We start from the raw sequence: 115343 nt of genomic DNA on the forward strand, positions 1-115343 counted from the left end.
TACCTAGACTGTGTCGGTGCGTCTTGTCTTTGCCGGAACCCCAGAGCCCGCCCTCCCTTCGTTGCAGCGGCTGATCGACTCGCCCCGCCACGATGTGGTCGCGGTCCTGACCCGGCCCGATGCCGCCGCCGGGCGCCGCGGGAAACCCGCTCCGTCACCGGTCGCGAAGCTGGCGCTCGAGCACGACATACCGGTCCTGCGGCCGGCTAAGCCCAACTCCGACGAGTTTGTCGCCGAGCTGTCCGAGCTGGCGCCGGACTGCTGTGCGGTGGTCGCCTACGGTGCGCTGCTGAGCGAGCGCCTGCTCGCGGTGCCACAGCACGGCTGGATCAATCTGCACTTCTCGTTGCTGCCGGCCTGGCGCGGGGCCGCTCCGGTGCAGGCCTCCCTGGCGGCGGGTGAAGAGGTGACCGGAGCGACGACGTTCCTGATCGAGCCGGCCCTCGATTCCGGTCCGGTCTACGGGGTGGTGACCGAGCGGGTCCGCGACACCGATACGGCGGGCGAACTGCTTGGGCGGCTTGCTGATTCAGGTGCCGCGCTGTTGGAGTCGACCCTGGACGGCATTGCCGAGGGATCACTGACCGCGGTGCCGCAACCGGCCGACGGAGTCAGCCTGGCGCCCAAGATCACCGTGGAGTCGGCCCGGGTGCGCTGGGACCTGCCGGCCCACGTCATCGACCGCCGGATCCGCGCCGTCACCCCGAATCCCGGTGCCTGGACGATGATCGGGGACCTGCGGGTCAAGGTCGGGCCGGTCACGGTGGACCCGACGGAAGATTCGTTGGATCCCGGTGAGATCCGCGTCGAACGCAACGCAGTGCTGGTCGGTACCAGCTCGCAACCCGTCCGGCTCGGGCAGATCCAGCCGCCCGGAAAGAAACTCATGAATGCGGCCGACTGGGCCCGCGGCGCGCGGCTCGACGAATCGGTGCGCGCCTCATGAGCAATAGGCCGAACCGTCCGAATCGTTCGCCGCAACGCGACCGTCAGCACCGCCGCACACCGCTGGATCCGGCCCGCCGGGCGGCATTCGACGTGCTGCGCGCGGTATCCGAACGTGATTCCTACGCCAACCTGGCCCTGCCCGGGCTGCTGCGGGAACGGGGAATCGAAGGCCGCGACGCAGCCTTCGCCACCGAGCTGACCTACGGCGCCTGCCGCACCCGGGGACTGCTCGACGCCGTCATCGAGGCGGCCGCCGGGCGCCCGCCCGAGCGCATCGACCCGGTGCTGCTCGACCTGTTGCGCCTGGGCACCTACCAACTGTTGCGCACGCGCGTCGAACCGCACGCAGCGGTGTCCACCACCGTCGAACAGGCCGGCATCGAATTCGACACGGCCCGAGCGGGTTTCGTCAACGGTGTGCTGCGGACCATCTCCCGCAGCACCGAGCAGGAATGGATGGAGCAGCTGGCGCCGCCGGCGGCCACCGATCCGGTGGGGCACGCCGCGTTCCTGCACGCCCACCCGCGGTGGATCGCGCAGGCCTTCACCGACGCGCTGGGGGCCAGGGCGGGGGAGCTCGACGCCCTGCTGACCAGTGACGACGAACGTCCAGTGGTCCACCTGGCGGCCCGACCCACGGCGCTGACGGCGGCTGAGCTGGCCGCGCAGGCCGACGGGACCCTCGGGCGCTACTCGCCGTACGCGGTCTACCTGCCCGGGGGCGACCCCGGACAGTTGGCGGCGGTGCGCGACGGCGCCGCCCAGGTCCAGGACGAGGGCAGTCAGCTGGTGGCCCGCGCGCTGACGCTGGCCGAGCTGGACGGCCCCGACAACGGCCGCTGGCTGGACCTGTGTGCCGGCCCCGGTGGCAAGACCGCGCTCTTGGCCGCCATCGGTGCGGCGGCCGGTGCCCGGGTCACGGCGGTCGAACCGGCGTCGCGCCGTGCCGACCTGGTCGAGGAGAGCACCCGGGGCCTCGACGTCGACGTGCACCGTGTGGACGGGCGGGAATCGGGCCTGGAACCCGGATTCGACCGGGTACTCGTCGACGCCCCGTGCACCGGGCTGGGAGCGTTGCGCCGACGCCCCGAGGCACGCTGGCGGCGCCAGCCCGGTGATGTTCCCGGTTTGGCGAAGCTGCAGCGTGAGCTGCTCGCCGCGGCGATAAGGCTGACGCGTCCCGGTGGCGTGGTCCTCTACGCGACCTGTTCACCGCACCTGGCCGAAACGGTCGGGGTGGTGGCCGACGCGGTGCGCCGGCATCGGGTGACCCAGGTGGACACCCGGGAGTTGTTTGCCCCGGCCGACGACCTCGGCGACGGGCCACACGTGCAGCTGTGGCCGCACCGGCATGGGACGGATGCGATGTTCAGTGCGGCCCTGAAGGTCGACCGATGAGCGCTTGCGCGAAGAGCATGAGCGTGAGCATGAGCGCTTGCGCGAAGAGCATGAGCGTGAGCATGAGCGCTTGCGCGAAGAGCATGAGCGCTTGCGCGAAGAGTGTCGAGATAGGCTGACGGCCATGGCAGAACCCCTGATCGCCCCATCCATCCTGTCCGCTGATTTCGCGCGGCTGTCCGATGAGGTCGCCGCGGTGGCCGGGGCCGACTGGCTGCACGTCGACGTCATGGACAACCATTTCGTCCCCAACCTCACGTTGGGCCTGCCGGTGGTGGAGTCGCTGCTCAAGGCCACCGACATTCCGATGGACTGCCACCTGATGATCGATCAGCCCGAGCGCTGGGCGCCGCCGTACGCCGAAGCCGGTGCCTACAACGTCACCTTCCACGCCGAGGCCACCGACAACCCCGTCGGTGTGGCGCGTGACATCCGGGCCGCCGGCGCCAAGGCCGGCCTGTCGGTGAAGCCCGGCACCCCGCTGGAGCCGTACCTGGAGATCCTCAAGGAATTCGACACGCTGTTGGTGATGTCGGTCGAACCCGGTTTCGGTGGCCAGAAGTTCATCCCGGAGGTGCTCGCCAAGGTGGGGACCGCGCGGCGGCTCGTCGACTCCGGTGAGCTGACGATCGTCATCGAGATTGATGGCGGCATCAATGCCGACACCATCGAACAGGCCGCCGAAGCCGGTGTGGACTGCTTTGTCGCCGGCTCGGCGGTGTACAGCGCCGCCGACCCGGCCGCCGCGGTGAAGTCATTGCGTCAGCAGGCTGCGAGCGCGTCGAGACATCTGACGCTATGACGCTCGAGGCCGCGATGCGGCTGGCCGTCGAGCAAGCCGAACAGGTCAAAGGTTCGACGTACCCCAACCCGCCGGTCGGTGCGGTGATCCTGGACAGCGACGGACAGATCGTCGGTGTGGGTGGTACCCAACCGGTCGGAGGCGCGCACGCCGAGGTGATGGCGTTGCGGGCGGCAGGGGAGCGCGCCAAGGGTGGTGCAGCTGTGGTCACCCTGGAACCGTGCAATCACCATGGTCGCACCCCGCCGTGTGTGGATGCGCTTCTGGCGGCAGGCATTTCGTCTGTCACCTACGCGGCTTCCGATCCGAATCCGGCGGCGGCCGGCGGTGCGCAACGGCTTGTCGATGCCGGTGTCACGGTCAGCCCGGGTTTGCTTGCCGACGAGGTGGAGCAGGGACCTCTGCGCGAATGGCTGCACAAGCAGCGCACCGGATTGCCCCACGTCACGTGGAAATTCGCCACCAGTGTGGACGGCCGCAGCGCCGCTGCCGACGGTTCCAGCCAGTGGATCACCAGTGAGGCCGCCCGCGCGGATGTGCATCGCAAGCGCGCCGCAGCCGATGCGATCGTGGCCGGTACCGGGACAGTGTTCGTCGACGATCCGGCGTTGACCGCGCGCCGGCCCGACGGCTCGCTCACCGATCATCAGCCCCTGCGGGTGGTGGTGGGTATGCGCGAAGTATCGCCGGATGCCAAGGTACTCAACGACGATTCTCACACGATGCTGATCCGCACCCACGATCCGCATGAAGTGATGCGGTCGCTGGGGGATCGGACTGATGTGCTTCTTGAGGGCGGGCCGACGCTGGCCGGGGCCTTCCTGCGGGCCGGCGTGGTAAACCGGATCCTGGCCTATGTGGCGCCGATGCTGCTGGGTGGCCCGATCACCGCGGTCGATGACATCGGGGTGCCGAGTCTCGTGCACGCGCAGCGGTGGAGGTTCGACGGCATCACCGCCATCGGACCCGATGTTCGCCTGAGCCTGGTGCCCAACTGACGGCAGGCCGGCCGGAGGTATCCAGCTGTAGTTAGGGTTACCTAAGTTAGGCTGGGCGGCGAACCGGCCGCTGGTGGTGTTGATCGGTACACTCGTACCAAAGCGCGTTCACTGCCGAATTCGCGCCCGGTGAACCCGAGCAAAGGACGCGAGCATGACTGCACTGCAGGACTGGCTCCCCGCCACACCATTTTCCCCTCGCGCAATTCGGGCGTTGGTGCGCGCCCCACTCCGCCTCGTGCTGCCCAGCCGGCCGGCTGAGGCCGGCCGGACACCACGTTTGCTCCGCCCTGGTGTCGAGCGTTGCTGAACGGCTCAGTCGGATCGGTGCCGCCCCGGCTGCTGCTGGCGCGGTAGCTGGACCGTCCCCTCGGCGGACTGCGCCGGCAGTACCTGCGTGGGTAAGTAGAGCTGGCCGGTCGAAACGTCACCGTCGTCGCGGGTAGGCGCGGCATCGCCGGCCGGCGGGCCGTCGAGCTCGTCGGCGTGGAAGTGGCGCGCGGCGATCAGCAGGCCGAGCACCGCACCCACCACGCAGACGATCGCGGTGATGCCGAAAATGTCGCCGTACATCGACACATACGCCTCGCGATAGCGGGTGGCTTGCGACGCCAGCCGCTCCTGCAGCGACATTTCGCTGGTGTTCGCCGCAGCTGCCAGGCCGGCCAGGTGCTGATTGAAGCGGTACAGACCCCAGGCCGACAGCGCCGCCATGCCGATGAGCATGCCGATCATGCGGGCCACCACGACGAATGCCGAGGCGATGCCGTGTTGCGCGGCCGGTACCACCCGCAAGGTGGCCGAGGTGAGCGGAGCGATCACCAGTCCGAGCCCCAGGCCCACGATCGCCAGATCGGTGTCGAGCACCGGCAACTGGACCAGGGCCAAGTCGTAGGTCTTGTCGAGCACATCGATCGACCACTGGGTGATCAGCCAGAAGCCACCGGCGGCGATCATCAGGCCGACGAAGCTGACGATGCGATCCCCGACCCGGGTGGCGATCCAGCCACCGATCAGCGCGCCGATCGGCAATGCGATCAGGAACCGCAGCAGCAGGAAGGCGGCCTCGTATTTGTCCTTGCCGAGCACGCCCTGACCGAACAGCTCGACGTTGACCAGCGTCACCATCAGCGCCGCGCCGGTGCACAACGATGCGGCGAGCGCGGCGAGGAACGGCACGAACTTCACGCCCGCGGGCTCGATCAGTCGGGTGCGGGCGACCTTCTCCCATACGAAGAACGCCACCGCCGCCACCAGCGCACCGATCAGCAGCGGAAGGCCCCATTCGGGCAGGACGTGCTTGCCGTCCGGCTCCGGGTTGTACAGGCCCACGACGGCCAGACCCAACGCGATCGCCAGCAGGACACCACCGACGACATCGACTTTCTCGGGATGGTCGCTCGGCTCCTTGCCCGGCAGGCTGAAATGGATCATCGCCATGGCGATGGCGGCCAGCGGTACGTTGATCCAGAACACGGCCTGCCAATGGTGGAACAGCGCCACCGCACCGATGCCGTAGAGCGGGCCGAGCACGCTGCCGAATTCCTGTGCGGCACCGACACCACCCAGCACCGCGGCCCGGTTGCGGGCCGCCCACAGGTCGGCGGCCAGCGCCAGGGTCACCGGGAGGAGCGCGCCACTGGCGGTGCCCTGTACGACGCGGCCGATGACCAGCATGGTCAGGTCGCCCGACAGCGCGGTGATCACCGAGCCGACAGCAAAACCGGCCAGGCCGACCTGGATCAGCATCTTGCGTCCGAACCGGTCCGAGGCCCGGCCCAGCAGCGGCATCGCCGCGATGTAGCCCAGCAGGTAACCGGTGATGATCGGCGTGACCTGCTGGATCTTGTTTATCGCGATCCCGACGTCGGCCATGATGTCGGTCATGATCGTGACCACGACATAGGTGTCGAGAGCGCCGAGCAGCACGGCAAGGCTGCCCGCGCTGATCGCGATGTGGCGGTTGCGGCCGGACCTCACCGACTCCGCGGCCCGCATCAGGACGCGGGCTTGGTGACGGTGACCTGCTTGCCCCAGTCAGTCAGGGTCATGGTGACGCTGTTTCCGGGGGTGGGTTCGAGCTTGGCCTGCAGCAGGGCGTGGTCGCCTTCTTCGGAGATCCACGCGGTGCCCGGGACCGGGCCCTCCGCCTTGAGCTGCGGGGCGATCTTGTTGACGGCGTCAGCGCTGACCGTGCCGGTCACGCGGACCCCCTCGGTGCCGTTGATGGATTCGCGACCCTCGGCCTTGGGGTCGGTGAAGTTCGACAGCACGTTGGCCAGGCCGAGGTCGGGGTTCAGGATGGTCGACACGTCGTAGATCTTCTCGGCCGGTCCGTAGTCGGACAGCGGATCGCCCGCGGTCAGTGCGGCATACAGGGTCCCGTCGGCGACCACGAACTTCGCGTCGGAGATCTTCTGGCCGAAGGCGTCGAGATCGACGGTGCCCTGCGCGGCCACGGCGGGCGTGTTGGTCAGGTCGCCGTCGAGTTTCTCGATGGGCAGGCCCTTGATCGTGCCCTGCACGGTCAGCAGCAGATGCACGCTCTGCTGGGCCTTGGTGGTGGCCGCGGAATCCTGCAACAGCGTGGCTGCATCGGGCAACGGGGCGTTCGACGTCTCCGAAGACGACGAGCAGCCGGCGACTAGGGCCGCCGCGGTGAAGAGGATTGCGAGTAAGGACTGGACTGCGAACCGTGGGCGCGTCTGCATGACTGCATCGTAGAGGCTCACCGCCCCCGGGCGTTTTCCCCGACGCACAGTTGAATGAATACTCTGGTCGGCGTGTTCACCGGAATCGTTGAAGAACTGGGTGTCCTGGTCGACAAGGCGGAGCTGACCGATGCTGCCCGGTTCACCATTCGTGGGCCCGTGGTCACCGCAGATGCCGGTCACGGCGATTCGATCGCGGTGAACGGGGTCTGCCTGACCGTGGTGGATGTGCTGCCCGACGGCGTGTTCACCGCCGACGTGATGGGGGAGACGCTCAACCGGTCGAGCCTGGGCGGAGTCGGGGTCGGTAGCCAGGTCAATCTGGAGCGGGCTGCTGCGGTCAACAGCCGCCTCGGTGGCCACATCGTTCAGGGCCATGTGGACGGCACCGGCACTGTGATTTCCCGCACGCCGTTCGAGCATTGGGAAGTGGTGCGCATCGGCCTGCCTGCTGCGCTGTCGCGTTACGTCGTGGAGAAGGGCTCGATCACGGTCGACGGGGTCTCGCTGACCGTGTCCGCGGTGGCTGACGACTGGTTCGAGATATCGCTGATCCCCACCACTGTCGAGCTCACCACCTTGGGCCGGGCCAGGGTGGGAACCACGGTCAACCTCGAGGTCGACATCATCGCGAAATATGTGGAACGGCTGATGGCCGGTCCCGGTGAGTAAGAGCTGGCAATAACCGCTGGATTTCGGTGGTTCATACTGGAGTCGGCACATGGTCCCGGATTGGGGGCCTGGCACGAGAACAGGCAAGGTGGCGCAGATGACCAGGCTCGACTCCGTCGAGAGGGCGATAGCCGATATCGCGGCGGGCAAAGCCGTGGTGGTGATCGACGACGAAGATCGCGAGAACGAGGGCGATCTCATCTTCGCCGCCGAGAAGGCGACTCCCGAACTCGTGGCGTTCATGGTCCGCTACACCTCCGGGTATCTGTGTGTGCCGCTGGACGGCGAAATCTGCGACCGGCTGGGCCTGTTGCCGATGTACGCGGTCAACCAGGACAAGCACGGCACCGCCTACACCGTCACGGTCGATGCGAAAAAGGATGTGGGAACGGGTATTTCGGCATCCGACCGGGCCACCACGATGCGCGCGTTGGCCGATCCGTCCACCGTCGCCGACGACTTCACCAAGCCCGGCCACGTGGTTCCGTTGCGTGCCAAGGACGGCGGGGTGCTGCGCCGCCCTGGGCACACCGAGGCCGCCGTGGATCTGGCCCGCCTGGCCGGGCTGCAGCCCGCCGGGGCGATCTGCGAGATCGTCAGCCAGAAGGACGAAGGCGACATGGCGCGCACCGATGAGCTGCGTGTCTTCGCCGACGATCACGACCTGGCGCTGATCTCGATCGCCGACCTGATCGAGTGGCGCCGCAAGCACGAGAAGCACATCGAGCGCATCGCCGAGGCCAGGATCCCGACCCGGCACGGCGAGTTCGTGGCCGTCGGCTACAAGAGCATCTACGAGGATGTCGAGCACGTGGCGCTGGTTCGCGGCGACATCTCCGGGCCGGCCAGCGACGGTCACGACGTCCTCGTTCGCGTGCACTCCGAATGCCTGACCGGTGACGTGTTCGGTTCGCGGCGCTGTGACTGCGGTCCGCAACTGGACGCCGCGATGGCGATGGTGGCGCGTGAAGGTCGCGGCGTGGTGCTGTACATGCGCGGCCATGAGGGCCGGGGCATCGGTCTGATGCACAAGTTGCAGGCCTATCAACTGCAGGATGCCGGTGAGGACACCGTCGACGCGAATCTCAAACTGGGTCTGCCCGCCGACGCCCGCGACTACGGCATCGGCGCCCAGATCCTGGTCGACCTCGGTATCCGGTCCATGCGGTTGCTGACCAACAATCCGGCCAAACGGGTGGGGCTCGACGGCTATGGGCTGCACATCATCGAGCGGGTGCCGCTGCCGGTGCGGGCCAACTCGGAGAACATCCGCTACTTGATGACCAAGCGGGACCGGATGGGTCACGACCTCATCGGGCTTGAGGACTACGACGAAGCGGTGAGCATGGACGACTACGACGAGGCGGTCTACCTCCTCGGCGACCGCAGGCCGCCCAGCGGGACCGATTCGGGTTCGAGCCTGTGAGCGGCCACGGGGTTCCCGATCTGCCCCAGGTGGACGCGTCGAACGTGAAGCTGGCGATCGTGGCCAGCACTTGGCACACCCAGATCTGCGATGCGCTGCTCGACGGTGCCCGCAAGGTCGCCGCCGAAGCCGGGATCGACGATCCGACGGTGGTGCGGGTGCTCGGCGCCATCGAAATCCCGGTGGTGGCACAGGCATTGGCGGCCACCCATGACGCGGTGGTGGCGTTGGGTGTGGTCATCCGTGGGCAGACCCCGCATTTCGACTACGTGTGTGACGCGGTGACGCAGGGCTTGACGCGGGTGTCGCTCGATGCGTCCACTCCGGTCGCCAACGGTGTGCTCACCACCGACAACGAGGCCCAGGCCCTGGACCGCGCCGGTCTCCCGGATTCCACCGAGGACAAGGGCGCCCAGGCGGCAGCCGCCGCCCTGTCGACAGCGCTGACCCTGCGGGAACTGCGCGCCAAGGCGTGACCTCGATGACCGAGAAGAAGACCGAAGAAATGACGAGGGACAGCTGGGACATCGACATCCGGCCTTACCGGACACCGTATTTCGCGTACGGCGCCGCCTTGATCATCTTTCTGGCGCACGTCGCGGTCGGCATCCTGCTCAAGGTGGGTTCTACCGGCGTGGTCTTCCAGACCTCCGACCAGGTGGCGATCGCCTTGCTGGGAGCGATCATCGCGTGCGTGGTGCTGTTGTTCGCCCGGCCCCGGCTGAAGGTCGGCCCCGCGGGCGTAGCGGTCCGGAATCTGGTCGGTTTCAAGGTGATTCCCTGGTCCGAGGCGCTCGGGGTGTCCTTCCCGGTGGGAGCCCGCTGGGCTCGTTTGGACCTGCCCGATGACGAGTACATCCCGGTGATGGCGATCCAGGCGATCGACAAGGGCCGCGCCGTCGAGGCCATGGACGAAGTCCGGGATCTGATCGACCGGTACCGCGCGCAACGCGGCTGAGTCGCGCGGGATCAACCGACGTCGCCGAGCACCAGACCTTCGCGCCGCGGATCGGCGCCCCCGATCCAGCCCGACGATGTGCGCACCAGCGCTGAGAGCCCACTGGACTGATCGGCCAGTGAAACCTGATGTCCGCGTGCCCGCAGGCCCTCGATCAGTTGATCACGGTCTCCGTTGGCGACGGTGTCGACCAATGGGTGCTCACCGCCCACATTCGTGACCGGTGTATTGGCCGCGCCGAAATCGATCATCGACACCGCCTGCTGCGGATCCAGTTTCCAATCCAGGATGCCGACAAGGGTTTTCACGACGAACTGGATGATCAGCGCACCGCCGGGGGAGCCCAGTACGGCGTACAGGGGCCCCCGCTGCGGCCCGGTCTTGTCGAATACCAGGGTGGGTGCCATGGTGCTGCGCGGGCGTTTGCCGGGTTGAACCCGGTTGGGCAGCGGTTGGCCTTCGGCGCTGGTCGGCTCGGCGGAGAAGTCGGTGAGCTGGTTGTTGAGTAGGAAGCCGTCGACCATGTGGAACGAGCCGAATGCGGACTCGATCGTGGTGGTCAGGGATGCGGCATTGCCGAAGCTGTCGATGACGCTGATCTGGCTGGTGCCGTGCTCGGGCGCCGGTGGGATCGTCATCGGGGGCGCGAAATCCCCGGGCGCGGCCACACCCATCGTGTGGTCCCGGGAGATCAGGGCGGCCCTGCCGGTGAGATAGGCAACGTCGAGCAGGGTTTCGGGCGATCCGCCGGGAAGCGGGACGAAATCGGTGTCGGCGACGTAGCGGTCTCTGTCGGCGTAGGCGAGACGTTCGGCCTCCGAGACCAGGTGCACGCCGGTCACCGACGGGTGACCGCCGTTGCGGTCGAGGCGGGCCGGCTTGTAGTTGCTCATGGGGAAGTGCTCGAGGATGCCGAGGGTGGCTGCCACCGCGATGCCACCCGAGGAAGGCGGCGGCATACCGCAGACCTCGCGGCCGCGGTAGGTGGTGCACACCGGTTCGCGTTGTTTGACGGCGTAGGTGGCGAGGTCCTGCTCGGTCATCAGTCCCGGTGTGCGGCCGCCGCTGGTATCGGCGGTGGCCGCCACGACGGCGCGGGCGATGTCGCCGGTGTAGAAGGCCCGGGCTCTCTCGGATGCGATGGCGCCCAAGGTTTTCGCGTAGGCGGGGTTGGTCATGCGGGTGCCGACCGGTTTGGGGCTGCCGTCGGTGTTGAGGAAGTAGCGTGCGGCGGCGGGGTCCAGTCGCAGTTGGGCGTGAGCATCGTCGATCGAGGCCGCCAGCCGGGGACTGATGTCGAATCCCTGATCGGCCAGTGACACGGCGGGATCGAACAGCTCGCGCCAGGCTTTCTTGCCGAACTGGTGGTGGACGTCGTCGAGCAGTCGGACAATGCCCGGCACCCCGATGGAGCGGCCCGATGCCCGGGCATCGGGTTTGGGCACGGTGCGATCGGAGTCCGAAACCCAGCGCAGGTAGTTCTCGGTCGCCGCGGCCGGGGCGGTCTCGCGTCCGTCGAATGCACGTACGGAGTTGCCTGCCGCGTCGTAGTACAGCAGGAATCCACCGCCGCCGAGCCCGGAGGACTGAGGCTCGACCAGGCCGAGGACGGCCTGTGCGGTCACCAGCGCGTCGGCGGCGCTGCCGCCGCCGCGCAGCACCTTGCACGCTGCTTCGGTGGCCAGCGGATTGGCGGTGGCCACCGCGTAGGTTGCCGTGCGGACGGCGGTCATGTCGCTGCGGTAGCCGGTGCCGATCTCGGGGTTGGTCGCCAGGTCGGGCGGCGGAGCCGGTGCGGCCGGGCCGGCCGGCGGCCGCGGAGGGGGAGGAGGTTTGGGTAGCGGGGTGCCGTTCGACACAATCTGGCAGGGTCCGGCGACGGCCTTCGCCGGTCGCCGATGGTCGCCGGCGCATCCGGCCAGGACTGTCGCGGCGACACTGAGCAGGGCGATGACCGAACGTGTGGACGCCAGCAATCGCACACCTCGACGGTAGCGGAGTTCAGTCCGATCGCGGCAGTAACCTGGAAACCGTGCCCGATCCAGCGACGTACCGGCCGGCGCCCGGATCGATACCAGTGCAGCCGGGTGTGTACCGATTCCGGGACCCGCATGGCCGGGTCATCTATGTCGGCAAGGCCAAGAGCCTGCGCAGCCGGCTGACGTCGTACTTCGCCGATGTCGCGAGCCTCGCGCCGCGCACTCGGCAGATGGTGATGACCGCGGGCAGTGTCGAATGGACGGTGGTCACCACCGAGGTCGAGGCACTGCAGCTGGAGTACAACTGGATCAAGGAATTCGATCCGCGCTTCAACATCCGCTACCGCGACGACAAGACGTACCCGGTGCTGGCGGTCACGCTCAACGAGGAGTACCCACGGCTGATGGTGTACCGCGGGCCACGGCGTAAGGGCGTGCGGTACTTCGGCCCGTATTCGCATGCATGGGCGATCCGCGAGACACTCGACCTGTTGACCCGGGTGTTTCCGGCCCGGACCTGCTCGGCAGGAGTGTTCAAGCGGCACAGGCAGATCGACCGGCCGTGTCTGCTCGGCTACATCGACAAGTGTTCGGCGCCGTGCATCGGCCGGGTCAGTGCCGAGGAGCACCGGCGGATCGTGCTGGACTTCTGCGATTTCCTGTCGGGCAAGACCGACCGGTTGGCCCGCGACATGGAGCAGCAGATGACCGCGGCCGCCGAGGAGCTGGACTTCGAGCGGGCCGCCCGGTTGCGTGACGACATCGCGGCGCTCAAGCGGGCGCTGGAGAAGCAGGCCGTGGTGCTCGGCGACGGTACGGATGCCGACGTGGTGGCGTTCGCCGACGACGATCTTGAGGCGGCTGTGCAGGTGTTCCACGTGCGTGGCGGTCGGGTCCGGGGGCAGCGCGGATGGATCGTCGAGAAATCGTCGGAGCCGGAGGCGACCCGTGATTCGGGTCCCGGAGCCGCCCCGGCGGCGACAGAGGACCAGAGTCAATCCGGGCGACAGCAATTGGTCGAGCAGTTCCTCACCCAGTTCTACGGCGAGCAGGCCGAACTGGGCGGTGCGGCCGACGAGGCGACGAACCCGGTGCCGCGGGAGGTGCTCGTGCCGGTACTGCCGCCCAACGCCGATGAACTGTCCGCCTGGTTGTCGGGGCTTCGCGGCTCGCGGGTGAGCCTGCGCGTGCCGGTACGCGGCGACAAGCGCACCCTGGCCGAGACCGTGGCGCGCAACGCCCATGAGGCCCTGACCCAACACAAGCTCAAGCGTGCCGGCGACTTCAACGCGAGATCGGAAGCGCTGCAGAGCATTCAGGATTCGCTGGGCCTGGCCGAGGCGCCGTTGCGGATCGAGTGTGTCGACATCAGCCATGTGCAGGGCACCGATGTGGTCGCCTCACTGGTGGTGTTCGAGGATGGGCTGCCGCGCAAGTCGGACTACCGGCATTACGCGATCCGGGAGGCCGCCGGTGAGGGGCGTTCTGACGATGTCGCGTCGATCGCCGAGGTGACGCGGCGTCGCTTTCTGCGGCACGTCAGCGATGGGCAGCCCGACCCGAGCGCCGAGCAGCGCCCGCGCCGGTTCGCCTATCCGCCCAACCTGTTCGTGGTGGACGGCGGCGCCCCCCAGGTCAACGCGGCCGCTGCGGTGCTCGACGAACTGGGCGTCACCGATGTCGCGGTGATAGGGCTGGCGAAGCGGCTTGAAGAGGTGTGGGTGCCGTCCGAGCCGGATCCGGTCATTTTCCCGCGCAACAGCGAGGGGCTGTATTTGTTGCAACGTGTGCGCGACGAGGCACACCGGTTCGCGATCAGCTATCACCGCAGCAAGCGGTCCAAGCGGATGACCGCCTCGGCGCTCGACTCGGTGCGTGGTCTGGGCGAGCAACGCCGCAAGGCGTTGGTGACGCACTTCGGCTCGGTGGCCAGACTCAAAGAGGCCACAGTCGAGGAGATCACCGCGGTGCCGGGGATCGGGGTGGCGACGGCGAAGGCCGTCCTCGCCGCACTCGGTGGATCACCCGAAAATGGTGACCCGCGAAGTGAGAACTCCGGACTGGGCGATTCAGGGGCGCCCGCAACGCTTATCGAGGATGATCGACGCAGGGTGTCGGGATGACGGGTAACGGGGACATGTGTAGCCAGGCGGGTCGCGGATGAACGAACATCTGCGCGAGGGCGGCATCGCGGGTGGTGCGGATGCGGATTCGGATATCGACGTGGTGCTGGTCACCGGCCTGTCCGGCGCGGGCCGCGGCACCGCCGCCAAGGTGTTGGAGGACCTCGGCTGGTACGTCGCCGACAACCTGCCGCCGGAGCTGATTGCCCGGATGGTCGAGTTGGGGTTGGCGGCCGGATCACGGATCACACAGCTTGCCGTGGTGATGGATGTGCGGTCGCGCGGTTTCACCGGCGACCTCGATTGGGTTCGCAACGAGTTGGCGGCTCGCAGCATCACCCCGCGGGTGTTGTTTCTCGAGGCGTCCGACGACATCCTGGTCCGTCGTTACGAGCAGAATCGGCGTAGCCACCCGCTGCAGGGCACCCAGACCCTGGCGGAGGGAATCGCCGCCGAGCGGGCGTTGCTGGCGCCGGTGCGCGCAGCCGCCGATCTGGTGATCGACACGTCTGCCCTGCCGGTCCCTGCCCTGCGGGAGAGCATCGAGCGGGCGTTCGGCGGTGAGACCGTCGCCTACACGAATGTCACGGTGGAGTCCTTCGGTTACAAGTACGGCCTGCCGATGGACGCGGACACCGTGATGGACGTGCGGTTCCTGCCGAACCCGCACTGGGTGGACGAGCTACGGCCGCATACCGGTCAACATCCGGACGTGCGTGACTACGTGCTCGGCCAACCGGGGGCCAGGGAATTTCTGGACACCTACCATCGTCTGTTGGACGTGGTGATCGCCGGTTATCGCCGGGAGGGGAAGCGATATATGACCGTCGCCATCGGGTGCACCGGCGGCAAACATCGGAGTGTGGCGATCGCCGAGGCGCTGGCTGAGCGTTTGCAGGGCGGTGACGGGCTGACCGTGCACGTGCTGCACCGGGATCTGGGTCGCGAATGACCCCGCGCATCGTGGCCCTCGGTGGAGGGCACGGGTTGTACGCCACCCTGTCCGCGGCGCGTCGGCTCAGCCCACACGTGACGGCCGTGGTGACAGTCGCCGACGACGGCGGATCGTCGGGTCGGTTGCGCGGCGAACTCGACGTGGTGCCCCCTGGTGATCTGCGAATGGCTTTGGCGGCGTTGGCTTCTGACAGCCCGCATGGCCGGCTGTGGGCGACGATCATCCAGCACCGCTTCGGCGGTAGCGGCGCGCTGGCCGGTCACCCGATCGGCAATTTGATCCTGGCCGGCCTCAGTGAGGTGTTGGCCGATCCGGTTGCGGCTCTCGACGAGCTCGGGCGGATCCTGGGGGTGAAGGGCCGGGTGCTGCCGATGTGCCCGATCGCCCTGCAGATCGAGGCCGACGTTGCGGGCCTCGAATCCGATCCTCGGATGAGCCGGGTGATCCGCGGCCAGGTGGCAATTGCCACCACGGTGGGCAAGGTGCGCCGGGTCCGGCTGCTGCCCGGCGATCCGCCGGCCACCCGGCAGGCGGTTGAGGCGATCATGAGTGCCGACCTGGTGGTGCTCGGGCCAGGCTCGTGGTTCACCAGCGTGATCCCTCATGTGTTGGTGCCGCAGTTGGCCGCGGCACTGCGGTCGACGACGGCGCGGCGGGCGCTCGTCTTGAATCTGGCGGCCGAGCCGGGCGAAACCGCGGGGTTCTCGGCCGAGCGCCACATCCACGTTCTGGCCCAGCATGCCCCGGACTTCAGCGTGCATGACATCATCGTCGATGCCAGCCGGGTGCCGAGCGACCGCGAACGGGAGCAACTCAGCCGCACTGCCAACATCCTCAATGCCCGTGTTGAGTTTGCTGACGTGTCCCGACCTGGTACACCTTTACATGACCCGGCGAAGTTGGCCGCGGTGCTGGAAGGTGTCCGGTTGCGCGCGATGGCGCCCGGTGCCGTGCAGGAGCCCACCGTTCCCACGCCCGCAGCGAGGTCGGTCGACGTGGCGCGCCAGGAGCCGGCGCCGAATACACCGAGAGGGGACGATCCGTGGCGATGACAGCCGAGGTGAAGGACGAGCTGAGCCGTCTCGTAGTCAACTCGGTCAGCGCTCGCCGTGCGGAGGTGGCCTCGTTGTTGCGCTTTGCCGGCGGCTTGCACATCGTGGCGGGCCGGGTTGTGGTCGAAGCCGAGGTAGACCTCGGGATCATCGCGCGCCGTCTGCGCAAGGACATCTACGACCTGTACGGGTACAACGCGGTGGTGCACGTGCTGTCGGCCAGCGGCATCCGCAAGAACACCCGCTATGTGGTGCGGGTGGCCGCCGACGGCGAGGCGCTCGCGCGGCAGACCGGATTGCTCGATCTTCGTGGACGACCGGTGCGCGGCCTGCCCGCGCAGGTGGTCGGAGGCAGCGTCGGTGATGCCGAGGCGGCGTGGCGTGGCGCGTTCCTCGCGCACGGATCGTTGACCGAGCCGGGACGGTCGTCGGCGCTGGAGGTCAGCTGCCCCGGTCCGGAGGCGGCACTGGCCCTCGTCGGTGCGGCCAGGCGGCTCGGAGTCAGCGCCAAGGCCCGCGAGGTGCGTGGCAGTGACCGGGTGGTGGTCCGTGACGGCGAGGCGATCGGCGCGTTGCTGACCCGGATGGGAGCCCAGGACACGCGGTTGACGTGGGAGGAACGGCGCATGCGCCGCGAGGTCCGCGCCACCGCCAACCGCCTTGCCAATTTCGATGACGCGAACCTGCGCCGGTCGGCGCGTGCCGCGGTGGCAGCGGCGGCCCGGGTGGAGCGCGCGCTGGACATACTGGGTGACGGGGTGCCCGATCATCTGGCTGCGGCGGGCAAGCTGCGGGTGGAACACCGGCAGGCCTCGCTGGAAGAGCTGGGCCGGCTGGCTGATCCGCCGATGACCAAAGATGCTGTGGCCGGCCGTATCCGGCGCCTGCTCTCGATGGCCGATCGGAAGGCCAAGCAGGAGGGGCTGCCCGACACCGAGTCGGCGGTGACTCCGGATCTGCTCGACGACGCCTGAGCTTCGACTCGCGCCTATTTCAGGTGGACGCCGCGCCTGATGTCCGTCACGAGCAGCGGATTGGACTCGGCCATCGATTCGAGCATCTGAAGTGTCCCTTGCACTCCGTCGCCCTGTGATTGGGCGGCAGCAAGGGTGTCGGCGGTAGCGCCGACCAGTTGTACGAAGCGCAGGGGACCGAAGCCGGTATCGATCTGTGCGAGTTGCGGGTCTTCACCGAACATTCGCTCCGTACAGGGGCAGGGTGAGATCAGCGGGATCGGTCGCGCCGACAGGTTCGGACGGGCTTTCCTCGCTGCGGGTCACGGATTCCTCTGCTGGACTATTCGATTGGATGCGCTATCTGGCGCACGCTAGCACCGCCTCGGCATTGCCATGTACGCAATGCGAAATGTGTTATCAGAGCGCGTCTTCGGTCCGGATCGGGTGAGAATCCCGTCACCCCAACCAAGCTCGGCTCCGGGCAAGTCGAGCCCATCGGCATTTGCCGCCCGCCGAACTGCCGTGTTTGCGATCCGTCGCGTTTGGTTTCGTACCGCAGCAGGACCGTTCCGCACGGAAAGGCGCGGTCCTCCAACAGTCGTAGCGCGATCCATGACGGAAACCGCAGGGTGAAACTCGTCGCGGCGCCACACGAGTTCGGATAGCGGACACTATCCGAAAGTTCAGATAACGGCTACTATCTGAAATATGGTCGACGAACGAAGTGACAAGGACGCCACGCCGGCGCGGCTGACCAGGGCTGAAACGCAGGCCCGGACCCGGGCGGCGCTGCTGGAGGCAGCCGCCCAGACCTGCGCCCGTAAGGGTTATGCCGCGGCATCGGTGGATGAGATCGCCGCGGCGGCGGGATACTCGGTAGGCGCGGTCTATTCGAACTTCTCCAGCAAGGAGAAGCTGTTCTCCGAGCTGATGAACGAACGTGCCTCCGGTCGGCTCGACCAGGTGGTACAGACCATCTCCGGGAACGCCGACACAACACCGCTGAGAGCCCTGGGTCGGGTACTCGTCGAGATCGCCGACAACGACATCGAGTTCGAGGCGATCCAGGCCGAATTCTGGTTGCACGCCGTGCGTCAACCCAACTCCATGCAGACCCTGCGGGACCGCTCGGCGCACACGCTGCTCTCACTGCGCGAAATCCTGGCTGATGCGCTGGAGCGCAACAACATCGACGACAGCGTCTCCGTGGAGGGTTTCGCCGTGGTGGTTCTCGCGCTCTTCCAGGGGTTGATCCGGCAGCGGCGCATCGACCCCGATCGCGTTCCCGAGGAGCTCTTCGGTCAGGCCCTGGCCTGGCAGCTGGCCGGTATGCCCAAGAAAGACAACAAGAAGGGCAAGAGGTAGCCCCCCGATGGATCCCGTGCGCATCGGGCTCTACGCCCTGCCCGCCTTCTTCGTCCTGATGGCGGTCGAGTTCCTCAGCTATCGATTCGACAAGGCCGACTCGGGCAAGGGCGACGATTCAGCCCGGCCCCGGTCCGGCGTGTCTTGGCGGGACACCGGCACAAACCTGTCGATCTACGCGCTGGGCATCGTCGGGCGGCCGCTGGAAAAATTCATCGCCGTGCCCATGGTGGCGGTCGCCGCGGCCGTGACGCCCCTGCACCTGTCGGCATCGCATTGGTGGGTCTGGCCGTTTGCCATCGTGTTGGCCGACTTGGCCTACTACCTGCAACACCGGATGTCGCACCGCGTCCGGATGTTCTGGGCGGCGCACAACGTGCACCACTCGAGCCGGTACTTCAACCTGTCCACCGCCCTGCGCTTGTCGTGGCTGATTCCCGGATCGTTTCTGTCCACGATCGGCTTTGTCGGATTGGCACTCGTCGGCATTCCGGCCTGGCTGGTATTCGTGTCGCAATCGATCGTGCTGCTCTACCAGTTCCCGATCCACACCGAGCGCATCGACAGGCTGCCTCGCGCAATCGAGTTCGTGTTCAACACCCCGTCGCACCATCGGGTGCATCACGGCGCCAACAACCCATACCTCGACAAGAACTATGCAGGCATCTTCATCCTGTGGGACCGAATGTTCGGCACCTTCGTCGCCGAGGACGAACCCGTGCGCTACGGCCTGACGAAGAACATCGACACCCACAACCCGGTCAAGGTCAATTACCACGAATTCGTGGCCATGGTCGGCGACGTCTGGCGGGCCCGCACCTGGCGCGGCCGGCTCGGCTACCTGTTCGGCCCGCCCGGGTGGCATGAAAACAGCGATCCCACAACGACTGTCGAGCGTACGGTTCAGGAGCTGCCGGTGCAGAGCGCCATGCGCTAGCCCGTTGGCTCCCAGTCGTTGCCGCCACATGCCAGTTTGTCGCCCTTGAGTCACGCTGGTGCCATCGGAGCGATGTAGTGTGTTGCGACAAACTTCGACGTCAACCCCAAGATTGAGGCAGCGGTCGCGATGAGACTGATTCTTGAGCTGATCCGCCCCTACCGGTTGCTGGTCGCCGGAATCTTCGCGGTCCTGCTGGTGCAGATCGCCACCGGCCTGGCCGCGCCGTGGCCGCTGAAGGTCGTGCTGGACAGTGTGGTCGGCCACCACCCCTTGCCGGGGTGGCTCCACGGGATGCTGCGGCCGCTGCTCGGCGGCGACAGCAAGATGCACATCGCGGGTCTGGCGGCGATCATGGTCGTGGTCATCGCCGTGGTGGCAGCGATCGCGTCATATGTGTCCAACTACCTGACCGAAACGGTCGGCCAGCGCATCGGCAACGACCTGCGCACCCGCGCTTACCATCACCTGCAGCAGTTGTCGCTCAACTACTTCGACACCCATCGGGTCGGTCCCATCCTGAGCACGCTCACCGACGACGTCGACACCATCCAGGGCTTCGCGTCGTCCTCGACCCTGGGCATCGCGACCGACCTGCTGACCATCGTGGGCATGCTGGCGATGATGTTGTGGCTGCAGTGGGATTTCACGCTCGTCGCGCTCGCCGTCGCGCCCCTGCTGCTGTTGTTCGTGTCCCGGATCCGGAAGGCCGTCAAGGCGGCGACCCATGAAGTGCGCAAACGCGAATCGGACATCGTCGCGGTCGCCGAGGAGGGCCTGCAGTCCATCCGCGTGGTCAAGGCATTCGATCGCGAGGACATGCAGGAACGTCAGCTGGCGCTGGCCGGTCAACAGGCGGTCGACGCCGCGCTCGATGCGCGTCGCGTGAAATCGGTGGTGTCGCCGATCGTCGGCGTCGTGGTAGCGGCCTGCACCGCGCTGGTGTTGTGGCGCGGGTCGGCGCTCATCCTCGCGGGCGTGATGACGGCAGGCACGCTGACCGTGTTCATCTCTTATCTGGCGTCGTTCTTCAAACCGGTCCAGGATCTGGCCAAGCTCACCAACACCATCGCCATGGCCTCGGTCGGCGTGGATCGCGTCAACGCCCTGCTGACCGCCGAGACGTCGGTTCAGGAGAAACCCGACGCGGTCGTGCCTGAGCAGCTCACCGGAGCGATCAGCTTCGATCGGGTGGCGTTCGGCTACGACAGCCAAACCCCCGTGTTGCGTGAGGTCACCTTCGACGTGCAACCCGGTCAGCTGGTGGGCGTAGTCGGGCACACCGGGAGCGGAAAATCCAGTCTGGTCAGCCTGATTCCGCGGTTCTACGACCCGAGTGCGGGCACCGTCCGGATCGACGGGGTCGACCTGCGCGACTACAAACTCCATGAACTTCGCAGCCAGATCGCCTATGTATTGCAGGACACCGTGCTGTTCCGGGGCACCATCGGCGACAACATCGCCTTCGGCCGGCCCGAAGCCGATCACGACGAGATCGTCGAGATGGCCAAGTTGGCGAATGCGCACGAGTTCATCTCGGCAATGCCACTGGGCTATGACAGCCCGGTCGGTGAGCGGGGCCTGACCCTCTCCGGCGGTCAACGTCAGCGCATCGGCATTGCCCGTGCCCTGATCCGGGACAGCCCCATCCTCATCTTGGACGAACCGACCGCTGCGCTGGACGCGGAGTCCGAGCACCTGGTGATGTCTGCGTTGCAGCGATTGATGACCGGGCGCACGGTGATCACGATCGCCCACCGGCTCAGCACGATTCGCGACGCGGACAAGATCGTCGTGCTCGAGCAGGGCCGGGTGGTGGAGGAGGGCACCCACACCGAGCTCCTGACCGCAGACGGCAGATATGCCGAGTTGCACCGCATCCAATACGAGGACGAGACAACGTGACGCGTTCCCTGATCATCCTGCCCGACGACTCTGCCAAGCCCGTGATCGATGCGATCGCCGGCGCCGAGCGATCCGTGCGGATCAAGATGTTCGCCTTCACCCATCGGGCGCTGCTGGAGGCAGTGGTGGCTGCTCGTCGACGCGGCGTGGACGTCAAGGTCATGCTCAACCCCGAGCGCCGCGACGGGCAGACCGACAACGACGCCGTGCGAGAGACGTTGCAGCGGTACGGCATCGAGGTCCGTCAGAGCAACCCGGCATTCGACCTGACCCACGAGAAGTCCATGGTCGTCGACGACGAGTACGCCTTCGTCGAGTCGCTGAACTGGACCGAGGAGAACTTCACGGTGACGCGCGATTACGCCGTCGTCACTCCGAGTGCCTATGAGGTTGCCGAGATCATCGACTGCTTCGAAGCGGATTGGGCGCGTGAGGATTTCGATCCCGGCGGCGGGGCCCACCTGATCTGGTGCCCGACCAACGGCAGGCATCGCATCGCCGAGTTCGTCGACAGCGCCGAACACACCCTGTTCGTCCAGAACGAGCGCTATCAGGATCCGGTGATCATCGAGCGACTGGTCCGCGCCGCGCACCGGGGGGTGAAGGTCCACGTCATGGCCCGGGCGGCCCATCATCTCAAATCGGGCAAGCTGCTGGAGGGCGTGAGTGGGATGCGCATCCTCGACGACGTCGGCATCAAGATCCACCGGCTCAAGCACATGAAGCTGCACGCCAAGATGATCCTGGCCGATCACGAGCGGGCCATCGTCGGTTCGATCAATTTCTCCCCGGGCAGCTTTGACCACCGTCGCGAACTGGCCATCGAGGTGACCGATCACCACATCATCAAGCGCCTGAACGAGGTGGCTCATCACGACTGGAAACACTCTGAGCCGATGGATCTGTCGGATGAGGGACTGATCGCCGATCTGATGGGCCAGGACCCGCACGAAGTCGACCAACTCGCCCTACACGACCGCGACATCTGATGCACTAGCCAAGCCGCACAGTGGGGCTTTTTCGGCACTAGGCTGGCGGCGGGCAGTTACCGGCAACCGAGGGAGAATCACGTGACCATCCGGGTAGGCGTTAACGGCTTCGGCCGCATCGGGCGCAACTTCTACCGGGCCCTGGCGACGCAGCAGGCCGAGGGCAAGAACTCTGACATCGAGATCGTGGCGGTCAACGACCTCACCGACAACGCGACCCTGGCTCACCTGCTGAAGTTCGATTCGATTCTCGGCCGCCTGCCGCAGGACGTCAGCCTCGAAGGCGAGGACACCATCGTCATCGGTGACAAGAAGATCAAGGCCCTCGAGGTCAAGGAGGGCCCGGCGGCCCTGCCGTGGGGCGACCTCGGCGTGGACGTGGTCGTCGAATCGACGGGCATTTTCACCAAGCGCGACAAGGCACAAGGTCACCTCGATGCCGGCGCCAAGAAAGTCATCATCTCCGCACCGGCGTCCGACGAGGACATCACGATCGTGCTGGGCGTCAACGACGACAAGTACGACGGCAGCCAGAACATCATCTCCAACGCCTCCTGCACCACCAACTGCCTCGGCCCGCTGGCCAAGGTCCTCAACGACGAGTTCGGCATCGTCAAGGGCCTGATGACCACGATCCACGCCTACACCCAGGACCAGAACCTGCAGGACGGCCCGCACAAGGATCTGCGCCGCGCCCGCGCTGCCGCGCTGAACATCGTGCCGACCTCCACCGGCGCCGCCAAAGCCATCGGCCTGGTGCTGCCCGAGCTCAAGGGCAAACTGGACGGCTACGCGCTGCGCGTCCCGGTTCCCACCGGTTCGGTCACCGACCTGACTGCCGAGCTGGCCAAGCCGGCACCCGCCGAGGAGATCAACGCAGCGATGAAGGCCGCTGCCGAGGGACCGATGAAGGGCATCTTGAAGTACTACGACGCGCCGATCGTGTCGAGCGACATCGTCACCGACCCGCACAGTTCGATCTTCGACTCCGGCCTGACTAAGGTCATCGACAATCAGGCCAAGGTCGTCTCCTGGTACGACAACGAGTGGGGCTACTCCAACCGACTCGTCGATCTGGTCGCTCTCGTAGGGAAGTCGCTCTAGTAACAATGACTGTCAAGACACTCGCCGACCTGTTGGCCGAGGGCGTAGAAGGGCGCGGCGTTCTGGTCCGCTCCGACCTCAACGTCCCTCTCGATGACCAGGGGCAGATCACCGATCCCGGCCGTATCATCGCCTCGGTCCCGACCCTGTCCGCGCTGGCCGAGGCGGGGGCCAAGGTGGTCGTCACCGCGCACCTGGGCCGCCCCAAGGGTGTCCCGGACCCGAAGTTGTCGCTGGCGCCGGTCGCCGCGGCGCTGGGGGAGAAGCTGGGCCGCCACGTGCAGCTGGCCGGCGATGTCGTCGGCACCGATGCGTTGGCCCGGGCCGAGGGCCTGACCGATGGCGACGTCCTGCTGCTGGAGAACATCCGCTTCGATCCGCGAGAGACCAGTAAGGACGATGCCGAGCGGTTGGCGCTGGCCAAGGCGCTGGCTGCCCTGGTAGAGGGCGCCGACGGCTCACCGGGCGCCTTCGTCTCCGACGGGTTCGGCGTGGTCCACCGCAAGCAGGCTTCCGTCTACGACGTCGCCACCCTGCTGCCGCACTACGCCGGCACGCTGGTCGACGCCGAGGTGAAGGTGCTCGAGCAGCTCACCAGCTCGACTGAACGGCCGTATGCCGTGGTCCTCGGCGGGTCCAAGGTCTCGGACAAGCTCGCGGTGATCGAGAACCTTGCCACCAAGGCTGACAGCCTCATCATCGGCGGCGGCATGTGCTTCACCTTCCTTGCCTCTCAAGGGGTTTCGGTTGGAACCTCGCTGTTGCAGGAGGAGATGATCGACACCTGCAAGCGACTGCTGGACACCTACGCCGACGTGATCCACCTTCCGGTGGACATCGTGGTAGCCGACAAGTTCGCCGCCGACGCCGAGCCGGAGACCGTGGCCTCGGACCGCATCCCCGACGGCAAGATGGGTCTGGACATCGGTCCGGAGTCGGTGAAGCGTTTCACCGCTCTGCTGTCCAACGCCAAGACCGTGTTCTGGAACGGCCCGATGGGCGTGTTCGAGTTCCCGGCGTTCGCGGCGGGCACCAAGGGAGTGGCCGAGGCCATCATCGGCGCCACCGAGAAGGGCGCTTTCAGCGTCGTCGGTGGTGGGGATTCAGCGGCCGCGGTGCGCCAGCTGGGCCTGGCCGAGGACGGTTTCTCGCACATCTCGACCGGCGGCGGCGCGTCGCTGGAATACCTTGAGGGCAAAACCCTGCCCGGCATCGAAGTACTGGAGTCGTAGAAACCATGTCGAAAGCCGCACGCAAGCCTTTGATCGCCGGCAACTGGAAGATGAACCTCAATCATTTCGAGGCCATCGCGCTGGTGCAGAAGATCGCATTCGCCTTGCCGGACAAGTACTTCGACAAAGTGGATGTCACGGTCATTCCGCCGTTCACCGATCTGCGCAGTGTGCAGACGCTGGTCGACGGGGACAAGCTGCGTCTGACCTACGGGGCGCAGGATCTGTCACAGCACGACTCGGGCGCCTACACCGGTGACATCAGCGGGGCGTTCCTGGCGAAGCTCGGCTGCAGCTTCGTGGTCGTGGGGCACTCCGAGCGGCGTACGTACCACCACGAGGACGATGCAGTGGTGGCCGCCAAAGCCGCCGCCGCGTTCAAGCACGGCATCACCCCGATCATCTGCATCGGCGAGCAGCTCGAGGTGCGCGAGGCGGGCAACCACGTCGAGTACAACGTGAACTCGCTGCGCGGGTCTCTGGCCGGTCTGAGCAAGGAGCAGATCGGTCAGGCCGTCATCGCCTACGAGCCGGTGTGGGCCATCGGGACGGGCCGGGTGGCCAGTGCGGCCGACGCCCAGGAGGTCTGTGGAGCCATCCGCAAGGAGATCGCAGCATTGGCGTCTGCTGAGCTCGCGGCCGGAGTCCGGGTGCTCTACGGCGGTTCGGTCAATGCCAAGAACGTGGGTGAGATCGTGGCGCAGACCGACGTCGACGGGGCGCTCGTCGGTGGCGCGTCGCTGGACGGCGAGCAGTTCGCCACCCTGTCCGCCATCGCCGCGGGCGGACCGCTGCCGTAACCCGGGAGCCTGGGCCGGACACCGCACCCGGTAGTCTTACAGCCATGGAATTGGCTCTGCAGATCACTCTGGTCGTGACCAGCGTGCTGGTCGTGCTCTTGGTGCTGCTGCATCGCGCCAAAGGTGGCGGTCTGTCCACCCTGTTCGGTGGCGGTGTCCAGTCCAGCCTGTCCGGCTCCACCGTGGTCGAGAAGAACCTCGACCGCCTGACGCTGTTCGTGACCGGTATCTGGCTGGTCTCGATCGTCGGCGTTGCGCTGCTGATCAAGTACAGCTAGCGCTGGGTTGACCGGCCCGTACCCTCCACCGGGCGGTGTGATCGCCGTCACCGCCCGGTTTCTTCGCGTTGCCGCACCGTTCGGGCGCCCTGCTCCGCGGCTGACCCTGAACGGACATGTCGTTCCGTCTGCCGGATGGGGTCGGACCGAGCTCCCGGTCCTGCCCGGCAGGCACTACCTGCACGTCGAGATTCCGCCGCGCTGGTTCGGATCCGTGCGCGGTCTTGCCGACACCGTGGTCGACGTGTCTCCGGGCTGCATCGTCGAACTCGAATACCTGGCGCCGCTGGCCGAACCGATACTGCGAGGCCTCGCCAGCCCGCGTGGGGCACTCGGGCCCGTGCCGCAGAATTATCCCGGCGTTGTGAATTACGCCGCAGCATTGTTCATCGTGGGGTTCTTGGCGGTGGTCTTCAGCCCTGCGCTGCTGTTCTGGCTGATGGGTCTCTGAGGGCGCCGTGCGGTGCGCCGCGGCTGCACCGATACTGGGGGCATGGCTGACGGTCTCGACACCGCACTCGATCCGATCGGCGCGGTTCAGCGCACCTCGGTAGGCCGTGAGGCCACCGAGCCGATGCGCGAGGACATCCGGCTGCTCGGCACGATTCTCGGCGACACCGTGCGCGAGCAGAACGGCGCGGAGGTCTTCGACCTGGTGGAGCGGGCGCGTGTGGAATCCTTCCGCGTTCGTCGCTCCGAGATCGACCGGGGCGAGCTGGCCGCTCTGTTCTCCGGCATCGATGTCCATCAGGCCATCCCCGTCATCCGGGCATTCACCCACTTCGCTCTGCTGGCCAATGTGGCCGAGGACATCCACCGGGAGCGGCGCCGGGCGGTGCATGAGGCGGCCGGCGAACCGCCACAGGACAGCAGCCTGGCTGCGACGTATCTCAAGCTGGACGCGGCCGGTTTGGACGGCAGCGGCGTCGCCGATGCACTTGCGGGCGCCCTGGTCTCGCCCGTCGTCACCGCGCACCCCACCGAGACTCGGCGCCGCACCGTGTTCGACACCCAGCATCGGGTGACGGAGTTGATGAGGCTGCGCCTGCACGGGCAGACCCGCACGGCCGAGGGGCGCGACATCGACATCGAGTTGCGCCGCCACATCCTCACGTTGTGGCAGACCGCCCTCGTACGGTTGTCCCGGCTGAAGATCTCCGACGAGATCGAAACCGGTCTGCGGTACTACCCGGCCGCGTTCTTCGAGGTCATTCCACAGGTCAACGCCGAAGTGCGCACCGCGTTGCGGGCCCGCTGGCCCGAAGTGGACCTGCTGGCGCAGCCGATCCTGCGGCCGGGGAGCTGGATCGGCGGGGACCGCGACGGAAACCCCAACGTCGATGCCGGCGTGGTCCGGCTGGCCACCGGACGAGCCGCCTACGTCGCCTTCGCGCACTACTTCACCGAGATGACCGCGTTGGAAGAAGAGCTGTCGATGTCGGCCCGGCTGGTCACCGTCAGCGACGATCTCAACGCGCTGGCCGACGCCTGTCACGAGCCGGCGCGTGCGGACGAACCGTACCGGCGGGCACTGCGAGTGATCCATGCCCGGTTGACCGCCGCCGGCCGCGAAATCCTCGACGAGCAACCCGAACACGAACTCGACCTGGGCCTTGAGGCTTACCGTACCCCGCAGGAGTTTCTGGCCGACCTCGATGCGGTGGACGCCTCGCTGCGCGGCAACGGCAGCGCGGTGCTCGCCGACGATCGGCTGGGCCGGCTGCGAGAAGCGGTGCGGGTCTTCGGTTTCCACCTGTGTGGCCTGGACATGCGGCAGAACTCCGAGGTACATGAGCAGGTGGTCGCCGAACTGTTGGCCTGGGCCGGGGTGCATCCCGACTATGCCTCGCTACCCGAATCGCAACGGGTCGAATTGCTCGCGGGGGAAATCTCGACCCGCCGCCCGTTGATCGGTGAGGGCGCGGAGCTCTCGGAGCTGGCGCGCAAAGAACTGGACATCGTCGGTGCCGCAGCGCGGGCGGTCAACGTTTTCGGTGCTCAGGCCGTACCCAACTACATCATCTCGATGTGCCAATCGGTGTCGGATCTGCTCGAAGCGGCCATCCTCTTGAAAGAGGCGGGCTTGCTGGATGTTTCGGGTGCCGCTCACGGCGGCGAGGTGTATGCGCCGGTCGGGATCGTGCCGCTGTTCGAAACCATCGACGATCTGCAGCGGGGGTCGACGATCCTGCAGGACGCCCTCGCCTTGCCCGTCTACGGCAGCATCGTCTCCGCCCGCGGTCGGCATCAGGAAGTGATGCTGGGGTATTCGGACTCCAACAAGGACGGCGGCTACCTCGCGGCGAACTGGGCGTTGTATCGAGCCGAGTTGGAGCTGGTCGACGCCGCGCACACCACCGGGATCCGGTTGCGCCTGTTCCACGGCCGGGGCGGCACCGTGGGCCGTGGCGGCGGCCCCAGCTACGACGCGATCCTGGCCCAGCCGCCCGGTGCGGTGAAGGGCTCGCTGCGGATCACCGAACAGGGCGAGGTGATCGCGGCGAAGTACGCGGAGCCCCGGATCGCACACCGCAACCTGGAGGCACTGCTGGCCGCGACGCTGGAATCCACGCTCCTCGATGTCGAAGGGCTCGGAGACGAGGCCGAGCCGGCCTATCGGGTGCTCGATGAGCTGGCCGCCCTGGCGCAGCGGTCCTATTCCGAATTGGTTCACGAGACACCGGGATTCGTCGAGTACTTCAAGACGTCGACACCGGTCGGCGAGATCGGTGCGCTCAACATCGGCAGCCGTCCCAGCTCACGCAAGCCGACCACGTCGATAGCTGATCTGCGGGCCATCCCATGGGTGCTGGCCTGGAGCCAGTCCCGGGTGATGCTGCCCGGCTGGTATGGCACCGGTACCGCGTTCGAACAGTGGATCGGCCAGGACGACGGCCGGGTTGCGGTGTTGCAGGACCTCTACGAGCGATGGCCGTTCTTCCGCACCGTGCTCTCGAACATGGCGCAGGTGCTGGCCAAGTCGGATATGGGTCTGGCGGCACGTTACTCCGAGTTGGTCGACGACGAGGAACTGCGGGCTCGGGTGTTCGACAAGATCGTCGCCGAACACGATCGCACCATCGCGATGTACAAGCTGATCACCGGCCAGGACGACCTGCTGGCCGACAACCCGGCATTGGCCCGCTCCGTGTTCAACCGGTTCCCCTACCTCGAACCGTTGAATCACCTCCAGGTCGAGCTGCTGCGTCGCTATCGCGCGGGAGACTCTGACGAACTGATCCAGCGCGGAATCCTGCTCACCATGAGCGGTTTGGCGACAGCGCTGCGCAACAGCGGCTGAAGTCCCGTCCTACAGGCCCGCGCCCTTGCGCACCCGGTTGATCATTCCGCGCACTGCGCTCTCGGTAGCGGCCAGCGGCGACATCACCGCCTCGCCGATCCCGACGATGACCTCGACGCGCTCCACGATCGACTCCAGACGGTCGACCATGGCGATGAGGCGGGGCGCGAGCTCATCGATACGGGTGATGGTCTCGTTGAACCGGTCCAGGGTGACATCCAGCCCGCCGGTCGACTTGTTGAGATCGACCAGCGTGGTGCTCAGGTCGGTGAGCAGGGTATCGACCTGCTCCACCGTCATGTCGGCGTTGAGCGCAGCCTGGGTCAAGGTCCGGATTCTCTGCCGCCCGGAGTTTGGGCGGTTGCGGCCGTCACCTTTGTCTGCCATGCCGAACAGTATGGCCGCTGGGGAACCGAACGCCGAGTAACGGCGTCTGAATCTTTGTGCGGCTTTATTGCGAATCACGCCCCAGGCCGGTCACGGCGGCGGGCCGGGTGACACCCAACCACGAGGTGGCCGACTATCTGGCCGGCTACGCCGAAGCGTTGGCGGATGCCACAGGCGAGCGGTACGGAGATGGCCCCGACGACCAGTTGTGGTGACCCGGGACGCTCAGAGCTTGCCGGCGGCAGCCTCGTCGAGCAGCCACACCGTCTTCTCCTGCCCGATGGCTCCGGCGGCCGGGATGTCGATCGGATCGGCACCGCCGATCGCGGCCGCGACCGCATCGGCCTTCGCCTCGCCGGAGACCACCAGCCAGACTTCGCGGGATCGGCGAATCGCGGGCAGGGTGAGGCTGATTCGGCGCGGCGGTGGCTTGGGAGAATCGGTGACCGCGACCACCAACCGGGTGGCCTCCCGCACCGCCGGGGTGTGGGGGAACAACGAATTGATGTGCCCCTCACCGCCCATGCCCAGCAGGTGCACATCGAACTGGCCGGGCAGCTGCTGTTCGTACGCGGCGGCGGCATCGTCTATGGCATCGCCGAATTCGCCGTCACTGGTCGCCATTCGATGCACATTCCCCGGCGGGATGTTGATGCCTTCCAGCAGCGCGTCGTGGGCCTGCTGATCGTTGCGTTCGGCGTCGCCCTGGGGGACGAAGCGGTCGTCACCCCAGTACAGCCGCACATTGGACCATTCGATCTCGGCGCCGGCCACGTGACGCAGCAAGGCGATCCCGACGGTGCCGCCGGTGAGCACGATGTCCGCGCCGCCGCGGGTGGCGATCGCCGAGGTGATCGCCCCGACCAGCCGTGCTCCCGCCGCAGCCGCCAATTCTTCTGCGCCGGCGTAGGTCTCGATGATGCGCTCAGACATAAGTCACCTTGTCGATGCCCTGGAGGGCGTCGTAGTAGATTTCGTCGGGGTCGAGACGGCGCAGATCCTCGGCCAGGCACTCCTTTGCCTCGCGGCGGGCCAGCGGCACCAGCGCATCCGGCTTGCCGGTGCGGCTCAATGTGGCGGTGACACCTGTCTGCGGTCGAACCAGGCTCACGGTCTCGCTCGGCCGGGTGAGTTCGACCTTCAATTCGCCGACCGCGCGGGTCACCGGTCCGTCGATCCGGCTCGCCAGCCAGCCGGCCAGGATGTCGAGCGCCGGTTCGTCCCCCAGCCCGGACACCAGCGCCGAGGTGATGGGTTCGTACGGTGGCTGATCGATCGCCGCGGCCAGCAACGCGCGCCAGTAGGTGACGCGGCTCCAGGCCAGGTCGGTGTCACCGGCGGTATAGCCGTTGAGCCGGCTCTTGATGCAGGCGAGGGGATCAATACCGTTGGTGGCATCGGTGATCCGGCGAATTGCCAACTTGCCCAGCGGGTCCTGAGCCGGCACCGCGGGTGCGAGATCGGGCCACCAGGTCACCACCGGCGTATCGGGGAGCAGAAACGGCGTCACCACGCTGCTGGCATGGTTGGCCAGCGGGCCCGACAACCGCAGTACCACGACCTCGTTGGCGCCGGCGTCGCGGCCCACCCGCAACTGGGCGTCCAGCCGCGCCTCGGTGGTCAACCTGTCGCCGGGAATGACCACGATCACGCGACAGGGATGCTCACGGCTGGCCGCGTTGGCCGCATCGATCGACTCCTCGAGCATCGCTTCGGAATCGGTGGAGATCACCAGCGTCAGCACCCGGCCGAGGGTGATCGCGCCGCCCTCTTCACGCATCGCGACGATCTTCTTGTTGATCGCGCCGGTATTGGTGTCGGGCAGATCGACAATCACGGTCGCCTCCATTCCCGCCCGGACCGGCGCAGCATCTCGAACGCGGAGTCAGGACCCCACGTCCCGGACTCGTACGGATCGGGCTTACCGTGCGTGGCCCAGTACTCCAACGCGGGATCCAGTATCTTCCAAGACAATTCAACCTCGGCGTTGACCGGGAACAGCGATGGCTCACCCAGCAGCACGTCGAGGATGAGACGCTCGTAGGCTTCCGGTGACTCCTCGGCGAAGGCCGAGCCGTAGGAGAAGTCCATGCTGACATCTCGGACTTCCATGATGTGCCCCGGAACCTTCGAACCGAACCGCAGGGTGATTCCCTCGTCCGGCTGGACCCGGATCACCAGGGCGTTCTGGCCGAGCTCATCGGTCATCGTGGCGTCGAAGGGTAGATGCGGTGCGCGCTTGAACACCAAGGCGATCTCGGTGACCCTGCGGCCCAAGCGTTTTCCGGTACGCAGATAGAACGGCACGCCGGCCCAGCGGCGGGTGTCCACTTCCAGGGTGATGGCTGCGAACGTCTCGGTGGTGGAGGTCTTGGAGAAACCTTCTTCGTCCAACAGTCCGACGACCTTCTCGCCACCCTGCCAGCCGCCGACGTACTGCCCGCGGGAGGTGGTCTCGTCCAGCGGCTCGGCAAGCCGGGTCGCCGAGAGCACCTTGATCTTCTCGGCCTGTAGTTCAGCGGGGGAGAAGCTCACCGGCTCTTCCATCGCCGTAAGGGCCAGCAACTGCAGCAGGTGGTTCTGGATGACATCACGCGCAGCGCCGACCCCGTCGTAGTAGCCGCCGCGCCCGCCGAGTCCGATGTCCTCGGCCATCGTGATCTGCACGCTGTCGACGTAATGCGAGTTCAACACCGGCTCGAACAGCTCGTTGGCGAAGCGCAGCGCCAGGATGTTCTGGACCGTCTCCTTGCCCAGGTAGTGGTCGATGCGGAACACCGATGACTCCGGGAACACACTGTTGACGACGCCGTTGAGCTCCTCGGCGCTCTTGAGGTCGTGGCCGAACGGCTTCTCGATGACCACCCGGCTCCAGCTGCCCTCCGGCTTGTCCGCCAGCCCAGATTTGGACAATTGCTCGCACACCTGGGGGAACGACTTCGGGGGGATGGACAGATAGAAGGCGTGATTGCCGCTGGTGCCGCGCTCGACATCGAGTTTGTGCAGGGTGTCTTTGAGGTGCTCGAACGAGGCGTCATCATCGAAAGTGCCCTGCACGAACCGGAATCCCTCGGCCAAGCGGTCCCAGACCTCCTGGCGGAAAGGGGTGCGCGCGTGCTGCTTGACCGCGTCGTAGACGATCTTGCCGAAATCCTCGTCGGCCCAGTCGCGGCGGGCGAAACCGACCAACGCGAAGCTGGGCGGTAACAGGCCGCGGTTGGCCAGGTCGTAGATGGCCGGCATCAGCTTTTTGCGGGCCAGGTCTCCGGTCACGCCGAAGATCACCACCGCGCACGGCCCCGCGATGCGGGGCATGCGCTTGTCGCGCTTGTCCCGCAGCGGGTTACGCCAGGCGGTCGTGTCGGCGCTGGCCGCGCTCATCGCTGCCCCCGGCTCTTCGCGCAGGCGCTCATCGCGTGGCGGCGTCGAGTTGGCCCTGTGTCGCGTCGAGCAGTTCCTGCCACGACTTCTCGAATTTCTGGACGCCCTCGTCCTCAAGCACCTTGAACACATCGACGAGGTCGATCCCGATGGCGCTGAGCTTGTCGAAGGTCTCTTGCGATGCCGCGGCGGTCCCGCTGATGGTGTTGCCGGTGATCTCGCCGTGATCGGCAACCGCCTCGAGCGTCTTCTCCGGCAACGTGTTCACCGTATGCGGCGCAACCAACTCGGTGACGTAGAGCGTGTCCGAGTACTCCGGATTCTTGACGCCGGTGGACGCCCACAGCACGCGTTGCACCCGGGCGCCGTCGGCCTTGAGTGCGGCGAAACGTTGCCCGCCGAAGACTTCTTCGTACGCCGCGTAGGCCAGGCGGGAGTTGGCCACACCGGCCTTTCCGCGCAGCGCCAGCGCCTCATCCGATCCGATCTTTTCCAGCCGGCCGTCGATTTCGGTGTCCACCCGGGAAACGAAGAACGAGGCGACCGAGTGGATCTTGGACAGATCGTGTCCGGCTTCCTTGGCAGCCTCCAGCCCGGCCAGATACGCGTCCATCACCGCGCGGTGCCGCTCTACCGAGAAGATCAGGGTGACGTTGACCGAGATGCCTTCGGCGATCACCGCGGTGATCGCGGGCAGGCCCGCCAGCGTCGCGGGAATCTTGATCAACAGGTTGGGCCGGTCGACGATCTTCCACAGCTCGATCGCCTGCAGGATCGTCTTGTCGGTGTCGTGGGCCAGCCGCGGGTCGACCTCGATCGACACCCGGCCGTCGATGCCGTCGGAGGCCTCGTACTGCTTGGCCAGCACGTCACAGGCGTTGCGGACGTCGTCGGTGGTGACGGTGCGGACGGTGGCGTCGACGTCGGCGCCCCGCTCGGCGAGTTCCTTGACCTGGGCGTCGTAGGCGGTGCCCTTCGACAGCGCCGCTTGGAAGATCGACGGGTTGGTGGTCACCCCCACGACACTGCGGGTGTCGATCAAGTTCTGCAGGTTGCCGGTCTGCAGCCGCTCCCGCGACAGATCGTCGAGCCAGACGGATACACCCGCGGCACTCAGCGCCGCGAGATTCGGGTTCTGAGTCATGTTCGCCTTCTCCTGCCAGTCGTCCTGATTAGTTGTCCAGGGATCGTTCCGCCGCGGCCGCCACGGCCTCGGGGGTGAAGCCGAACTCACGGAACAGCGTCTTGTCGTCGGCCGAGGCGCCGTAGTGCTCGATCGACACGATCTCGCCGGTGTCCCCGACCAGCTTGTACCAACTCTGCGCCACGGCGGCCTCGACCGCCACCCGGGCCGAAACCGCAGGCGGCAGCACCGAATCGCGGTACTCCTGAGGCTGCGATTCGAACCACTCGACGCACGGCATCGACACCACGCTCGCGTTGATGTCCTTGTCCGCCAACAGCTTCTGCGCTGCGACGGCCAACTGGAGCTCGGAACCGGTGGCGATGATCACCACGTCGGGGTTCTCATCCGGGGTGCCGCCGAGCACGTAGCCACCGCGGGCCACGCCCTCGGCGCTGGTGCCTTCGATCACGGGGACGCCCTGGCGGGTCAGGATCAGCCCGACCGGGCCGGTGCTGGCGGTGCGCTCCAGGATGGTCTTCCACGCGTAGGAGGTCTCGTTCGGGTCGCCGGGGCGCACCACCGACAGGTTCGGGATCGCGCGCAGCGCCGCCAGATGCTCGATCGGCTGGTGCGTGGGACCGTCCTCGCCGAGGCCGATCGAATCGTGCGTCCAGACGTAGATCGGGTCGATGTTCATCAACGAGGCCAAACGCACGGCCGGCCGCATGTAATCCGAGAACTGCAGGAACGTGCCACCGTACGGCCGGGTTGGGCCGTGCAGCACGATGCCGGACAGGATCGCGGCCATCGCATGCTCACGGATGCCGAAGTGCAGGGTGCGGCCGTACCAGGTCGCATTCCAGTCCTCGGTCGAGATCGACGGCGGCCCAAAGGAGTTCGCGCCCTTGATCGTGGTGTTGTTGCTGCCGGCGAGGTCAGCCGAACCGCCCCACAGTTCGGGCAGCGTCTGACCGACGGCGGCCAGCACGGCACCGGAGGCGGCACGGGTGGCCACCGGCTTGGACTCGAGCTCCCAGTGCGGCAGGTCGGCATCCCAGCCTTCGGGCAGCTCACGCGCCTGCAGCCGGTCCAGCAACGCCTTGCGCTCCGGCTCCCGCTTGGCCCAGGCGTCGAAGCTCAGCTGCCACTCGTCGTGCACCTTCTTGCCGCGAGCCACCAGCTCACGGGTGTGGGTGATGACGTCGTCGCGCACTTCGAAGCTCTTGTCGGGGTCGAAGCCGAGGATCTTCTTGGTGGCCGCCACCTCGTCGGCTCCCAGTGCCGAGCCGTGCACCCCGCCGGTGTTCATCTTGTTCGGGGCCGGGTAGCCGATGATCGTGCGCAGCGCGATGAACGACGGCTTGTCGGTGACCTTCTTGGCCTCGGCGATCGCCGCCTCGATTCCGGCGACGTTCTCGCCGCCCTCGACCTCCTGCACGTGCCAGCCGTAAGCGCGGTAGCGCGCGGGCACATCCTCGCTCAACGCGATGTCGGTGTTGTGCTCGATGGAGATCTTGTTGTCGTCCCAGAACACGATGAGGTTGCCGAGCTGCTGGGTACCTGCGAGCGACGAGGCTTCGCTGGTGACACCTTCCTCGATGTCGCCGTCAGAGGCGACCACATAGATGTAGTGGTCGAACGGGCTCTCGCCCGGCGCGGTGTCGGGGTCGAACAGTCCGCGCTCGTAGCGAGCGGCCATGGCCATGCCGACCGCCGAGGCCAGCCCCTGGCCCAGCGGACCGGTGGTGATCTCCACACCCTTGGTGTGGTGGTACTCGGGGTGTCCCGGGGTGAGCGAGCCCCAGGTGCGCAGGGCCTCGATGTCGGCCAGCTCCAGGCCGAACCCGCCGAGGTAGAGCTGCAGGTAGAGGGTCAGGCTGGAATGCCCGCAGGACAGTACGAAGCGGTCGCGACCGATCCATTCGGTGTCGCTGGGATCGTGGCGCAGCTGCCGCTGGAACAACGTGTAGGCGAGGGGAGCCAGGCTCATCGCGGTACCCGGGTGGCCGTTGCCGACCTTCTGCACCGCGTCAGCCGCGAGCACCCGGACGGTGTCGACGGCAACGCTGTCGAGCTCGGTCCAGTCATCTGGGTGGTTGGGCTGGGTGAGAGCGGTGATCTCTTCGGCGGTGGTCACTAAGCTCACTTCCTCGTCTTCTATCTGCTGGCATGTGCTCGCAGTTGCCATGCTGCTACGACAAACACCCTAGTGGGGCGGACTCATCCGATGCAGACTGGTTCTCGCACCGATACCCGGTCGTTTACCCGTAGTTGCCCCGGAACAGACCCTGCGGTGCCGAGGCATTCGGGCGGCGGTCTACCATCGTGTGTAGTAGAAGCCGCGTGACGCCACCCGAGGAGTTATTTGCGTGAGCATTCGCGAGCGCCGGCTCATCAATGGGGCGCCGAGCCGAATACGGACCACGTTCCTGTCGTATCTGGCATTGACCAAGCCGCGCGTGATCGAGTTGTTGCTGGTCACCACCATTCCAGCGATGCTGTTCGCGGACCGCGGCACGATTGACCCGCTGCTGATCCTCAACACCCTGATCGGCGGTGGGCTCGCGGCGGCCGGCGCCAACACGCTCAACTGCGTGGCTGACGCCGACATCGACAAGGTGATGAAGCGGACCGCGCGCCGACCGCTGGCCAAGGCTTCGGTGCCTACCCGCCACGCCCTGATCTTCGGGCTCGTGCTCTCGGTCACGTCCTTCTGCTGGCTGTGGTGGACCTCGAACCTGCTGTCCGGGTTACTGGCCGTTGCCACGATCGCGTTCTACGTCTTCGTCTACACGTTGCTGCTCAAACGCCGCACCTCGCAAAACGTGGTGTGGGGCGGCGCGGCCGGTTGCATGCCGGTGATGATCGGCTGGTCCGCGGTGACCGGCACGATCCAGTGGCAAGCGTTGGTGATGTTCCTGATCATCTTCTTCTGGACACCGCCGCACACCTGGGCACTGGCCATGCGATACAAGGACGACTACAAGGCGGCCGGGGTGCCGATGTTGCCCGCGGTGGCCACCGAGCGCGAGGTTACCCGCCAGATCCTGATCTACACCTGGCTGACAGTGCTCACCACGCTGGTGCTGGCGCTGGCCACCGGATGGCTCTACGGCGCGGTGGCCCTGCTGGCGGGCGCGTGGTTCCTGGTGATGGCGCACCAGCTGTACTCCGGGGTCAAGCGCGGCGAGCCGGTGAAGCCGCTGCGGTTGTTCCTGCAGTCGAACAACTACCTGGCCGTGGTGTTCTGCGCGCTGGCCATCGATTCGGCGCTGGCCCTGCCGACGATCTTCGGTCACTGAGCCCGCACCGGACCGTGGGCTAGGGTATCCACGATCCATAACGCGATGGGACCCAGGAAACCGGTGTGAATCCGGTGCGGTCCCGCCACTGTGACCGGACCGCGAACCTCGATGCATCCAACGGGGTAGCTCAGTCCGGGAGCCACGACACTGACCCATCGCGGACAACATCCACGGAGCGCGGACTCCCGGGAGGTATTCGTGAGCGGTCAGTTCATCGCGCGCCGGAAAATGTTGGGCGGAATCCTGGCCACCGCCGCGGCATCGGTGGTGGGCGTCGGGTGCGGACGGGCCGAATCAGGCAGTGGGGTCGGGGCCGTCACGGTCACCGATCTCGCCGGTGCGACCGTGCAGTTGCCGCGGCCGGCCCGGCGGGTGGTGACCATCCCGAAGCCGGCCGCGTCGATGATGGTGGCCGTCAACGGCGGACCCGAGGTTCTGGTCGGCATGAACGCCGCCTCGCGTTCTGCGATCGAGGACAGTTTCATCGGCGCGGCGTATCCGGGGCTGCTGACGGTTCCCACCGACGTGGCAGGCGCCGAGTTCGCACCGAACGTGGAGAGCGTGCTGGCGCTGGACCCGGATGTGGTGATCCAGTGGGGCGACCGTGGCCCTGGCATCGTTGAACCATTGCAGAATGCCGGGTTGACCGTGGCGCAGCTGCGTTACGGAACCCAGCAGGATCTCGAGGACGCGGTTGCGCTCTACGGCGAACTGCTCGGCAAGCCGGAGCGGGCCGCGGCACTGATCGGTTGGATGCGCGATCGAATGCGGTTGTTGCGCAGTGAGATTCCGGTGCCCGATGCCAGCTCGACGCGGCCATCGGTGCTGTACCTGCGGGGCGCCGCCGACACGCTGGATGTGGGCGGCCGGGCGTCCTACAACCACTTCGTCACCGAACTCGTCGGTGCCCGCAATCCCGCTGTGGAGATCGACGCCGACGAGGCCCCCATCGACACCGAGCAGCTGCTGAGGTGGGATCCCGACATCGTCCTGCTGGGCAACTTCGGTCCGAAGCTGCCCGCAGATCTTTACCGTGACCCGGCGCTGGCGAGCCTGCGGGCCGTGGCGCAACGTCGGATCTACAAGGTGCCGTTGGGCGGATACCGGTGGGATCCCCCGAGCCAGGAATCACCTTTGATGTGGCAGTGGTTGGCCGGAGTGGTCCACGGGACCGGGGCACCCGGCCTGCGCGCCGAAGTGGCCAGGCAGTACGCGCTCTGGTACGGCACCGAACCCACCGATGCGCAAATCGGCGAGATCCTCTACTCCACAGCCAATTCCGACTCCAGTGACTATGTTGACTTCGGCCGCTGAGCGCTCGGCCGTATCCAGCGTCCGTACCGCGTATCTCGTCATTCCGGTGGGTGTCGTGCTGGTGGCCGTCATCGCGCTTGCCGTGGGCAGGTACTCGGTCGCGCCGGATCAGGTCGTGCGGATTCTGCTCGGTCGGCTGCTGCCGCTCGAGCAGACCTGGACTGCGGCCGAGGATGCTGTCGTGCTCAACGTCCGGCTGCCCCGCGTGTTGTTGGCCATTCTGGTCGGCGCGGGACTCGCCGGCTGCGGGGCCGCGCTACAAGCGGTGTTCGGCAATCCGCTGGTCAGCCCACAGATCCTCGGCGTCTCGTCCGGCGCATCATTCGGGGGTGCGCTCGCCATCGTCCTGAGCCTTGGCTCGGCTGCCCTGGTACTGGGTTCGTTCGGGTTCGGGATGGCCGCACTGGTGGCGGTCTTCGCCGTCAGTCGAACTCGAGGACCGACCCCACCGCTGGCGATCGTGTTGTCGGGCATTGTGGTCGGAGCGTTCTTCACGGCGTTGGTGTCGTTCATGACCTACCTCGCTGATCCGTACGGCGAACTGCAATCGCTGGTCTTCTGGTTGCTGGGCAGCCTGGCCACCGCCACTTACGCGAAGGTCGTCATCGCCGGGGTGCCGGTACTGCTCGGCGGCGCCGTCATCTACGCATTGCGCTGGCGGATCAACGTGCTTTCGCTGGGCGACGAGGACGCTGTGACACTGGGATTGCATCCCGGCCGGCTGCGCTGGCTGATTTTCACCGCTGTCGCGGCGATCGTTGCCGGGGCGGTGGCGGTCAGCGGCGTCATCGGTTGGGTGGGGTTGGTGGTACCGCACCTGGCCCGGCTGTGGGTCGGGGCGGACAACCGGGTGCTCATCCCGGTCAGCATCGGCCTCGGCGCCGCATATCTGACCGCGATCGACACCGTCACCCGCACACTGGGGGTCGCCGAGATCCCGCTGGGCGTACTTACCGCCATCGTCGGCGCACCGGTGTTTCTGATCCTGTTGCGTAGCCGCCGGCAACGGATGTGGTCGGATGCTTGAACTCGATGGACTCGGCTTCGCCTACGACCGTGAGCGATGGCTCTTCCGCGATGTCTGCTACCAACTCGCGCCGGGCGAGATTCTCTCGGTCCTGGGCCCCAACGGCCGCGGTAAGACCACCTTGTTGCGCTGCGTGGTCGGTCTGGCGGAGCCGTCAGAAGGCCGCGTCCGCGCCGACGGGGTGATCGGGTACGTCCCGCAGAGCCACCGCTCCACCTTCGCCTACACGGCGATGGACATGGTGCTGATGGGACGCGTTCGGCATCTGGGCCGGATGACCAGGCCGGGACGGCGGGATTATCGGTGCGCGCAGGCCGCCCTCGAACGGGTCGGTATCGCCCCGCTCGCCGACCGGGACTATCCCTCACTCAGCGGCGGCGAGCGTCAGCTGGTGCTGATCGCGCGGGCAATCGCCGCCGAGGGACAGGTATTGGTGCTCGATGAACCCGCCGCCGCACTGGATCTGCGTAATCAGGGCCGGGTGCTGCATCTGCTGCGCGGCCTGGCCGACGAGGGACACGGCATCGTGTTGACCACTCACCATCCCGACCACGCCCTCGAGATCGCAGACACCGCGTTGCTGTTGGGCGGTGGCGCCGATGTCCGGGTCGGCCCGGCCGACACGCTGCTGACCGACGTCGTTGTTTCCGAACTCTACGGTGTCCGTGCTCATTCCCTGACCCTGACGCCCACCAGCGCGACGGACTCGCCCCGACGCACCATCGTGGTCCGCTACGACCAGGAGTTGCACCCATGACTGTCCTTGCCTGCACCGTGCGACCGTGGGCCAAGCTTCCCTTCGAGCGGGCCCTGCGTGGCATTGTGACGGCGGGGTACGACGCGGTCGCACTGCCGGTACACGGTGTCACGGCATTGATCACCGCGGACACCACGGTTGCCCGCGCCAGGAAGGTCGCGGCGGTCATTGATGACCACGGGCTGGATCTCGTCATTCTCAGCCACGCGGCCGATCTGAGTCGTGACGACGCTGCAGCACTGTCCACCCTGCGCCGCCAGCTCGACCACTGTGCCCGCCTTGGGGTTTCGACCCTGGTCGACATGGGCTGCCCCGAGCTCACCGACGGCGACCGTTACCTGCGCCTGATGGCGGCGGCGGCCCCGTACGCGGCTGACCATGGGATCACCATTGCAGTCAAACCGCATGGGGGACTTACCCGTACGGCTGCTGACACCTTGACGGTGGTGGAACGCGTTGGGCACGAATCGTTTCGGGCGTGCTGGGATCCGGGCAATCTGGTGCACTACGGGGGCGAGCCGCCCGGGCGCGGGTTGGCCGACCTGGCACCCTATATCGCTGCCGTGGGGGCGCGGGACCACCCACCTCGCAGCGGGCACCGGGTGGTCGCCGGCGGTATGCCCCCGCCGATCACGCCCGGCGACGGCATCGTCGACTTTGTCGAGCTCTACCGCACACTGGGTGCGCACGGCTTCACCGGACCCAGCGCGGTCGAGTCCGTCACCAAGCTGGGTACCGGTGCCGAACTGGATTCCGAGGCGGCGCGGGCCCGGCAGAATCTGCAGGACGCGGTGGCCGGCCGAATCCCGCAGCGCTGCGCACCGGCCATCCCGACCCGGCAATCCTGCTCCCTGGTGGCCCGAGCCGCCGGCGAGGACCCGATCGGCACCGCCAGGAACTTCGACCGTTACCTGATGCTGGAACTGCCGCTGCCATGGCCGCCCGGCATGGGTACCCCGGTATGGGAGACCGCCCGGACACCCGCACCCTTGCGAGCCGCGTTGCGGGCGGCTACCCGGCGCACCGAGGAACGCGGACTGACCATGAAGACCTTCGCCGCGGCGCCAGACCCGCAGTACTCGGTGGCCGGCCTGATGCGCATCATCCTCTTCGACCGAACCGGCAGTGCCGCAGCTGAATTCGCGCGTCAGGAATACCATGTCCCGCTTTCCGGCGCGCCCCATTTGATCGACGCCCTGTTCCCGGAGGACGCTGCCGGGGAGATCTCCGCGCCGGCCGAATTCGAACCCCACCGCGTGCAGGACACCCACCGAGATCTGGTGGTCTGCACCCACGCCGCGGTCGACGCATGCTGCGGCACCTACGGCTACCCCCTCTACCGGCAACTGCGCGATGCACACGGCGGAACCGGAGTGGCCCGGGTCTGGCGCTGCAGCAGTTTCGGCGGGCATCGTTTCGCCCCCACCCTCATCGACTTTCCCGAGGGCAGGTGGTGGGGCAACCTCACCCCCGACCGATTGGCACAGCTGGTCGACCGCACCGGGCACCCCACCGATCTGATGGACCTGTATCGGGGCTGGAGTTACCTATCGCACCCCGTCGAGCAGGTCCTGGAGCGCGAACTGTTCCGGCACTACGGCTGGGGCTGGCGTCATCACCAGCTGGTGGTGACGCCGACCTCGGGGCAGTGTTACGACATCGCGGTGCACGATCCCCGGACCGGCACCACGCGCCATCACACCGCCGACGTACATGCGCTGACCCCGCGTGAGGTTCTGGTCGGTTGTGACCGCACCGTCGGCGAGGCGCCGGCTTACGCTGCCCGGCTCGTCTGTGGTTGATCAGAAGACCACCAGCGCCGTTGATGTGGCAGCGTCATACGCATGACCGCATTGGTCAGCCCCGACAACTTTGTGCGCGCTGAGTCCGATCGCTATTTCGCCGGCATCGTCGGCGACGGCGGCTTCGGGCGGTTTCCTCACCGACGTCGCATGGGGTCTGGCAGCACGTTTCTAGGGCACCAGCACGACCGAGCCGACGGTCTTGCGGCCCTGCAGGTCGGTGTGGGCTGAGGCGGCCTCGGCCAGCGGGTAGCGGCCGCCGACGGTGATGGTGATCGAACCGTCCGCGATCGCGTTGATCAATTCACCGGCACGCCAAGAGAATTCGTCAGATGTGCGGGTGTAGTGCGCGAGCGTCGGCCGGGTCAGGAAGACCGATCCGGCCGCATTCAGCCGCTGCGGATCCACCGGCGGCACCGGTCCGCTGGCCGCGCCGAACAAGGCCAGAGTGCCGCGCACCGCGAGGCTGGCCAGGCTGGCGTCGAACGTCGACGCGCCGACCCCGTCATACACGGCGGCCACGCCCTCCCCGCCGGTGAGATCGCGAATCGCGGTCGCGAACTCGTCCGGGTCCTCGGGATACTCGAGCACCTCGATCGCACCTGCCTGCCGGGACAGTTCGGCCTTCTCCGGCGTCGACGCGGTGGTGATCACCCGGGTGCCGATGCTGGTGGCCCACTGGGTCAGGATCAGGCCGACACCGCCTGCGCCGGCATGCACCAGGATGGTGTCGCTCGGTTGCACGGCGTAGGTCGACTTGATCAGGTAGTGCGCGGTCATGCCCTTCAACAGCGCGGACGCAATCGCGTCGGGCGCCACGCCGTCGGGCACGTAGGCGACGAAATCGGCTGGGGCGACACAGAAGTCCGCGTAGGCGCCGGTGGCATTGGCGGTCACCACGCGGTCTCCGACGGCCAGTGCGGCCACATCGTCCCCGACCGCGGCGACGGTGCCACAGACCTCGGAACCGACGATGAACGGCAGGTCCCGCGGATACAGCCCGGACCGGAAATAGGTGTCGATGAAGTTGACGCCGATGGCCTCGGCCTTGATCAGCACCTCGCCGGGGCCCGGAGCGGGCTCAGGCCGTTCGACGTAGCTCAGGACTTCGGGTCCGCCGGTCTCGGCAACTTCGATGGCATACACGCCATCCATCATCCACACCTATCATCGCGGGGGTGAAGCTCGCCCGTCCGGATGTGTTCCATCCCCGCATCGTGTTGGCCGGTTGCGCCGCATTGCCCGAAGGCGACGGCGACGACGCCGGCCTGCTCATCGCACTGCGCAACCGCGGTCTGCACGCCAGCTGGCTGCCCTGGGACGACCCGGCGACGCGCGATGCCGACCTGGTGCTCCTGCGGGCCACCTGGGACTACACCGAGCGTCTCGACGAGTTCCTGGCGTGGACGCGGTCGGTGTCCCATCTGATCAACCCCGCACCGGTCGTCGAGTGGAACGTCGACAAGCACTACCTCGACGATCTGCACCGCTCGGGTGTGCCGGTGGTGCCGACCGGATACTTCGCGGTCGGTGAGCAGGTCAGCGTGCCCGACGGCGAAGTGGTGGTGAAGCCCGCGGTGGCGGCCGGTTCGACGGGAGCGCAACGTTTCGTCGACGCCTCGGCGGCTCTGGCTCACGCGGCGGTGCTGCACGCCAAGGGCCGCGCGGTGTTGGTGCAGCCCTATGACCCGCGCATCGCCGACGGGGAGACCGCGCTGGTTTTCCTGGGCGGCAAGGAGTCCCACGCGTTCACCAAGGGGCCGATCCTGCCTCCGGCCGGAGAATCACCCGAGTTCGAGGAGACCGGCACCTACGCGCGGGAGTCGTTGTCACCGGCTGATCCCGACGACGAGGTCTGGGAGGTGGGGCGCGCGGCAGTCGACGCGGTCATCCGGTTGTTCGACCTCGCGCCCGAGGATCTGGTGTATGCCCGGGTCGACGTGATCGGCGGTCCGGAGGATCCCCGCCTGCTGGAGCTCGAGCTGATCGAGCCGGGACTGGGATTCCGGCAGCTCGGCTCGGCCGCCCGGGGGACTGCCGAGCGGCGGTTCGCCGTCGCTGTGGAAGACGCGCTGCAGCGGCTGGGGTTGGGCCCGCTGTCGCACAAAGGGCTCTAGCTGCCGCCGTAACGTGGCTACCGGGCGCTGGGTTCGACGCGCTCACGCATCGAGGCCCACAGCGCCGCGGTGGCCGCGGTGCATGCCGCCGCACCCGCGACGTGCACGGCGACCAGGGCGGCGGGCACGCCGGTGTAGAACTGCACGATGCCGACGAGTCCCTGCGCGCACACCAGCACCGCGAGAACAACGAGCCGGACCATGACCGGGCGTGGGGCGCGCACCGCGACGAGTGCGAATCCCAGCGCGACGATCAGGGACAGATAGGCGACCAGCAGCGAGGAATGCATGTGCACCAGCGTGGTGATCTCGACCTGCAGACGCGGCACCACGCGATCGAGGCTCTTGTCCCCGGCGTGCGGTCCGGCGCCGGTCACCAGGGTGCCCGTCACGAGGACTGCGGCCAGGAGGGCAGCGCTCAGCACGGTCAACTGTCGCAACGGTTTCGGCACCGTTTCCGTCGGTGCGCCGTTGTCGGACTGGCCGATCTTGACGAACAGCAGAACCGCGAGCCACACCATTGCCATGGACGCCAGCAGGTGGACGGCCACGGTCCACCACAGCAGGCCGGTCCGCACCGTGATGCCGCCGATGATGGCCTGGACCACGGTGGACGCCGGCATCAGCCAGGCATAGACCAGCACTTCACGCCGGCGGCGGGCCCGCGTGACGGCGAGGACGGCGGCGATGGCGGTCAGCACCACCAGGAAGGTGATCATCCGGTTGCCGAACTCCACCACCTGGTGCACGACAGCGACTTCGGCGTGCGGGACGGGCGTGAAGCTGCCCGGGAAGCACTGGGGCCAGGTGGGGCAGCCCAGCCCGGAGGCGGTGACTCGGACGATCGCGCCGGTGACGGAGATGCCGCCCTGGGTGAGGATCACGAGGAACGCGATCAGGCGCTGGACCCGCAGGCTCGGCATGGGCAGCAGATCGACCAGTCGCTGGAAAGCTGTTCCGACGGGCACGGCCTGATCGTAGTTGATCAATAACTACAGCCCGTAGTAGGGCCGTTGCGGGTCAGGTGAACCGGAACCAGCGCAGCGCGCAGATCGCCGCGACGACACCCCACACCAGCAGCACGGCCACGCCGAACCAGTCCATGGATACCGTCATCGCCTGGGTCAGGGCTTCGGTGAGCGCACCGGATGGCGTCAGCCGGGCGGCCCAGCGCAGGGCAGAGGGCACCGGGCCGCCCTCCAGGGTCAGCGCGCCGAGGCCGGCGAACACGAACCACAGCAGGTTCGCCAACGCCAGCACGATCTCGGCCTTGAGCGTGCCGCCGAGCAGCAGCCCCAACGCGGCGAATGTGGCGGTACCCAATGCGATGATGACCGCGCCCAGTGCCAGCCCGGCCGGCGACGGACGCCAACCCAACGCAAAACCTATGGCGCCCAACAGGATCGCCTGCAAGAACACGACGGTGACGACGGCCAGGGACTTGCCCGCGATGATTCCCCACACCGGAAGCGCGGTGGCGCCAAGGCGTTTCAGTGCGCCATAGCGGCGGTCGAAGGCCACCGCGATGGCCTGTCCGGTGAATGCGGTGGAGATCAGCGCCAGGGCCATGATGGCCGGGGTGAACGTTGCGGCCCGGTTGTCGCCGAACGAGCCCAGCGGCAGCAGCGTCATCCCGATCAGCAGCGTGATCGGGATGAACATCGTCAGCAGGAGCTGTTCGCCGTTGCGCAGCAGCAGCTTGAGCTCCAGCCCGAATTGGGCGGCCAGCATGGCCGGCACCTTGGCCGGGCGGGGGTCCGGCGAGAACGTGCCCGGGGCGAATCGATTCGGGGTGCTCGTCATGACCGCAGCTCCCGTCCTGTCAGGTCGAGGAATACGTCTTCGAGACTGCGCTGTTCCACCCGCATGCCGGTGGCCAGCACGTTGAGCCGCGCGCACCAGGCCGTCACGGTGGCCAGCACCTGTGGATCGATGTGTCCCTCCACCAGGTACTCGCCGGGGGCCGTCTCGCTGGCCTTGTAATCCTCGGGCAGCGCCGCGGTCAGCAGGGTCAGATCCAGTTTGCGCGGGGCGCTGAATCGCAGTTGATTCTCGGCGCCGCTGTGGGTCAGCTCCGCCGGTGTGCCGGTGGCAACGGCAATCCCGTGGTCGATGATGACGATCCGATCGGCGAGTTCTTCGGCCTCGGCGAGGTGATGGGTGGTCAGCACCACCGTCACACCGTCTCGGCGCAGCGCATCGATCAACTCCCACACCACAATTCGGGCGTGCGCGTCCATCCCCGCGGTCGGCTCGTCGAGGAATACCAGTTCGGGGCGCCCGACCACGGCGCAGGCCAGGGCCAGGCGTTGTTGCTGGCCGCCCGAGAGCCGCCGGTAGGTGGTGCGGGCGGATTCGGTCAGGCCGAGGGTGTCCATCAGCCAGCCCGGATCCAGGGGATCGGCGGCGTAGGAAGCGACGAGGTTCAGCATCTCGCCGGCCTTGGCGGCGGGGTACCCGCCGCCACCCTGCAGCATCACGCCGATCCGCTCGCGCAGCTGGGCATTGTCCGCAATGGGGTCCAGGCCGAGGATCTCGACCTGCCCGTCGTCCGGGCGGATGAATCCCTCGCAAATCTCGACCGTGGTGGTCTTGCCCGCACCGTTGGGGCCGAGCAGGGCCAACACCTCGGCGCGCTGCACCTCGAGATCGAGGTTGTCGACCGCTTTGGTCGACCCGTAGCGCTTGCTGACGCCGCGGAGCAGCACAGGATGGTCAGAACGCGAGGTCACGGGGATTCAGCGTAGGCGCCGGGGGACTGCGTAGGTGCCGGCGGTCGGCTTATGTCGGGTTGAGGTGATGCGCGCCACGGCAGCCGGCGCCACGTCAACCCGATCAAGATCAGCACGATCACCGTGCTGGCCAAGGTTGCCATCACGATCTGGAACAACGTGAACCGGTCGCCGTTGGCGGTCGGGCCGAAGATCCCGACCACCAGGGTGATGGCGATCGTGGACCCGCGGAATCCGGGCCGGGTTGCCCACGCTGCCAACGGGATCACCGCCCACAGCAGGTACCACGGCTGCACCACCGGGAACAGCAGGATCGTGCCGCCGAGCGCGACACCCAGACCGCCGACGGGGTGCAGGCGGCCGCGCATCACGGCCAGCAGCAGCCAGCTGACCAGGATTGCGATCAGGAAGACGCCGATGGCGCGGGTCAGTGCGAGCACCGCGGTGGTGTGGTCACCGAGACCCAGCAGGATGCCGACCTGACCGGTACCCAATGCCAGCAGTGTCGGCGGAGACATCCAGCTACGGACCACGTTCGCGGTGCCGAGGGTGCCCAGCCAACCGAAGCCGAGGCCGCTGGCCCAACCGATGAGGGCCATCACGGCCAGCGATACCGCACCCAGCGGGACGCTCGCCACGAAGAACGCCTTGATCGTCCCGCCCAGGCGCCAGGCCAAGGCCATCGCCACGAATCCCAACGCCAGCAGGGACGGAAGCTTGACCTGGGAGGACAGCGTTATGAGCACGGTCCCGAACAGCAGCATCCCCGCGGGGTACCAGTGCTGCCAGTCTTCGCGTGAATGCGGCCAGGTCAGCGGCCGGGGGATGATCGGCGCGACGACCGATCCCGATGTCGCCGACCGGGCGGCTCCGATGCCGCGCAGCGCGAATTCCGTGCCGGCCAGCATCAGGCCCAGCATCAGTGCTTCGTTGTGGATCCCGGCCACCAGGTGCATGAACAGCAGCGGATTGCAGGCGCCCAGCCACAGTGCGCTGACCTCGGCGACCCCGCAGCGCCGGGCCAGTCGCGGGGTGGCCCACACGATGAGACCGACACCGAGAAGCACCACGATGCGGTGGCAGAGCACGGCCGCGACGATGTTCTCGCCGGTCAGCGCGGAAATACTCTCGCCGATCCACAGGAACAGTGGCCCGTACGGCGCCGGGGTCTCGCGCCAGAGGCTGGGCACCGACAACGTGAACACGTGATCGAGCCCGAGTCCGGTCGCCGGACCGACCTGGTACGGATTGAGCCCGATGTAGCCGATCTCGCTCTGCGCCAGATACGAGTAGACGTCCTTGCTGTACATCGGTGGCGCGATCAGCAGGGGCAGGGCCCACAGCAGCAGGGTGCGGTCGAGCTGGCTGCGCGACATCCGCCGGGGGCCGAGGGCGAACCGCCCGAGCATGAGCCAGGCCAGCGCCATCATCACGGCGCCGGTCGTGGTCATCGTCAGTGAAACGGTCTGGATGCGGGAGGGCAGGTTGAGCAGCCGAACACCGAACGTAGGGTCCTGCACCACGGGACGGGCGCCGGCGCCGAGAGCACCGATGGCCATCAGTACGGTTCCGGTCGCCCCGAACAGCCGGGTCCGGCGCTGAGCGACGACCTCGGCGGGGTTGAGTGGGGATCCGACGGTTCGTTCGTCGCCGTGCCACCGGGCGATCGATGAGCTGAAGGTCGACAGGCGGCTTGCCATCAGGGCAGCCTAACCGTCGGCGGAGGCGCGCTACGCCACGCAAACGGTGGCCCAGGTCACGTAAGGGTGCCCTTGCTAGAACCCTGCGGGGAATTCCGTCACAATGGTGTTGTGAAAATGCGTCGGACGGCTGAGGGCTCTGCGTCGAGTCCAGCTTCGGTGGGAACACCGAAGCCGGTCACCGATGTCGTGCCGGTCTCCGACGGGCACACTCGGCGCGCGATCATCCATCTGCTGCTCGAGGGGCCCATCACGGCCGGGCAGATCGGTGAGCGGCTCGGCATCTCGGCTGCCGGCGTGCGTCGTCACCTCGATGCCCTGATCGAGGCCGGTGATGCTCAGGCCAGTGCCGCGGCCGCGTGGCAGCACAACGGCCGGGGTCGCCCGGCCAAGCGCTATCGGCTCACTGCAGCGGGACGTGCCAAGCTCGGGCATACCTACGACGACCTCGCGGTTGCCGCGATTCGGCAACTGCGCGAGATCGGCGGCAAGGATGCCGTGCGGACTTTCGCGCGGCGGCGCATGGACACCATCCTGGCCGGGGTCACCGAGGGATCCGGCAGCGTCGCCGACACTGCCGAGCGCGTCGCGGACGCGCTGACCCGGGCCGGATACGCCACCACCACGACACCGGTGGACGGTCCGATTCACGGGGTACAGATCTGCCAGCACCACTGTCCGGTGTCGCACGTCGCCGAGGAGTTCCCGGAGTTGTGCGAGACGGAGAGTGAGGCGTTCGCCGAGATTCTGGGCACCCACGTGCAACGCCTGGCCACCATCGTCAACGGTGACTGTGCCTGCACCACCCATGTCCCACTCGACGTGGACGGCGTCGGGGTAGAGACAACCACAGACAGTGCAACGGAAGTTCGGGGCACAGCCCGCGCCCGGACGACCGCAACGATCAAACAAGGAGCGGCGAAATGACCATCACGCCCGAAACGCCATTGACCCAGGAAGAGGCCATCGCGTCGCTGGGTAACTACGGCTACGGCTGGTCGGACTCGGATGTCGCCGGCGCGAGTGCGCAGCGGGGTCTTTCCGAAGCCGTCGTGCGTGACATCTCGGCCAAGAAGAACGAGCCGGAATGGATGCTGGAGACCCGGCTGCGGGCGCTGCGCACCTTCGACAAGAAGCCGATGCCTCATTGGGGTTCCAACCTCGAGGGCATCGACTTCGACAACATCAAGTACTTCGTGCGCTCCACCGAGAAGCAGGCGGCTTCCTGGGAGGAGCTGCCCGAGGACATTCGCAATACCTATGACCGCCTTGGCATTCCGGAAGCCGAGAAGCAGCGCCTGGTGGCCGGTGTCGCGGCCCAGTACGAGTCCGAGGTGGTCTACCACCAGATCCGCGAGGACCTTGAGGCCCAGGGGGTCATCTTCCTCGACACGGACTCGGGCCTGCGTGAATACCCGGAGATCTTCAAGGAGCACTTCGGCACGGTGATCCCCGCCGGGGACAACAAGTTCTCGGCACTGAACACCGCGGTGTGGTCGGGCGGATCGTTCATCTATGTACCGCCGGGCGTGCACGTCGACATCCCGCTGCAGGCCTACTTCCGGATCAACACCGAGAACATGGGCCAGTTCGAGCGGACCCTGATCATCGCCGACGAAGGTTCCTACGTGCACTACGTCGAGGGGTGTACCGCACCGATCTACAAGTCGGATTCGCTGCACTCCGCGGTTGTCGAGATCGTGGTCAAGCCCGGTGCCCGGGTGCGCTACACCACGATCCAGAACTGGTCCAACAACGTCTACAACCTGGTCACCAAGCGGGCCCGGGCCGAGGCCGGCGCCACCATGGAGTGGATCGACGGCAACATCGGTTCCAAGGTCACCATGAAGTACCCCGCGGTCTGGATGACCGGTGAGCACGCCAAGGGCGAGGTGCTCTCGGTGGCGTTCGCCGGTGAGGGGCAGCATCAGGACACCGGCGCCAAGATGCTGCACCTGGCACCGCACACGTCGAGCAACATCGTGTCCAAGTCGGTGGCGCGGGCCGGCGGACGGGCTTCCTACCGCGGCCTCGTTCAGGTGAACAAGGGTGCCCACGGCAGCCGTTCGAGCGTGAAATGCGATGCGCTGCTGGTCGATACGATCAGCCGCTCGGACACCTACCCGTATGTGGACATCCGTGAGGACGACGTCACGATGGGGCACGAGGCCACGGTGTCCAAGGTCAGCGAAGATCAGCTCTTCTACCTGATGAGCCGTGGCCTGACCGAGGACGAGGCGATGGCGATGGTGGTGCGTGGCTTCGTCGAGCCCATCGCCAAGGAACTGCCCATGGAATACGCGCTCGAGCTCAACCGGCTGATCGAGCTGCAGATGGAAGGCGCGGTCGGTTAAGTGGGTTCAAATCTGACTGAAGCGGCCGAAAGCGCGGCCGCCAACTCCGGTTCGACATTGGCCGGGGCCAACAAGGGCGAGCTGTTCGCATCGTTCGACGTCAATGCGTTCGAAGTGCCCGGCGGTCGCGACGAGCTGTGGCGGTTCACCCCGCTCAAGCGGCTGCGTGGCCTGCATGACGGTTCCGCCGTCGCGAACGGCAGTGCCGGCATCACCGTGACCGAGCGACCCGGCGTGACCGTGGAGACCGTCGGCCGCGACGACAAGCGGCTCGGCGAGGGTGGTGTGCCCACCGATCGTGTTGCGGCCCAGGCCTATTCGTCGTTCGAGACGGCGACCGTGGTGACGGTCAAGCGCGACACCGAGGTAGCCGAGCCGATCGAGATCGTCGTCGACGGACCCGGCGAGGGCGTAGTGGGCTACGGGCATCTGCAGATTCGCGTCGAGGAGCTGTCTCGCGCGATCGTGGTCGTCGACCTGCGCGGCAGCGGAACCTACGCCGACAACGTCGAGATCATCGTCGGTGATTCGGCCGGCCTCGGATTGATCTGGATCGCGGACTGGGCCGACGACATGGTGCATGTCAGCGCCCACCACGCCAAGCTCGGCAAGGATGCGGTGCTCGGACACGTCAACGTCACCCTCGGTGGCGATGTCGTGCGCACTTCGGCCACCGTGCGCTTCACCGGGCCCGGCGGCGACGCGAAGATGCTCGGCACCTATTTCGCCGACGACGGGCAGTTCTTCGAGTCGCGGTTGCTCGTCGACCACGCCCAGCCGCACTGTAAGTCCGACGTGCTCTACAAGGGTGCGCTGCAAGGCGATCCGGATTCGAAGAAGCCCGACGCGCACACCGTGTGGATCGGCGACGTGCTGATCCGCGCCGAAGCCACCGGCACCGACACCTTCGAGGTGAACCGCAACCTGGTGCTCACCGACGGTGCCCGCGCCGATTCGGTGCCCAACCTCGAAATCGAGACCGGCGAGATCGTCGGAGCCGGGCACGCCAGTGCCACCGGGCGTTTCGACGACGAGCAGTTGTTCTATCTGCGCGCTCGCGGCATTCCCGAGGATCAGGCCCGGCGCCTGGTCGTGCGCGGTTTCTTCAACGAGATCATCGCCAAGATCGCCGTGCCCGAGGTGCGCGAGCGTCTGACCGCCGCCATAGAGCAAGAACTGCAAAAGAACGAACTTAACGAATCGGAAGCATCGCACTCATGACCACTCTGGAAATCAAGGACCTGCACGTCTCGGTCAATGCCGCCGAAGGCGCCGAGAACACCGAAATCCCAATCTTGAAGGGCGTCGACCTCACCGTGAAGTCGGGGGAGACCCACGCCGTGATGGGTCCCAACGGCTCGGGCAAGTCGACGTTGTCCTACGCGATCGCCGGACATCCCAAGTACACCGTCACCTCCGGGTCGATCACCCTCGACGGGCAGGACGTCCTGGAGATGAGCATCGACGAGCGGGCGCGGGCGGGCCTTTTCCTGGCCATGCAGTACCCGGTCGAGGTGCCCGGGGTGTCGATGTCGAACTTCTTGCGTACGGCGGCCACGGCGGTTCGCGGCGAGGCCCCGAAGCTGCGGCACTGGGTCAAGGAAGTCAAGGCCGCGATGGACGATCTGGAGATCGATCAGGCGTTCGGTGAGCGCAGTGTCAACGAGGGCTTCTCCGGCGGTGAGAAGAAGCGCCACGAGATCCTGCAGCTGGGTCTGCTCAAGCCGAAGATCGCGATCCTCGACGAGACCGACTCGGGGCTGGACGTCGATGCGCTGCGCATCGTGAGCGAGGGCGTCAACCGCTATGCCGAAGCCGAGCACGGCGGCATCCTGCTGATCACCCACTACACCCGCATCCTGCGCTACATCCGTCCACAGTTCGTGCACGTGTTCGTTGGCGGGCGCATCGTGGAATCGGGCGGGCCGGAACTCGCCGACGAGCTCGAAGAGAACGGATACGTGCGCTTCACGCAGGCGGTCGGAGCCTGATATAGCGCGGACGGGAGGAGCGAAATTGTGACTGTTGCACAAACTTTCGACCCCACCGTGCTGGCTGAGGTCAGGGCGGATTTCCCGATTCTGAGCCGGGTCATGCGCAGCGGAAAGCAGCTGGCCTACCTGGATTCCGGGGCTACGTCGCAGAAGCCGCTGCAGGTGCTCGATGCGGAACGGGAGTTCCTGACCACCTCCAACGGGGCCGTGCACCGTGGTGCGCACCAACTGATGGAAGAGGCCACCGACGCCTACGAGCAGGGCCGTGCTGACATCGCGGCGTTCGTGGGTGCCGAGCCGGACGAGTTGGTGTTCACAAAGAACGCCACCGAGGCGATCAACCTCGTCGCATATGTGCTCGGGGACAAGCGGTTCGAGCATGCCGTCGGGCCCGGCGACGTGATCGTCACGACCGAGTTGGAGCACCACGCGAATCTGATTCCGTGGCAGGAACTCGCCCAGCGCACCGGTGCGACCCTGCGTTGGTACGGGGTGAGCGAAGACGGGCGCATCGACCTGGATTCGCTGGAGCTCGACGAGCGCGTGAAGGTGGTGGCGTTCAGCCATCATTCGAACGTCACCGGCGCCATCGCCCCAGTGGCCGAGCTGGTTTCGCGGGCGAAGGCGGTCGGTGCGCTGACCGTGCTCGACGCCTGCCAGTCGGTGCCGCACCAGCCGGTCGACTTCCATGCCCTCGACGTCGATTTCGCGGCGTTCTCGGGTCACAAGATGCTCGGGCCCACCGGCATCGGTGTGCTTTACGGACGGTTGGCGCTGCTCAACGCGATGCCTCCGTTCATCACCGGTGGCTCGATGATCGAGACCGTCACGATGGAACAGACCACCTACGCACCGGCCCCGCAGCGCTTCGAGGCGGGCACCCCGATGACCTCGCAGGTGGTCGGACTAGCCGCTGCGGCACGGTATTTGACCAACATCGGGATCGACGTGGTCGAGGCCCACGAAGCCGAGCTCGTCGCCGCCGCCCTGGAAGGCTTGGCCGGTATCCCGCAGGTCCGGGTCGTCGGTCCGCAGTCGATGGAGCACCGTGGCTCGCCGGTCAGTTTCGTGGTGGACGGGATCCACGCCCACGATGTCGGGCAGGTGCTCGATGACGAGGGCGTCGCGGTACGCGTCGGGCACCATTGCGCCTGGCCACTGCACCGCCGTTTCGGTATCGCCGCCACGGCCCGCGCGTCGTTTGCGGTCTACAACACGCTCGACGAGGTGGACCGCCTGGTGGCCGGCGTCAAACGTGCTGTGGAGTTCTTCTCGTGAAAATGGAACAGATGTACCAGGAAGTGATCCTGGACCACTACAAGCACCCGCATCACCGGGGCCTGCGTGAGCCGTTCGCCGCCGAGGTGCACCACGTCAACCCGACCTGCGGGGACGAGGTGACGCTGCGGGTCGCGCTGTCCGAGGACGCCGAGACGGTGGCCGACATCTCCTATGACGGCCAGGGTTGTTCGATCAGTCAGGCCGCCACCTCGGTGTTGACCGATCAGGTCATCGGCCAGAGCGTCGGCGACGCCCTCAAGACGGTCGAGGCCTTTACCGAGATGATTTCCTCACGCGGCAACGTGGAGGGGGACGAAGATGTACTCGGTGACGGCATCGCATTCGCCGGTGTCGCCAAGTATCCGGCGCGGGTCAAATGTGCGCTGCTGGGTTGGATGGCTTTTAAAGACGCGCTGGCACAGGCCAGCGACGACGTGGAGGACAAGCGATGAGTGACGTACCGGCGGACACGAGCGCAGCGAGCGGGGAAGTCTCCGGGGCCTCAGAGGAACTGTTGGCCGACGTAGAAGAAGCCATGCGCGACGTGGTAGACCCCGAGTTGGGCATCAACGTCGTCGACCTCGGTCTGGTTTACGGCCTCGACGTCGAACAGGGCGATGAAGGCGCCGTCGCGCTGATCGACATGACGCTCACCTCGGCGGCCTGCCCGCTGACCGACGTGATCGAGGACCAGTCGCGTACCGCATTGGTGGGCGCGGGTCTGGTCAACGAGATCAAGATCAACTGGGTCTGGAACCCACCGTGGGGTCCGGACAAGATCACCGACGACGGCCGCGAACAGCTGCGCGCCCTCGGTTTCACCGTCTAGACCTTCTGGTTGCCGGGCGAAGGTTAGAGTGAGCCTCCGACCTTCTGCTCGCTTCAGAACCGTCAGGACGCGCACATGGCTTCGAAACGTTTGGCCTACCGGGTGTTCTGGACAGTCGGGGCATCGGCCATCGTCGCGATGCTTTCGGTGACCGTCGGCTGTTCAGACACTGCCGAGACCCCCGAACAAACCACCACGACGACAACCACCACGACCGCGCCGCCAGTAGAGCCGACCGAGAACATCCCCGATTACGGTCCGACACTCGATCCACGTGATCCCAACTCATTCGGGCCGACGGATCCGGCACCCCGAGACCCGGGGTTCTAGACCCGCGACCGGTGAGGTAACGCAGCGTGCGCGCAATCTCCAGGTGTCGGCCGCTGGTTGTGATGGCCATGGCCGGGGTGTTGTTTCTGACCGCCGACGTTCAGACCATGCCGGGGCCCGGCTCGCCGAATGTCATTGATGGACCGTACGCGTCGTTGCTCCATGCCTCAGCCGACCTTGGTCCGGCACGCAGCGGTCCTGTCCAGCTCACCGCCACCCTGCAGGGCCGTTCCCGGCCTGTCCGGCTGATGGAATGGGCGGGCCTGCGGAATCTTTCAGTGCGGTGGCAGCCGGCTCACGACTGGGCGATTTTGGAGGGTGCACCGAACCAGGTGGCCGATGCCTTCGGCGTCACCATCAACGAATACCGGGGTCGGCGTGGTCAGCTGTTCTACGCGTCGCCGCAGCAGCCCACGATCCCCGCGCCGCTACACGGTGAGGTCGCCGAAATCGGTCGCATCCTCGGCTATACGCCGCACCGCGAATCACGCCCGACGATCATGGCGCCATTGGACGTTCCCGATCGGGGGCTGACTCCCGACGCATTGCGGACCGCCTACAACGCGAACCAATTGGCCGCCGAAGGCTATACCGGCAAGGGCACCACCGTCGTGATCTTCGCGTTCAGCGGGTACGACCAAGCCGACCTCGACGCATACGCGACCACCTACAGGCTGCCGAAGTTCACGCCCGTTCTTGTCGGCGGTCAGCCGAGTGAACCACGGGCCGAAACGACAATGGACCTGCAACTCGTCCACGCCATCGCGCCGGACGCCCAGAAAGTGGTCGTCAACGCGAGGCCGACCGTCGAGGGGGACGGAGGCTTCGAACGAATCGGACAGCTGCTGGCGACGACTGATCGACAGTTCCCCGGCGCCGTCTGGAGTTTTTCGATCGGCTGGGGATGCGACAAGCTCTATACGGCCGCAGACCTGGCTCCGGTCCGGTCCGCCCTGGCCGCCGCGCATGTCAACGGCACAACCTCTTTCAGCGCCAGCGGCGACCTCGCGGGGCTGGAATGCAAAGGCGGACAGGACTGGTCGTCGCCCCCGAGCACCGACGACATCGGGCTGGATGCGGTCGCCTCGTTGCCCGAGATCACTTCTGTCGGTGGTACCACCCTGTCCACCGGCGCCGACGGTCGCTGGCTGGCCGAACAGGCCTGGTTCCACATTCCGCTGTCGCAGGGCAGCGGTGGCGGGGTGTCGTCGCTGTTCGAGCGGCCCGATTGGCAGCGCACGGTGTCTCCCGAGGAGCATGCCGCCAACCGGTTGGTCCCAGATGTCTCGGCTGTCGCCGACCCATTCACCAGCGTGAGAATCGTCCTGCACCAACGGAATCTGGTTGGTGGAGGGACTTCGCAGTCCGCACCGATCTGGGCCGGACTGACAGCCGTCATGAATCAGTACCTACTCGTCAACGGCGGCCGTGCGATCGGAAACATCAACCCCCTGCTGTACCGAATCGCCGCGGATTCCCCATTACCGGCGTTCCGCGACGTCACTCTCGGCGGCAACGCGGCACACGATGCCGGGCCCGGCTACGACCTGGTGACCGGGCTCGGCACACCCGACGTCGAAAAGCTCGTCCAAGACGTTCTGCTCGTCCAGAAGTTGACGCAATGACGTGCCCGGCCTGCCGAAACGACGTGCCCGCAGGAACTTTCTGCGGGCTCTGCGGCGCACCGCTGACCGTCGGCCGTGGTGACGGGCCGCCCTGGTTGCGATTGCGGGCATACGCGGCCGCCGCCGGGGAACGACTGCTCCGGCCGGCCCTGGCCAGTTCGCTGTTTCCGCAGCTGCCGACCCGTTCCAGGATCGCGTTCCGCGTCGGACTGGCGGTCCTGGTGCTGGCTCTGATGGCCTGTACCCTCCTGCGCATGCCGGCCGCCGCCACCGCGGTGGGCACGTTGGGACTTCCGGTGCTGTTTGGCCTCTACCTGCGCGAGTCGGGAGCCGACCGCGACGCTCCGGCCTGGATCCTGCTGCTCGACATCGTTCTCGGGGTTGCGTTGGGAGTCGGTTGGGCGCTGTGGACCGGTCCGAGTCTGGCCCGGGCCTACAGCGTCCCAGTGGGCGATGGCCTGACTTCGTATCAGATATTTCAGGACGGCCTCGGCGTTCCAATCGGTGCGCTGCTGCTCGTGCTGCTCCCCGCAGTCGTGGTGCGGTCGCTGGACCGGACGGCTCGGGAGTCCCTGCACGGGTTCATGATCGGGGCGGTGGGCGCGCTGGCATTCACCGCCGCCGCCACACTGACGAGGCTGGAGCCACAGTTCACCACCCAGTTGGTGGTGCGGAACCGGCCCATGACGGGGCTCATGGTCGAGGCCGCGATTCACGGCGTGACGCTTCCGTTGTCGGCCATCGCGGTGGGCGGCCTGGTGGGTGCAGCACTGTGGTTCACTCGGTCGGCCGCTACAACGCGCCGGCATCCCGGCTCAGTGCGGGGCGCGATGGCGGCGGCTGCCGCGGCGGCGGTCACCGTCTATGCGATCCTGGGGCTGATCGACGTAGCCCAGGTTCCCGAACTGCTGCAACTGGCCGTGCACCTGGCTGTCACGGCCCTGGCGCTGCTCGCGCTGCGGATTGGCCTGCACCTGGCGCTGCTCCATGAGGCGCACGACCCGATCGCCGCCGACGAGTCGGCGCTGTGTCCGTACTGCGACCAGGTCGTACCCGACATGGCCTTCTGTCTGACATGTGGAGCCGCAGCCCGGGCGTCCTCAAGCTGGTCGCGGACGCACCGCCGCGAACAACGCCCGCTTCGCACTGCCTCGGTGGGACGGCTGCTGGTGATCTGGGGCGCGGCCAACGTGACTGCCGCGGTGGCGCTCATCGGGCTGTCGGGGTTGCTCAGCGCGCCGCCGGCACGTTACGCGTGCCCACCGGAATGTGGGAGCCCACCGGTCGGCGAACCGGTGACCGCCAGTCCGGTGTTCACCGCCGCCGACGGCGCCTTCTCCGTCTCGTACCCCGCGGACGGCGAACCGTATCGGATCACCACCGAATCTGACGGGGTGACGGCGGAATCCGTTCGTGTGGATGGCGGCACCATGCGGCTGCTCGGCCGGCGCGCCGACGGACGGAGCTCCGACGAAATCGCGAATTCATTTGTCGAGCAGTCCTTTCCCCATGCCCAGCTGGCCTATGAAATTCCCAACGCGATGGTCGGCTATCAATCCGGCTACGGCCTGGTTGCTGACTACTGGCCGCAGGGTGCGATGAGCAGTCTGGTGCGGATGCGGGTGATCGTCCTGGTTGCGGTGAAGGGGGACGTCGCGCTCATCGCCGACGCGGTCGGTCCGTATCGGGAATCCCGGCCCGGTCCAGGATCCACCAAACCGTCGGGCGCGGGTCTGGAGTTGGCGAAGGATCTGGGGAGATATGTCAACACGTTTCGCTGGGCCGGGGATCCACCGCGTTGATTGCCTCGCTGTCGGTGCTCGGTGCTCGGTGCTCGGTGCTCGGTGCTACCAATTTCGTCGGTGGACGAAATCGGAGGCACGCATGGAGCACAGTCCTGAGGTAAAGGTGGTCGGTGACCGATTGGTGTTGGGGCCGGTCACTGTGGAGTTTCAGCGGACCCCAACTGCTCGCCCGGGTCGATCAGGCCTGTGGATAACTCGCGATTTCGGAGCGATCTCAGTCCGGACTTGTCGGGCGCTCTCGTTAGCTTCCGGGCAAAGGGACCAACAGGGTCTCGCTGAACGGAGGGCACCGTCATGAACGCCGACATCACGAGCGCCGAAATCGAGAGACTGCGTGCGGCTTGCGAGCGCGACCTGGGGGATCCGGCAGGCTGGCCGGCTTCGGTGGGGTATCCGAAGTCGTTGGCGCTGTGCATCATTGATGCGATCTATGCGACGGGGGCGCGTCACCTGACCGTTGAGAAAGTGGTCGAGCGGTACCGCAGCCGCCGGGCAGATCAGGGAGGCGACGCCGATACCGACGGTGCCGCAGTACTGCTGGCGAGCGTCGATGAATTCGGCGGCCCGGACCGGTGGGCATCGGAGATCGGCAATCGTCGTCCTACGTCGACTGCCAAGAACGCCCCGCTGCGCGCGGCCGCGCTGGTGCAGGCTGCCCAGGCGCTCGTCGAGTTGGGTATCGAGACAACCGCGGACCTGCGAGCGGTCGCCGAGGACGCCGAGCGTTGCGGGCCGGCCAGGGCGGCCTGGTGCGGGGTGACCGGGCAACGGTCCGGCTTCACCTGGACATACCTCGTGCTCCTCGCGCAGCTGCCGGAGGTCAGGGTCGACGTTGCGGTGGCCGATTATGTGGCCCGCGAGGCAGGTGCCGGCGACCCTGCCGCTGCGCTGCGTGCCGTATCGCGCTCCGCGGGCTGGGATCTCGCCGCGCTTCACACCGCACTTTGGCGGTTCGAGTCGGGACGGCGCCGTGAGCTGCCCTCGTATGCCTGATACGGCACGACTTCGCGCTGAGTAAATCGGAATCCGGACGCCACGGCGGGTGTTGGTCCCGCACATGAGCCAACCTCTCCGTGACTTGTTCAGTCCGCTCACCATCGGATCGGTGACGATCCCGAACCGTTTCGCGATGGCGCCGATGACCAGGCGGGCATCGCCCGACGGTGTCCCCGGGCCCGATGTCGCGGCGTATTACGCGCGGCGGGCCGCGGGAGGTGTCGGACTGATCATCACCGAGGGGGTCCGGCTGGCCGATCCGGTGGCTGGCTGGCCGTTCAGCATTCCGACGCTATCCGGAGATCGCGTGCTGGACGGTTGGCGGGAGGTTACTGCCGTCGTACATGACCACGGATCGGTGATCGCCGCGCAACTGTGGCACCAGGGCGGCGAACGCGACGACTCCGACGGGCTGGTTCCGGTCAGCCCGTCGGGGATCGACAGTGCCGGTGCGGCGAAAGGCCGAGCGCTGCGGACCGAGGAACTCGCCGGAGTCGCTTCAAGTTTCGCCGAAGCCGCCCGCAACGCCCGGGCCGCGGGATTCGACGCCGTGGAGTTGCACGGAGCACATGGCTACCTGCTGGACGAATTCCTTTGGGAAAAAACAAACCAGCGCACGGACGGCTACGGTGGCTCCGTCGCCGCCAGGACACGTTTTCCGGCAGAGGTGGTCGCGGCGGTGCGCGCTGCCGTCGGCTCCGAGTTCCCGATCATCTTCCGGTTCTCGCAATGGAAGGCGAAAGCCTATGACGCGCAACTGGCGGCATCCCCGGCCGAGCTCGAGACGCTGCTGGGGCCCCTGGTCGACGCGGGCGTCGACGTCCTGCACCCGTCGACCCGCCGGCACTATGTGCCGGCGTTCGACGGATCGCCGTTGAGCCTTGCGGGGTGGACCAAGAAGGTGAGCGGGCTGCCCGTGATCAGCGTCGGTTCGGTGGGCCTGGCTACGGAGTTCAGGCCCGGACGGATCGACGGGGAGCCGATCACGCCGGCACCGGTGGACCGGCTGCTGGAGCAGTACCGGGCCGGTGAATTCGACATCGTTGCGGTCGGCCGCGCACTGTTGGCCGATCCCGGTTGGGTGAACCGTCTGCGGGACGATTCGCTGAGCGGGTTCGCCGGATACCACGCTGAAACCGCGTTGGCAGCCCTGCACTGAAATATGGTGGGAACAGGCCGTCAAGCCCCGACGTTAGGAAAAGTGTGAGTACGCAAGACATCACCGCAGATCAGTTCAATGACATCGTCAACGGCAACGAGATCGTGCTGGTGGACTTCTGGGCGTCATGGTGTGGGCCGTGCCGCGCGTTTGCGCCGACGTTCAAGGCTGCCTCCGAGCAGCATCCCGACGTCGTCTTCGCCAAGGTGGACACCGAGGCCGAGCAGGGGCTCGCCGCGGCGGCCGACATCAAGTCGATCCCCACCCTGATGGCGTTCAAGAAGGGCAAACTGGTCTTCAACCAGGCCGGAGCGCTGCCGCCGGCGGCCTTGGAGGATCTGGTTCAGAAGATCAGGGAGTTCGACATCGACGCCGCGATGAAGGAGCAGGCCGCGCAGGGCGACGCCGAACAGGTGTGATGCCCGGCACGCGATAGCGTGCTGACCGTGACTGCGCAGAACGAATTCGTCCTGGTCGACCGTCCGCGCCCGGACCTGGCCCTGGTGACCCTCAACCGCCCCGAGCGGATGAACTCGATGGCCTTCGATGTCATGGTGCCGCTCAAGGGCGTCCTGGAAGAGTTGCGCTACGACAACAGCGTGCGCGTCGTGGTGCTGACCGGGGCCGGTCGAGGTTTCTCCTCCGGGGCCGATCACAAGTCGGCGGGATCGGTGCCGCACGTCGCCGGGCTGACCAGGCCGACGTACGCGCTGCGGTCGATGGAGATCCTCGACGATGTGATTCTCGCCCTACGGCGGCTGCACCAGCCGGTCATCGCCGCGGTGAACGGTGCGGCCATCGGCGGCGGCCTGTGCCTCGCCCTGGCTTGTGACGTCAGAGTCGCCGCCGAGGGCGCGTATTTCCGCGCCGCGGGGATCAACAACGGGCTTACCGCCAGTGAGCTGGGCTTGTCCTACCTGCTGCCGCGGGCCATCGGGTCGTCACGCGCGTTCGAGATCATGCTGACCGGCCGCGACGTCGACGCTCAGGAGGCCGAACGCATCGGTCTGGTGTCCAGCGTGGTGGCCGAGCACGCCCTCCTGGACACCTGCTATGCAATGGCGGAACGCATGGCAGCGTTCTCCCGGCCGGGTATCGAGTTGACCAAGCGCACACTTTGGAGTGGACTGGACGCCGCTAGTCTGGAGGGGCACATGCAGGCCGAGGGCCTGGGACAACTCTTTGTGCGCCTGCTCACCGCAAACTTCGAGGAAGCGGTTGCCGCGCGCGCGGAGAAGCGCCCCCCGGTCTTCACCGACGAGCGCTAGCGCGAGGAGCCGACCGGCACCACGAGAAGTAACCCACGACACGCCACCGCGACGAGAAAACAGGAGGACCGCAGCGTGATCACCGCAACGGACCTGGAGGTCCGCGCCGGAGCGCGCACGCTGCTGTCCATCGAGGGCTCGGCGTTGCGGGTGCAGCCGGGCGACCGGATCGGCCTGGTCGGACGCAACGGCGCAGGCAAGACCACGACGATGCGCATCCTGGCGGGGGAGGGCGAACCGTACGCGGGCACCATCACGAGCACGGGTGAGATCGGCTACCTGCCGCAGGATCCGCGTGAGGGCAATCTCGATGTGCTGGCCCGCGATCGTGTGCTGTCGGCTCGTGGCCTCGACACGCTGCTGGCCGACTTGGAGAAGCAGCAGGCGCTGATGGCCGAGGTGGCCGATGACGCTGCGCGGGACAAGGCGGTGCGCCGCTACGGGCAGTTGGAGGAACGGTTCTCGGCGCTCGGCGGGTATGCCGCCGAGAGCGAGGCCGGGCGCATCTGCGCGAGCCTCGGCCTGCCCGATCGGATCCTCACCCAGCCGCTGCGCACTCTGTCGGGTGGCCAGCGTCGGCGGGTGGAACTCGCCCGCATCTTGTTCGCGGCGTCCGAGACGGGGTCCGGTTCGGCCACCACGTTGCTGCTCGACGAACCTACCAACCACCTCGACGCCGACTCGATCGGCTGGCTGCGGGACTTCCTGCACAACCACACCGGCGGCCTCGTCGTCATCAGTCACGATGTCGATCTGCTGGCCGATGTCGTCAACCGGGTGTGGTTTCTCGATGCGGTTCGTGGTGAGGCCGATGTCTACAACATGGGTTGGCAGAAGTACCTCGATGCGCGCGCCACCGACGAGCAACGTCGCCGCCGCGAACGTGCCAATGCCGAGAAGAAGGCAGGTGCGTTGCGGGCTCAGGCCGCCAAAATGGGCGCCAAGGCCACCAAAGCCGTTGCCGCACAGAACATGTTGCGTCGTGCCGAGCGCATGATCGCTGAGCTCGATGCCGAGCGGGTGGCCGACAAGGTAGCCCGCATCAAGTTCCCCACCCCGGCCGCGTGCGGCAAAACCCCGCTGGTGGCCAAAGGGCTGACCAAGACGTACGGATCGTTGGAGATCTTCACGGGCGTGGATCTGGCCATCGACCGCGGTTCTCGGGTGGTGGTTCTCGGCCTCAACGGTGCGGGTAAGACGACCCTGCTGCGGCTGCTTGCCGGTGCCGAGAGCGCCGACGCCGGAGTTTTGGAACCCGGCCACGGCTGCAAGATCGGATACTTCGCCCAGGAACACGACACCCTCGACAATGAGGCGACGGTGTGGGAGAACATCCGCCATGCCGCGCCCGACACCGGCGAACAGGATCTTCGAGGCCTGTTGGGCGCGTTCATGTTCACCGGCCCGCAGTTGGAACAGCCCGCGGGCACCCTGTCCGGTGGCGAGAAGACCCGCCTGGCGCTGGCCGGGCTGGTTGCGTCGACGGCCAATGTGTTGTTGCTCGACGAGCCGACCAACAACCTCGATCCCGCCTCGCGAGAGCAGGTTCTCGACGCGTTGCGCAGCTATCAGGGCGCTGTGGTGTTGGTCACCCACGATCCGGGTGCGGCCGAAGCTCTCGATCCGCAGCGTGTCGTTCTGCTTCCGGACGGCACAGAGGACTTCTGGTCCACCGAGTACCGGGACCTCATCGAGCTCGCCTGATCGCGAATTCCCAAGAACTGCCGCATCTTCGAGAACGTCAATTTAAGACGTTGGACAAATCGCCCCGTCGGTGTGTGGGCGCTTCCTACTCTGGGTATGCGTCGGGGCATCACAAGCGGGGAGATGTCGATGAGGGAAACTATGAACAAGAATCGCGGCGAACTGCTGGCTGAACTTCGCAAGGAGTACGAGGGGGGTGCCAGCATTCGATCGCTTGTGGCGAAGACCGGACGTTCGTACGGCTCCATCCACAGCTTGTTGCGGGAGTCAGGCACGACTATGCGCAGTCGCGGCGGCCCGAATCACCGCACCCGGTCAAGGGTGTGACGGGCACAACCGCTGCGCGGTAGCCGATTTCAACCGTCAGCCGCCGCCTGCTGGCGCACGCTGTCCTCGACGAGGTCCAGTACGGCCGTGAGGTTCTTCGGGTCCTCGCCGGAGGCGATCCTGGCCACCAGGCCATCGAGGACCAGATCGAGATAGATGTGCAGGACCGCGCTCGGCACATCGTCGCGGAGCCGCCCGGCCTGCTTCTGCCGGCGTAGGCGTGCGGTGATCGCGGCGTCCAACTCGGCCGACCGTTCCGCCCAACCTCGATGAAAGGCCGGATCGTTGCGCAACTTTCGGGCGATTTCGAGCCGGGTGGCCAGCCAGTCGAACTGTTCGGGTGCCGCGAGCATGTTCCGCATCACCTGGATCAAGCCCTCACGGGCGGCCACGTCGGCCATCCGTTCGGCGTCCTCGCGAGCCAGCTCGAAGAACAAGGTGTCCTTGTCCTTGAAGTGGTGAAAGATTGCGCCGCGCGACAGCCCGATGGTTTCTTCGAGCCGCCGCACGGTCGCACTCTCGTAGCCGTACTGGCCGAAGCAGCGCCTGGCGCCGTCGAGAATCTGACGGCGCCGGGCGGCGAGATGGTCGTCGGTTACCCGCGGCATTCAGACCACTCCTCGCGCGAGCGCCGGTTGGCGCTGTCCCTTACCTGCTTCGGTCAGTCTGGACAGGATTACTTCGACTTCAGCATGTTGCGCAGCACGTACTGCAGGATGCCGCCGTTGCGGTAGTAGTCGGCCTCGCCGGGGGTGTCGATGCGGACCACCGCGTCGAACTCCACCTTGGAACCATCTTCCTTGGTGGCGGTCACTTTCACCGTCTTCGGGGTCTTGCCCTCGTTGAGTGCCTCGATACCGGTGATGTCGTAGGTCTCGGTGCCGTCCAAACGGAGACTCGTCGCGGATTCTCCAACGGGGAACTGCAGCGGGATCACACCCATACCGATCAGGTTCGAGCGGTGGATGCGCTCGAAGGATTCGGTGATGACGGCCTTGACGCCGAGCAGCACGGTGCCCTTGGCCGCCCAGTCACGCGACGAGCCCGACCCGTACTCCTTGCCGCCCAGGACGACCAGCGGGATGCCGGCTTCCTTGTAGTTGACCGAGGCGTCATAGATGAACGCCTGCGGGCCATCCGGCTGCGTGAAGTCGCGCGTGTAGCCGCCGGAGACATCGTCGAGCAGCTGGTTGCGCAGGCGGATGTTGGCAAAAGTGCCGCGGATCATCACCTCGTGGTTGCCGCGACGCGACCCCAGCGAGTTGTAGTCCTTGCGCTCGACGCCATTGGCGTCGAGGTACTGCGCTGCCGGGGTGCCCGGCTTGATCGAGCCGGCCGGGCTGATGTGGTCGGTGGTCACCGAATCGCCAAGCAGGGCAAGGACTCTGGCGCCCTTGATGTCGCCGACCGGCTCCGGTTCGGCGGGCATGCCGTCGAAGTACGGGGCCTTGCGCACGTAGGTGGACGCGTCGTCCCACTCGAAGGTGTTGCCCTCCGGCGTGGCCAGCGAGCGCCAGCGGTCGTCGCCCTTGAACACGTCGGCGTAGGAGTCGGTGAACATCTCGCGGTTGATCGAGGATGCGATGGTCTCCTCGATTTCGGCGGCAGATGGCCAGATGTCCTTGAGGAAGACGTCGTTGCCGTCCTGGTCCTGTCCGAGCGGATCGGTCTCGAAATCGAAGTCCATGGTCCCCGCGATGCCGTAGGCGATCACCAGCGGCGGGGAGGCCAGGTAGTTCATCTTCACGTCGGGTGAGATGCGGCCCTCGAAGTTGCGGTTGCCCGAGAGCACCGCGGTCACCGAAAGGTCGTTGTCGTTGATGGCCTTGGAGATCTCGTCGGGCAGGGGTCCGGTGTTGCCGATGCAGGTGGTGCAGCCGTAGCCGCCCAGGTAGTAGCCCAGCTTCTCCAGGTACGGCCAGAGGTTGGCCTTGTTGTAGTAGTCGGTGACGACCTGTGAGCCCGGCGCCATGTTGGTCTTGACCCACGGCTTGGTGCTCAGGCCCTTCTCGACGGCCTTCTTGGCGAGCAGCGCCGCACCGAGCATGACCGACGGGTTGGAAGTGTTGGTGCAGGAGGTGATTCCGGCAACGACGACCGCGCCGTGGTCCAGCACGAAGTCGCCGCGTTCGTCGGAGCGCACGGTGACGGGCTTGGTCGGCCGGCCCTCGGCACCGTTGGCGGCGGACGGACGGACGTCCACCGCGCCGTCGTCGGCGAACGACAGTTTGGCCGGATCGGAAGCCGGGAACGACTCCTCGACTGCCTCGTCGAGCTGCGTGTGCGGGGTCGGCAGGTTCTCCTCGACGTAGTTGTGGATGTCCTTGCGGAACGCGTTCTTGGCGTCGGTCAGCTCGATGCGGTCCTGGGGGCGCTTCGGGCCGGAGATCGACGGCACGACGGTGGACAGGTCCAGCTCCAGGTACTCGGAGAAGACCGGCTCCTTGTCCGGGTTGTGCCACATGCCCTGTGCCTTGGCGTAAGCCTCGACGAGCGCCAGCTGCTGCTCGCTGCGCCCGGTCAGCCGCAGGTAGTTGATGGTCTCTTCGTCGATCGGGAAGATCGCTGCGGTGGAACCGAATTCGGGGCTCATGTTGCCCAGGGTCGCGCGGTTGGCCAGCGGTACCTCGGCCACGCCCTTGCCGTAGAACTCGACGAACTTGCCGACCACGCCGTGCTTGCGGAGCATGTCGGTGACGGTGAGCACGACGTCGGTGGCGGTGACGCCGGGCTTGATCTCACCGGTCAGCTTGAAGCCGACGACGCGGGGGATGAGCATCGAGACGGGCTGGCCCAACATGGCGGCCTCGGCCTCGATCCCGCCGACGCCCCAGCCCAGCACGCCGAGGCCGTTCTCCATGGTGGTGTGGCTGTCGGTGCCCACGCAGGTGTCCGGGTAAGCCTTGCCGTCGCGGACCATGACGACACGGGCGAGGTACTCGATGTTGACCTGGTGCACGATGCCGGTGCCCGGGGGGACGACCTTGAAGTCGTCGAACGCGCCCTGGCCCCAGCGCAGGAACTGGTAGCGCTCGGAGTTGCGCTCGTATTCGAGTTCGACGTTGCGCTCGAAGGCGCCGGCGTTGCCGAAGACGTCGAGGATGACGGAGTGGTCGATGACCATCTCGGCGGGGGACAGCGGGTTGACCTTGTTCGGGTCGCCGCCGAGGGCGGCCACGGCCTCGCGCATGGTGGCCAGGTCGACGATGCACGGCACACCGGTGAAGTCCTGCATCAGCACGCGGGCCGGGGTGAACTGGATCTCGATGCTCGGCTCGGCCGAGGGATCCCAGTTGGCGATGGCCTGGATGTGATCCTTGGTGATGTTGGCGCCGTCCTCGGTGCGCAACAGGTTCTCCGCAAGCACCTTGAGGCTGTACGGAAGCTTCTCGGTACCGGGTACCGCGTCGAGTCTATAGATCTCGTAGTTCTGGTCCCCGACAGTCAATGTGTCGCGGGCATCAAATGAGTTAAGGGACGAATTTTCCGTATTCTCGCTGCTCACATCAACTCCCGGCTAGATCTCACCGCGACGGGCTGTGTCGGCGGCGTTCCGATGTTAACAGTACGCTTGTCCTGCAAGCCCGAGTGGGCCGGGGTCCAGTCTTCCCTTGTCGGATGCGCGTTTCTACCCAGTCGGCCTGATCTGTCCCATCTCGCCGCCTCGCCGCCGCCTCGCTGCGGCCGCGCCGGTCTCCCGTTGTCACGTTGGAGTGGCTCCGCACGGCGGGCGTCACGCTGGTGTGACGCACGGCAGTCGATGCGGTGTCGATTCCTGTGTCGCTTCGCGGCGCAGCCCAGGCTCGGCGTACCGTGCCCCTGTGACCGGACCTCATGTCATCCCGTTCCTGCCGGCTTACATCCCGGTCGAGGTATGCGACACCGTCGGCATGGATCCGGCGCAACCCGACGGCGTGACCAAGTGCATGGCGGCCGTGCAGGCCGACGTGCGCGACGACGGGGTGAGCGCACCGCAGGCCGATGTCGAGGGCCTCCGGCAGGTCGTCAACGATGCCCGCCAGGAAGGCGTCGACCTCAAGGTCGTGGTGCTGCCGGCCAACCCCGCGATCGATACGCCGTTGCGTGACATCGCTACCGAGGTCGGTGAGGCCAATCCGGGCGCGACCGTGCTCGCGTTGAGTCCGTCGTTCGCCGGTACGTACAGTCCGACCATCGACCGGGTGACTTTGGAAGCCGGACAAGACGTGGCCAAGACCGGTAATGCGGTTTTGTCGGCGAAGAATTTCGTGGGGGAGATTTCGACCCCGGACTTTCCCTGGACTGCGCTCGCAATCGTGCTGACGCTCGGCGTCGCCGCGGCGGCCGTGCTCACTCGCGTTCTTCAGGTGCGCAGCAAACGATTGGCCGGGTCAGGGGCCTCGAGCGTCGACTCTGCGGAGTCCTGAAAATCCTGTCGAACATTCGTTCGTAATACCGCCCAATATCACTAATTGGTCACACTATTCGCAATTACATTCTTGTAATTTGTGACTAAAGTTTCTTTGGCGTCAGATGTGACGTACGGTGCAATCGGTACCCATTGTTGCAGTTGTGCTTCATGTGACTTCTGTGCAAAGGCCCGGAGCAAACGCCGGTACGCCGACGTTGAGCCATAGGAGACTTGAGTCGAATGAGACGCACCGTTGGCGTCCCGCGTACGCGAGGAGCAGATCGGGTTCCGCGCATGCGAGGAGCAGGCCGCGACGCGAAGTGGCGTCGCAGCGGCCGGTTCTGGGCGCTGCCGCTGACCGCGGCGATGCTGTTGGGTACGGCGTTGTCCGGTGGAGTCCCGGCCGCGGCGGAACCCGGTGCGCCCGATCAGATCGCCACACTCGTGGCTGCGGTGGCCACCGCAGACCAGAAGCTGCAGGAGCTCGGCGCCGCCATCCAGACCCAGCAGGAAGCCGTCAACAAGGCCATCGTCGGAGTACAAGACGCCCGCGACGCGGCCGCGACGGCGCAGCAGGAGGTCGAGGCCAGCCGGCAAGGCATCGCTGACGCCAATCGCGCCATCGCCGAGGCACAGAAACGGTTCGACACCTTCGCGGCGGCCACCTACGTCAGCGGACCGTCGGACTCGTATCTGACCGCGTCCGACCCCGCCGACATCGCGCGCACCGCGGCGACCGGTCAGACCCTGGCCGCCAGCACCGACAAGGTGATCGCCGATCTGCAGCGGGCCCGCACCGAGCAGGTCAACCGCGAGTCGGCGGCCCGGCTGGCCAAACAGAACGCCGACCAGGCCGCGGCCAACGCTCAGTCCAGTCAGGACAACGCGGTCGCGGCGCTGCAACAGGCGCAGCAGACATTCAACGCGCAGCGGGGTGAGCTGGACCGGCTGACCGCCGAGCGGAAAGCCGCCGCGGCCCAACTCGCTCAGGTTCACAAGGCATCGGCATCAAGTGCGCCGGCAGCGCCGGCACCGGGACAGACGCCGCAGGTCGCGGCGGGGGACTGGGATCGCGCGCCGGGCGCACCGGTGCAAGCGGGTCAGAAGTGGGACACCGCATGGGATCCCACGCTGCCGGCGATCCCCAGCGCGTTCGTCAGCGGCGACCCGGTCGCGATCATCAACACCGTGCTGGGGATCTCGGCGACCTCCGCCCAAGTCACCCAGAACATGGGGCGGCAGTTCCTGCAGAAGCTGGGCATCCTGCCCACCCCGACCGGCTACACCAACGGAGCGATCCCGCGGGTGTACGGCAGGCAGGCATCCGAGTACGTCATCCAGCGGGCCGGATCGCAGATGGGCGTTCCGTATTCCTGGGGCGGTGGCAACGCCGCCGGGCCGAGCCGCGGTATCGATTCGGGCGCCAACACCGTCGGGTTCGACTGTTCGGGCCTGATCCTCTACGCGTTCGCCGGTGTCGGCATCAAATTGCCGCACTACTCGGGCTCCCAGTACAACGCCGGCCGCAAGATCCCGTCCTCGCAGATGCGTCGCGGCGACGTGATCTTCTACGGCCCCGGTGGCAGCCAGCACGTGACGCTCTACCTAGGCAACGGTCAGATGCTCGAAGCGCCCTACACGGGTTCGCACGTCAAGATCTCGCCGGTCCGCACCAGCGGGATGACCCCGTACGTCGTTCGCTACATCGAATACTGATGGGAAAACATTGCGCTCCTTCGCCTTACGGTGCCTGACCCTGATCGCCGCAACTTTGTTCGCGGCGATCAGCCTGGTGACGCCGGCCAACGCCGCACCCGACGACGGGCAATGGGATCCCACCCTCCCGAAGATCGTCAGCTCCGGGGCACCCGGCGACCCGGTCGCCATCGCCAACGCTTCGTTCCAGGTCAGCCAGATCGCGCTGCAGACCACCCAGAACCTCGGTCAGCAGTTCCTGCAATCCATCGGCCTGGCCCCCAAACAGGCCGCCTCGACATTCCCGGGCGGTCGCGTCCGCGGCCCACAAGCCATCGAATACGTGATCCGGCGTGGAGGCTCGCAGATGGGGGTGCCCTACTCGTGGGGCGGTGGCACGCTGACCGGTCCCGGCCCCGGCGTGGATTACGACGCCGGCAAGGTCGGCTACGACTGCTCGGGCTTCACCCGGTACGCGTTCGCCGGCGTGGGTGTGCAGATTCCGAAGTATTCGGGTGATCAGTACAAGACCGGCCGCCGGGTGCCGGTGGCTCAGGCGAAGCGCGGTGACCTGCTGTTCTGGGGCCCCGGCGGTAGCCAGCACGTGGCGATGTACCTCGGCGGCGGCAAGATGCTGGAGGCATCGGGCAGTGCGGAGCGCGTCACGGTGAGCCCGGTCCGCACCGCGGGCATCCAGCCCTATGCGGCCCGCATCATCGAATCCTGAGGGGAACCTGAACTCTTCCGGGCAGCGTCGACGGATCTCGAAGTGCCTGGAATAGTTGTCGGCGGGCACCCGATTGCCCGCTAGAACAATGAGCTAGACCAGCGTTTTGTAGTCGAACACCGTGGGAGGAAGTTGATGACGTCACCGAGTGGACCGCCGCAGGGCGCCGGAGGTTATCCCGGTTCGAGCCCGGCGCCGGGCTTCCCGCCCGGGTCGACCGGCTCCCACGCCGCGCCGGCTGCCCCGCAGGCCGCGCCCAACGGCAGCCTGCAGGCCGAGGTGCACACCCTCGAACGCGCCGTCTTCGAGGTCAAGCGGATCATCGTCGGCCAGGACCAGCTCGTCGAGCGGATGCTCGTCGGCCTGCTCGCCAAGGGGCATGTGCTGCTCGAAGGCGTGCCCGGGGTGGCCAAGACGCTGGCCGTCGAGACGTTCGCCAAGGTGGTCGGCGGCACGTTCGCCCGCATCCAGTTCACCCCGGACCTGGTGCCCACCGACATCATCGGTACCCGCATCTACCGGCAGGGCAAGGAAGACTTCGACATCGAGTTGGGCCCGGTGGTGGTCAACTTCCTGCTCGCCGACGAGATCAACCGCGCGCCGGCCAAGGTGCAGTCCGCACTGCTGGAGGTGATGGCCGAGCGCAAGATCTCGATCGGCGGCAAGACCTTCCCGTTGCCCAGCCCGTTCTTGGTGATGGCCACCCAGAACCCGATCGAGCAGGAAGGCGTCTACGCGCTTCCCGAGGCCCAGCGGGACCGCTTCCTGTTCAAGCTCAACGTCGACTACCCGACGCCGGAGGAAGAGCGCGAGATCATCTACCGGATGGGTGTCAAGCCCCCGGAGCCCAAGCAGATCCTGAACACCGGTGACCTGCTGCGCTTGCAGGAGCTGGCGGCCAACACCTTCGTGCACCACGCGTTGGTGGACTATGTGGTGCGCATCGTCACCGCCACGCGTGAACCCGAGAAGTTCGGCATGCCCGACGCGAAGGCGTGGATCGCCTACGGCGCATCGCCGCGTGCCTCGCTCGGCATCATCTCGGCGGCCCGCGCGCTGGCGTTGGTGCGCGGCCGTGACTACGTCATCCCGCAGGATGTCGTAGAGGTGATTCCGGATGTGTTGCGTCACCGCCTGGTGCTGACCTACGACGCGCTGGCCGACGAGGTCTCGGCAGAGACCGTGGTCAACCGGATCTTGCAGACGGTGGCCCTGCCCCAGGTGAATGCACTTCCGCAGCAAGGGCATTCGGTTGCGCCCGCCGTTCCCGCCGGGGCCGGCGCGGCGGGTGGTCGGTGACCACTTCCCGACGCACCGTAGACCTGCCGTCCCTGAAGCGCGGGGAGATCCGGGACCCCGCCTTGACGGCGGCGTTGCGCAAGCTCGAGTTGACGGTGCGGCGCAAGCTCGACGGGGTTCTGCACGGCGACCACCTCGGTCTGATCCCGGGTCCGGGATCAGAGCCGGGAGACTCGCGGATCTACCAGCCCGGTGACGACGTGCGCCGGATGGACTGGTCGGTGACGGCGCGGACCCAGACGCCGCACGTGCGACAGATGATCGCCGACCGCGAACTGGAGACCTGGCTGGTCGTGGACATGTCGGCCAGCCTGGACTTCGGTACCACGACCTGTGAGAAGCGGGATCTGGCAGTGGCCGCCGCGGCGGCGATCGCGTTTCTCAACAGCGGTGGCGGCAACCGGATCGGCGCGATCATCGCCAACGGTGACACCGTGCGCCGGGTCCCGGCATTGAGCGGGCGGGTGCACGAGCAGGAGTTGCTGCGGGCGATCGCCACCACGCCCAAGGCCCCGACCGGGGTGCGCGGCGATCTGGCGGCCGCCATCGATGCCTTGCGTCGTCCCGAGCGCCGGCGCGGCATGGCGGTGATCATCAGCGACTTCCTCGGACCGATCAACTGGATGCGCCCGTTGCGGGCCATCGCTGGGCGCCACGAGGTGCTGGGCATCGAGATCCTCGATCCGCGCGACGTCGAGTTGCCCCCTGTCGGCGATGTGGTGCTGCAGGACACCGAGACCGGTGTCACCCGGGAGTTCACCATCGACGAACAACTTCGCAGCGATTTCGAGCGGGCGGCCGCGGCACACCGCGAGGAGGTGGCCCGCACCTTGCGCCGTTGTGACGCACCGCTGCTGAGTCTGCGCACCGACCGGGACTGGATCGCCGACGTGGTGCGGTTCGTGGCGAACCGGCGGCGCGGCGCCCTGGCCGGCCAGCGGTAGAGAAAGCTTAATCAGCAATCAACCGAAATGACTTCTAGCACATGACATTACCGATTCTCGGTCCGATGAGCCTGACGGGCTTTGCGCACGCGTGGTGGTTCCTGTTCCTGTTCGTCGTGCTCGGTCTGATCGCGTACTACGTATTCGTCCAGCGCGCACGCAAGCAGCGGATCCTGCGGTTCGCCAACATGGAGTTGCTCGAAAGCGTGGCGCCCAAGCAACCCACCCGCTGGCGGCATCTGCCCGCGGCCCTGCTGGCGGTGTCGCTCGTTCTCCTGACGGTGGCGATGGCCGGCCCCACCCACGATGTGCGGATTCCGCGCAACCGCGCAGTGGTGATGCTGGTCGTCGACGTGTCGCAGTCGATGCGTGCGACCGACGTTGCGCCCAGCCGGTTGGCCGCCGCGCAGGAAGCCGCCAAGCAGTTCGCCGACCAGCTCACGCCGGGGATCAACCTCGGCCTCATCGCCTACGCCGGCACCGCGACCGTGCTGGTGCAGCCGACCACCAACCGTGAGGCCACCAAGAACGGTCTGGACAAGCTGCAGCTGGCCGACCGGACCGCCACCGGTGAGGGCATCTTCACGGCGCTGCAGGCGATCGCCACCGTCGGTGCCGTGATCGGAGGCGGTGACGAGCGGCCGCCCGCGCGCATCGTGCTGATGTCCGACGGCAAGGAGACCGTGCCGTCGAACCCGGACAACCCCAAGGGCGCATACACCGCGGCGCGCACCGCCAAGGACCAGGGAGTTCCGATCTCCACGGTGTCCTTCGGCACCCCCTACGGCTACGTGGAGATCAACGACCAGCGCCAGCCGGTGCCGGTCGACGACGAGATGCTCGGCAAGATCGCCAAACTGTCGGGCGGTGACGCGTTCACCGCGTCCAGCCTCGAACAGCTCAAGCAGGTGTTCACGTCCCTGCAGCAGCAGATCGGCTACGAGACCATCAAGGGTGACGCCAGCCTCGGCTGGCTGCGGCTCGGCGCGTTGGTGCTCGCCGTCGCCGGTGTGGCAGCCCTGTTGATCAACCGCAGACTGCCTGGCTAGGTGGCCCGTCCCGTCCCCGCGCATCGCGCTCAACGCGGGTGATGCGATTTTCAGACGCTGCCGGTGAGGAGATAAGTTGACGGGCATGAGTGACGCTGCTGTCTCGAACGCCGACACCGAAGCCACCACCGCTGAATCCGGCGGTCGACCGGCTTTCGTTCCCCGTTCCGTATTGGTCACCGGTGGAAACCGGGGGATCGGCCTGGCGATCGCGCAGCGCCTGGCCGCCGATGGGCACAAGGTCGCCGTCACCCACCGTGGATCGGGAGCGCCCGAGGGGCTGTTCGGCGTCGTGTGCGACGTGACCGACAACGCAGCCGTGGACCGGGCGTTCAAAGAGGTCGAAGAGCACCAAGGGCCGGTCGAGGTGCTGGTGTCCAACGCCGGTATCTCCCAGGATGCGTTCCTCATGCGGATGACCGAGGAGCGCTTCGAGAACGTCATCAACGCCAACCTCACCGGGGCGTTCCGGGTGGCCCAGCGCGCGTCGCGCAGCATGCAGCGCAAGCGCTTCGGCCGGATCATCTTCATCGGCTCGGTTTCGGGGATGTGGGGAATCGGCAACCAGGCCAACTATGCGGCCGCCAAGGCCGGCCTGATCGGGATGGCCCGGTCGATCTCCCGGGAGCTGTCGAAGGCCGGTGTCACCGCGAACGTCGTGGCGCCCGGCTATATCGACACCGAGATGACCCGAGCCCTGGATGAGCGCATCCAGGCCGGCGCCCTGGATTTCATCCCGGCCAAGCGGGTCGGCACCGCGGAGGAGGTCGCCGGGGCGGTCAGCTTCCTGGCTTCCGAGGATGCCGGCTACATCGCCGGTGCGGTGATCCCCGTCGACGGCGGTATGGGTATGGGGCACTGATCCAAAACCCCTGGATCGCAAAAACTTTCAACAACTCTTCACCGAAGTAGGAGTCAGGACAATGGCAGGTTTGCTCGAAGGCAAGCGCATTCTGGTCACCGGGATCATCACGGACTCGTCGATCGCGTTCCACATCGCCAAGGTGGCCCAGGAGGCCGGCGCTGAACTGGTGCTCACCGGGTTCGACCGGATGAAACTGATCCAGCGCATCTGTGACAGACTTCCGAGCTCGGCTCCCTTATTGGAACTCGACGTGCAGAACGAGGAGCACCTGGCGAGCCTGGCGGACCGGGTCACCGAAGCCATCGGCGCGGGCAACAAGCTCGACGGCGTGGTGCACTCGATCGGCTTCATGCCGCAGAGCGGCATGGGCGTCAACCCGTTCTTCGACGCTCCCTACGAGGACGTCGCCAAGGGCATCCACATCTCGGCTTACTCGTACGCCTCGCTGGCCAAGGCCCTGCTTCCGGTCATGAATTCCGGTGGCGGCATCGTCGGCATGGACTTCGACCCGACCCGGGCGATGCCGGCCTACAACTGGATGACGGTGGCCAAGAGTGCCCTGGAGTCGGTCAACCGGTTCGTGGCGCGCGAGGCCGGTCCGTTCGGCGTGCGGTCGAACCTTGTCGCGGCGGGTCCGATCCGGACGCTGGCCATGAGCGCGATCGTCGGTGGCGCCCTGGGCGACGAGGCCGGTCAGCAGATGCAGCTCCTCGAAGAGGGCTGGGATCAGCGCGCTCCGATCGGCTGGAACATGAAGGACCCGACCCCGGTGGCCAAGACGGTGTGTGCGTTGCTGTCCGACTGGCTGCCCGCCACCACCGGATCGATCATCTACGCCGACGGCGGCGCCAGCACCCAGCTGCTCTGATGAGCTCTGCCGAAACCGCATTCCGGCACACGTGCACTCGCACAAACCCGGCCGGAATGCGGTTTCGCCGTCTAGAGAGGCGCAATCATGGCGATCGATGAACCAGGCTTCGACGCCGTTCTGCTGTTGTCCTTCGGGGGGCCGGAGGCGCCCGACGAGGTGATGCCGTTCTTGGAGAACGTCACCCGTGGCCGCGGTATCCCGGCCGAGCGGTTGGCCGACGTCGCCGAGCACTACCTGCATTTCGGCGGGGTGTCACCGATCAACGGGATCAACCGGGCCCTGATCGAGCAATTGCGGGTGCAGTTGCCCGACATTCCGGTGTACTTCGGTAACCGGAACTGGCAACCGTATGTCGAAGACACGGTTGTGGCCATGCGGGACAACGGTATTCGACGAGCCGCGGTGTTCACCACATCGGCCTGGGGTGGATACTCCAGCTGTACCCAGTACGTCGAGGACATCGCCCGGGCGCGGGCCGCGGCCGGCGACGACGCCCCGGAACTGGTCAAGTTGCGGCACTACTTCGACCATCCGCTGCTTGTGGAGATGTTCGCCGAGGCGATCTCGGCAGCGGCCGCCACCCTCCCGGCGGACCTTCGCGATGAGGCACGGCTGGTGTTCACCGCGCACTCGATACCCATCGCGGCCGACGAAAAGCACGGTCCTCGGCTCTACAGCCGGCAGGTCGGCTATGCGACCCGGTTGGTGGCCGCCGCCGCGGGATATCCGGATTTCGACCAGGTATGGCAGTCGCGATCGGGCCCGGCCCGGATCCCGTGGCTGGAGCCCGACGTGGCCGATCACCTGACGGCTTTGGGGCAGAAGGGGACTCGCGCGGTCATCGTGTGCCCGATCGGGTTCGTCGCCGACCACATCGAGGTGGTGTGGGATCTCGATTACGAGCTGCGACTGCAGGCCGAGAACGCGGGCATCGCCTTCGCGCGCGCCCGCACACCCAATGCAGACCCGCGTTTCGCCCGGTTGGCCGCAGGCTTGATCCAGGAGTTGCGCACCGGGTCGGAGCCCGTGCGGGTGGTCGGTCCCGATCCGGTTCCCGGTTACGGATGCAGTGTCAACGGTGAGCCCTGCTCACCGCACTGCTGCGGCGCTGCCTCGTTGGGTCGGCAGGCGAAAAGCTAGTCCCGCCAGGCGGATTGCAGGATGGCTTCGAGTGCGGCCAGCCGAGCCGAGCGCACCACCTGGGCCAATGGTCGCATGGCATCGCCGGCGATCTGCACCTCCGAGGAGCTCTGCAGACCGATCGGCATGAGCCCCGAGCTCACCGAGATGATCGCCTCCACGTGGGCGGCGTTCTCCAGCACCCGCACTGCCCGGGCCGGGGCGTGGTCGGGGATCGGATGCATCCGGCCGGCCTCGAGGATGTCTTCCACCATGCCGCGGGGATCATCGACACCGACACCGACGCCGGCCCGCAGCGCGATCAGGGTGTCGGCGGCCGACCGCACCGCCGAGCGCAACTCGTACTCGGCCTCACCCAGATCGTAGTGCTGCGGTGGCGCCAACAGCGGCAGCGAGTACACGGTCCACGACAGGGCCCGCGGCTCGGGCTCGAAGGTGGATTGGGTTTCGGCGTCGTCGAATTCGAAGTACTCGAATTCCGGTACCAGCCCGACCCCGTCCAGTTCGTCATGGGTCACCAGCACCGCTTCGCCGACCGTCAACGCATCCCGCTGGAACTGCGAGCCCGCAGGCAATCCGCGGACGTCGCCGGGGACCGGCAAGGCCACCCTGATCGAGGGCCTCGTGCCCGATCTGCCGACGGAAGTACGCAGGGTCTGTAGCAGCGACACTGAACCGGAGTCCTCCAACTCGGGCCAGGGCAGTCCGGTGCGGACCGCGGCCTGCGAGTCGTAGGCGGTCACAGAATGCATTGGTGCCCATTGGGATAACGCGTCGAGGACGTCGTCGGGCGCGGCTGCGCCGGCGAGCCAGGCGTTGGCCCACATTGAAAGCGTTGCACTTGGACACCACATGATCTTGGCAGTGTAATTGTCGGCCGCCGATCAAGCCGGATTCGCTAGGGTGGGCGCATGCCGTTACCGCTGATCTGGCTCATCCTGGCGCTGGGACTCGCCGGGGCAGAAGCGCTGACGGGCGACATGTTCTTGCTGATGCTGGCAGGCGGTGCGCTGGCCGCGAGCGGGTCCAGTTGGCTGTTCGACCTGCCGTTGTGGGCCGACGGTGTGGTGTTCCTGGTGGTGTCGGTGCTCTTGCTGGTGTTGGTGCGGCCGGCGCTGCGACGCCGGTTCGAGCTCGGCCGAGGGCTTCCCGAGCCGGTCAAGGCACTCGAAGGCAAGTCTGCCCTGGTGCTGGACCGGGTCACCCAGCATGAGGGGCAGGTCAAGCTCGATGGAGAGGTCTGGACGGCGCGCCCTCTCAACGACCACGATGTGTACGAACCCGGTGACCAGGTGACCGTGGTGAGGATCGACGGCGCGACCGCGGTGGTCTTCAAAACGATGTAGCGCTTCAAATCGACTTAGTACCAGAAAGGATTCACCATGGAAGGTGCTGTAGCCGGGCTGGTCTTGCTGCTCGTCCTTGTCGTGTTCGCGATCATCGTCGTGGCCAAATCGGTTGCGCTGATTCCCCAGGCCGAGGCCGCGGTGATCGAGCGCCTCGGCCGCTACAGCCGCACGGTGAGCGGTCAGCTGACGTTGCTGGTCCCGTTCATCGATCGGATCCGGGCCCGGGTGGACCTGCGTGAGCGCGTGGTGTCCTTCCCGCCGCAGCCGGTGATCACCGAGGACAACCTGACGCTCAACATCGACACCGTCGTCTATTTCCAGGTGACCAACCCACAGGCGGCGGTCTACCAGATCAGCAACTACATCGTCGGTGTCGAACAGTTGACCACCACCACGCTGCGCAACGTGGTCGGTGGCATGACCCTGGAACAGACGCTGACCTCCCGCGACTCGATCAACGCTCAGTTGCGCGGTGTACTCGACGAGGCGACCGGCCGGTGGGGCCTGCGGGTGGCGCGAGTCGAGCTGCGCAGCATCGACCCGCCACCGTCGATCCAGGAGTCGATGGAAAAGCAGATGAAGGCCGATCGCGACAAGCGGGCCATGATTCTGACCGCCGAGGGTGTGCGGGAGTCGTCGATCAAGCAGGCCGAAGGGCAGAAGCAGTCGCAGATCCTGGCCGCCGAGGGTGCCAAACAGGCCGCGATCCTGGCCGCCGAGGCCGACCGTCAGTCCCGGATGTTGCGCGCCCAGGGCGAGCGGGCCGCACAGTACCTGCAGGCCCAGGGGCAGGCCAAGGCCATCGAGAAGACCTTCGCCGCGATCAAGGCCGGCCGGCCCACCCCGGAGATGCTGGCATACCAGTACCTGCAGACACTGCCCCAGATGGCCAAGGGCGAGGCCAACAAGGTCTGGCTGGTGCCCAGCGACTTCGGTTCGGCACTGCAGGGTTTCACCAAGATGCTCGGTGCGCCCGGTGAAGACGGCGTGTTCAGGTACACCCCGTCGCCCGTCGACGAGGATCTGCCCAAGCCCGAGGACGACAGCGAGGAGGTCGCCGACTGGTTCTCCACCGAGACCGATCCGGCGATCGCTCAGGCCGTGGCCAAGGCCGAGGCTGAGGCGCGGGCGACCACTCCGCCACTGAATGCCACGCCGACCCTGTCGTCATTGGAGCATCCGGCGCCCAACGAACTCGGCGGTGGCACCCACCGGGCCCCCTAGAACACGGGTCAACTGCTGGTCGAGGACCTGTTCACGGCTCGGTGAGCGTGGGTGAGATTCCCACCGACGGCAGCGCATCGGCATCGGCCTGCAGCCGGGCGCGCTCGCGGCGGTGCAGGCGCATCTCATAGACCAGTCCGGCGACGCCGAGTCCGGCAGTGCTCAGCGACACCAGGATCAGCGCCGGGCTGATGTTCCCGGTCAACGCGTCACCCAAGATCACCACGGCAGCCGTGCCCGGGAACAGCCCCACCAGCGTCGCCAGCGTGTAGGGCACGACCCGTACGGCCGACGCCCCGGCCGCGTAGTTCAGTACCGAGAACGGCACCGCCGGGATCAACCGCATGGACAGCACCACCGGCCAGCCGCGGCGACGCAGCCGGGTATCCAATGAGTCGATCCGGGGATGGGGCACCAGGCGGTTGAGCTGCCAGCCCGCCGCGCGGATCAGGAACAGGGCGAGCACCGCGCTGACCGCACTGGCCACCACGGCGATCACCACCCCCAGCACGGGACCGAACAGCAGGCCGGCGGCCAGGGTGAACGCCGTGCGGGGGAATGGGAAGACCGTCACCAGGATGTGGGCGCCGAGGAACGCCATCGGGAACCAAGGCCCTACCGAGGTGGCCCAATCCCGCATCTGCATGGCAGTTGGCAACGGAACCAGTACGGCCACTGCGACAAGAATCACAATGCCGGCCAGCAGGCCCACGATCCGCCGGGGCGGCAATTGGGAAGCCGTCGCGATGACCGCGGCGCGCACCATGCGCAGGGTTCTGACGACGGGTTTCACGTTTTACAACAGTACGGGCCGGCGGCCTCGGGCACCGTTGGGTGTAACCGCGAGTCCGCCCACCAGCGGTCAGCGTCGTGATGGCGATCATTTAGCCTGATGGGCAAGTGGGTAGGTCACACGCTGCGATAACAGGAGATGCGGGTGTCGTTACAGGGGAGTAGTGCGGTCGAGTCGGACCGTCAGCAGTGGCGGACGGCCGTCGCCGGTGTGCTGGCCAAGAGCAGTCGGCGCGACGTTGCCGATCTGCCTGCCGAGCCGGAGCGCCTGCTGGATTCGCAGACCTACGAGGGTTTCGCGATCCGGCCGCTTTACACGAGCCTGGACGCACATCCGGAGACCAGTCTGCCGGGTCAGTGGCCGTTCGTGCGCGGGGGCGACGCCCTTCGTGACGTGAAGTCCGGCTGGAGGGTCGTCGAGAGTTTCCCCGCTGTCGCAGGGAGCGCGGCGGGAACGGTCAACGGTGCGGTGCTGGTGGCTTTGACCGAGGGCGCCAGCGCCCTGGCGCTGCGGGTCGGTGGTCAGGGCGGTATCGCCCTGGGCGAGCTGGACCGGCTGCTCGACGGCGTGTTCCTGGATCTGGTGCCGGTGATCTTCGAAGGCGTCGGGGCTGCCGGAGCGGACCTGGCGACCGCTGCCGACGCGGTGTTGCCCCTGCTCGAAGACCTCGATGACGACCAGCGGTCGCGGCTGGCGATCGACCTCGGTGCCGACCCGCTGACCGCGCCGCTGTCCGGGCGACCCACCGTCGGCGGAGCCGACAATTCAGCTACGGCCGATGACTCGGACTTGCTCGCGACCGTCCCGAAGCTCACCGCGCACGCCGGTGGCGTCCGCGCGATCACCGTCGACGGCCCGGCTTTCCACAACCTGGGCGCCAGTGCGGCCTGGGAACTCGCCGGTTCGATCGCCGCCGCGGTTGCCTACCTGCGGATCCTCGGCGACGGTGGGGTGGCGACACCGGATGCGTTGCGGCAGATCAGTTTCCGCTACGCCGCCGATGACGATCAGTTCATGACCATCGCCAAGCTGCGCGTGGCGCGGCAGCTGTGGGCGCGGGTCGCCGAGGTGGTCGGCGTGCCCGACGCCGGTGCCGCCCGAATCCATGCGGTGACCTCGCTGCCGATGATGACCCAGCGCGACCCGTGGGTGAACATGCTGCGCACCACGCTGGCGGCGTTCTCCGCGGGCGTCGGGGGAGCCGACACCGTGCAGGTGCATCCGTTCGACGCGGCGATTCCCGAGGGCTTGGACGGGACGTCGACCAGCTTCGCCCGCCGTATCGCCCGCAACACCCAGCTGCTGCTGCTGGAGGAGTCGCACATCGGTCAGGTGCTGGACCCTGCCGGTGGCTCGTGGTTTGTCGAGGACCTGACCGCTGAACTTGCCGAGCAGGCCTGGGCGCACTTCCAGGACATCGAGGCGCGGGGCGGGTTTGTCGCGGCACGCGACTACGTCGCCGCCCAGATCGCCGAGGTCGCGGCGCGACGCAGTGATGACATCGCGCACCGCCGCACCGCCGTCACTGGTGTGAACGAATTCCCGAACTTGGACGAAAAACCGCTACCGCAGGGCGTTTCGGCCCCGTCGATCGCTCGGTACGCCGCTGGGTTCGAGGCCCTGCGCGACCGCTCGGATGCGTTCCTGGCCGCCACCGGTTCCCGCCCCAAGGTTCTGCTACTGCCGTTGGGGCCGTTGGCCGAGCACAACATCCGCACCACATTCGCGTCGAACCTGCTGGCTTCCGGCGGGATCGAGGCGATCAATCCGGGCACCGTCGACACCGCCGCGATCGCCGGAGTCGTCGCTGAAGCCGGATCGCCGACGGTGGCGGTGCTCTGCGGCACCGACGCGCGCTATGGCGCCGAGGCCTCCGGTGCAGTGGCGGCCGCCCACGCCGCCGGTGTCCGCGAGGTGTTGCTGGCCGGCCCGGAAAAGGCCGTGGCCGAAGCCGATTCGAAACCTGACGGGTACCTGACCGCCAAAATCGATGCCGTCCAAGCTTTGTCGAACCTGATCACCGGACTGGGGGCCTGAGATGACTGCCACAACAGGATCAGAGATCCGTAGTTTCGCCGACGTCCCACTGCACGGGGATGCCCCGGCCCAGCCGGCGACCCCGGAGGCCGTCGAGAAGCATGTCGCGGCGGCCGCGGCGGCGCACGGTTACACCCCCGACCAGTTGACCTGGGCGACACCCGAGGGCATCGACGTCAAGCCCGTGTACATCGCTGCCGACCGCGACGAGGTTGCCGAGGCCGGTTATCCGCTCGACAGTTTCCCCGGCGCGCCGCCTTTCGTGCGCGGGCCGTACCCGACCATGTACGTCAACCAGCCGTGGACCATCCGGCAGTACGCCGGGTTCTCCACCGCTGCTGAATCCAACGCGTTCTACCGGCGCAACCTGGCCGCCGGTCAGAAGGGGTTGTCGGTGGCTTTCGACCTGGCCACCCACCGCGGGTATGACTCGGATCATCCGCGCGTTCAGGGTGACGTCGGAATGGCCGGTGTGGCAATCGATTCCATCCTCGACATGCGGCAGTTGTTCGACGGCATCGACCTGTCCACGGTCAGTGTGTCGATGACGATGAACGGCGCGGTGCTGCCTATCCTGGCGCTCTACGTCGTCGCCGCCGAGGAACAGGGTGTGCCGCCGGAGAAGCTCGCCGGGACCATCCAGAACGACATCCTCAAAGAGTTCATGGTCCGCAACACCTACATCTATCCGCCCAAGGCGTCGATGCGGATCATCTCGGACATCTTCGGTTACACCAGCGCCAAGATGCCGAAGTTCAACTCGATTTCGATTTCGGGCTATCACATCCAAGAGGCCGGGGCGACAGCCGATCTGGAGCTGGCCTACACGCTGGCCGACGGTGTCGAGTACATCAAGGCGGGCCTGGACGCCGGCCTGGACATCGACAAATTCGCACCCCGGCTGAGCTTCTTCTGGGGTATTGGGATGAACTTCTTCATGGAGGTGGCCAAGCTGCGTGCCGGCCGCCTGCTGTGGAGTGAACTGGTAGCCCAGTTCGATCCCAAGAACGACAAGTCGCTGTCACTGCGGACCCATTCACAGACCTCGGGATGGTCGCTGACCGCGCAGGACGTGTTCAACAACGTGGCGCGCACCTGCATCGAGGCGATGGCCGCCACCCAGGGCCACACCCAGTCGCTGCACACCAACGCCCTGGATGAGGCGCTGGCACTGCCCACCGACTTCTCGGCCCGCATCGCACGCAACACGCAGTTGTTGCTACAGCAGGAATCGGGCACTACGCGGCCCATCGACCCGTGGGGCGGTTCGTATTACGTCGAGTGGCTGACGCATCAGCTGGCCGACCGCGCGCGGGCCCACATCAAGGAGGTCGCCGAACACGGCGGGATGGCGCAGGCCATCAGCGATGGCATCCCCAAGCTTCGTATCGAAGAGGCTGCCGCCCGCACCCAGGCCCGGATCGATTCCGGTGCGCAGCCGCTGATCGGCGTCAACAAGTACCAGGTGGAAGAGGACCAGGAGATCGAGGTCCTCAAGGTCGAGAACAGCCGTGTGCGGGCCGAACAGCTGGCCAAGTTGCAGCAGCTGCGGGCCGAGCGCGACGAGTCGGCGACCCAGGCTGCGCTGGCGGAGCTGACCCGGGCCGCCGAGGCCAGCGGCACGGCGGGTGAGGACGGGCTGGGTAACAACCTGCTGGCGCTGGCCATCGACGCCGCCCGCGCCAAGGCCACTCTCGGTGAGATCTCGGATGCTCTGGAGAAGATGTACGGACGCCACCAGGCCGAGATCCGTACGATTTCGGGCGTCTACCGCGACGAGGTTGGAAAGGGCAGCAACATCGCTACCGCGACGGACCTGGTGGGTAAGTTCGCCGAGGCCGACGGCCGACGGCCACGCATCCTGGTGGCCAAGATGGGCCAGGACGGGCACGACCGCGGGCAGAAGGTGATCGCAACGGCCTTTGCCGACATCGGCTTCGACGTCGACGTGGGCTCGCTGTTCTCCACCCCCGAGGAGGTGGCCCGTCAGGCCGCCGACAACGACGTGCACGTGGTCGGGGTGTCCTCGCTGGCCGCGGGGCATCTCACCCTGGTGCCCGCGCTGCGTGACGCGTTGGCCGAGGTGGGCCGCCCCGACATCATGATCGTCGTCGGCGGGGTCATCCCGCCCGGGGATTTCGACGAGCTGTACGAGGCCGGGGCGACCGCGATCTTCCCGCCGGGCACCGTGATCGCCGAAGCGGCGATCGGTTTGCTTCAGAAACTGGCGGACCGGCTCGGGTACCAGCTGGGCTAGTGGCTGTCTCAGTTCAGGAACTGGCCGCGGCCATCCGCAGTGGTGACCGCGCGGCCCTGGCACGGGCCATCACCATGGTCGAGTCCACTCGGTCAGACCATCGTGACCAGGCTCAGCAGTTGTTGCTGGAGCTGATGCCGGACGCAGGCAATGCCCACCACGTGGGCATCACCGGGGTGCCCGGCGTCGGCAAGTCGACGACCATCGAGGCGCTCGGGATGTACCTCATCGACGCGGGGCACCGGGTTGCGGTCCTGGCGGTGGATCCGTCGTCGACACGGACCGGCGGTTCGATCCTGGGTGACAAGACCCGGATGGCCCGTCTGGCCGTGCATCCCGATGCCTACATACGGCCGTCGCCGACCTCGGGAACGCTCGGCGGGGTGGCCAAGGCCACCCGGGAGACCATTGTGCTGCTGGAGGCGGCGGGCTACGACGTCATCCTGGTCGAGACCGTTGGGGTGGGGCAGTCCGAGGTCACGGTGTCGAACATGGTCGACACCTTCGTGTTTCTCACCCTGGCCCGCACCGGCGACCAGTTGCAGGGCATCAAAAAGGGCGTGCTCGAGCTGGCCGATGTGATCGTGGTGAACAAGGCCGACGGCGAGCACGCGATCGAGGCCAAGGCTGCTGCTCGGGAACTGACAGGTGCCATCCGGCTGATCTACCCGCGTGAAACACTTTGGCGTCCACCGGTTCTCACGATGAGTGCACTCGAAGGTCAAGGACTGGCGCAGCTGTGGGACACGGTGCTCAAACACCGTGAGGTGCTCACCGAGGCCGGTGAGTTCGAGGCGAGGCGTCGCGCGCAACAGGTTGACTGGACCTGGTCCATGGTGCGTGACACGGTGCTGGACCGCGTGATGTCGCATCCGGGCGTGCGCAGCATCCGTGACGAGGTGGAGCGCCGGGTACGAGAGGGCGAAGTGACGCCGGCGCTGGCCGCCCAGCAGATTATCGACGCGGCCGGCTGACACCCTGGCGGCCGCACCTACGCTGTTCGCAGCGACACGAAAGCGAAAGGCTGGGCTGACCCGGAGATGAGGGACGTGAAGGCGAAACTGCGTGTGCTCGTGGCGGCCGCGACGGTCGGTGGTGCGGTGTTGACCGGGTGTGGTGACGGCGGTTCCCCCGGTGCCGCGCCCACGGTGTCCAAGACCAAGCTGCAAACCATGGCGAAGGAGAAGCTGGAGGCGGCGGCCAAGCGCAAGGCGAAGTCTGTGACCTGCGACGATGGAATCGTCGGGAGGGTGGGGACCACCCAGCATTGTGTGCTGACAGCCAAGGACGGCACCAAGTACGGCGTTACGGCTACGGTCAAAGCTGTCGAGTCCGGCAAGGTCAACGTGGACTTCAAGGTGGACGACAAGCCGAGTTCGTGACCGGTTGGCCCGGGTCGGGGCTAACAGGTGGGTAACGCATCTGGAATTTGCCGGGGGTCCAGGTAAATTCAATTGTGTGACCGATCACAACGGTGAGCGCGACGAGGCGCTCCCACATGGTGTCCAGGGCGCGGCGGACAGGAATTTCGCCTGTACGGTCCGCGGGTTCTCGAAGCTGTTTCCCGGCCGGAAGTACGGCGGCGGAGCGCTGGTGGTCGTTCAGGACGGCGAGCCCGTCGTCGATGTCTGGACCGGCTACTCGGATCGCGCGGGTGAGCAGCACTGGACAGCCGATACCGGCGCGATGGTGTTTTCCGCGACGAAGGGGATGGCCTCGACCGTCATCCACCGACTGGTCGACCGCGGACTGCTCGAATACGACGTCCCGGTGAGTGCGTACTGGCCTGATTTCGCGGCCAACGGCAAATCCACCATCACCGTGCGGCAGGTGATGGCGCACGAAGCGGGGCTGTCCCAGCTCAATGGGGTCAGCAAAGCGGATCTGCTGGACCACCTGGTGATGGAGAGCCGGATTGCCGCTGCACCGGTGAACTCCCTGCTCTATGGCAGGCAGGCCTATCACGCGCTGACCTATGGCTGGCTGTTGTCGGGTCTGGCCCGCGCGGTGACCGGGAAGGGCATGCGCGAGCTGTTCCGTGTCGAACTGGCCGAGCCGTTGGGAACCGACGGTGTGCACCTGGGTCGTCCACCGCTGGAGGCCCCCACCCGTGCCGCGCAGATCCTGGGACCGCAACGGCGCTGGCCCAACCACTTCTTCGATTTCGTGGCACCCCGGGTCGCCGCATTGAACTTCTCCGGCGCTTTCGGCTCGATGTATTTCCCCGGCGTGATGTCGCTGGTTCAGGGGCAGACCCCGTTCCTGGACTCCGAGGCGCCCGCGGTCAACGGCGTGGCCACGGCGCGCGGCCTGGCCAGGATGTACGGCGCAATCGCCAACCGAGGCCGACTCAACGGCCTGGAATTCCTGTCTGAACCGACGGTGGACGGTCTGACCGGTTCATCTGGCATCCGCGCAGACCGGAACCTGGGGGTGCCGCTCGGCTTTCACCTCGGGTACCACTCGGTGCCGTTCGGGATCATGCCCGGATTCGGGCACGTCGGGCTCGGCGGTTCGGTCGGCTGGGCGGACCAGGCCAGCGGCCTGGCGGTCGGCTTCGTGCACAACCGCTTGTTGACCCCGATGGTGCTCGACATGGCCGCTTTCGTGGGTCTGAATGCACTCATTCGCAAGGATGTGGCTCGCGCCCGCGAGCGCGGGTATGCCGCCGTACCGGACCTCGGGGCTGCGCCATACGAGGTGTCCAAGCCCGCGGCCGGATAGGCCCGCCTTCTCGATGTCGGCCGGCCTGGCGGGCACCGTCGGGCCGGTCTTTCGTTGCGGGGGGCCGGCGGCGGTCTGAGGCCGACGGTGTTCCACCCCGTCATAGGCAGTGATATGCATCACATGTGTCCCACTATTGGGATAGTCGACCCGGTGCTGCAGCGCATGTCCGCCGTTAACCTGGGCGAATTTGCCTTGACGGGCCGGCAGTGGGTTCTGTCACGCGTTGCGCTCAGCCGTGGTCTGGATCTCAATCGCGCCGAGCCTCGATCCCCGAAATTGGTACGTCCACGTCCCAGGGTTGCGATACTTTCCCGCCGATTCATGATCACTGCAGGTTGCGAGGTTGCATAGTCAACAAACGCCATTAGCTGATGGGCTGGCTGGGTACACTTTCGTACCAATATGGCGCCCTTGCCGGGTGAAACGTGAATTCGGTTCAGCTACGGTTTCGGTAGTTTGCGTGCCGCTGTCAAGCTAACTAAAGCCGGGCGACTAAAGCCGGGCCGCCTGTGGATTAACTGTGAGGCTCGAATCGAACACCGATTCCACAACATGGACAACCTGCGAAATGGTCTACCGAATCTTGAAAGTTGCGATTCATTAGTTAACGAGATAAATATCCCAGCGTGCAGAGGATCTGGCAGTTGGCTGGTGATTGCGTTGTGCTGCAACATAAGTCATGAAAAACACAACGAAGCGGTGCGCCGTGTCGCCGTCTCGCCGGGCGAATTGACCGCCTCTGCCACTTTTCGGTAATCGCTTCCGTCAGCGAACGTGCGAGCATTTTTGCGATCAGATGTTTCCAACATGTAGGTGAGGGCGCACGCTAGGCTACGGACCTTCGTTGGCAACGACTCGAACCGGATATGCGGATTCGGTACGGTGCGTCGATGACGACGTGGCACACATTCTTATGCGCAGTCTTAGTACGTTGATCGCAGCTTTGCTCGCAGATCACATCGAGAGAGGTTGAGCCGACTTGGCCGAGACTCCAGTAACCCTGATTGCCGTCATCGGCATGGGCTGCCGGCTCCCGGGCCAGATCGAATCGCCCGAACAGTTGTGGGCGGCACTTCTGCAAGGCGACGACCTGGTCACCGAGGTGCCCGCCGCGCGGTGGGACGCTCAGGAGTTCTACGACCCAGAACCAGGTGTGCCGGGCCGGTCGGTGTCGAAGTGGGGAGCGTTCCTCGACGACGTGGCCGGTTTCGACGCCGGATTCTTCGGGATCAGCGAGCGTGAGGCCACTGCGATCGACCCACAGCACCGCCTGCTCCTGGAGACCGCCTGGGAAGCCGTCGAACATGCCGGCACCGACCCGGCAACCCTGTCCGGCTCGCTGACCGGGGTGTTCATGGGATTGACCCACGGCGACTATCAACTGCTCGCTGCCGACGCCCACTCGATCGAGGGTCCCTACGGCTTCACCGGCAACAACTTCAGCCTGGCGTCTGGCCGGATCGCCTATCACCTGGGTGCACACGGCCCCGCCTACTCGGTGGACTCGGCCTGCTCGTCGAGCCTGCTGGCAGTGCACAACGCCTGCCGCAGCCTGCACGACGGCGACAGCGACGTCGCTTTGGCCGGCGGGGTCTGCATCGTGCTCGAGCCTCGCAAGCTGGCCTCGGGGTCGGCGCAGGGCATGTTGTCTCCGACGGGGCACTGCCATGCGTTCGACGAGGCGGCCGACGGATTCGTGGCCGGAGAAGCCGCCGCGGTTGTGATGCTCAAGAGGTTGACCGACGCAGAACGCGACGGAGATCGGGTTCTGGCCGTCATTCGTGGTTCCGCGGTGAATCAGGACGGTCGCACCGTCAACATCGCCACCCCGTCGCGAGATGCCCAGGAAGCTGTCTACCGGGCGGCGCTGTCGGCAGCCGAGGTGGACCCGGCTACCGTCGGACTGGTCGAGGCGCACGGCACCGGCACTCCGGTCGGCGATCCGATCGAGTTCGCGAGTCTGGCGTCGGTTTACGGGACAGCCGCACCGTGCGCGCTGGGCTCGTCGAAAACCAACTTCGGTCACAGTCAATCGGCATCGGGTGTGGTCGGCCTGATGAAGGCGGTGCTGGCGCTGCAGCACGGCATCGTTCCGCCCAACCTGCACTTCACCCGCCTGCCCGAAGACATGGCGCGCATCGACACAGATCTGTTCGTCCCGCAGGAAACCGTCGAGTGGCCGGTCACCGGGGAGCATCCGCGCCGGGCCGCGGTGTCGTCCTACGGCTTGTCGGGGACCAACGTGCACGCCGTGTTGGAGCAGGCGCCGGCCACCGAAGGGGTCGCCGGGTCGCGGGGCCGCACCGGTTCCGCACTGTTCGCGCTCTCGGCAACGTCTGCGGAGGCGCTACGGGAGACTGCGGGACGGATGGCCGACTGGTTGGCCGACCGGGCCGACGTCGACCTGACCGATCTGGCCTACACGCTGGCGCGCCGACGTGCGCACCGGCCCGTGCGTACCGCAGTGCTCGCCGACGACCGGGTGAGCCTCATCGCGGGCCTGCGTGAGATCGCCGACGGCGAGGTGCCCTACGAGCCCGCCGTGGCGCAGGACGATCGTGGTCCGGTCTGGGTGTTCTCCGGTCAGGGATCGCAGTGGGCCGCCATGGGAGCCGGGCTGCTGGCGTCCGAGCCTGCGTTCGCCGCGGCCGTCGCCGAGATCGAACCACTCATCGCAGGTGAGTCCGGATTCTCCGTCACCGAGGCGATGACGGGAGCCGACGTGGTGACCGGAATCGACCGGGTACAGCCCACGGTGTTCGCCGTCCAGATCGGTTTGGCGGCAACTCTGCGCTCCCGCGGCGCCGAACCCGGTGCCGTGATCGGACACTCGATGGGCGAGGTCGCCGCCGCGGTCGTGTCAGGGGTGTTGTCGCTCGACGACGGTGTGAAGGTGATCTGCCGGCGCTCGCGGTTGATGGCAACACTGTCCGGTGCCGGTGCGATGGCCTCGGTTGAGCTGCCGGCCCAGCAGGTGTTGTCCGAGCTGGCCGCCCGCGGCATCAACGACGTCGTGCTGGCGGTGGTGGCCTCGCCGAAGTCGACCGTGGTCGGTGGCGCGACGGAGTCGATCCGCACTCTCATCGCCGAGTGGGAGAGCCGCGACATCATGGCCCGCGAGGTTGCCGTCGACGTGGCATCCCACACGCCTCAGGTCGACCCGATCCTCGACGAACTTGCCGACGAGCTCACCGATCTCGACCCGGCTGAACCGACCATTCCGTACTACTCCGCCACCTTGTACGACCCACGGGATCTGGCTGAATGGGACGCGGACTACTGGGTGGACAACCTCCGGCACACCGTCCGATTCGCCGCCGCGGTGCAGGCGGCACTCGAAGACGGGTTCCGGGTGTTCACCGAGCTCGCGCCCCATCCGCTGCTGACCCACGCCGTGGACCAAACGGCGCGCACGCTCGACATCCCGCACGTGGCCCTGGCCACGATGCGACGCGATCAAGAACTTTCCGGCGGGTTGCTCGGCGTGGTGGCCGAATTGCACAGTGCCGGAGCCCAGGTCGACCTCGCGGCGGTGTGCCCGGACGGCCGGCTCGTCGACGCACCGTTGCCCACCTGGAATCGCCAGCAGTTGATGCTTGTCCGCGATCCCAACGAGCTTGCCCCCGGCGGCGCCGTCCTCGCGGTGCATCCGCTGCTCGGCGCGCACGTGCGGCTCGCGGAAGAACTCGAACGCCATGTGTGGCAGGCAGATGTCGGCACCGACACACAGCCGTGGCTGGGTGATCACCAAGTGCACAACGTCGCAGCCTTGCCGGGTGCGGTCTACTGCGAGATGGCGTTGGCGGCCGGGCGCGCTGTCTTCGGTGACGCCGCAGAGCTTCGCGACATCACGTTCGATCAGATGCTGCTGCTCGAGGAGCAGAGTCTGGTGTCGGCGTCGGCGTCCGTAACCGGCGATGGGGCCGCCGATTTCGTGGTGGAAACGCTGAATGAGGGCGAGCGCGTGCGACGTGCCGCTGCACGGCTTCAGCGCAACGACGACCCAGCGGTACCGGCCGTTCACGACATCGCCGCGCTATTCGACAGCCACCCGCAGCGGTTGGAAGGTGCCGAGACGCGGGCCGGCTTCGCCGAGCGGGGAATCCAGTACGGCCCTGCCTTCTCCGGTCTGGTCGCCGCGTATGTCGGTGCGCCGGAGGGGGAGACCGCCGATACGGTGCTCGCCGAGGTGGCGCTGCCCGGTTCGATTCGTTCGCAACAGGGCATGTACGGCATCCACCCGGCGCTGCTGGATGCCTGCTTCCAGGCCGTCGGCGTCCACCCCCGCTTGCGTGGTGACCTCACCGGCACGCTGATGTTGCCGCTGGGAGTGCGGCACCTTCGCGCTCATGGATCGACCCGCAATGTGCAGTATTGCCTGGCGCGGGTGACCGAGTTCACCCCGACGGGCGTCGCGGTCGACATCGAGCTGATCGACGAGCAGGGAATCGTGCTGTTGAGTGTCGGCGGATTACGTTTGGGCACCGGCGTTTCGGCCAGTGGACAGCGTGAGCGCACGCTTGGCGACCGGCTGCTGGCGATCGAGTGGCGCCAACAGGAGCTGCCTGAACCGGACTTTCGCGATCCGGGCCGCTGGTTGCTGATCAGCACGTCCGATGCGGCGGACCTGATGGCGACCAGGCTGGCCGACACACTGAAGGCACACGAGGTTGCCGTCACGACGATGGCTTGGCCGCAGCGGTCCGATCACACCGCGCGAGCCGCGCGGCTGCGTGAGCACCTGGCCGCCCGGCCGTTCAGCGACGTGCTCGTGGTGACCGCGCCGCGCAACGGCATCACCGACGACCAGGCCGGCAGCCGGGGCGGTGACAACGTGCGGCACCTGGTGCACATCGCACGGGAGTTGCCCGAGGTTCACGGCGAACCACCACGGTTGCACGTGTTGACCCGCAACGCCCAAACGGTGTTGGCCGAGGACTCCGCCAACCTGGAGGAAGCGGGTCTGCGCGGCCTCATCCGGGTGATCGGGATGGAGCATCCGCGGCTGCGGGCCAGCCAGATCGACGTCGACGACTACACCGACCCGGCGCGTGTCGTGGCGCAACTGCTGGTCGGCTCCGACGAGGACGAGACCGCCTGGCGCGGTGGCAATTGGTATGTGGCACGGCTGATTCCGGGCCCGCTTCGGCCGGAGGAACGTCAGACCACTGTGGTCAACCCGGCCCGCGAGGGCATGCGGCTGCAGATCCGGACCCCTGGCGACATCCAGTCACTGGAACTGGCGGCGTTCGAACGGGTGGCTCCGGGGCCCGGGCAGATCGAGGTATCGGTCACCGCATCGAACCTGAACTTCGCTGATGTGCTGGTGGCGTTCGGCAAGTACCCCAGCTTCGAAGGAAAGCTGCCGAAACTGGGCGCGGACTTCGCCGGTGTGGTCACCGCGGTGGGTGCCGGTGTGGTCACCCACCAGGTCGGTGATCAAGTGGGTGGCATCTCGGCCGACGGTGCCTGGTCGACGTTCGTCACATGTGACGCGAACATGGCCGTGACGCTCCCGGCGGGAGTGCCGGTGAACCGCGCCGCGGCGGTGCCGAGCGCGCATGCCACCGCCTGGTACGGCCTGCACGACCTGGCCAGGATCTCGGCAGGCGACAAGGTGTTGATCCATTCCGCCACCGGCGGTGTGGGGCAGGCGGCGATAGCCATCGCCCGCGCTGCGGGTGCCCAGATTTTCGCCACCGCGGGCAGTGAAGCGCGCCGGGATTTGCTGCGCGGCATGGGTATCGAGCATGTCTACGATTCGCGGAGCACTGATTTCGCCGATGAGATCCGCCGGGACACCGACGGTTACGGCGTCGACATCGTGCTGAACTCGCTCACCGGAGCGGCTCAGCGGGCCGGACTGGAACTGCTGTCCTTCGGCGGCCGGTTCGTCGAGATCGGCAAGCGTGACATCTACGGCGACACCCGGATGGGGCTCTTCCCGTTCCGCCGCAACCTGTCGTTCTATGCGGTTGACCTGGCCTTGCTGGCCTTGACCGAACCAGATACCGTCCGGCGTCTGATGGAGGTCTGCTACGGCCACATCGCAGACGGAACCCTGCCGCTACCGCAGACCACTCACTACCCCCTGCAGGACGGTGCCACCGCCATTCGCGTGATGGGAGCGGCCGAGCACACGGGCAAGCTGGTGCTCGACATCCCCGAAGGCGGCCAGATCCCGGCGGTGGTCCCGCCGGAAGAAGCGCCCGCCTTCCGGTCGGACGGTGCCTACATCGTCACGGGCGGCCTGGGCGGGCTCGGGTTGTTCCTCGCCGAGACGCTCGCGTCGGCTGGCTGCGGCCGCCTCGTGCTCAACGGGCGATCCGCGCCGTCCCCGGACGCCCTGGCTGTCATCGACCGGATACGCAGTGGCGGAACCGAAATCGCCGTGGAGCTGGGCGACATCGCCGAACCCGATACCGCTGTCCGACTTGTGGAAGTGGCGTGCGCGACGGGGCTGCCGTTGTGTGGGGTGTTACACGGGGCGGCCGTGATCGAAGACGCCGTACTGGCCAACATCACCGATGATCTCGTCGAAAGAGACTGGGCACCAAAGGTTTACGGTGCATGGAATCTGCATCAGGCCACCCTCGGTCAGTCCTTGGACTGGTTCTGCTCATTCTCCTCGGCAGCGGCCCTGGTCGGCTCGCCGGGGCAGGGCGCGTACGCCGCGGCCAACAGTTGGCTGGATGCGTTCACCCATTGGCGGCGCAGCCAGGGGTTGCCCGCGCTGGCGATCGCATGGGGCCCGTGGTCGGAGATCGGCCGCGGCACCGGTCTGGCCGATGGTTCTAGTGCGGCGATCTCGCCTGACGAAGGGGCCTACGCCTTCACGACGTTGCTGCGCCACAACCGTGCGTACAGCGGGTACGCGCCGGTGCTGGGCACGCCGTGGCTCACCGCGTTCGCGCAGACGAGCCGGTTCGCCGAAGCGTTCGCATCGTCGGCGGGCGCACGTGGCGGCGCCGGCGGCAGCGCGTTCCTCTCCGAGTTGCGCGCCCTTCCCCCGGCCGAGTGGCAGGCCCGGATGCGGAAGATGATCGCCCAGCAGATCAGCACGATCCTGCGCCGCTCCGTCGACCCGGACCGCCCGCTGGCCGAATACGGTCTCGACTCGCTCGGAACCCTGGAAGTCCGCACCCGGATCGAGGCCGAGACGGGCATTCGTGTCGGCGCGACCGATATCAGCACCATCCGGGTTCTGGCCGAACGCCTCTGCGACGCACTGGCCCCGGATTCGCCCGTGTCGGTTCCGTCGTGACGGCGGGGAACGCGGCGCTGTCCAGCGTGGTCATCAAGACAGGAGATACGCATTGGTTGCGATGAAACCCATTCACGATTGGTCGGGCGAGCCCGGCGAAGTGGTGTCGTGGAATCCATCGCAGGCGTCGGTGGCCAAGGTGGCCGGAGCTCCGGTCAGTGATGTGCCGGTGAGCTATCAGCAGGAGCAGCACCTGCTGGCGTTCCGTAGGCACGTGTCGCAGGGCACCGACATGGCCAGGCTCAACATCCCGGCCTGGGATGTCCCGGGCCGCTGCGATATCCGCGCGATGTCTCATGTGATCAACGCGTACCTGCGCCGGCACGACACCTTCCACAGCTGGTTCGAGTACGTCGAGGATGGTTCGATTCGCCGGCGCACCGTCAGCAACCCTCGCGATATCAAGTTCGTGCCCACCAAGCACGGCGAGATGTCGGCCGACCAATGGCGTGAGCACATTCTGGCCACGCCGGACCCTTGGCAGTGGGATTGCTTCCGATTCGGAATCATCCAGCGGGACAGCCATTTCACGATGTACATCAGTGTCGACCACGTTCACACCGATGCGATGTTCATGGGACTGGCTTTCGTCGAGATCCACATGATGTACCAGGCACTGGTCCAGGGCGCGGCACCGCTGCAACTGCCCGATGCCGGTAGCTACGACCGGTACTGCCTGGAACAACGGAAGTACACGGCGGCACTCGATCTGAACTCGCCTGAAGTGCGGGACTGGATCACCTTCCTGAAGGCCAACGACGGAACCCTGCCGCGGTTCCCGTTTCCGCTCGGGGACCCGTCGCTGCCTCACACCGGCGACGTCATCACCGTCCAACTGCTCGACAAGGAACAAGCTGACCGGTTCGAGAAGGCCTGCATCGCGGCGGGAGCGCGGTTCAGTGGTGGCGTATTCGCCTGTGGCGCACTAGCGCAATATGCGTTGACCGGTGAGGACACCTACCGGGTCATCACCCCGACCACGACGCGACGCAGTGAGAACGAGTTCATGACGACTGGTTGGTTCACGGGTCTGGTGCCGATCACGGTCGAGTTGCCCACCCCGTCGTTCAGTGCCGCGGCCCGTGTCGCCCAGCAGTCCTTCGACGGCGGCATGGACCTGGCCCACGTCCCGTTCGAACGCGTCTTGGAATTGGCGGATCCCGACAGCGGCATCCGCAGCCCGGATCCGGGTGTGCCGATGTTGTCGTATCTGGATGCAGGTCTGCTCTCGCCCGCGGTGATCGCGGAATGGCAGCGACTCAATGGCACCCTCTACAGCGATTCCCGGTCGGCCTTCCAGGTCGGTATGTGGGTGAACCGGGTCCAGGATTGCACAACCGTCACCGCCGCGTTCCCCAGCAACCCGGTCGCGCGGGAGTCGGTGCTCCGGTACCTCGAAGCGATGAAGGCTGCCTACCTGCGGGTGGTGGAGGGGCATGACGAGGTGGTTCACGCCGACGAGGTCGGCGGTGCAGCGGCACTCGGACTGAAGACGGCGTGAGCACGGACATGCTGGAGGTTTCTGCGCGATGACGGGTTCCGCCATGCGATCTGAGGATCGGCTGTCGTTCACCGACCAGGCGATGTTTCTGGGCCTGCGCGCCACGGGCCAGGAAGCCGTCATGCAGTGTGTATGGATCTACGAACGACCGATCGACTACGACGGGGTCCGGCGCTTCTACGAGGGCATCGGCCACGGCGTTTTCGGTCGGCGAATCGAACGCTCGCCATTGCCTTTCGGTCGTCATCGGTGGGTTTCGGCACCGGGACCTCAGGCAGAACTGGACATCGCCCGTCCCCGCAGCCGCGGCGAACTCGGCGCGTGGGTGGACGAGCGGGCCGCCATGCCCCTCGACCCCGAGCACGGTCCGGGCTGGCACATGGGCGTACTTCCGATGACCGACGGCTCGACTGCGATCTGCCTGGTCGGCTCGCACTGCCTAGGAGACGGTGGCGGCGGGATCCTCACGATCCTGAATGCGGTGTACGGCAACAAGACTGATTTCAATCATCCTGCGCCGTTGACGCGGGCCCGGTGGCGCGCAGTGCGATCCGATCTGGGTGAGACTCTGCGCGGAGTTCCCGAGGTGGCCCGCACCGTGGTTGGGGCGGCCAAACTGGCCCGGCGGCGACGTGGTGACATCTCGCGTTCAGGCGCGGCCCGGCCGCGCCAGGTGAGCGGCGCCGACGACCGCGTGTACATGCCGGCCGTCACCGCCTACATCAATGCCGAGGATTGGGGCCTCCGGGCGAAAACCCTGGGTGGAAACAGCTATTCGTTGGTGGCCGGCGTGGCGGCCAGGCTTGCCGCGGCGATAGGGCGAGTGCGCGACGAGGATGGTGCGGTCACGCTGAACATTCCGCAGAACGACCGCACCCTGGACTGCGTCGACACCCGGGCGAACGCTGTGCTGCTGGTCAATGTCGCCATCGACCCCGAGACGGTGACCACCGATCTGTCCGGCGCTCGGGCCGCGATCAAAGCCGGACTGGCCACCGCACGCGATGTCCCCGACGAGACCCTGCAGTTGCTTCCGCTGACGCCATTTATCCCGAAACGGGTGGTGCGCAAGATGGCTGACATGGTCTTCGGATTCGCCGCCGATCGGCCGGTGTCGTGTTCGAACATGGGGGAGGTCCCGGCGGCGGTGGCTCTGGCCGACGGTACCGAAGCCGATTACCTCTATTTCCGGGGGATCGACCGGTACGCCACCCGCGGAGCCCTCGAACAGCGTCGTGGGCTGCTCACCGTGGTCGCCTGCCAGGTCGACGCCAAGGTCTCGTTGAGCATCGTCGCCTATGAGCCGGGTTCGGAGAATTCCACGCCGTGGCTGCACGGACTGGTGGCCAACACCCTGGCCGACTTTGAACTCACCGGCGTGATCGAGTAGTTCGATGTCCCGATCACGTTCTCTGCCAGGGCGATTCACGTCGTCGACTGATCTGCCGGACAACCGGCTGGCGCTGTGGGACGAGGCCGCGGTGCGGATGATGCGTGCCACGGGCCGCGTACAGGTCATGCAGTGCTCCTGGGTCTACGACCATCCGATCGACTTCGACGGGCTCCGGCGCTTCCACCGGAATTTCGGCGGCGGCTTGTTCGGTCGCCGCATCGAGCGTTCCCCGCTGCCTTTCGGACGGTTTCGCTGGGTTTCGGCACCCGGGCCTCAAGCGCCACTTGATGTCGACGAGCCGCGCCCTCGCACCGAGATCAGCGACTGGCTCGATGAGCGTGCACAACTACCGATCGATCCCGAGCACGGTCCGGGGTGGCACATGGGTGTGCTGCCGGTCAGCGACGGGTCGACCGCAGTGACCGTGGTGGTTTCTCACTGCCTTGGTGACGGGGTCGGCGGCGTGATGGTGATTGCCGACGCGATCGCCGGCCGGCAGCCTGATCTGGGCTACCCGCCGCCGAAGTCGCGCGGCAGGCTGCGCGCGATGGTGCGAGACATCCGCCAAACAGTCTCGGACCTGCCGGAGGCGGCCCGCACGGCCGCCGCCGCCGTGCGGCTCCTCCGCCAGCCGAACCCCGATGCGCCCGCGGATCGGGTCGGCCCGCCGACGCGGGTGGTGCCCGACGGTGACAAGGCAACGGTGCTGCCCGCGATCGCGGTGTTCGTCGACGTTGCGGATTGGAATGTGCGCGCCGAAGCGGTTGGTGGCAACAGCTATTCGATGCTCGCTGCTTTCGCGGCGAAACTCGGGGAGTGCATGGGGCGGTGCGGACCCGACGGCGACGTCACACTCCTGATCGCGGTCAACGACCGCACGGACGGCGATACCCGGGCCAACGCCATGTCCCTGGCGACCGCGCGGGTGGACCCGATGACGGTGACCACCGATCAGTCCGGCGCCCGTGGCGTCATCCGTCAAGCGTTCAAAACGCTGCGCGACCAACCCGACGAGACCCTGCAACTCCTACCGCTGACCCCGCTGGTGCCCAAGGGATTCCTGAAACAAGTTGCCGACGGCTTCATCGGAAATGGGGACCTTCCGGTGTCCTGCTCGAACCTCGGCGACCTCACATCGGACGTGACCCGGGTGGACGGTACGGAAGCCGAATACATCGTGTTCCGCGGTGTCGACCAGGGAACCACCCGCCAGGAATTGGAGGATGCCGACGGCCAGTTGGTTCTGGTGTCCTCCCGGGTCGGCGGCAAGGTCTCCATCGGGATCACCGGATATCAAGCAGGCGAACAGAATTCGAAGGCCAGGTTGTCCGAATTGGCGGCGAAAACCCTGGCCGAGTTCGATCTCACCGGCGAGATTGACTGGAACGGCTGAGAAAGGCTGAATCGATGATCGACACGACGCTGATCGGGGTGCTGCAGGAGCGTGCCAGCCTGCAACCCGACGACAACGCCTACACCTACATGGACTTCGACAACGATCCCGATGGCGTGCCCGTCACCCTGACCTGGTCGCAGCTGTACCGCAAGGTGCGGGTGGCAGCACACGTGCTTCGGCAGAACGGAACGGTCGGCGACCGCGCGGTGATCCTGGCTCCGCAGGGGCTGGAGTACGTCATCGCATTCCTCGCCGCGCTGCAGGCTGGGTTCATCGCCGTGCCGCTTTCGGTGCCGATGGGCGGAGTCCACGACGAGCGGGTGTCCGCTGTGCTCAGCGATTGCCGTCCTTCGGTCATTCTCACCACCTCACCGTCCACCGCGGTGGTCACTGAATACGCCGTCGAGCAGGGTGATTCGGCCGCACCCGCGGTGATCGCGGTCGACACGATCGATTTCGATGCGCGGGTGAAGGCGATCAGCAGTCGCGAGGCCCGGCCGGCGACCGCCTATCTGCAGTACACCTCGGGATCCACCCGGACGCCGGCCGGGGTGATGGTCACCAACCGCAACCTCACCACCAACTTCGGGCAGATGATGTGCGACTTCTTCCCACACTTCGGCAAAGTTCCGCCGCCGGGCACCAACGTGGTGTCGTGGCTGCCGTTCTACCACGATATGGGCCTGATGCTCGGCGTGGTGGCTCCGATCCTCGGCGGCTGGCACACCGTTTTCACCACGCCGTTCGCCTTCCTGGCCCGGCCGGCCCGCTGGATCCAGATGATGGGGAGCTACCCACGGGTCGTCACCGCCGGACCGAACTTCGCGTTCGAGTTGGCAGTCGGACGCACCACGGACGAGGACCTCACCGGTATCGACCTCGCCGGTGTGATCGCGGTGTGGAGCGGTGCCGAACGTGTGCACGAGGCGACCCTGAAGCGTTTCGCGCAGCGGTTCGGAAAGTTCAACTTCTCCGAGGACGTGCTGCGCCCGTCCTACGGCCTGGCCGAGGCGACGCTGTATGTCGCCACTGGTGAGCCCGGTCCGCCCAGCGTGGTGGCCTTCGAAACGGAGAAGCTGTCTGCCGGGCACGCCGAGCGGTGCGAAACCGGCTCCGGAACTCAGCTGGTCGGATACGGCACCCCAGAATCGCCGGTGGTGCGCATCGTGGATCCCGAGACGCGTGTGGAGGTTCAGGCTGGAGCCGTCGGTGAGATCTGGTCTCACGGCGACAACAACTGCCTCGGTTACTGGGAGAAGCCGGAGCAGACCGAGCACACCTTCGGTGCCACCTTGGCCAGTCCGTCGCCTGGTACGCCCGAAGGTCCGTGGCTGCGCACCGGAGACCTCGGCTTCATTTCCGACGGCGAGCTGTTCATCATCGGGCGCATGAAGGATCTGCTGATCGTGCGGGGCCGCAACCACTATCCCGACGACATCGAGGCCACCATCGGCGAGATCACCGGCGGTCGTGTCGCGGCGATCGGGGTGGAGGAGGACCGCACCGAGCAGCTGGTCGCGATCATCGAGGTCAAGAAGCGTGGCGATACCGAAGAAGCGGTCGCGGAAAATCTGCTCACCATCAAACGGGATGTGGCGTCGGCGATTTCGCAGGCATACGGGCTGAGCGCCGCCGACCTGGTGCTGGTGCCTCGGGGTGCCATACCGATCACCACCAGCGGCAAGATCCGGCGTGCTTCGTGTGTGGAGCAGTACCAGAACGGTCAGTTCCACCGGCTCGACGGCGCCCTGCAACCGGCGTAGCGCGCGAGTAGCCGACACGTGGATCCCAGACTTGCCTATATCGACCAGGCATCGTTTTTGAGCCTGCGCGCCCTGAATCGTGGACCTCTCATGCAGTACACGTGGATCTACGATCGCCCGGTCGATCTGGACGGGATCCGCAGATTCCAGCGCAATTTGGCCGACGGCCTGCTCGGTCGGCGCATCGAGCGGTCACCATTGCCGTTCGGGCGGCACCGATGGGTCGCGTCGCCGACACAGGCCGATGTCGAAGTCTCGGTGAGGAATTGCCCACGCGCTGACGTGTGGGCGTGGGCCGATGACCGGATCCGGCGGCCGATCGATCCAGAGCACGGACCGGCGTGGCACCTCGGGGTACAGCCGTTCAGTGACGGGGGCGCAGCGGTGTCCCTGGTGGCCTCGCATTCGGTGGTCGACGGTCAGGCCATGACGATGTCGGTCGCCGAGGCAGTGACGGGTGCCGACCGCCGATTGGGCTATCCCGGGCCGGGATCGCGGTCGCGCAGGCAGGCGCTGGCCGAGGATGCTCGAGCCGCGTTCGGGTCGGTGCCCGAAATCGGCCGGGCCGCGGTCGCCGCCGTGCGGGTGGCGCGGGCCGAGCGTGAGGACCTGGCATCCTCGTTCAAGACCGCCGACGACCTGCCGCCGGCAAGGGACGACATTCCGGTGCTCGCCCCGACCGTTGCGGTGTTCATCGACCTTGAGCAGTGGGACGACCGGGCGAGACGGCTTGGCGGCACCAGCAATTCGTTGTTCGCCGGTTTGGCGGCGCGGCTGGGTCAGAAGCTGGGTCGCGCCGACGCCGACGGGACAGTCGCGTTGTCGTGGCCGGTCAGCGAGCGCACCCCCGCTGATACGCGCGCCAACGCATTGATCGCCGCAAAGATGCGGGCCGATCCCGACACGGTGACCACCGACCTGGGTGCGGTCCGTAGCGCGATGAAATCGGCCCTGGCCGAGTCCGAGGAGCTTTCGGCTCGGCTGCTCGCGCCGTTGCCGCTGACGCCGCTCACACCGAAGGCGTTGGTTCGCAGACTTGAAGCGATGGTGGTGTCCGTCGACAGCCCGATCGGCTGTTCCAACATCGGCGAACTGGATCCTGCGATGAATCGTCCCGACGGAACCGACGCGGACCTCGTCTCGCTGCGGCTCCTGGAACCCCAGATCACCACCCGCGTGCTCAACCGGATCGGCGGGTACCTGTCGCTGGTGTCGGGACGGGTCAACGGCCGGATCTTCATCAGCGTCGGTGCGTGGACAGTCGGTGCCGTCAACACCAAAGATGCCTTGCGCGCGACGGTGCGTGCGGGTTTGGAAGACTTCGGCTTGTCCGGCGTCGTCGAATAGCGCTCAGCGCCCGGCGAATCCGAGCGCGATCAGCACACCGCCCGCGGCGGCGAGCACCAGGGCGAAATCGCGGCGGCGGCGCGCGCGGATCCACCGCTGGAACGATGCCAGGGTCGATTGCGTTCGGTCCGGCGAGACGGCATAGCTGGCCAGAGGCACCGCCGACACGATATTGGCGACCAGAAGATAGCCTCCGATGGTCAGTGCTTTCGCCCAGGCCGAGACGCTCGACGCCGCGATGACCACCAGCAGCGCCATGTACTCGACCGAAGGCAGCGCGGTGCTGACTCCCATCACTCCTGACACCCAGGGCGAAGTCCCCAGCGTCCTGCCTTTGAGCCGGCCGGGGGTGCCTGCGGCGGCCGGGCTGAGCTCCCCGCCTTCTGGCTCCACAGCGCCGACCGGGACTGCTTTGCGGGACCGGCTCCCGACCGAGATGTTGGTGGCCAAGAATGCCGCGAGCAGCACTGCCAGCAGACCCACGACGAGTTGCACTGTGGCACCGTCGATCTCGGGGATGCTGAACAACCCGCGGTGGACCACGAACACCACGAGAACCGCGACCGCGGTGCTCATCAACACGCCGCCGCAGAGGTAGGCCGCGAGTTGGAGGATCGGCCGGGGCCGGCTCAGCACGACGAGGATGAAACCGATTCGGGTCGGGTCGAAGTTCACCGCGATGGCAAGCGCCAGAACGGTGGTCCACATGGCTGACGACCTTACCGGCCGGCCGCGGCCGACTGTTCGAGCAGCGTTGCCGTGGTCTCGACACTGACGTCCGGGGTGGTCATCCCGGCGCCGAGTGCCCGCGCGCGCGAGGCGTATTCCGGCCGCAGGATCGTCTGCAGCCGAGTTCGGAGCGACTTGGCCGTGACGCTGGAGAAGCGCTGTGCCGATCCGACTTTTAGCCGCTTGATCTGACGGGCGAAGATCGGCTGATCGGCCGCGACCCACAGAATCAGGGCGGGCACTCCCGCGCGCAGACCCGCAGCCGTGGTGCCCGAGCCGCCATGATGTACGACTGCACGGCAGAGCGGGAAGATCGCGGCGTGGTTGACCGCGCCGACCACCTTGACGTGATCGGGTTGCCGCGTGTCGGGTAGGTTCCACACACCTGAGCTGATCAGCGCGCGCTGCCCCAGTGCGGCACACACATCGGAGATCATGTTCACCGCCGCGGCAGGGTGCTCGAGCGGCATGCTGCCGAATCCGAAATAGATCGGCGGCTTCCCGGCGCCGATCCACGATGTCACCTCATCGTCGTTGTCGGTGCCCAGTCCCATGGTGATCGTGCCGACCAAGGGCCGGGTTTCACCCCACTCCGCTGACAAACCCGGGAAGAGCAGCTTGTCGTAAGCCTGAATCTCCAGTGCACCGCTCTCGACGACGCGCCGGGCCGAGCGGACTCGTGCCGGCGGCAGGCCCAGCTCTCGTCGTTGAGTGTCCTCGGCTTTCTTGGACAGGCGCCACAGTGCCCATTCGAGACCGGCGAATCCCGAATCGATCAGCCACTTCGGTGCGGGCACCGGGACGATCTGAGTGTTGGGGCGGGCCGGAAAATAGTGCAGGGCGGCCAACGGAATGCCGTGGTGCTCGGCGACATTGGCGGCAACTTCTTGGTAGGTGGTCCCGGTCAGGATCAGGTCCGCACCGCGGGCCAGCGGCGTCAGTGCAGCGTTCATGTCCGCCCAGCCTTCGGCGATGTAGGCGATGCCTTCCCGAAGAGCGGTGACGGGGTTCTGCGGTTTCCAGAAGTTGCGGAACACGTCGTTGTCGAGCTGTTTCTGGGAATCGACCCCGTAGGCCGTCGCCGGTGCCAGCCCCACTTTCTCGACGAACTCGACGAGATTCGGCGGCACGGCCATCCGAACCTCGTGGCCGCGGTCGCGCAGGGCCAGACCGACGGCAGCGCACGGTTCGACATCGCCTCGGGTCCCGTGGACTGCGACGACAAACTTCACTGGCCACTCCGCTGTCGGTTCAAGGCGCCGGACGCCTGGATTTTGCTACACGCTAGCGGTTGGAGTGTGTTCATGGCCTGCCAGGTTCACATCGTTTTGTTGCTGTGCCACCTGGCATTCGTAGTCGTTGTTTGCCTGTATGGGCCGTGTAGCCTGTTGGGATGTTGAGCCGCGCCAAGGTCAGCGGCGCGTTCGCTCGCGTGAGTTTCTCCGGCATTGGTCAACTCGTTGTTCGACATCCCGTGGCCGTCATTGCCACATGGTTGCTGCTGGCTGTGTCGCTGTTTCTGGCCATCTCACCGCTGACCGAGGTGGCGCAACGGAACCCGCCTGATTTCCTGCCGGCGAGCGCACCGGTGCTGGTGGCCGGTCAGAAGATGAAGGACGCGTTTCACGAGGCGGACGCGGGCAATTTCGCCGTTGTCGTACTGAGCAACGAGAACGGCTTGTCCAAGGCCGACGAAGCCACGTATCGGCACCTGGTCGAGCAACTGAAGGCCAACAGCGCCAGCGTGACGTCCACGCAGAACTTCGTCGACATTCCCGAGCTACGCCAGGCCATGACGAGCAAGGACCAGAAGGCCTGGACCTTACCGCTGAGCCTGGCCGGAACGATGGGGACCGGGCCGGGGCAGGAGGCGTATCGGAGCGCAATCAAGACAGTCGAAGAGGCCACCCAGAATTCGACACTGTCGGTCAATGTCGTGGGCGCTGCGGCCACGTTCGACGACATCGACAAGATCGGCGCGCGGGATCAGCACATCATCGAGATCACCACTGTGCTGATGGTGCTGACGATCTTGATCATCGTCTACCGCAATCTGGTGGCGATGCTCATCCCGCTGATCACCATCGGGGTGTCGATGGTCGTGGCACAACAGGTGGTGGCCGGGCTCGGCGAATTGGGACTGGGGCTGGGCCCGCAGACGATCGTGCTGATGACCGGCATGCTGATGGGCGCGGGGACGGACTACGCGGTATTCCTGTTCAGCCGGTATCAGGAACTGCTTCGGTCCGGGATGAGCTCCGACGTGGCCGTCGTCAGCGCGTTGACCTCGATCGGTGAGGTGATCGCCGGATCGGCGGCCACCGTCGCGATCACGTTCCTGGGCTTGATGTTCACCACCTTGGGCGCCTTCTCGACGGTCGGTCCGGCCCTGGCGGTGACGGTGTTCATCGGCTTCCTGGCATCGGTGACGTTGCTGCCCTCGTTGATCACCTTGGCCGGACGCCGCGGATGGGTCAAACCTCGCCGCGACGTGACCGGCAGGTTCTGGCGCAGGTCGGGCATCCACGTGGTGCGCCGGCCGTTCGCGCACCTGGCCGGCAGCCTGGTGATTCTGTTCGCGCTGGCCGCGTGTGCAACCATGGTCAAGTTCAACTACGACGACCGCAAAGCGCTGCCGGCCGATTCCGCGAGCAACCGCGGCTACGAGGCGATGGACAAGCATTTCCCCATCAGCCAGACCTTGCAGCAGTTCATCCTGATCGAGTCGCCGCAGGATCTACGCACCCCCAAGGCGCTTGCCGACATGGAGCAGATGGCCCAGCGGGTCAGCCAGCTCCCCGACATCGACGTGGTGCGTGGTATCACCAGGCCGACGGGTGAGGTGCTCGAACAGGCGAAGGCCACCTACCAGGCCGGCGAGGTCGGCGGCAAGCTACGCGACGCGTCCAACCTGATCGAGAGCAACAACGACAATCTCGACAAGCTGAGCGGGGGAGCGCATCAACTCGCCGACGTGTTGGGCCAGGTGCGGACCCAGGTGGTGGGCGCGATCGGCTCGGTTCGCGGTCTCGTGGGCGCGCTCGAAGACATGCAGACGCGCTTCGGCGGATCGAAGACCCTCACCTCTGTCGACACCACGTCGAGTCTGGTCGGCAACATGCGGTCACTCGGGGATGCGCTGAGGAAGAACCTGAGTCAGGCCAAGGCCATCCGCGACTGGGCGAAGCCCGCCGTCGATGCCCTCAACGTCAGTCCTGCCTGCAACATCGACCCGGCCTGCGTGTCGTCGCGCGCTGACCTGCAGCGGGTCGTCGCCGCGTACGACGACGGCACCGCGAGCACCATCGCCGACCTCAGCCGCCAGCTCGAGGCCACCGACGGGAGTTCGACCCTCGACGACACGATCCGCGACCTCGAGGCGACGATGGGCAAGGCCACCAGCGCACTTCAACAGCTGGGGATGGATGATCCCAAAGGATTGCAGCAGCAGATCAACACCGCGGTCGAGGGAGCCAACCTGCTGGCGGATTCGAGCCGGCAGCTCGCCGATGGTGTGCAGTTGCTCGTCGACCAGACCCGCACGATGGGTGGTGGCCTCGACCAGGCATCTGGGTTTCTGCTGGGGATGAAGCGGGACGCGGCGAATCCGCCGATGTCGGGCTTCTACATTCCGCCGGAGATCCTCACCCAGGCGGAGTTCGAGAAGGCAGCGAAGCTGTTCGTCTCCGATGACGGCCACACGGTGCGCTACCTCGTCCAGACGGCGCTCAACCCGTTCGGCAGCGAGGCGATGGATCAGATCGATCAGATCGTCGCGACCGCCAACAGTGCCAAGCCCAACACGACACTGTCGGACGCCGAGATCTCGATGGTCGGTTTCTCTGCGGTCAACCGTGACATCCGCGGCTATTACAACGCCGACATCCGCTACATCGTGTGCATCACGTTGATCGTGGTGTTCGTGATCTTGGTGGCGCTACTGCGGGCGGTGGTGGCGCCGCTGTATCTCGTGCTCTCGGTTGTGGTGTCCTACTTGTCGGCGCTGGGCATCGGGGTGGTGGTGTTCCAGTTCATCCTGGGACGCGAGTTGTCGTGGAGTGTGCCGGGAATGGCGTTCCTGGTCTTGGTCGCAGTGGGCGCCGACTACAACCTGCTGCTCATTTCGCGGATCCGTGACGAATCCCGGCTGGGCATCAGGTCGGGGGTGATCCGAACCGTAGGGGCGACAGGCGGGGTGATCACCTCGGCAGGTCTGATCTTCGCCGCCTCGATGCTGGCCCTGACGGTGAGCAGCATCGCCAGCATTGTCGAGATCGGTTTCATCATCGGTGTCGGGCTCCTGCTCGACACGTTCCTGGTCCGCACGATCACCGTGCCCGCCGCGGCCGTACTGATCGGCAAGCTCAACTGGTGGCCGTCGAAACCCCGCGCCGATCAGGGCCGGCAGGAAGACGCGGACCACCATCGGACTCGCGACACCGATCTCGGGGAAGCGGAGGCATCCGATGCGCGGGATGCCGACGTTTCGGTTTAGCGGCCGCGGAAGGATCGCTCGGCTGTCAGTGCCGGCTCGATGTCAGCCACCGCGTCTTGATCCGCCACGAGTGCGCGGATGCCAGCGCGAAGATCGCACCGCAGCCGCAGGCGAATACCCACACCAGCCGGCCGTTTTCGATCGGCTGCAGGGCCGGCACCAGCGAGGTGACGATCCGGGTCGCGCAGGCGAGCATTCCGCTGACCGAGGCGAACAGGTAGATGTTGGCGATCCGGCGGGACTGCGGGTCCTTGCGGAGCACCAGCATCGCGCGGGCCCCGTAGCCCAGCAGGTAGAGCAATGTGCCGCAGAGCAGGATCCAGTACGCACTGAGCCAGAAATCGGTCGGCACCTGGAAAAAGTCGGCCGCGTACACCGTGGCGCCGTTGCCCATCGAGAAGGTGGCGAGCAGGACGGGGATGCAGATGGTGGCCGGCCGCTCCACGTTCTGCTTGAAGGAGCGCTGCATGGCGTTGTCGTCCTGCAGGCGGCCCAGGGAGTTGTAGACGATGGCCGACGCGGCCACGATGTAGGCGTCGTGGCCGAGGTAGTCCTCGACGTTCCACTTTCCGGTCAGCTCGTACAGAACGTGCCCGATGGTCTCCGAGGCCCACGGTGACATCAGCAGCACTGCCACACCCTGGAGCGCGATGTTCAGGGTGGCGGCCACTTCCCACCGGCAGGACCAGGTGACCCTTCGGATCCACAGGCTCCATGCGATGCAGGCCAGTGTGATGACGATGAGCGTGGCGACGGACATAACAATTGTCTCGGGAGATGGTGCGGACAGCCGACGTGCCGGCTGGTTAGAGCGGGGGCGCGTCGGGTCGGGGGGTCAGTTCGGACAGTTTCTTGGGCCGGTGGACGGCCGGACGGACGCGGGTGGCGGTGTCCACCGGAGCCACCGTCACCGGCGAGGACTCCATGTAGTGCCACACTTCCTGTCGACTCATCAGCCCGAACCGGATCTGCAGGTCGGGATAGCTGAGGTGGAAGCGGTCGGCTACCTGCCGCAATTCCTCGGCGTTGGGGTAGTCGGCCTCTTTCACCCGCCGGTAGTACGTGCTGCTGGAGATGCCCAGCGCGCTGTACACCGCCTTGGCGTCGACTTCGCCGTCCAGCAGATAGTCGAGCAGGGCCTTGAGCTGCCTGCCGTTCTCGTCGGTTCGCGGCATCAGAACACCATAGACCTCGAGCCCGCATTTGGTCACAGCGAACCACGGCGAAGCCAGCAATCGCGTAATTGACAACAGTGTCAGACTTTTGGCACAGCTCTCCCATTTTTGGGAATCGCTGGCTAACGTTGTCCGCATGTCTGTTTCTGTCCTGCCCGACGCGTATGGCACCGGCTCCTGGATCGCCGATTACGGCACGGTCGGGCCACCCGTCGCCGCCGACATCGCCACCGTGTCCAGCGCACTGGACACGGTGTTGTCCGCCGAGCTGCACGGAGCCGCGGTCGCCATGGACTGCAGCGCCGAGGAGCTGCTGCTGGCCGCGCTGGGCCGGGCGGTGGCGCGCGCGATCGGCGAAGGCACGCTGGTGGTCGATGTGGTGGGCGGGCCCGAGCGGGCCGGTTTCCGCCGGGTCGCGGTGCCCTGCCTGGGGTCTCGTGGTCTGTCGGGGGTCGAACTGCTCGCAGCGGCACGGCGGGGCGTCGACGGCGCCGACCATCCTTCGGCGGACGTGAGCCTGGCCTACGGTGGCGGGTCCAGGTCGGGTCAATCCGCGCACGCGCTGGCGGTGCAGCTAGACGATGAGACCGAGGACACGGTGACCTTGCAGTGGCGCTTCGACAGCCGCAGTTTCGATGACGCCACGGTCCAGGAATTGGCCGAGCAGTTCCCGCTGGCCCTGATCGAGGTCACCTCCGGGTAGATGTGATTTTTTCACGATTTGCGGTGCTCATTAGACTGGGCGCATCGGCGCTGATCCGGCCATCACCGGGGAGCCTTCGGAAGAACAGCTTCTCCGATTCGAACCTCGAATTGGGCACAGCTCAGTAGAACCGGACGGGTGGGCCCGTGATCGCCTGAAAGTTGAGCGGCGCGCTGCAGTGCAGCGCGCAAGCGGGGTGGTACCGCGGCGCTTGCACACCCGTGCGACGTCGTCCCCGTGCCATGAGTGTGTTGAGCTGCCGAGCTCGACAACGGCACAGGAGACGAGACGTGAGCGCCTACCCCAAGCCGGCTGCACCCAACTTCCCCGAGCGGGAACTTGAGGTGCTCGACTACTGGGCAGCCGACGACACCTTCCGGGCCAGCATCGCCCGACGCGAGGATGCCGAAGAGTACGTCTTCTACGACGGCCCGCCGTTCGCCAACGGTCTGCCGCACTACGGCCATCTCCTGACCGGCTACGTCAAGGACATCGTTCCGCGCTACCGCACCATGCGGGGCTACAAGGTGGAGCGCCGGTTCGGCTGGGACACCCACGGCCTGCCTGCCGAACTCGAGGTGCAGCGCCAGCTCGGCATCGCCGACAAAGCCCAGATCGAAGAGATGGGCATCGAGAAGTTCAACGCGGCGTGCCGCGCGTCGGTATTGAAGTACACCGACGAATGGCGTGCCTATGTCACGCGGCAGGCGCGCTGGGTTGACTTCGACAACGACTACAAGACCCTGGACCCGACCTTCATGGAATCGGTGATCTGGGCCTTCAAACAATTGTGGGACAAGGGCCTGGCCTACGAGGGCAACCGGGTCCTGCCGTACTGCTGGAACGACGAGACGCCGTTGTCCAACCATGAGTTGCGGATGGACGACGACGTTTACCAGAGCCGCCAGGATCCGGCGCTGACGGTCGGTTTCACCGTGACCGACGGCCCGTTCAAGGGCGCCCACCTGTTGATCTGGACGACCACCCCGTGGACCTTGCCGTCCAACCAGGCGGTCGCGGTCAACCCCGACATCGACTACGTCCTGGTGGGGGGCTCCGACGGGCGCCGCTACCTGTTGGCCCAGGCGCGGCTGGCGGCATACGCACGTGAGCTCGGCGAGGAGCCCGAGGTGCTGGGGAGCTACAGCGGGCGGGATCTCATCGGGACGCATTACCTACCTCCCTTTGCCTACTTCATGGACGCGCCCAACTCGTTCCAGGTGCTCGCCGCGGACTTCGTCAGTACCGAGGACGGCACCGGCATCGTGCACATGGCCCCCGCCTACGGCGAGGACGACAAGGCCACCGCGGATACCGCCGACATCGTCGCGGTCACCCCGGTCGACTCGAAGGGCCGATTCGACGCGACCGTGCCCGATTACGCCGGGCAGCATGTCTTCGAGGCCAACTCCCAGATCATCCGCGATCTCAAGAACGGCGACGGGCCCGCGGCAGCCAACGGCGCGGTGCTGCTGCGCCACGAAACCTATGAGCACTCCTACCCGCACTGCTGGCGGTGCCGTAATCCGCTGATCTACCGCGCGGTCTCGTCGTGGTTCATCAAGGTCACCGATTTCCGGGACCGGATGGTCGAGCTCAACCAGCAGATCACCTGGTACCCCGAGCACGTCAAGGATGGGCAGTTCGGCAAATGGCTCTCCAATGCGCGCGACTGGTCGGTGTCGCGAAACCGGTACTGGGGCAGCCCGATTCCGGTGTGGAAGTCCGATGACCCGGCCTATCCGCGGATCGACGTCTACGGCAGCCTCGACGAGCTGGAGCGTGATTTCGGGGTGCGCCCCACGGATCTGCACCGTCCGTTCATCGACCAGCTGACCAGGCCCAATCCGGACGATCCGACCGGCAAGTCGACGATGCGCCGCATCGAGGACGTATTCGACGTCTGGTTCGACTCCGGGTCGATGCCCTACGCCCAGGTGCACTACCCGTTCGAGAACCAAGAGTGGTTCGACGGCAGCGGCGGTGAGGACGCCCATTTCCCGGGCGATTTCATCGTCGAGTACATCGGCCAGACCCGTGGCTGGTTCTACACCATGCACGTGCTGGCCACTGCGCTGTTCGACAAGCCCGCGTTCAAAACCTGTGTGGCGCACGGGATCGTCCTGGGCAACGACGGCCAGAAGATGAGCAAGTCGTTGCGCAATTACCCCGATGTCAGTGAGGTGTTCGACCGCGACGGCTCCGACGCCATGCGCTGGTTCCTGATGGCCTCGCCGATCCTGCGGGGCGGCAACCTCATCGTCACCGAGCAGGGCATCCGCGAAGGCGTGCGTCAGGTGCTGTTGCCGTTGTGGAATGCCTACAGCTTCCTGGCGCTGTACGCGCCGCAGAAGGGCACCTGGCGGACCGATTCCGACAACGTGCTCGACCGCTACATCCTGGCCAAGTTGGCGCAACTGCGTGACGATCTGACCTTCGCCCTGGACATGTGTGACATCTCCGGGGCGTGCGACGAGCTGCGCCAGTTCACCGAGGCTTTGACGAATTGGTATGTCCGCCGGTCACGTTCGCGCTTCTGGGAGGAGGACGCCGACGCCATCGACACGCTCCACACCATCCTTGAGGTGACGTGCAGGCTGGCCGCGCCCCTGTTGCCGCTGGCGACCGAGGTGATCTGGCGCGGCTTGACCGGTGAGCGTTCGGTGCATCTGACCGACTGGCCGGATGCCGATGTGCTGCCGAAGGACCCCGATCTGGTGGCTGCGATGGACCAGGTGCGCGAAGTGTGTTCGGTGGGCTCTTCGCTGCGCAAGTCCAAAAAGCTTCGTGTGCGGCTTCCGTTGCCGAAACTGACTGTGGCCCTGGATAAGTCGGTTGATCCATCGGCGCTGGCACCGTTCGCCGAGCTGATCGCGGACGAACTCAATGTCAAGGCCGTCGAGTTGACCGACGACATCGACACTTACGGCAAGTTCGATCTGGCCGTCAACGCCCGCGCCGCCGGCCCCCGGATCGGCAAGGACGTGCAGGCGGCAATCAAAGCAGTCAAGGCGGGGGAGGGCGTGGTCAATCCCGACGGCACCCTGACGGCCGGGCCCGTGGTGCTGCAGCCCGAGGAGTACACCGTGAAACTGGTTGCCGCCGACCCGGAGTGGACCGCGGCCCTGCCCGATGGCGCGGGACTGGTGGTGCTCGACGGCACGGTCACCGAGGATCTCGAGGCCGAGGGCTGGGCCAAGGACCGTATCCGCGAGCTTCAGGAGCTGCGCAAGTCGACCGGCCTGGAGGTGTCCGACCGCATCTCGGTACAGATGTCGGTTCCGGCCCAGTTCGCGCCGTGGGCAAGCACCCACCGGGATCTCATCGCCGGTGAGATCCTGGCCACCAGTTTCGAGTTCGTTGGCACGGACACGGTGCTGGAGGGTACAGCGATCGGCGACGGGGTGCGGGTCGCGATCGCCAAGGCGTGACCCGTCCGGATCAGCTGCCGGTGACCCGGGCCGCTTGGTCGCCGAGTGTGACGGTGTCGCCAGGGTGTAGCTGGCGGCCGCGGCGGATCTCGACCTGGCCGTTGACGCTGACCAGGCCGTCGGCGATGACGACCTTGGCGTCGGCGCCGCTGTCGATGAGCGATGCCAGCTTGAGGAACTGCCCCAGGCGGATCGAGTCGTCCCTGATCGGTACGTCAACCGGCTCCATGAACGTCAGGCTAGCGCCATAGCATCTGCAGGTATGAACGGCGCCGAGGTCACGGGCGCGGGCGGACGCTGGGTTCTACACCTCGACATGGATGCGTTTTTCGCATCCGTAGAGCAGTTGACCCGTCCCACCCTGCGCGGTCGGCCGGTGCTCGTAGGTGGTCTGGGCGGGCGCGGCGTGGTTGCCGGGGCCAGCTATGAGGCACGCCGCTACGGCGCACGCTCGGCGATGCCGATGCATCAGGCTCGCCGGCTCGTCGGCGCGCCCGCGGTGGTGCTGCCGCCACGCGGGGCGGTCTACGGCGTGGCCAGCCGCCGTGCGCTGGACACGGTGCGCGGCGTGATCCCGGTACTGGAGCAGTTGTCCTTCGACGAGGCGTTCGGAGAACCGGCCGAACTGGCCGGCGCCACCGCGCCCGACGTCGAGGAGTTCTGCCAGCGGTTGCGCGCCAAGGTGCTCGAGCAGACGGGGCTGGTGGCCTCCGTGGGAGCCGGTTCCGGGAAACAGATCGCCAAGATCGCCTCCGGGTTGGCCAAACCCGATGGGATTCGAGTGGTCCGGCGGGACGAGGAAGGGCGGCTGCTCGACGGCCTTCCGGTGCGCAAGCTGTGGGGGATCGGGCCGGTGGCCGAGGAGAAGCTGCACCGGTTGGGTATCGAGACGGTGGGCGCTCTGGCTGCGCTGTCGGATGCCGAGGCCGCGAGTGTGCTCGGTACCGCGGTGGGCGCTGCGTTGCATCGCCTGGCTCGCGGTATCGATGATCGCCCGGTTGCCGAGCGGGCCGAAGCCAAACAGATCAGCGCCGAGTCGACATTTCCCGAGGATCTCACCACGTTGCGTCAGCTGCAGGACGCGATCGGCCCGATCGGGGAACACGCGCACCGGCGTCTGGAGAAGGACGGCCGCGGCGCCCGTACGGTGACCGTCAAGCTGAAGAAGTCGGACATGAGCACGCTGACCCGGTCGGCCACCCTGGCCTACGCCACCACCGAGGCCGCCACCCTGATCGGCACTGCCCGCCGGTTGTTGCTCGATCCGGTTGAGATCGGGCCGATCCGCCTTGTTGGCGTGGGATTTTCGGGATTGTCGGACAGTAGGCAGGAGTCATTGTTCCCCGACCTGGAGCAGCCGGAGGAAAGCTTCGACTCTCACCACCAAGTCGCCGACGCGGCTCAGGTCACCGAAACCGGTTGGCGTGTCGGCGACGACGTGGTGCATCCCGACCACGGGCACGGCTGGGTCCAGGGCGCCGGACACGGCGTGATGACCGTGCGTTTCGAGACCCGTGCCACCGGACCGGGCCCGGCCCGGACATTTCCCGACGACACACCGGGTTTTCGTCGGGCCGATCCGATCGCGAGCCTGGACTGGGGTGAGTATCTCAGCGGATTGGCCGACTACCAGAGCACACCGTAGGTGGCGTTCAGGATGAAGCCGTGTTCGCCGTAGGTCTTGCACGTCACCGTGCCCTGATAACCGACACCGCAACTGGCGCCCCAGTTCTCCAGTCGGTGGCCTTCGGGCAGCACGTCGACATCGCGGGTGAACGATGCGGTGTCGGAATGCCGGTACGAGGCGGGTACGCCACTGTTGACGTAGATCTGGTTGCTGCCTTCCGGTGCGTCCATCGGCACGGCGTCACAACCCACCGGGCCGCCGTTGGGGCCGATCCCGCAGTGACGGCCGTCCGGAGTCCGGAAGAACACGCCGTAGAAGTCGGTGGGTGAGCTGTAGTGCCCCTCGGCGATCGGATAGCTGTCGATGTCGTCGGCGCCCGGCGGTGGCTCGGCCGTGGCGGTCGGGGCAGCGCCGAGCGCCAGGAAGCCGAACGTGGCGATCGCCGCGATGTGGCGCATAGGTTCCATTGAACCGGCGCCGTCAACCACGTGGCCGGCTACCAGAGCACGCCGGAAGCCGCGCCGAGGGAAAAGCCGTGCCGGCCAGAAGTTTTGCAGATCACGGCGCCCTCGTGAGTGACAGCGCAGGCGGCTTCCCAGTTCTCCAGCCGATAGCCCGCAGGCAGCACGTCGACATCTCGGGTGAACAGCTTGGTCCCCGAAGAACGGTAGGAAGCCGGTGCTCCGGCCTCGACGAAGGTCTGGTTCATCCCCTCGGGCGCATCCGCGGGCACCGCGTCGCAGCCGACCGGACCGCGGTTGGGCAGGATTCCGCAGAACCGGCCGTCCGGGGTCTGGAAATACTGCCCGTAGAAATCGGTGGGCGAGCTGTAGTTGCCCTCAGCGATCGGGTAGACGTCGATGTCTTCGATTCCAGGTGGCGGCGGCCACGGCCAAGCCTGCGCGGGCGGAAGTGGGCCGAACACCGATAGGCAGGCGGCAGC

General features: G+C 66.7%; 96 protein-coding genes, 2 pseudogenes and 1 riboswitch (1 of these 99 running past the window's edge). Of the genes and pseudogenes, 71 read left to right on the top strand and 27 right to left on the bottom strand.

Annotation, left to right across the window (positions count from 1 at the left end; all coding sequences use genetic code 11):
- Positions 1 to 16: 16 nt before the first annotated feature.
- The 4 genes from fmt (at position 17) to ribD (ending at position 4146) form a co-directional block, all read left to right on the top strand.
- Positions 17 to 946 (top strand): methionyl-tRNA formyltransferase, encoded by a 930-nt coding sequence (fmt, locus tag E0T84_RS02495; RefSeq protein ID WP_138743687.1) that lies wholly within the window; start codon positions 17 to 19, stop codon positions 944 to 946.
- Positions 943 to 2346: an RsmB/NOP family class I SAM-dependent RNA methyltransferase gene (locus tag E0T84_RS02500; RefSeq protein WP_138743688.1), complete on the top strand. Its 1404-nt coding sequence runs from the start codon at positions 943 to 945 to the stop codon at positions 2344 to 2346. Before fmt ends, E0T84_RS02500 begins: the two co-directional genes overlap by 4 nt.
- A gap of 124 nt (positions 2347 to 2470) precedes the next feature.
- On the top strand, positions 2471 to 3148 hold the full coding sequence (gene rpe, locus E0T84_RS02505; protein WP_070943664.1) for a ribulose-phosphate 3-epimerase: 678 nt from the start codon (positions 2471 to 2473) through the stop codon (positions 3146 to 3148).
- Positions 3145 to 4146, top strand: a complete 1002-nt coding sequence (gene ribD / locus E0T84_RS02510) for a bifunctional diaminohydroxyphosphoribosylaminopyrimidine deaminase/5-amino-6-(5-phosphoribosylamino)uracil reductase RibD (protein ID WP_138743689.1) — start codon at positions 3145 to 3147, stop codon at positions 4144 to 4146. The genes rpe and ribD overlap by 4 nt, the downstream gene beginning before the upstream one ends.
- 315 nt (positions 4147 to 4461) lie before the next feature.
- On the opposite strand, the gene E0T84_RS02515 is transcribed toward ribD, so the two are convergent.
- Both E0T84_RS02515 and E0T84_RS02520 read right to left on the bottom strand, forming a co-directional pair.
- Positions 4462 to 6144 carry an MFS transporter gene (locus E0T84_RS02515; protein ID WP_305801144.1) on the bottom strand — a complete coding sequence of 561 codons (1683 nt, stop codon included), beginning with the start codon at positions 6142 to 6144 and terminating at the stop codon, positions 4462 to 4464.
- The gene (locus E0T84_RS02520) at positions 6144 to 6857 is read right to left on the bottom strand and encodes an LppX_LprAFG lipoprotein (RefSeq protein ID WP_070185961.1); all 714 of its coding nucleotides are present in this window, start codon (positions 6855 to 6857) and stop codon (positions 6144 to 6146) included. The genes E0T84_RS02515 and E0T84_RS02520 overlap by 1 nt, the downstream gene beginning before the upstream one ends.
- 72 nt (positions 6858 to 6929) lie before the next feature.
- Between E0T84_RS02520 and E0T84_RS02525 the strand changes: the two genes are divergently transcribed.
- From E0T84_RS02525 to E0T84_RS02540, 4 genes are all read left to right on the top strand, one after another.
- Entirely contained in the window at positions 6930 to 7529 is a 600-nt protein-coding gene (locus tag E0T84_RS02525) for a riboflavin synthase (protein WP_070186030.1), read from the top strand.
- Between the two features lie 97 nt (positions 7530 to 7626).
- On the top strand, positions 7627 to 8955 hold the full coding sequence (locus tag E0T84_RS02530; RefSeq protein WP_036389821.1) for a bifunctional 3,4-dihydroxy-2-butanone-4-phosphate synthase/GTP cyclohydrolase II: 1329 nt from the start codon (positions 7627 to 7629) through the stop codon (positions 8953 to 8955).
- Positions 8952 to 9431 carry a 6,7-dimethyl-8-ribityllumazine synthase gene (gene ribH, locus E0T84_RS02535; RefSeq protein ID WP_070185962.1) on the top strand — a complete coding sequence of 160 codons (480 nt, stop codon included), beginning with the start codon at positions 8952 to 8954 and terminating at the stop codon, positions 9429 to 9431. The genes E0T84_RS02530 and ribH overlap by 4 nt, the downstream gene beginning before the upstream one ends.
- A 5-nt stretch (positions 9432 to 9436) precedes the next feature.
- On the top strand, positions 9437 to 9913 hold the full coding sequence (locus E0T84_RS02540) for a PH domain-containing protein (RefSeq protein ID WP_249383555.1): 477 nt from the start codon (positions 9437 to 9439) through the stop codon (positions 9911 to 9913).
- A gap of 11 nt (positions 9914 to 9924) precedes the next feature.
- Here the strand turns inward: E0T84_RS02540 and ggt are convergent, their stop codons facing one another.
- Positions 9925 to 11895 (bottom strand): gamma-glutamyltransferase, encoded by a 1971-nt coding sequence (ggt, locus tag E0T84_RS02545; protein WP_171054879.1) that lies wholly within the window; start codon positions 11893 to 11895, stop codon positions 9925 to 9927.
- Between the two features lie 50 nt (positions 11896 to 11945).
- Here ggt and uvrC point away from each other — a divergent pair, with 50 nt between their 5' ends.
- Genes uvrC through whiA form a run of 4 tightly spaced genes read left to right on the top strand, consistent with a single transcriptional unit; the run spans position 11946 to position 16996 of the window.
- Positions 11946 to 14015 (top strand): excinuclease ABC subunit UvrC, encoded by a 2070-nt coding sequence (gene uvrC, locus E0T84_RS02555; RefSeq protein ID WP_138743691.1) that lies wholly within the window; start codon positions 11946 to 11948, stop codon positions 14013 to 14015.
- Positions 14016 to 14052: 37 nt separating this feature from the next.
- Entirely contained in the window at positions 14053 to 14967 is a 915-nt protein-coding gene (gene rapZ, locus E0T84_RS02560) for an RNase adapter RapZ (RefSeq protein WP_070185964.1), read from the top strand.
- Positions 14964 to 16022: a uridine diphosphate-N-acetylglucosamine-binding protein YvcK gene (gene yvcK / locus E0T84_RS02565; protein ID WP_070185965.1), complete on the top strand. Its 1059-nt coding sequence runs from the start codon at positions 14964 to 14966 to the stop codon at positions 16020 to 16022. Before rapZ ends, yvcK begins: the two co-directional genes overlap by 4 nt.
- Entirely contained in the window at positions 16019 to 16996 is a 978-nt protein-coding gene (gene whiA / locus E0T84_RS02570; RefSeq protein WP_080596716.1) for a DNA-binding protein WhiA, read from the top strand. Before yvcK ends, whiA begins: the two co-directional genes overlap by 4 nt.
- 14 nt (positions 16997 to 17010) lie before the next feature.
- Here the strand turns inward: whiA and E0T84_RS02575 are convergent, their stop codons facing one another.
- Both E0T84_RS02575 and E0T84_RS32170 read right to left on the bottom strand, forming a co-directional pair.
- Positions 17011 to 17271, bottom strand: a complete 261-nt coding sequence (locus E0T84_RS02575; RefSeq protein ID WP_318263337.1) for a suppressor of fused domain protein — start codon at positions 17269 to 17271, stop codon at positions 17011 to 17013.
- Between the two features lie 242 nt (positions 17272 to 17513).
- Positions 17514 to 17603, bottom strand: a pseudogene (locus tag E0T84_RS32170) (dihydrofolate reductase); the annotation flags it as partial.
- Between the two features lie 83 nt (positions 17604 to 17686).
- On the opposite strand from E0T84_RS32170, the gene E0T84_RS02585 reads away from it, so the two are divergent.
- From E0T84_RS02585 to ppc, 10 genes are all read left to right on the top strand, one after another.
- Positions 17687 to 18343, top strand: coding sequence for a TetR/AcrR family transcriptional regulator (locus E0T84_RS02585; RefSeq protein ID WP_070185967.1), 657 nt, complete (start codon positions 17687 to 17689; stop codon positions 18341 to 18343).
- Between the two features lie 7 nt (positions 18344 to 18350).
- The gene (locus tag E0T84_RS02590) at positions 18351 to 19280 is read left to right on the top strand and encodes a sterol desaturase family protein (RefSeq protein WP_070943666.1); all 930 of its coding nucleotides are present in this window, start codon (positions 18351 to 18353) and stop codon (positions 19278 to 19280) included.
- 129 nt (positions 19281 to 19409) lie between these two features.
- Positions 19410 to 21185 (top strand): ABC transporter ATP-binding protein, encoded by a 1776-nt coding sequence (locus tag E0T84_RS02595; protein WP_070185969.1) that lies wholly within the window; start codon positions 19410 to 19412, stop codon positions 21183 to 21185.
- Complete coding sequence (locus tag E0T84_RS02600) at positions 21182 to 22174, top strand: phospholipase D-like domain-containing protein (protein ID WP_070185970.1); 993 nt, start codon at positions 21182 to 21184, stop codon at positions 22172 to 22174. Before E0T84_RS02595 ends, E0T84_RS02600 begins: the two co-directional genes overlap by 4 nt.
- A gap of 81 nt (positions 22175 to 22255) precedes the next feature.
- Entirely contained in the window at positions 22256 to 23278 is a 1023-nt protein-coding gene (gene gap, locus E0T84_RS02605) for a type I glyceraldehyde-3-phosphate dehydrogenase (RefSeq protein ID WP_070185971.1), read from the top strand.
- Between the two features lie 5 nt (positions 23279 to 23283).
- Entirely contained in the window at positions 23284 to 24510 is a 1227-nt protein-coding gene (gene pgk / locus E0T84_RS02610) for a phosphoglycerate kinase (RefSeq protein ID WP_070185972.1), read from the top strand.
- A 5-nt stretch (positions 24511 to 24515) separates the two neighbouring features.
- Positions 24516 to 25310, top strand: a complete 795-nt coding sequence (gene tpiA / locus E0T84_RS02615) for a triose-phosphate isomerase (RefSeq protein WP_070185973.1) — start codon at positions 24516 to 24518, stop codon at positions 25308 to 25310.
- Positions 25311 to 25354: 44 nt separating this feature from the next.
- Positions 25355 to 25588 (top strand): preprotein translocase subunit SecG, encoded by a 234-nt coding sequence (gene secG, locus E0T84_RS02620; RefSeq protein ID WP_019348649.1) that lies wholly within the window; start codon positions 25355 to 25357, stop codon positions 25586 to 25588.
- Positions 25589 to 25625: 37 nt separating this feature from the next.
- The gene (locus tag E0T84_RS02625) at positions 25626 to 26039 is read left to right on the top strand and encodes a hypothetical protein (protein ID WP_110764963.1); all 414 of its coding nucleotides are present in this window, start codon (positions 25626 to 25628) and stop codon (positions 26037 to 26039) included.
- A 42-nt stretch (positions 26040 to 26081) separates the two neighbouring features.
- Complete coding sequence (gene ppc, locus E0T84_RS02630) at positions 26082 to 28889, top strand: phosphoenolpyruvate carboxylase (protein ID WP_070943667.1); 2808 nt, start codon at positions 26082 to 26084, stop codon at positions 28887 to 28889.
- A 9-nt stretch (positions 28890 to 28898) separates the two neighbouring features.
- Here ppc and E0T84_RS02635 read toward each other — a convergent pair whose 3' ends face one another.
- The 6 genes from E0T84_RS02635 to tkt all read right to left on the bottom strand — a co-directional run bounded on the left by E0T84_RS02635 (position 28899) and on the right by tkt (position 35920).
- Positions 28899 to 29276, bottom strand: a complete 378-nt coding sequence (locus tag E0T84_RS02635; RefSeq protein WP_070185975.1) for an ATPase — start codon at positions 29274 to 29276, stop codon at positions 28899 to 28901.
- Positions 29277 to 29501: 225 nt separating this feature from the next.
- Entirely contained in the window at positions 29502 to 30209 is a 708-nt protein-coding gene (gene pgl / locus E0T84_RS02640) for a 6-phosphogluconolactonase (RefSeq protein WP_070185976.1), read from the bottom strand.
- The gene (gene opcA / locus E0T84_RS02645; RefSeq protein ID WP_070186034.1) at positions 30202 to 31113 is read right to left on the bottom strand and encodes a glucose-6-phosphate dehydrogenase assembly protein OpcA; all 912 of its coding nucleotides are present in this window, start codon (positions 31111 to 31113) and stop codon (positions 30202 to 30204) included. The genes pgl and opcA overlap by 8 nt, the downstream gene beginning before the upstream one ends.
- A complete protein-coding gene (gene zwf, locus E0T84_RS02650) occupies positions 31110 to 32657 on the bottom strand; it encodes a glucose-6-phosphate dehydrogenase (RefSeq protein WP_070185977.1) in 1548 nt (515 codons plus the stop codon). The genes opcA and zwf overlap by 4 nt, the downstream gene beginning before the upstream one ends.
- Before the next feature lie 28 nt (positions 32658 to 32685).
- Positions 32686 to 33801, bottom strand: coding sequence for a transaldolase (gene tal, locus E0T84_RS02655; protein ID WP_070943669.1), 1116 nt, complete (start codon positions 33799 to 33801; stop codon positions 32686 to 32688).
- Positions 33802 to 33829: 28 nt separating this feature from the next.
- Positions 33830 to 35920 carry a transketolase gene (tkt, locus tag E0T84_RS02660; protein ID WP_070185979.1) on the bottom strand — a complete coding sequence of 697 codons (2091 nt, stop codon included), beginning with the start codon at positions 35918 to 35920 and terminating at the stop codon, positions 33830 to 33832.
- Positions 35921 to 36152: 232 nt separating this feature from the next.
- Here tkt and E0T84_RS02665 point away from each other — a divergent pair, with 232 nt between their 5' ends.
- The 6 genes and pseudogenes from E0T84_RS02665 to E0T84_RS32175 all read left to right on the top strand — a co-directional run.
- Complete coding sequence (locus E0T84_RS02665; RefSeq protein ID WP_070185980.1) at positions 36153 to 37085, top strand: heme o synthase; 933 nt, start codon at positions 36153 to 36155, stop codon at positions 37083 to 37085.
- 5 nt (positions 37086 to 37090) lie between these two features.
- Positions 37091 to 37259, top strand: a riboswitch (cobalamin riboswitch).
- Between the two features lie 27 nt (positions 37260 to 37286).
- Entirely contained in the window at positions 37287 to 38402 is a 1116-nt protein-coding gene (locus E0T84_RS02670; protein ID WP_083339177.1) for an ABC transporter substrate-binding protein, read from the top strand.
- Positions 38383 to 39429: an iron ABC transporter permease gene (locus E0T84_RS02675; protein WP_070185981.1), complete on the top strand. Its 1047-nt coding sequence runs from the start codon at positions 38383 to 38385 to the stop codon at positions 39427 to 39429. Before E0T84_RS02670 ends, E0T84_RS02675 begins: the two co-directional genes overlap by 20 nt.
- Positions 39422 to 40186, top strand: a complete 765-nt coding sequence (locus E0T84_RS02680) for an ABC transporter ATP-binding protein (protein ID WP_070185982.1) — start codon at positions 39422 to 39424, stop codon at positions 40184 to 40186. The genes E0T84_RS02675 and E0T84_RS02680 overlap by 8 nt, the downstream gene beginning before the upstream one ends.
- The gene (locus E0T84_RS02685; RefSeq protein WP_070185983.1) at positions 40183 to 41988 is read left to right on the top strand and encodes a TIM barrel protein; all 1806 of its coding nucleotides are present in this window, start codon (positions 40183 to 40185) and stop codon (positions 41986 to 41988) included. Before E0T84_RS02680 ends, E0T84_RS02685 begins: the two co-directional genes overlap by 4 nt.
- A gap of 42 nt (positions 41989 to 42030) precedes the next feature.
- A pseudogene (locus tag E0T84_RS32175) lies at positions 42031 to 42141 on the top strand (carboxylesterase); the annotation flags it as partial.
- An 18-nt stretch (positions 42142 to 42159) separates the two neighbouring features.
- Here E0T84_RS32175 and E0T84_RS02695 read toward each other — a convergent pair.
- Positions 42160 to 43134: a quinone oxidoreductase gene (locus E0T84_RS02695; protein ID WP_070186036.1), complete on the bottom strand. Its 975-nt coding sequence runs from the start codon at positions 43132 to 43134 to the stop codon at positions 42160 to 42162.
- A 32-nt stretch (positions 43135 to 43166) separates the two neighbouring features.
- Here E0T84_RS02695 and E0T84_RS02700 point away from each other — a divergent pair, with 32 nt between their 5' ends.
- The gene (locus E0T84_RS02700; RefSeq protein ID WP_070185984.1) at positions 43167 to 44105 is read left to right on the top strand and encodes a RimK family alpha-L-glutamate ligase; all 939 of its coding nucleotides are present in this window, start codon (positions 43167 to 43169) and stop codon (positions 44103 to 44105) included.
- 17 nt (positions 44106 to 44122) lie between these two features.
- On the opposite strand, the gene E0T84_RS02705 is transcribed toward E0T84_RS02700, so the two are convergent.
- The 4 genes from E0T84_RS02705 to mptB form a co-directional block, all read right to left on the bottom strand.
- Entirely contained in the window at positions 44123 to 45028 is a 906-nt protein-coding gene (locus E0T84_RS02705) for a heme A synthase (protein WP_171054903.1), read from the bottom strand.
- Between the two features lie 97 nt (positions 45029 to 45125).
- On the bottom strand, positions 45126 to 45908 hold the full coding sequence (locus E0T84_RS02710) for an ABC transporter permease (protein ID WP_070185985.1): 783 nt from the start codon (positions 45906 to 45908) through the stop codon (positions 45126 to 45128).
- A complete protein-coding gene (locus E0T84_RS02715) occupies positions 45905 to 46837 on the bottom strand; it encodes an ABC transporter ATP-binding protein (protein WP_138743693.1) in 933 nt (310 codons plus the stop codon). Before E0T84_RS02715 ends, E0T84_RS02710 begins: the two co-directional genes overlap by 4 nt.
- A complete protein-coding gene (gene mptB / locus E0T84_RS02720) occupies positions 46834 to 48537 on the bottom strand; it encodes a polyprenol phosphomannose-dependent alpha 1,6 mannosyltransferase MptB (RefSeq protein WP_171054880.1) in 1704 nt (567 codons plus the stop codon). The genes E0T84_RS02715 and mptB overlap by 4 nt, the downstream gene beginning before the upstream one ends.
- A gap of 117 nt (positions 48538 to 48654) precedes the next feature.
- Here mptB and E0T84_RS02725 point away from each other — a divergent pair, with 117 nt between their 5' ends.
- The 16 genes from E0T84_RS02725 to E0T84_RS32180 all read left to right on the top strand — a co-directional run bounded on the left by E0T84_RS02725 (position 48655) and on the right by E0T84_RS32180 (position 64209).
- The gene (locus E0T84_RS02725) at positions 48655 to 49464 is read left to right on the top strand and encodes a metalloregulator ArsR/SmtB family transcription factor (RefSeq protein ID WP_110764965.1); all 810 of its coding nucleotides are present in this window, start codon (positions 48655 to 48657) and stop codon (positions 49462 to 49464) included.
- The gene (gene sufB / locus E0T84_RS02730; protein ID WP_138743695.1) at positions 49461 to 50891 is read left to right on the top strand and encodes a Fe-S cluster assembly protein SufB; all 1431 of its coding nucleotides are present in this window, start codon (positions 49461 to 49463) and stop codon (positions 50889 to 50891) included. The genes E0T84_RS02725 and sufB overlap by 4 nt, the downstream gene beginning before the upstream one ends.
- A 57-nt stretch (positions 50892 to 50948) precedes the next feature.
- On the top strand, positions 50949 to 52112 hold the full coding sequence (gene sufD / locus E0T84_RS02735) for a Fe-S cluster assembly protein SufD (protein ID WP_171054904.1): 1164 nt from the start codon (positions 50949 to 50951) through the stop codon (positions 52110 to 52112).
- Positions 52109 to 52882, top strand: a complete 774-nt coding sequence (gene sufC, locus E0T84_RS02740; protein ID WP_138743696.1) for a Fe-S cluster assembly ATPase SufC — start codon at positions 52109 to 52111, stop codon at positions 52880 to 52882. Before sufD ends, sufC begins: the two co-directional genes overlap by 4 nt.
- A 27-nt stretch (positions 52883 to 52909) precedes the next feature.
- Complete coding sequence (locus tag E0T84_RS02745; protein ID WP_070185991.1) at positions 52910 to 54163, top strand: cysteine desulfurase; 1254 nt, start codon at positions 52910 to 52912, stop codon at positions 54161 to 54163.
- Positions 54164 to 54165: 2 nt separating this feature from the next.
- Positions 54166 to 54618 (top strand): Fe-S cluster assembly sulfur transfer protein SufU, encoded by a 453-nt coding sequence (sufU, locus tag E0T84_RS02750; RefSeq protein WP_165617737.1) that lies wholly within the window; start codon positions 54166 to 54168, stop codon positions 54616 to 54618.
- Positions 54615 to 54995: a metal-sulfur cluster assembly factor gene (locus E0T84_RS02755; RefSeq protein ID WP_070185993.1), complete on the top strand. Its 381-nt coding sequence runs from the start codon at positions 54615 to 54617 to the stop codon at positions 54993 to 54995. Before sufU ends, E0T84_RS02755 begins: the two co-directional genes overlap by 4 nt.
- A 75-nt stretch (positions 54996 to 55070) precedes the next feature.
- Entirely contained in the window at positions 55071 to 55325 is a 255-nt protein-coding gene (locus E0T84_RS02760) for a hypothetical protein (protein WP_138743697.1), read from the top strand.
- 68 nt (positions 55326 to 55393) lie between these two features.
- The gene (locus E0T84_RS02765; protein WP_371725684.1) at positions 55394 to 56950 is read left to right on the top strand and encodes a peptidase S53; all 1557 of its coding nucleotides are present in this window, start codon (positions 55394 to 55396) and stop codon (positions 56948 to 56950) included.
- Positions 56947 to 58752, top strand: a complete 1806-nt coding sequence (locus E0T84_RS02770; RefSeq protein ID WP_138743698.1) for a zinc ribbon domain-containing protein — start codon at positions 56947 to 56949, stop codon at positions 58750 to 58752. Before E0T84_RS02765 ends, E0T84_RS02770 begins: the two co-directional genes overlap by 4 nt.
- A 297-nt stretch (positions 58753 to 59049) precedes the next feature.
- A complete protein-coding gene (locus E0T84_RS02775; RefSeq protein ID WP_138743699.1) occupies positions 59050 to 59748 on the top strand; it encodes a heme peroxidase in 699 nt (232 codons plus the stop codon).
- Between the two features lie 64 nt (positions 59749 to 59812).
- On the top strand, positions 59813 to 60910 hold the full coding sequence (locus E0T84_RS02780) for a 12-oxophytodienoate reductase (RefSeq protein WP_138743700.1): 1098 nt from the start codon (positions 59813 to 59815) through the stop codon (positions 60908 to 60910).
- 44 nt (positions 60911 to 60954) lie between these two features.
- A complete protein-coding gene (gene trxA, locus E0T84_RS02785; protein WP_138743701.1) occupies positions 60955 to 61329 on the top strand; it encodes a thioredoxin in 375 nt (124 codons plus the stop codon).
- Positions 61330 to 61347: 18 nt separating this feature from the next.
- Positions 61348 to 62178: an enoyl-CoA hydratase gene (locus E0T84_RS02790; protein ID WP_138743702.1), complete on the top strand. Its 831-nt coding sequence runs from the start codon at positions 61348 to 61350 to the stop codon at positions 62176 to 62178.
- 75 nt (positions 62179 to 62253) lie between these two features.
- Positions 62254 to 63882 (top strand): ABC-F family ATP-binding cassette domain-containing protein, encoded by a 1629-nt coding sequence (locus tag E0T84_RS02795; RefSeq protein WP_138743703.1) that lies wholly within the window; start codon positions 62254 to 62256, stop codon positions 63880 to 63882.
- 141 nt (positions 63883 to 64023) lie between these two features.
- Positions 64024 to 64209: a helix-turn-helix domain-containing protein gene (locus E0T84_RS32180; protein WP_371725685.1), complete on the top strand. Its 186-nt coding sequence runs from the start codon at positions 64024 to 64026 to the stop codon at positions 64207 to 64209.
- Between the two features lie 29 nt (positions 64210 to 64238).
- Here E0T84_RS32180 and E0T84_RS02805 read toward each other — a convergent pair whose 3' ends face one another.
- Together E0T84_RS02805 and E0T84_RS02810 are read right to left on the bottom strand one after the other, a co-directional pair.
- On the bottom strand, positions 64239 to 64817 hold the full coding sequence (locus E0T84_RS02805) for a TetR/AcrR family transcriptional regulator (RefSeq protein WP_138743704.1): 579 nt from the start codon (positions 64815 to 64817) through the stop codon (positions 64239 to 64241).
- A 68-nt stretch (positions 64818 to 64885) separates the two neighbouring features.
- Positions 64886 to 67714, bottom strand: coding sequence for an aconitate hydratase (locus E0T84_RS02810; protein ID WP_138743705.1), 2829 nt, complete (start codon positions 67712 to 67714; stop codon positions 64886 to 64888).
- A 316-nt stretch (positions 67715 to 68030) separates the two neighbouring features.
- Here E0T84_RS02810 and E0T84_RS02815 point away from each other — a divergent pair, with 316 nt between their 5' ends.
- From E0T84_RS02815 to E0T84_RS02855, 9 genes are all read left to right on the top strand, one after another.
- Positions 68031 to 68615, top strand: a complete 585-nt coding sequence (locus E0T84_RS02815; protein WP_070943677.1) for a DUF6676 family protein — start codon at positions 68031 to 68033, stop codon at positions 68613 to 68615.
- A 278-nt stretch (positions 68616 to 68893) separates the two neighbouring features.
- Positions 68894 to 70315, top strand: coding sequence for an NlpC/P60 family peptidoglycan endopeptidase RipA (gene ripA / locus E0T84_RS02820; protein ID WP_138743706.1), 1422 nt, complete (start codon positions 68894 to 68896; stop codon positions 70313 to 70315).
- Positions 70316 to 70325: 10 nt separating this feature from the next.
- Entirely contained in the window at positions 70326 to 71021 is a 696-nt protein-coding gene (gene ripB, locus E0T84_RS02825; protein WP_070186003.1) for an NlpC/P60 family peptidoglycan endopeptidase RipB, read from the top strand.
- 135 nt (positions 71022 to 71156) lie between these two features.
- The gene (locus tag E0T84_RS02830; protein WP_070186004.1) at positions 71157 to 72320 is read left to right on the top strand and encodes a MoxR family ATPase; all 1164 of its coding nucleotides are present in this window, start codon (positions 71157 to 71159) and stop codon (positions 72318 to 72320) included.
- Positions 72317 to 73264 (top strand): DUF58 domain-containing protein, encoded by a 948-nt coding sequence (locus E0T84_RS02835; RefSeq protein WP_070186005.1) that lies wholly within the window; start codon positions 72317 to 72319, stop codon positions 73262 to 73264. Before E0T84_RS02830 ends, E0T84_RS02835 begins: the two co-directional genes overlap by 4 nt.
- Before the next feature lie 41 nt (positions 73265 to 73305).
- Positions 73306 to 74313 (top strand): VWA domain-containing protein, encoded by a 1008-nt coding sequence (locus E0T84_RS02840; protein WP_070186006.1) that lies wholly within the window; start codon positions 73306 to 73308, stop codon positions 74311 to 74313.
- A gap of 85 nt (positions 74314 to 74398) precedes the next feature.
- A complete protein-coding gene (gene fabG1 / locus E0T84_RS02845; protein WP_070186007.1) occupies positions 74399 to 75175 on the top strand; it encodes a 3-oxoacyl-ACP reductase FabG1 in 777 nt (258 codons plus the stop codon).
- Positions 75176 to 75236: 61 nt separating this feature from the next.
- Positions 75237 to 76046 (top strand): NADH-dependent enoyl-ACP reductase InhA, encoded by an 810-nt coding sequence (gene inhA / locus E0T84_RS02850; protein ID WP_070186008.1) that lies wholly within the window; start codon positions 75237 to 75239, stop codon positions 76044 to 76046.
- An 87-nt stretch (positions 76047 to 76133) separates the two neighbouring features.
- Positions 76134 to 77189, top strand: coding sequence for a ferrochelatase (locus tag E0T84_RS02855; RefSeq protein WP_138743707.1), 1056 nt, complete (start codon positions 76134 to 76136; stop codon positions 77187 to 77189).
- On the opposite strand, the gene E0T84_RS02860 is transcribed toward E0T84_RS02855, so the two are convergent.
- Positions 77186 to 78043 (bottom strand): hypothetical protein, encoded by an 858-nt coding sequence (locus tag E0T84_RS02860; RefSeq protein WP_138743708.1) that lies wholly within the window; start codon positions 78041 to 78043, stop codon positions 77186 to 77188. The genes E0T84_RS02855 and E0T84_RS02860 overlap by 4 nt on opposite strands.
- Positions 78044 to 78100: 57 nt before the next feature.
- On the opposite strand from E0T84_RS02860, the gene E0T84_RS02865 reads away from it, so the two are divergent.
- Positions 78101 to 78535, top strand: coding sequence for an NfeD family protein (locus tag E0T84_RS02865; protein WP_070186011.1), 435 nt, complete (start codon positions 78101 to 78103; stop codon positions 78533 to 78535).
- A 36-nt stretch (positions 78536 to 78571) separates the two neighbouring features.
- On the top strand, positions 78572 to 79762 hold the full coding sequence (locus E0T84_RS02870) for an SPFH domain-containing protein (protein ID WP_070186012.1): 1191 nt from the start codon (positions 78572 to 78574) through the stop codon (positions 79760 to 79762).
- A 31-nt stretch (positions 79763 to 79793) separates the two neighbouring features.
- Here E0T84_RS02870 and E0T84_RS02875 read toward each other — a convergent pair whose 3' ends face one another.
- Positions 79794 to 80555: a TVP38/TMEM64 family protein gene (locus tag E0T84_RS02875; RefSeq protein ID WP_212757693.1), complete on the bottom strand. Its 762-nt coding sequence runs from the start codon at positions 80553 to 80555 to the stop codon at positions 79794 to 79796.
- A gap of 138 nt (positions 80556 to 80693) precedes the next feature.
- Here E0T84_RS02875 and mutA point away from each other — a divergent pair, with 138 nt between their 5' ends.
- The 11 genes from mutA to E0T84_RS02930 all read left to right on the top strand — a co-directional run bounded on the left by mutA (position 80694) and on the right by E0T84_RS02930 (position 102240).
- Entirely contained in the window at positions 80694 to 82592 is a 1899-nt protein-coding gene (gene mutA, locus E0T84_RS02880; RefSeq protein ID WP_171054881.1) for a methylmalonyl-CoA mutase small subunit, read from the top strand.
- Position 82593: 1 nt separating this feature from the next.
- On the top strand, positions 82594 to 84849 hold the full coding sequence (scpA, locus tag E0T84_RS02885) for a methylmalonyl-CoA mutase (protein ID WP_138743710.1): 2256 nt from the start codon (positions 82594 to 82596) through the stop codon (positions 84847 to 84849).
- Positions 84849 to 85823, top strand: a complete 975-nt coding sequence (meaB, locus tag E0T84_RS02890) for a methylmalonyl Co-A mutase-associated GTPase MeaB (RefSeq protein WP_070186015.1) — start codon at positions 84849 to 84851, stop codon at positions 85821 to 85823. Before scpA ends, meaB begins: the two co-directional genes overlap by 1 nt.
- Before the next feature lie 66 nt (positions 85824 to 85889).
- Entirely contained in the window at positions 85890 to 86231 is a 342-nt protein-coding gene (locus E0T84_RS02895) for a DUF4333 domain-containing protein (RefSeq protein WP_249383556.1), read from the top strand.
- Positions 86232 to 86307: 76 nt separating this feature from the next.
- Complete coding sequence (locus E0T84_RS02900) at positions 86308 to 87573, top strand: serine hydrolase domain-containing protein (RefSeq protein WP_138743712.1); 1266 nt, start codon at positions 86308 to 86310, stop codon at positions 87571 to 87573.
- A 982-nt stretch (positions 87574 to 88555) separates the two neighbouring features.
- Positions 88556 to 94840, top strand: a complete 6285-nt coding sequence (pks2, locus tag E0T84_RS02905) for a type I polyketide synthase (RefSeq protein ID WP_256366444.1) — start codon at positions 88556 to 88558, stop codon at positions 94838 to 94840.
- A 52-nt stretch (positions 94841 to 94892) separates the two neighbouring features.
- The gene (locus tag E0T84_RS02910; RefSeq protein ID WP_171054882.1) at positions 94893 to 96341 is read left to right on the top strand and encodes a condensation domain-containing protein; all 1449 of its coding nucleotides are present in this window, start codon (positions 94893 to 94895) and stop codon (positions 96339 to 96341) included.
- Between the two features lie 43 nt (positions 96342 to 96384).
- Positions 96385 to 97731, top strand: coding sequence for a wax ester/triacylglycerol synthase domain-containing protein (locus E0T84_RS02915; protein WP_249383557.1), 1347 nt, complete (start codon positions 96385 to 96387; stop codon positions 97729 to 97731).
- 4 nt (positions 97732 to 97735) lie between these two features.
- Positions 97736 to 99127, top strand: coding sequence for a hypothetical protein (locus E0T84_RS02920; RefSeq protein ID WP_138743715.1), 1392 nt, complete (start codon positions 97736 to 97738; stop codon positions 99125 to 99127).
- 14 nt (positions 99128 to 99141) lie between these two features.
- Entirely contained in the window at positions 99142 to 100893 is a 1752-nt protein-coding gene (locus E0T84_RS02925) for an AMP-binding protein (protein ID WP_138743716.1), read from the top strand.
- Between the two features lie 18 nt (positions 100894 to 100911).
- Positions 100912 to 102240, top strand: coding sequence for a hypothetical protein (locus tag E0T84_RS02930; RefSeq protein ID WP_138743717.1), 1329 nt, complete (start codon positions 100912 to 100914; stop codon positions 102238 to 102240).
- Positions 102241 to 102243: 3 nt separating this feature from the next.
- Here the strand turns inward: E0T84_RS02930 and E0T84_RS02935 are convergent, their stop codons facing one another.
- Positions 102244 to 102948 (bottom strand): GAP family protein, encoded by a 705-nt coding sequence (locus tag E0T84_RS02935; RefSeq protein ID WP_138743718.1) that lies wholly within the window; start codon positions 102946 to 102948, stop codon positions 102244 to 102246.
- Positions 102949 to 102959: 11 nt separating this feature from the next.
- Positions 102960 to 104201 (bottom strand): glycosyltransferase, encoded by a 1242-nt coding sequence (locus E0T84_RS02940; protein ID WP_138743719.1) that lies wholly within the window; start codon positions 104199 to 104201, stop codon positions 102960 to 102962.
- A 161-nt stretch (positions 104202 to 104362) separates the two neighbouring features.
- On the opposite strand from E0T84_RS02940, the gene E0T84_RS02945 reads away from it, so the two are divergent.
- Positions 104363 to 107464 carry an RND family transporter gene (locus E0T84_RS02945; RefSeq protein WP_138743720.1) on the top strand — a complete coding sequence of 1034 codons (3102 nt, stop codon included), beginning with the start codon at positions 104363 to 104365 and terminating at the stop codon, positions 107462 to 107464.
- Between the two features lie 25 nt (positions 107465 to 107489).
- On the opposite strand, the gene E0T84_RS02950 is transcribed toward E0T84_RS02945, so the two are convergent.
- Together E0T84_RS02950 and E0T84_RS02955 are read right to left on the bottom strand one after the other, a co-directional pair.
- Positions 107490 to 108224 (bottom strand): hypothetical protein, encoded by a 735-nt coding sequence (locus E0T84_RS02950; protein ID WP_070186027.1) that lies wholly within the window; start codon positions 108222 to 108224, stop codon positions 107490 to 107492.
- Positions 108225 to 108270: 46 nt separating this feature from the next.
- Positions 108271 to 108639, bottom strand: coding sequence for a transcriptional regulator (locus E0T84_RS02955; protein ID WP_070186040.1), 369 nt, complete (start codon positions 108637 to 108639; stop codon positions 108271 to 108273).
- A 136-nt stretch (positions 108640 to 108775) separates the two neighbouring features.
- Between E0T84_RS02955 and E0T84_RS02960 the strand changes: the two genes are divergently transcribed.
- Entirely contained in the window at positions 108776 to 109342 is a 567-nt protein-coding gene (locus tag E0T84_RS02960; RefSeq protein ID WP_138743721.1) for a hypothetical protein, read from the top strand.
- A gap of 242 nt (positions 109343 to 109584) precedes the next feature.
- Positions 109585 to 112773, top strand: a complete 3189-nt coding sequence (gene ileS, locus E0T84_RS02965; RefSeq protein ID WP_171054883.1) for an isoleucine--tRNA ligase — start codon at positions 109585 to 109587, stop codon at positions 112771 to 112773.
- 10 nt (positions 112774 to 112783) lie between these two features.
- Here the strand turns inward: ileS and E0T84_RS02970 are convergent, their stop codons facing one another.
- Complete coding sequence (locus E0T84_RS02970; RefSeq protein WP_070943688.1) at positions 112784 to 113002, bottom strand: RNA-binding S4 domain-containing protein; 219 nt, start codon at positions 113000 to 113002, stop codon at positions 112784 to 112786.
- Positions 113003 to 113035: 33 nt separating this feature from the next.
- Here E0T84_RS02970 and E0T84_RS02975 point away from each other — a divergent pair, with 33 nt between their 5' ends.
- Positions 113036 to 114418: a DNA polymerase IV gene (locus E0T84_RS02975; RefSeq protein ID WP_070188860.1), complete on the top strand. Its 1383-nt coding sequence runs from the start codon at positions 113036 to 113038 to the stop codon at positions 114416 to 114418.
- On the opposite strand, the gene E0T84_RS02980 is transcribed toward E0T84_RS02975, so the two are convergent.
- Both E0T84_RS02980 and E0T84_RS02985 read right to left on the bottom strand, forming a co-directional pair.
- A complete protein-coding gene (locus E0T84_RS02980; protein ID WP_138743723.1) occupies positions 114400 to 114858 on the bottom strand; it encodes a hypothetical protein in 459 nt (152 codons plus the stop codon). The genes E0T84_RS02975 and E0T84_RS02980 overlap by 19 nt on opposite strands.
- A 38-nt stretch (positions 114859 to 114896) precedes the next feature.
- Positions 114897 to 115343: the 3' portion of a hypothetical protein gene (locus E0T84_RS02985; RefSeq protein ID WP_371725686.1), read on the bottom strand. The gene runs 24 nt beyond the window's last position; the window shows 447 of its 471 coding nt (coding positions 25–471); its start codon lies off the right edge, out of view — the gene reads right to left on this strand; its stop codon occupies positions 114897 to 114899.

It is taken from the genome of Mycobacterium sp. DBP42 (genome assembly GCF_005924235.1).
GTDB classification, from domain to species: Bacteria; Actinomycetota; Actinomycetes; order Mycobacteriales; family Mycobacteriaceae; genus Mycobacterium; species Mycobacterium syngnathidarum.

Coding starts and splice junctions, on each gene's coding strand:
- E0T84_RS02500 (WP_138743688.1), top strand. CDS start 943: ATGAGCAATAGGCCGAACCGTCCGAATCGTTCGCCGCAACGCGACCGT.
- rpe (WP_070943664.1), top strand. CDS start 2,471: ATGGCAGAACCCCTGATCGCCCCATCCATCCTGTCCGCTGATTTCGCG.
- ribD (WP_138743689.1), top strand. CDS start 3,145: ATGACGCTCGAGGCCGCGATGCGGCTGGCCGTCGAGCAAGCCGAACAG.
- E0T84_RS02515 (WP_305801144.1), bottom strand. CDS start 6,144: ATGCGGGCCGCGGAGTCGGTGAGGTCCGGCCGCAACCGCCACATCGCG.
- E0T84_RS02520 (WP_070185961.1), bottom strand. CDS start 6,857: ATGCAGACGCGCCCACGGTTCGCAGTCCAGTCCTTACTCGCAATCCTC.
- E0T84_RS02530 (WP_036389821.1), top strand. CDS start 7,627: ATGACCAGGCTCGACTCCGTCGAGAGGGCGATAGCCGATATCGCGGCG.
- E0T84_RS02540 (WP_249383555.1), top strand. CDS start 9,437: ATGACCGAGAAGAAGACCGAAGAAATGACGAGGGACAGCTGGGACATC.
- rapZ (WP_070185964.1), top strand. CDS start 14,053: ATGAACGAACATCTGCGCGAGGGCGGCATCGCGGGTGGTGCGGATGCG.
- yvcK (WP_070185965.1), top strand. CDS start 14,964: ATGACCCCGCGCATCGTGGCCCTCGGTGGAGGGCACGGGTTGTACGCC.
- whiA (WP_080596716.1), top strand. CDS start 16,019: ATGACAGCCGAGGTGAAGGACGAGCTGAGCCGTCTCGTAGTCAACTCG.
- E0T84_RS02585 (WP_070185967.1), top strand. CDS start 17,687: ATGGTCGACGAACGAAGTGACAAGGACGCCACGCCGGCGCGGCTGACC.
- E0T84_RS02590 (WP_070943666.1), top strand. CDS start 18,351: ATGGATCCCGTGCGCATCGGGCTCTACGCCCTGCCCGCCTTCTTCGTC.
- E0T84_RS02595 (WP_070185969.1), top strand. CDS start 19,410: ATGAGACTGATTCTTGAGCTGATCCGCCCCTACCGGTTGCTGGTCGCC.
- pgk (WP_070185972.1), top strand. CDS start 23,284: ATGACTGTCAAGACACTCGCCGACCTGTTGGCCGAGGGCGTAGAAGGG.
- tpiA (WP_070185973.1), top strand. CDS start 24,516: ATGTCGAAAGCCGCACGCAAGCCTTTGATCGCCGGCAACTGGAAGATG.
- secG (WP_019348649.1), top strand. CDS start 25,355: ATGGAATTGGCTCTGCAGATCACTCTGGTCGTGACCAGCGTGCTGGTC.
- ppc (WP_070943667.1), top strand. CDS start 26,082: ATGGCTGACGGTCTCGACACCGCACTCGATCCGATCGGCGCGGTTCAG.
- E0T84_RS02635 (WP_070185975.1), bottom strand. CDS start 29,276: ATGGCAGACAAAGGTGACGGCCGCAACCGCCCAAACTCCGGGCGGCAG.
- pgl (WP_070185976.1), bottom strand. CDS start 30,209: ATGTCTGAGCGCATCATCGAGACCTACGCCGGCGCAGAAGAATTGGCG.
- zwf (WP_070185977.1), bottom strand. CDS start 32,657: ATGAGCGCGGCCAGCGCCGACACGACCGCCTGGCGTAACCCGCTGCGG.
- tal (WP_070943669.1), bottom strand. CDS start 33,801: ATGACTCAGAACCCGAATCTCGCGGCGCTGAGTGCCGCGGGTGTATCC.
- E0T84_RS02675 (WP_070185981.1), top strand. CDS start 38,383: ATGTTGACTTCGGCCGCTGAGCGCTCGGCCGTATCCAGCGTCCGTACC.
- E0T84_RS02680 (WP_070185982.1), top strand. CDS start 39,422: ATGCTTGAACTCGATGGACTCGGCTTCGCCTACGACCGTGAGCGATGG.
- E0T84_RS02685 (WP_070185983.1), top strand. CDS start 40,183: ATGACTGTCCTTGCCTGCACCGTGCGACCGTGGGCCAAGCTTCCCTTC.
- E0T84_RS02705 (WP_171054903.1), bottom strand. CDS start 45,028: ATGCCGAGCCTGCGGGTCCAGCGCCTGATCGCGTTCCTCGTGATCCTC.
- E0T84_RS02710 (WP_070185985.1), bottom strand. CDS start 45,908: ATGACGAGCACCCCGAATCGATTCGCCCCGGGCACGTTCTCGCCGGAC.
- mptB (WP_171054880.1), bottom strand. CDS start 48,537: ATGGCAAGCCGCCTGTCGACCTTCAGCTCATCGATCGCCCGGTGGCAC.
- E0T84_RS02725 (WP_110764965.1), top strand. CDS start 48,655: ATGCGTCGGACGGCTGAGGGCTCTGCGTCGAGTCCAGCTTCGGTGGGA.
- sufB (WP_138743695.1), top strand. CDS start 49,461: ATGACCATCACGCCCGAAACGCCATTGACCCAGGAAGAGGCCATCGCG.
- sufC (WP_138743696.1), top strand. CDS start 52,109: ATGACCACTCTGGAAATCAAGGACCTGCACGTCTCGGTCAATGCCGCC.
- sufU (WP_165617737.1), top strand. CDS start 54,166: ATGGAACAGATGTACCAGGAAGTGATCCTGGACCACTACAAGCACCCG.
- E0T84_RS02755 (WP_070185993.1), top strand. CDS start 54,615: ATGAGTGACGTACCGGCGGACACGAGCGCAGCGAGCGGGGAAGTCTCC.
- E0T84_RS02760 (WP_138743697.1), top strand. CDS start 55,071: ATGGCTTCGAAACGTTTGGCCTACCGGGTGTTCTGGACAGTCGGGGCA.
- E0T84_RS02765 (WP_371725684.1), top strand. CDS start 55,394: ATGGCCGGGGTGTTGTTTCTGACCGCCGACGTTCAGACCATGCCGGGG.
- E0T84_RS02770 (WP_138743698.1), top strand. CDS start 56,947: ATGACGTGCCCGGCCTGCCGAAACGACGTGCCCGCAGGAACTTTCTGC.
- E0T84_RS02775 (WP_138743699.1), top strand. CDS start 59,050: ATGAACGCCGACATCACGAGCGCCGAAATCGAGAGACTGCGTGCGGCT.
- E0T84_RS02780 (WP_138743700.1), top strand. CDS start 59,813: ATGAGCCAACCTCTCCGTGACTTGTTCAGTCCGCTCACCATCGGATCG.
- E0T84_RS32180 (WP_371725685.1), top strand. CDS start 64,024: ATGAACAAGAATCGCGGCGAACTGCTGGCTGAACTTCGCAAGGAGTAC.
- E0T84_RS02805 (WP_138743704.1), bottom strand. CDS start 64,817: ATGCCGCGGGTAACCGACGACCATCTCGCCGCCCGGCGCCGTCAGATT.
- ripA (WP_138743706.1), top strand. CDS start 68,894: ATGCGAGGAGCAGGCCGCGACGCGAAGTGGCGTCGCAGCGGCCGGTTC.
- E0T84_RS02830 (WP_070186004.1), top strand. CDS start 71,157: ATGACGTCACCGAGTGGACCGCCGCAGGGCGCCGGAGGTTATCCCGGT.
- E0T84_RS02840 (WP_070186006.1), top strand. CDS start 73,306: ATGACATTACCGATTCTCGGTCCGATGAGCCTGACGGGCTTTGCGCAC.
- fabG1 (WP_070186007.1), top strand. CDS start 74,399: ATGAGTGACGCTGCTGTCTCGAACGCCGACACCGAAGCCACCACCGCT.
- inhA (WP_070186008.1), top strand. CDS start 75,237: ATGGCAGGTTTGCTCGAAGGCAAGCGCATTCTGGTCACCGGGATCATC.
- E0T84_RS02855 (WP_138743707.1), top strand. CDS start 76,134: ATGGCGATCGATGAACCAGGCTTCGACGCCGTTCTGCTGTTGTCCTTC.
- E0T84_RS02860 (WP_138743708.1), bottom strand. CDS start 78,043: ATGTGGTGTCCAAGTGCAACGCTTTCAATGTGGGCCAACGCCTGGCTC.
- E0T84_RS02865 (WP_070186011.1), top strand. CDS start 78,101: ATGCCGTTACCGCTGATCTGGCTCATCCTGGCGCTGGGACTCGCCGGG.
- E0T84_RS02870 (WP_070186012.1), top strand. CDS start 78,572: ATGGAAGGTGCTGTAGCCGGGCTGGTCTTGCTGCTCGTCCTTGTCGTG.
- mutA (WP_171054881.1), top strand. CDS start 80,694: ATGCGGGTGTCGTTACAGGGGAGTAGTGCGGTCGAGTCGGACCGTCAG.
- scpA (WP_138743710.1), top strand. CDS start 82,594: ATGACTGCCACAACAGGATCAGAGATCCGTAGTTTCGCCGACGTCCCA.
- E0T84_RS02895 (WP_249383556.1), top strand. CDS start 85,890: ATGAGGGACGTGAAGGCGAAACTGCGTGTGCTCGTGGCGGCCGCGACG.
- E0T84_RS02915 (WP_249383557.1), top strand. CDS start 96,385: ATGCGATCTGAGGATCGGCTGTCGTTCACCGACCAGGCGATGTTTCTG.
- E0T84_RS02920 (WP_138743715.1), top strand. CDS start 97,736: ATGTCCCGATCACGTTCTCTGCCAGGGCGATTCACGTCGTCGACTGAT.
- E0T84_RS02925 (WP_138743716.1), top strand. CDS start 99,142: ATGATCGACACGACGCTGATCGGGGTGCTGCAGGAGCGTGCCAGCCTG.
- E0T84_RS02935 (WP_138743718.1), bottom strand. CDS start 102,948: ATGTGGACCACCGTTCTGGCGCTTGCCATCGCGGTGAACTTCGACCCG.
- E0T84_RS02945 (WP_138743720.1), top strand. CDS start 104,363: ATGTTGAGCCGCGCCAAGGTCAGCGGCGCGTTCGCTCGCGTGAGTTTC.
- E0T84_RS02950 (WP_070186027.1), bottom strand. CDS start 108,224: ATGTCCGTCGCCACGCTCATCGTCATCACACTGGCCTGCATCGCATGG.
- E0T84_RS02955 (WP_070186040.1), bottom strand. CDS start 108,639: ATGCCGCGAACCGACGAGAACGGCAGGCAGCTCAAGGCCCTGCTCGAC.
- E0T84_RS02960 (WP_138743721.1), top strand. CDS start 108,776: ATGTCTGTTTCTGTCCTGCCCGACGCGTATGGCACCGGCTCCTGGATC.
- ileS (WP_171054883.1), top strand. CDS start 109,585: ATGAGTGTGTTGAGCTGCCGAGCTCGACAACGGCACAGGAGACGAGAC.
- E0T84_RS02970 (WP_070943688.1), bottom strand. CDS start 113,002: ATGGAGCCGGTTGACGTACCGATCAGGGACGACTCGATCCGCCTGGGG.
- E0T84_RS02975 (WP_070188860.1), top strand. CDS start 113,036: ATGAACGGCGCCGAGGTCACGGGCGCGGGCGGACGCTGGGTTCTACAC.
- E0T84_RS02980 (WP_138743723.1), bottom strand. CDS start 114,858: ATGCGCCACATCGCGGCGATCGCCACGTTCGGCTTCCTGGCGCTCGGC.